Annotated in this window: 109 protein-coding genes, 1 tRNA gene and 1 pseudogene; 63 read left to right on the top strand and 48 right to left on the bottom strand. The window is 63.3% G+C overall.

The genetic code is table 11. The features are described 5' to 3' along the window. Nucleotides 1–20 precede the first annotated feature (20 nt). The 5 genes from ACR65N_RS10065 to ACR65N_RS10045 are packed head-to-tail and all read left to right on the top strand — an operon-like array spanning nt 21 to nt 7,300. Nucleotides 21–1,034, top strand: coding sequence for an AAA family ATPase (locus tag ACR65N_RS10065; protein WP_430304194.1), 1,014 nt, complete (start codon nt 21–23; stop codon nt 1,032–1,034). Between the two features lie 43 nt (nt 1,035–1,077). After that, nucleotides 1,078–1,995: a DUF58 domain-containing protein gene (locus tag ACR65N_RS10060; RefSeq protein WP_440456893.1), complete on the top strand. Its 918-nt coding sequence runs from the start codon at nt 1,078–1,080 to the stop codon at nt 1,993–1,995. Then, nucleotides 1,992–4,805, top strand: a complete 2,814-nt coding sequence (locus ACR65N_RS10055) for a DUF4159 domain-containing protein (protein WP_440456892.1) — start codon at nt 1,992–1,994, stop codon at nt 4,803–4,805. Before ACR65N_RS10060 ends, ACR65N_RS10055 begins: the two co-directional genes overlap by 4 nt. A gap of 12 nt (nt 4,806–4,817) precedes the next feature. Continuing rightward, on the top strand, nt 4,818–6,884 hold the full coding sequence (locus ACR65N_RS10050; RefSeq protein WP_440457315.1) for a hypothetical protein: 2,067 nt from the start codon (nt 4,818–4,820) through the stop codon (nt 6,882–6,884). Further along, a complete protein-coding gene (locus ACR65N_RS10045; protein WP_440456891.1) occupies nt 6,881–7,300 on the top strand; it encodes a GNAT family N-acetyltransferase in 420 nt (139 codons plus the stop codon). Before ACR65N_RS10050 ends, ACR65N_RS10045 begins: the two co-directional genes overlap by 4 nt. Before the next feature lie 85 nt (nt 7,301–7,385). On the opposite strand, the gene ACR65N_RS10040 is transcribed toward ACR65N_RS10045, so the two are convergent. After that, nucleotides 7,386–8,699 (bottom strand): MFS transporter, encoded by a 1,314-nt coding sequence (locus tag ACR65N_RS10040; protein ID WP_440456890.1) that lies wholly within the window; start codon nt 8,697–8,699, stop codon nt 7,386–7,388. A gap of 133 nt (nt 8,700–8,832) precedes the next feature. After that, the gene (locus tag ACR65N_RS10035) at nt 8,833–9,372 is read right to left on the bottom strand and encodes a GNAT family N-acetyltransferase (RefSeq protein WP_430304200.1); all 540 of its coding nucleotides are present in this window, start codon (nt 9,370–9,372) and stop codon (nt 8,833–8,835) included. A gap of 251 nt (nt 9,373–9,623) precedes the next feature. Between ACR65N_RS10035 and ACR65N_RS10030 the strand changes: the two genes are divergently transcribed. Beyond that, nucleotides 9,624–10,619, top strand: coding sequence for a glutathione S-transferase family protein (locus tag ACR65N_RS10030; RefSeq protein ID WP_440457314.1), 996 nt, complete (start codon nt 9,624–9,626; stop codon nt 10,617–10,619). A gap of 26 nt (nt 10,620–10,645) precedes the next feature. Here ACR65N_RS10030 and ACR65N_RS10025 read toward each other — a convergent pair whose 3' ends face one another. Continuing rightward, a complete protein-coding gene (locus ACR65N_RS10025; protein WP_440456889.1) occupies nt 10,646–11,086 on the bottom strand; it encodes an NUDIX domain-containing protein in 441 nt (146 codons plus the stop codon). A gap of 88 nt (nt 11,087–11,174) precedes the next feature. On the opposite strand from ACR65N_RS10025, the gene ACR65N_RS10020 reads away from it, so the two are divergent. From ACR65N_RS10020 to ACR65N_RS10010, 3 genes are all read left to right on the top strand, one after another. After that, nucleotides 11,175–12,116, top strand: a complete 942-nt coding sequence (locus tag ACR65N_RS10020; RefSeq protein WP_440457313.1) for a metallophosphoesterase family protein — start codon at nt 11,175–11,177, stop codon at nt 12,114–12,116. A gap of 96 nt (nt 12,117–12,212) precedes the next feature. Further along, complete coding sequence (locus ACR65N_RS10015; protein ID WP_440456888.1) at nt 12,213–12,692, top strand: RNA polymerase sigma factor; 480 nt, start codon at nt 12,213–12,215, stop codon at nt 12,690–12,692. Beyond that, nucleotides 12,692–13,519 (top strand): anti-sigma factor family protein, encoded by an 828-nt coding sequence (locus ACR65N_RS10010; RefSeq protein ID WP_440456887.1) that lies wholly within the window; start codon nt 12,692–12,694, stop codon nt 13,517–13,519. The genes ACR65N_RS10015 and ACR65N_RS10010 overlap by 1 nt, the downstream gene beginning before the upstream one ends. A gap of 30 nt (nt 13,520–13,549) precedes the next feature. Here ACR65N_RS10010 and ACR65N_RS10005 read toward each other — a convergent pair whose 3' ends face one another. The 5 genes from ACR65N_RS10005 to ACR65N_RS09985 all read right to left on the bottom strand — a co-directional run bounded on the left by ACR65N_RS10005 (nt 13,550) and on the right by ACR65N_RS09985 (nt 19,264). Then, a complete protein-coding gene (locus tag ACR65N_RS10005) occupies nt 13,550–15,208 on the bottom strand; it encodes a methyl-accepting chemotaxis protein (protein ID WP_440456886.1) in 1,659 nt (552 codons plus the stop codon). Nucleotides 15,209–15,502: 294 nt separating this feature from the next. Further along, nucleotides 15,503–17,227 (bottom strand): 2-isopropylmalate synthase, encoded by a 1,725-nt coding sequence (leuA, locus tag ACR65N_RS10000; RefSeq protein ID WP_440456885.1) that lies wholly within the window; start codon nt 17,225–17,227, stop codon nt 15,503–15,505. 326 nt (nt 17,228–17,553) lie between these two features. Beyond that, a complete protein-coding gene (gene brnA / locus ACR65N_RS09995; protein ID WP_440456884.1) occupies nt 17,554–17,796 on the bottom strand; it encodes a type II toxin-antitoxin system BrnA family antitoxin in 243 nt (80 codons plus the stop codon). Beyond that, on the bottom strand, nt 17,774–18,046 hold the full coding sequence (locus ACR65N_RS09990) for a BrnT family toxin (RefSeq protein ID WP_440456883.1): 273 nt from the start codon (nt 18,044–18,046) through the stop codon (nt 17,774–17,776). The genes brnA and ACR65N_RS09990 overlap by 23 nt, the downstream gene beginning before the upstream one ends. 39 nt (nt 18,047–18,085) lie before the next feature. Continuing rightward, entirely contained in the window at nt 18,086–19,264 is a 1,179-nt protein-coding gene (locus tag ACR65N_RS09985; protein ID WP_440456882.1) for a benzoate/H(+) symporter BenE family transporter, read from the bottom strand. Between the two features lie 285 nt (nt 19,265–19,549). On the opposite strand from ACR65N_RS09985, the gene ACR65N_RS09980 reads away from it, so the two are divergent. From ACR65N_RS09980 to ACR65N_RS09970, 3 genes are all read left to right on the top strand, one after another. After that, on the top strand, nt 19,550–20,644 hold the full coding sequence (locus tag ACR65N_RS09980) for a carboxynorspermidine decarboxylase (protein WP_440456881.1): 1,095 nt from the start codon (nt 19,550–19,552) through the stop codon (nt 20,642–20,644). A 42-nt stretch (nt 20,645–20,686) separates the two neighbouring features. After that, nucleotides 20,687–21,925 (top strand): saccharopine dehydrogenase family protein, encoded by a 1,239-nt coding sequence (locus tag ACR65N_RS09975; protein ID WP_440456880.1) that lies wholly within the window; start codon nt 20,687–20,689, stop codon nt 21,923–21,925. Nucleotides 21,926–22,248: 323 nt separating this feature from the next. Next, a complete protein-coding gene (locus ACR65N_RS09970; RefSeq protein ID WP_440456879.1) occupies nt 22,249–23,241 on the top strand; it encodes a phytanoyl-CoA dioxygenase family protein in 993 nt (330 codons plus the stop codon). Nucleotides 23,242–23,264: 23 nt separating this feature from the next. Here ACR65N_RS09970 and ACR65N_RS09965 read toward each other — a convergent pair whose 3' ends face one another. Further along, entirely contained in the window at nt 23,265–24,164 is a 900-nt protein-coding gene (locus ACR65N_RS09965; protein ID WP_440456878.1) for a LysR family transcriptional regulator ArgP, read from the bottom strand. A 96-nt stretch (nt 24,165–24,260) separates the two neighbouring features. On the opposite strand from ACR65N_RS09965, the gene ACR65N_RS09960 reads away from it, so the two are divergent. Next, nucleotides 24,261–24,869 (top strand): LysE/ArgO family amino acid transporter, encoded by a 609-nt coding sequence (locus tag ACR65N_RS09960; RefSeq protein WP_440456877.1) that lies wholly within the window; start codon nt 24,261–24,263, stop codon nt 24,867–24,869. A gap of 62 nt (nt 24,870–24,931) precedes the next feature. Here the strand turns inward: ACR65N_RS09960 and ACR65N_RS09955 are convergent, their stop codons facing one another. Then, nucleotides 24,932–25,519: an ATP-dependent Clp protease proteolytic subunit gene (locus ACR65N_RS09955; RefSeq protein ID WP_430304214.1), complete on the bottom strand. Its 588-nt coding sequence runs from the start codon at nt 25,517–25,519 to the stop codon at nt 24,932–24,934. A 298-nt stretch (nt 25,520–25,817) separates the two neighbouring features. Between ACR65N_RS09955 and ACR65N_RS09950 the strand changes: the two genes are divergently transcribed. Then, complete coding sequence (locus tag ACR65N_RS09950; protein ID WP_440456876.1) at nt 25,818–26,408, top strand: HupE/UreJ family protein; 591 nt, start codon at nt 25,818–25,820, stop codon at nt 26,406–26,408. A 108-nt stretch (nt 26,409–26,516) separates the two neighbouring features. Next, nucleotides 26,517–27,347, top strand: coding sequence for a DUF2076 domain-containing protein (locus tag ACR65N_RS09945; RefSeq protein WP_440456875.1), 831 nt, complete (start codon nt 26,517–26,519; stop codon nt 27,345–27,347). A gap of 52 nt (nt 27,348–27,399) precedes the next feature. Here the strand turns inward: ACR65N_RS09945 and queF are convergent, their stop codons facing one another. Continuing rightward, entirely contained in the window at nt 27,400–27,864 is a 465-nt protein-coding gene (queF, locus tag ACR65N_RS09940; RefSeq protein WP_440456874.1) for a preQ(1) synthase, read from the bottom strand. Then, the gene (locus ACR65N_RS09935) at nt 27,861–28,778 is read right to left on the bottom strand and encodes a cation diffusion facilitator family transporter (protein ID WP_440456873.1); all 918 of its coding nucleotides are present in this window, start codon (nt 28,776–28,778) and stop codon (nt 27,861–27,863) included. The genes queF and ACR65N_RS09935 overlap by 4 nt, the downstream gene beginning before the upstream one ends. 204 nt (nt 28,779–28,982) lie before the next feature. Here ACR65N_RS09935 and ACR65N_RS09930 point away from each other — a divergent pair, with 204 nt between their 5' ends. The 3 genes from ACR65N_RS09930 to ACR65N_RS09920 all read left to right on the top strand — a co-directional run bounded on the left by ACR65N_RS09930 (nt 28,983) and on the right by ACR65N_RS09920 (nt 30,921). Beyond that, on the top strand, nt 28,983–29,474 hold the full coding sequence (locus tag ACR65N_RS09930) for a MarR family winged helix-turn-helix transcriptional regulator (protein WP_440456872.1): 492 nt from the start codon (nt 28,983–28,985) through the stop codon (nt 29,472–29,474). Beyond that, a complete protein-coding gene (locus ACR65N_RS09925; RefSeq protein ID WP_440456871.1) occupies nt 29,471–30,157 on the top strand; it encodes a GNAT family N-acetyltransferase in 687 nt (228 codons plus the stop codon). The genes ACR65N_RS09930 and ACR65N_RS09925 overlap by 4 nt, the downstream gene beginning before the upstream one ends. A 197-nt stretch (nt 30,158–30,354) precedes the next feature. After that, nucleotides 30,355–30,921 carry a tyrosine-protein phosphatase gene (locus ACR65N_RS09920; protein ID WP_440456870.1) on the top strand — a complete coding sequence of 189 codons (567 nt, stop codon included), beginning with the start codon at nt 30,355–30,357 and terminating at the stop codon, nt 30,919–30,921. Nucleotides 30,922–30,970: 49 nt separating this feature from the next. Here ACR65N_RS09920 and ACR65N_RS09915 read toward each other — a convergent pair whose 3' ends face one another. Continuing rightward, on the bottom strand, nt 30,971–33,160 hold the full coding sequence (locus ACR65N_RS09915) for an anthranilate synthase (protein ID WP_440456869.1): 2,190 nt from the start codon (nt 33,158–33,160) through the stop codon (nt 30,971–30,973). Between the two features lie 288 nt (nt 33,161–33,448). On the opposite strand from ACR65N_RS09915, the gene ACR65N_RS09910 reads away from it, so the two are divergent. Next, the gene (locus tag ACR65N_RS09910; RefSeq protein ID WP_440456867.1) at nt 33,449–34,708 is read left to right on the top strand and encodes an extensin family protein; all 1,260 of its coding nucleotides are present in this window, start codon (nt 33,449–33,451) and stop codon (nt 34,706–34,708) included. A 21-nt stretch (nt 34,709–34,729) separates the two neighbouring features. Here ACR65N_RS09910 and ACR65N_RS09905 read toward each other — a convergent pair whose 3' ends face one another. Further along, nucleotides 34,730–36,409, bottom strand: coding sequence for a formate--tetrahydrofolate ligase (locus ACR65N_RS09905; protein ID WP_440456866.1), 1,680 nt, complete (start codon nt 36,407–36,409; stop codon nt 34,730–34,732). 368 nt (nt 36,410–36,777) lie between these two features. Between ACR65N_RS09905 and ACR65N_RS09900 the strand changes: the two genes are divergently transcribed. Together ACR65N_RS09900 and ACR65N_RS09895 are read left to right on the top strand one after the other, a co-directional pair. Then, nucleotides 36,778–37,503, top strand: a complete 726-nt coding sequence (locus tag ACR65N_RS09900) for a helix-turn-helix transcriptional regulator (RefSeq protein ID WP_430304228.1) — start codon at nt 36,778–36,780, stop codon at nt 37,501–37,503. Between the two features lie 70 nt (nt 37,504–37,573). Further along, on the top strand, nt 37,574–37,993 hold the full coding sequence (locus ACR65N_RS09895; RefSeq protein WP_440456865.1) for a hypothetical protein: 420 nt from the start codon (nt 37,574–37,576) through the stop codon (nt 37,991–37,993). Between the two features lie 36 nt (nt 37,994–38,029). On the opposite strand, the gene ACR65N_RS09890 is transcribed toward ACR65N_RS09895, so the two are convergent. The 3 genes from ACR65N_RS09890 to ACR65N_RS09880 all read right to left on the bottom strand — a co-directional run bounded on the left by ACR65N_RS09890 (nt 38,030) and on the right by ACR65N_RS09880 (nt 40,577). Next, nucleotides 38,030–39,166, bottom strand: a complete 1,137-nt coding sequence (locus tag ACR65N_RS09890; protein WP_440456864.1) for a DUF2333 family protein — start codon at nt 39,164–39,166, stop codon at nt 38,030–38,032. A gap of 33 nt (nt 39,167–39,199) precedes the next feature. Further along, complete coding sequence (locus tag ACR65N_RS09885; RefSeq protein ID WP_440456863.1) at nt 39,200–40,030, bottom strand: hypothetical protein; 831 nt, start codon at nt 40,028–40,030, stop codon at nt 39,200–39,202. A 103-nt stretch (nt 40,031–40,133) separates the two neighbouring features. After that, nucleotides 40,134–40,577: a pseudoazurin gene (locus ACR65N_RS09880; RefSeq protein WP_440456862.1), complete on the bottom strand. Its 444-nt coding sequence runs from the start codon at nt 40,575–40,577 to the stop codon at nt 40,134–40,136. 211 nt (nt 40,578–40,788) lie between these two features. Between ACR65N_RS09880 and ACR65N_RS09875 the strand changes: the two genes are divergently transcribed. The 8 genes from ACR65N_RS09875 (at nt 40,789) to ACR65N_RS09840 (ending at nt 48,314) form a co-directional block, all read left to right on the top strand. After that, nucleotides 40,789–41,739: a choline ABC transporter substrate-binding protein gene (locus ACR65N_RS09875; protein ID WP_430304233.1), complete on the top strand. Its 951-nt coding sequence runs from the start codon at nt 40,789–40,791 to the stop codon at nt 41,737–41,739. Nucleotides 41,740–41,918: 179 nt separating this feature from the next. Next, a complete protein-coding gene (choW, locus tag ACR65N_RS09870) occupies nt 41,919–42,764 on the top strand; it encodes a choline ABC transporter permease subunit (protein ID WP_440456861.1) in 846 nt (281 codons plus the stop codon). Continuing rightward, on the top strand, nt 42,761–43,813 hold the full coding sequence (gene choV, locus ACR65N_RS09865; protein ID WP_440456860.1) for a choline ABC transporter ATP-binding protein: 1,053 nt from the start codon (nt 42,761–42,763) through the stop codon (nt 43,811–43,813). The genes choW and choV overlap by 4 nt, the downstream gene beginning before the upstream one ends. A 49-nt stretch (nt 43,814–43,862) precedes the next feature. After that, nucleotides 43,863–44,594: a HugZ family pyridoxamine 5'-phosphate oxidase gene (locus ACR65N_RS09860; protein WP_440456859.1), complete on the top strand. Its 732-nt coding sequence runs from the start codon at nt 43,863–43,865 to the stop codon at nt 44,592–44,594. A gap of 100 nt (nt 44,595–44,694) precedes the next feature. Continuing rightward, on the top strand, nt 44,695–45,006 hold the full coding sequence (locus tag ACR65N_RS09855) for an ArsR/SmtB family transcription factor (RefSeq protein ID WP_430304237.1): 312 nt from the start codon (nt 44,695–44,697) through the stop codon (nt 45,004–45,006). Between the two features lie 275 nt (nt 45,007–45,281). Then, nucleotides 45,282–46,610, top strand: a complete 1,329-nt coding sequence (gene aptA / locus ACR65N_RS09850; RefSeq protein WP_440456858.1) for an omega-aminotransferase AptA — start codon at nt 45,282–45,284, stop codon at nt 46,608–46,610. 3 nt (nt 46,611–46,613) lie between these two features. Continuing rightward, nucleotides 46,614–46,973 carry a hypothetical protein gene (locus ACR65N_RS09845; protein ID WP_440456857.1) on the top strand — a complete coding sequence of 120 codons (360 nt, stop codon included), beginning with the start codon at nt 46,614–46,616 and terminating at the stop codon, nt 46,971–46,973. A 234-nt stretch (nt 46,974–47,207) separates the two neighbouring features. Beyond that, a complete protein-coding gene (locus ACR65N_RS09840) occupies nt 47,208–48,314 on the top strand; it encodes a branched-chain amino acid ABC transporter substrate-binding protein (RefSeq protein ID WP_440456856.1) in 1,107 nt (368 codons plus the stop codon). Between the two features lie 74 nt (nt 48,315–48,388). Here ACR65N_RS09840 and ACR65N_RS09835 read toward each other — a convergent pair whose 3' ends face one another. After that, nucleotides 48,389–48,634, bottom strand: coding sequence for a DUF982 domain-containing protein (locus tag ACR65N_RS09835; RefSeq protein WP_430304241.1), 246 nt, complete (start codon nt 48,632–48,634; stop codon nt 48,389–48,391). A 128-nt stretch (nt 48,635–48,762) separates the two neighbouring features. Here ACR65N_RS09835 and ade point away from each other — a divergent pair, with 128 nt between their 5' ends. Continuing rightward, nucleotides 48,763–50,460: an adenine deaminase gene (ade, locus tag ACR65N_RS09830; RefSeq protein ID WP_440456855.1), complete on the top strand. Its 1,698-nt coding sequence runs from the start codon at nt 48,763–48,765 to the stop codon at nt 50,458–50,460. Here ade and ACR65N_RS09825 read toward each other — a convergent pair. The 3 genes from ACR65N_RS09825 to ACR65N_RS09815 form a co-directional block, all read right to left on the bottom strand. Then, entirely contained in the window at nt 50,444–52,051 is a 1,608-nt protein-coding gene (locus ACR65N_RS09825) for a M23 family metallopeptidase (protein WP_440456854.1), read from the bottom strand. The two genes, ade and ACR65N_RS09825, sit on opposite strands and share 17 nt — an antisense overlap. 328 nt (nt 52,052–52,379) lie before the next feature. Continuing rightward, a complete protein-coding gene (locus ACR65N_RS09820) occupies nt 52,380–52,691 on the bottom strand; it encodes an Atu4866 domain-containing protein (protein ID WP_440457311.1) in 312 nt (103 codons plus the stop codon). A gap of 25 nt (nt 52,692–52,716) precedes the next feature. Next, nucleotides 52,717–52,854: a hypothetical protein gene (locus ACR65N_RS09815; RefSeq protein ID WP_430304244.1), complete on the bottom strand. Its 138-nt coding sequence runs from the start codon at nt 52,852–52,854 to the stop codon at nt 52,717–52,719. Nucleotides 52,855–53,077: 223 nt separating this feature from the next. On the opposite strand from ACR65N_RS09815, the gene ACR65N_RS09810 reads away from it, so the two are divergent. After that, nucleotides 53,078–53,995, top strand: a complete 918-nt coding sequence (locus tag ACR65N_RS09810) for an AraC family transcriptional regulator (protein WP_440456853.1) — start codon at nt 53,078–53,080, stop codon at nt 53,993–53,995. Between the two features lie 21 nt (nt 53,996–54,016). Here the strand turns inward: ACR65N_RS09810 and bglA are convergent, their stop codons facing one another. Further along, nucleotides 54,017–55,660, bottom strand: coding sequence for a beta-galactosidase BglA (gene bglA, locus ACR65N_RS09805; protein ID WP_440457310.1), 1,644 nt, complete (start codon nt 55,658–55,660; stop codon nt 54,017–54,019). Between the two features lie 188 nt (nt 55,661–55,848). Here bglA and ACR65N_RS09800 point away from each other — a divergent pair, with 188 nt between their 5' ends. Both ACR65N_RS09800 and ACR65N_RS09795 read left to right on the top strand, forming a co-directional pair. Then, nucleotides 55,849–56,760: a sugar kinase gene (locus tag ACR65N_RS09800; protein ID WP_440456852.1), complete on the top strand. Its 912-nt coding sequence runs from the start codon at nt 55,849–55,851 to the stop codon at nt 56,758–56,760. A 133-nt stretch (nt 56,761–56,893) separates the two neighbouring features. Then, nucleotides 56,894–57,955, top strand: a complete 1,062-nt coding sequence (locus ACR65N_RS09795; RefSeq protein ID WP_440456851.1) for a glycosyltransferase family 4 protein — start codon at nt 56,894–56,896, stop codon at nt 57,953–57,955. Between the two features lie 13 nt (nt 57,956–57,968). Here the strand turns inward: ACR65N_RS09795 and der are convergent, their stop codons facing one another. Beyond that, entirely contained in the window at nt 57,969–59,393 is a 1,425-nt protein-coding gene (gene der, locus ACR65N_RS09790) for a ribosome biogenesis GTPase Der (RefSeq protein WP_430304249.1), read from the bottom strand. A gap of 24 nt (nt 59,394–59,417) precedes the next feature. Continuing rightward, nucleotides 59,418–60,122: a tetratricopeptide repeat protein gene (locus tag ACR65N_RS09785; RefSeq protein WP_440456850.1), complete on the bottom strand. Its 705-nt coding sequence runs from the start codon at nt 60,120–60,122 to the stop codon at nt 59,418–59,420. 523 nt (nt 60,123–60,645) lie between these two features. Here ACR65N_RS09785 and ACR65N_RS09780 point away from each other — a divergent pair. Then, nucleotides 60,646–61,638, top strand: coding sequence for a polysaccharide deacetylase family protein (locus ACR65N_RS09780; RefSeq protein WP_440456849.1), 993 nt, complete (start codon nt 60,646–60,648; stop codon nt 61,636–61,638). Nucleotides 61,639–62,049: 411 nt separating this feature from the next. Here the strand turns inward: ACR65N_RS09780 and sbmA are convergent, their stop codons facing one another. From sbmA to ACR65N_RS09760, 4 genes are all read right to left on the bottom strand, one after another. Further along, a complete protein-coding gene (gene sbmA / locus ACR65N_RS09775; RefSeq protein WP_440456848.1) occupies nt 62,050–63,330 on the bottom strand; it encodes a peptide antibiotic transporter SbmA in 1,281 nt (426 codons plus the stop codon). 151 nt (nt 63,331–63,481) lie between these two features. Next, complete coding sequence (locus ACR65N_RS09770) at nt 63,482–64,657, bottom strand: YbfB/YjiJ family MFS transporter (RefSeq protein WP_440456847.1); 1,176 nt, start codon at nt 64,655–64,657, stop codon at nt 63,482–63,484. A 118-nt stretch (nt 64,658–64,775) separates the two neighbouring features. Continuing rightward, nucleotides 64,776–65,531, bottom strand: a complete 756-nt coding sequence (map, locus tag ACR65N_RS09765; RefSeq protein WP_440456846.1) for a type I methionyl aminopeptidase — start codon at nt 65,529–65,531, stop codon at nt 64,776–64,778. A gap of 25 nt (nt 65,532–65,556) precedes the next feature. Continuing rightward, entirely contained in the window at nt 65,557–66,621 is a 1,065-nt protein-coding gene (locus ACR65N_RS09760; protein ID WP_440456845.1) for an LLM class flavin-dependent oxidoreductase, read from the bottom strand. A 349-nt stretch (nt 66,622–66,970) separates the two neighbouring features. Here ACR65N_RS09760 and ACR65N_RS09755 point away from each other — a divergent pair, with 349 nt between their 5' ends. The 7 genes from ACR65N_RS09755 (at nt 66,971) to xdhC (ending at nt 75,330) form a co-directional block, all read left to right on the top strand. Next, nucleotides 66,971–67,675: a glutathione binding-like protein gene (locus ACR65N_RS09755; RefSeq protein ID WP_440456844.1), complete on the top strand. Its 705-nt coding sequence runs from the start codon at nt 66,971–66,973 to the stop codon at nt 67,673–67,675. A 208-nt stretch (nt 67,676–67,883) separates the two neighbouring features. Next, on the top strand, nt 67,884–68,381 hold the full coding sequence (locus ACR65N_RS09750) for an invasion associated locus B family protein (RefSeq protein WP_430304258.1): 498 nt from the start codon (nt 67,884–67,886) through the stop codon (nt 68,379–68,381). 107 nt (nt 68,382–68,488) lie between these two features. Further along, nucleotides 68,489–69,274, top strand: a complete 786-nt coding sequence (locus ACR65N_RS09745; protein ID WP_440456843.1) for a 3-hydroxybutyrate dehydrogenase — start codon at nt 68,489–68,491, stop codon at nt 69,272–69,274. 19 nt (nt 69,275–69,293) lie between these two features. Further along, a complete protein-coding gene (gene xdhA / locus ACR65N_RS09740) occupies nt 69,294–70,766 on the top strand; it encodes a xanthine dehydrogenase small subunit (protein WP_440456842.1) in 1,473 nt (490 codons plus the stop codon). Between the two features lie 208 nt (nt 70,767–70,974). Further along, nucleotides 70,975–73,311 carry a xanthine dehydrogenase molybdopterin binding subunit gene (gene xdhB / locus ACR65N_RS09735; RefSeq protein ID WP_440456841.1) on the top strand — a complete coding sequence of 779 codons (2,337 nt, stop codon included), beginning with the start codon at nt 70,975–70,977 and terminating at the stop codon, nt 73,309–73,311. A 107-nt stretch (nt 73,312–73,418) separates the two neighbouring features. Then, nucleotides 73,419–74,477, top strand: coding sequence for a sensor histidine kinase (locus tag ACR65N_RS09730; protein WP_440456840.1), 1,059 nt, complete (start codon nt 73,419–73,421; stop codon nt 74,475–74,477). Between the two features lie 49 nt (nt 74,478–74,526). Then, nucleotides 74,527–75,330, top strand: a complete 804-nt coding sequence (gene xdhC / locus ACR65N_RS09725; RefSeq protein WP_440457309.1) for a xanthine dehydrogenase accessory protein XdhC — start codon at nt 74,527–74,529, stop codon at nt 75,328–75,330. Nucleotides 75,331–75,335: 5 nt separating this feature from the next. On the opposite strand, the gene ACR65N_RS09720 is transcribed toward xdhC, so the two are convergent. Then, nucleotides 75,336–75,587, bottom strand: coding sequence for a hypothetical protein (locus ACR65N_RS09720; RefSeq protein ID WP_440456839.1), 252 nt, complete (start codon nt 75,585–75,587; stop codon nt 75,336–75,338). A gap of 128 nt (nt 75,588–75,715) precedes the next feature. On the opposite strand from ACR65N_RS09720, the gene ACR65N_RS09715 reads away from it, so the two are divergent. After that, a complete protein-coding gene (locus ACR65N_RS09715) occupies nt 75,716–76,633 on the top strand; it encodes a LysR substrate-binding domain-containing protein (RefSeq protein ID WP_440456838.1) in 918 nt (305 codons plus the stop codon). Here ACR65N_RS09715 and ACR65N_RS09710 read toward each other — a convergent pair. Then, nucleotides 76,627–76,962, bottom strand: a complete 336-nt coding sequence (locus ACR65N_RS09710) for a hypothetical protein (protein ID WP_430304267.1) — start codon at nt 76,960–76,962, stop codon at nt 76,627–76,629. The two genes, ACR65N_RS09715 and ACR65N_RS09710, sit on opposite strands and share 7 nt — an antisense overlap. A gap of 376 nt (nt 76,963–77,338) precedes the next feature. Between ACR65N_RS09710 and puuD the strand changes: the two genes are divergently transcribed. Genes puuD through ACR65N_RS09690 form a run of 4 tightly spaced genes read left to right on the top strand, consistent with a single transcriptional unit; the run spans nt 77,339 to nt 80,610 of the window. Beyond that, nucleotides 77,339–78,580, top strand: a complete 1,242-nt coding sequence (gene puuD, locus ACR65N_RS09705) for a urate hydroxylase PuuD (protein WP_440456837.1) — start codon at nt 77,339–77,341, stop codon at nt 78,578–78,580. Next, on the top strand, nt 78,580–79,908 hold the full coding sequence (gene guaD, locus ACR65N_RS09700) for a guanine deaminase (protein WP_440456836.1): 1,329 nt from the start codon (nt 78,580–78,582) through the stop codon (nt 79,906–79,908). Before puuD ends, guaD begins: the two co-directional genes overlap by 1 nt. Before the next feature lie 8 nt (nt 79,909–79,916). Beyond that, nucleotides 79,917–80,237 carry a type II toxin-antitoxin system HigB family toxin gene (locus tag ACR65N_RS09695; RefSeq protein WP_440456835.1) on the top strand — a complete coding sequence of 107 codons (321 nt, stop codon included), beginning with the start codon at nt 79,917–79,919 and terminating at the stop codon, nt 80,235–80,237. Next, complete coding sequence (locus tag ACR65N_RS09690) at nt 80,230–80,610, top strand: helix-turn-helix domain-containing protein (protein ID WP_430304272.1); 381 nt, start codon at nt 80,230–80,232, stop codon at nt 80,608–80,610. The genes ACR65N_RS09695 and ACR65N_RS09690 overlap by 8 nt, the downstream gene beginning before the upstream one ends. Here the strand turns inward: ACR65N_RS09690 and ACR65N_RS09685 are convergent, their stop codons facing one another. Together ACR65N_RS09685 and ACR65N_RS09680 are read right to left on the bottom strand one after the other, a co-directional pair. Then, entirely contained in the window at nt 80,611–81,414 is an 804-nt protein-coding gene (locus tag ACR65N_RS09685) for an SDR family oxidoreductase (protein WP_440456834.1), read from the bottom strand. Continuing rightward, a complete protein-coding gene (locus ACR65N_RS09680; RefSeq protein WP_440456833.1) occupies nt 81,414–81,740 on the bottom strand; it encodes a nuclear transport factor 2 family protein in 327 nt (108 codons plus the stop codon). Before ACR65N_RS09680 ends, ACR65N_RS09685 begins: the two co-directional genes overlap by 1 nt. Nucleotides 81,741–81,886: 146 nt before the next feature. On the opposite strand from ACR65N_RS09680, the gene ACR65N_RS09675 reads away from it, so the two are divergent. Together ACR65N_RS09675 and ACR65N_RS09670 are read left to right on the top strand one after the other, a co-directional pair. Then, the gene (locus tag ACR65N_RS09675) at nt 81,887–82,210 is read left to right on the top strand and encodes a winged helix-turn-helix transcriptional regulator (protein WP_440456832.1); all 324 of its coding nucleotides are present in this window, start codon (nt 81,887–81,889) and stop codon (nt 82,208–82,210) included. Between the two features lie 87 nt (nt 82,211–82,297). Continuing rightward, nucleotides 82,298–83,443: an alpha-hydroxy acid oxidase gene (locus tag ACR65N_RS09670; RefSeq protein ID WP_430304275.1), complete on the top strand. Its 1,146-nt coding sequence runs from the start codon at nt 82,298–82,300 to the stop codon at nt 83,441–83,443. 15 nt (nt 83,444–83,458) lie between these two features. Here ACR65N_RS09670 and ACR65N_RS09665 read toward each other — a convergent pair whose 3' ends face one another. The 11 genes from ACR65N_RS09665 to ACR65N_RS09615 all read right to left on the bottom strand — a co-directional run bounded on the left by ACR65N_RS09665 (nt 83,459) and on the right by ACR65N_RS09615 (nt 90,861). Beyond that, a complete protein-coding gene (locus ACR65N_RS09665; RefSeq protein ID WP_440456831.1) occupies nt 83,459–84,121 on the bottom strand; it encodes a hypothetical protein in 663 nt (220 codons plus the stop codon). 156 nt (nt 84,122–84,277) lie between these two features. Continuing rightward, nucleotides 84,278–85,024 (bottom strand): metallophosphoesterase family protein, encoded by a 747-nt coding sequence (locus ACR65N_RS09660; RefSeq protein WP_440456830.1) that lies wholly within the window; start codon nt 85,022–85,024, stop codon nt 84,278–84,280. A gap of 4 nt (nt 85,025–85,028) precedes the next feature. After that, nucleotides 85,029–85,385, bottom strand: coding sequence for a hydroxyisourate hydrolase (gene uraH / locus ACR65N_RS09655; RefSeq protein WP_440456829.1), 357 nt, complete (start codon nt 85,383–85,385; stop codon nt 85,029–85,031). An 11-nt stretch (nt 85,386–85,396) separates the two neighbouring features. Further along, a complete protein-coding gene (locus ACR65N_RS09650) occupies nt 85,397–85,897 on the bottom strand; it encodes an ureidoglycolate lyase (RefSeq protein WP_440456828.1) in 501 nt (166 codons plus the stop codon). A 7-nt stretch (nt 85,898–85,904) separates the two neighbouring features. Next, a complete protein-coding gene (locus ACR65N_RS09645; RefSeq protein ID WP_440456827.1) occupies nt 85,905–86,267 on the bottom strand; it encodes a HepT-like ribonuclease domain-containing protein in 363 nt (120 codons plus the stop codon). Next, entirely contained in the window at nt 86,264–86,557 is a 294-nt protein-coding gene (locus ACR65N_RS09640; protein ID WP_440457308.1) for a nucleotidyltransferase family protein, read from the bottom strand. The genes ACR65N_RS09645 and ACR65N_RS09640 overlap by 4 nt, the downstream gene beginning before the upstream one ends. Nucleotides 86,558–86,613: 56 nt before the next feature. After that, nucleotides 86,614–87,111, bottom strand: coding sequence for a 2-oxo-4-hydroxy-4-carboxy-5-ureidoimidazoline decarboxylase (gene uraD / locus ACR65N_RS09635; RefSeq protein ID WP_440456826.1), 498 nt, complete (start codon nt 87,109–87,111; stop codon nt 86,614–86,616). A gap of 10 nt (nt 87,112–87,121) precedes the next feature. Next, nucleotides 87,122–87,850: a hypothetical protein gene (locus ACR65N_RS09630; protein ID WP_440456825.1), complete on the bottom strand. Its 729-nt coding sequence runs from the start codon at nt 87,848–87,850 to the stop codon at nt 87,122–87,124. Further along, nucleotides 87,822–88,745: an allantoinase PuuE gene (puuE, locus tag ACR65N_RS09625; RefSeq protein ID WP_440456824.1), complete on the bottom strand. Its 924-nt coding sequence runs from the start codon at nt 88,743–88,745 to the stop codon at nt 87,822–87,824. Before puuE ends, ACR65N_RS09630 begins: the two co-directional genes overlap by 29 nt. A gap of 97 nt (nt 88,746–88,842) precedes the next feature. Continuing rightward, nucleotides 88,843–89,550 (bottom strand): DUF1045 domain-containing protein, encoded by a 708-nt coding sequence (locus ACR65N_RS09620; RefSeq protein WP_430304284.1) that lies wholly within the window; start codon nt 89,548–89,550, stop codon nt 88,843–88,845. Between the two features lie 96 nt (nt 89,551–89,646). After that, nucleotides 89,647–90,861: an NAD(P)/FAD-dependent oxidoreductase gene (locus ACR65N_RS09615; protein ID WP_440456823.1), complete on the bottom strand. Its 1,215-nt coding sequence runs from the start codon at nt 90,859–90,861 to the stop codon at nt 89,647–89,649. Between ACR65N_RS09615 and mnmC2 the strand changes: the two genes are divergently transcribed. Continuing rightward, nucleotides 90,860–91,582, top strand: coding sequence for a tRNA (5-methylaminomethyl-2-thiouridine)(34)-methyltransferase MnmC2 (gene mnmC2, locus ACR65N_RS09610; RefSeq protein WP_440456822.1), 723 nt, complete (start codon nt 90,860–90,862; stop codon nt 91,580–91,582). The genes ACR65N_RS09615 and mnmC2 overlap by 2 nt on opposite strands. On the opposite strand, the gene ACR65N_RS09605 is transcribed toward mnmC2, so the two are convergent. Next, a complete protein-coding gene (locus ACR65N_RS09605) occupies nt 91,571–95,218 on the bottom strand; it encodes a response regulator (RefSeq protein ID WP_440456821.1) in 3,648 nt (1,215 codons plus the stop codon). The genes mnmC2 and ACR65N_RS09605 overlap by 12 nt on opposite strands. Nucleotides 95,219–95,233: 15 nt before the next feature. Here ACR65N_RS09605 and ACR65N_RS09600 point away from each other — a divergent pair, with 15 nt between their 5' ends. Both ACR65N_RS09600 and ACR65N_RS09595 read left to right on the top strand, forming a co-directional pair. Continuing rightward, a complete protein-coding gene (locus ACR65N_RS09600; RefSeq protein WP_440456820.1) occupies nt 95,234–95,917 on the top strand; it encodes a hypothetical protein in 684 nt (227 codons plus the stop codon). 341 nt (nt 95,918–96,258) lie between these two features. Further along, nucleotides 96,259–97,938 (top strand): DEAD/DEAH box helicase, encoded by a 1,680-nt coding sequence (locus tag ACR65N_RS09595; RefSeq protein WP_440456819.1) that lies wholly within the window; start codon nt 96,259–96,261, stop codon nt 97,936–97,938. 196 nt (nt 97,939–98,134) lie between these two features. Here ACR65N_RS09595 and ACR65N_RS09590 read toward each other — a convergent pair whose 3' ends face one another. Further along, a complete protein-coding gene (locus tag ACR65N_RS09590; RefSeq protein WP_440456818.1) occupies nt 98,135–99,007 on the bottom strand; it encodes a DMT family transporter in 873 nt (290 codons plus the stop codon). 309 nt (nt 99,008–99,316) lie between these two features. On the opposite strand from ACR65N_RS09590, the gene ACR65N_RS09585 reads away from it, so the two are divergent. From ACR65N_RS09585 to ACR65N_RS09540, 10 genes and pseudogenes are all read left to right on the top strand, one after another. Next, entirely contained in the window at nt 99,317–100,726 is a 1,410-nt protein-coding gene (locus tag ACR65N_RS09585; RefSeq protein WP_430304289.1) for a circularly permuted type 2 ATP-grasp protein, read from the top strand. Between the two features lie 12 nt (nt 100,727–100,738). Then, entirely contained in the window at nt 100,739–101,680 is a 942-nt protein-coding gene (locus ACR65N_RS09580; RefSeq protein ID WP_430304291.1) for an alpha-E domain-containing protein, read from the top strand. Between the two features lie 34 nt (nt 101,681–101,714). Next, nucleotides 101,715–102,533: pseudogene (locus tag ACR65N_RS09575) on the top strand (transglutaminase family protein); the annotation flags it as partial. Nucleotides 102,534–102,732: 199 nt separating this feature from the next. Continuing rightward, nucleotides 102,733–103,275 (top strand): hypothetical protein, encoded by a 543-nt coding sequence (locus tag ACR65N_RS09570; protein ID WP_440456817.1) that lies wholly within the window; start codon nt 102,733–102,735, stop codon nt 103,273–103,275. 224 nt (nt 103,276–103,499) lie between these two features. Continuing rightward, a tRNA-Arg gene (locus ACR65N_RS09565) sits at nt 103,500–103,576 on the top strand. 206 nt (nt 103,577–103,782) lie between these two features. Next, nucleotides 103,783–105,123: a tyrosine-type recombinase/integrase gene (locus ACR65N_RS09560; RefSeq protein ID WP_440456816.1), complete on the top strand. Its 1,341-nt coding sequence runs from the start codon at nt 103,783–103,785 to the stop codon at nt 105,121–105,123. 83 nt (nt 105,124–105,206) lie between these two features. Next, nucleotides 105,207–105,842: a hypothetical protein gene (locus tag ACR65N_RS09555; RefSeq protein WP_440456815.1), complete on the top strand. Its 636-nt coding sequence runs from the start codon at nt 105,207–105,209 to the stop codon at nt 105,840–105,842. A 254-nt stretch (nt 105,843–106,096) separates the two neighbouring features. Next, nucleotides 106,097–107,860: a flagellin N-terminal helical domain-containing protein gene (locus ACR65N_RS09550; protein ID WP_440456814.1), complete on the top strand. Its 1,764-nt coding sequence runs from the start codon at nt 106,097–106,099 to the stop codon at nt 107,858–107,860. A gap of 104 nt (nt 107,861–107,964) precedes the next feature. Next, on the top strand, nt 107,965–108,411 hold the full coding sequence (locus ACR65N_RS09545; RefSeq protein ID WP_440456813.1) for a DUF6641 family protein: 447 nt from the start codon (nt 107,965–107,967) through the stop codon (nt 108,409–108,411). Between the two features lie 314 nt (nt 108,412–108,725). Next, nucleotides 108,726–109,481: a DUF2958 domain-containing protein gene (locus tag ACR65N_RS09540; RefSeq protein ID WP_440456812.1), complete on the top strand. Its 756-nt coding sequence runs from the start codon at nt 108,726–108,728 to the stop codon at nt 109,479–109,481. Between the two features lie 33 nt (nt 109,482–109,514). Here the strand turns inward: ACR65N_RS09540 and ACR65N_RS09535 are convergent, their stop codons facing one another. Together ACR65N_RS09535 and ACR65N_RS09530 are read right to left on the bottom strand one after the other, a co-directional pair. Beyond that, nucleotides 109,515–110,432, bottom strand: coding sequence for a hypothetical protein (locus ACR65N_RS09535; protein WP_440456811.1), 918 nt, complete (start codon nt 110,430–110,432; stop codon nt 109,515–109,517). Continuing rightward, complete coding sequence (locus tag ACR65N_RS09530) at nt 110,419–110,889, bottom strand: hypothetical protein (RefSeq protein ID WP_440456810.1); 471 nt, start codon at nt 110,887–110,889, stop codon at nt 110,419–110,421. The genes ACR65N_RS09535 and ACR65N_RS09530 overlap by 14 nt, the downstream gene beginning before the upstream one ends. 108 nt (nt 110,890–110,997) lie before the next feature. Between ACR65N_RS09530 and ACR65N_RS09525 the strand changes: the two genes are divergently transcribed. Both ACR65N_RS09525 and ACR65N_RS09520 read left to right on the top strand, forming a co-directional pair. After that, nucleotides 110,998–111,273: a DUF6626 family protein gene (locus tag ACR65N_RS09525; RefSeq protein ID WP_440456809.1), complete on the top strand. Its 276-nt coding sequence runs from the start codon at nt 110,998–111,000 to the stop codon at nt 111,271–111,273. 70 nt (nt 111,274–111,343) lie between these two features. Further along, complete coding sequence (locus ACR65N_RS09520) at nt 111,344–112,363, top strand: ABC transporter substrate-binding protein (RefSeq protein ID WP_440456808.1); 1,020 nt, start codon at nt 111,344–111,346, stop codon at nt 112,361–112,363. 61 nt (nt 112,364–112,424) lie between these two features. Here the strand turns inward: ACR65N_RS09520 and ACR65N_RS09515 are convergent, their stop codons facing one another. After that, nucleotides 112,425–112,628, bottom strand: coding sequence for a hypothetical protein (locus ACR65N_RS09515; protein WP_440456807.1), 204 nt, complete (start codon nt 112,626–112,628; stop codon nt 112,425–112,427). Nucleotides 112,629–112,766 lie beyond the last annotated feature (138 nt).

Below are 112,766 nucleotides of genomic sequence, written 5' to 3'. Positions count from 1 at the left end.
AACGGCTGATGGAGACCGACATGGGCGTGATGACTTCCACCGAAACTCCGCTCGATGACAAGGCGATCGTCGCCGCTGCCGAACATGCACTGTCCGATATCGCAGCGATCCGCGCCGAGGTGGGCAAGGTCATCTTCGGCCAGGAACAGGTGGTCGAGAACACCCTGATTGCCGTCCTTTCCGGTGGCCACGCGCTGCTGGTCGGTGTCCCGGGCCTTGCCAAGACGAAGCTGGTGACGACGCTCGGCACGGTTCTCGGGCTCGACGCCAACCGCATCCAATTCACCCCCGACCTGATGCCGTCCGACATTCTCGGCACCGAGGTGATGGATCAGGACGAGAATGGTCGCCGGTCGTTCCGTTTCGTCAAGGGCCCGATCTTCGGCCAGTTGCTGATGGCAGACGAGATCAACCGCGCCTCGCCGCGCACCCAGTCGGCGCTTTTGCAGTCCATGCAGGAATACCACATCACGGTTGCCGGCCAGCGCTACGACCTGCCGGCGCCCTTCCATGTGCTGGCGACGCAGAACCCGCTGGAGCAGGAAGGCACCTATCCGCTTCCGGAAGCCCAGCTCGACCGCTTCCTCCTGCAGGTCGACGTGCTCTATCCCGAGCTCGACGCCGAACGCCAGATCCTGCTGGAAACGACCGGAACATCCGAATCCCGGCCGCGCGGTGTCATTGCCGCCCCTCGCCTGCAGGAGATCCAGAACCTGATCCGCCAGATGCCGGTGAGCGACAGCGTCGTCGACGGGATCCTGTCGCTGGTGCGCTCGGCGCGCCCGGGCAACGGCAACACGATGACCGATCGGCACGTGGCATGGGGTCCCGGTCCGCGTGCCGGCCAGGCACTGATGCTCTGCGCCCGCGCCCGCGCCCTTTATGAAGGCCGTCTCGCACCATCGCTGGACGATGTCCACGCGCTGGCCGAGCCGGTGCTCGAACATCGCATGGCGCTGACATTTGCGGCGCGCGCCGAAGGCATGTCGGTGCGCGACGTGATCCACGGTTTGGTCAAGCAGGCGCGCGGCTGAGTAAAGTCTCGGCTCGCGGCCGCAGCAGACGTTAGGAGAACGCGTGGCATCGATAGGCCAGATCGTCCCGCAGACCCCCGGCAGTGAAGTCCTTGCCCGTGCCCGGCAGCGGGCTGCACTCGTGCCCGACTGCATGGTCGAGGCGCGGCGCATCGCCAACACCGTGATCGCCGGCTGGCACGGCCGCCGCAAGCGCGGCATCGGCGAGAATTTCTGGCAGTTCCGCCCCTACAGCGATGGCGAGAGCCTTGCCAGGATCGACTGGCGGCGCTCGGCCCGCGACGACCATACCTATGTCCGTGACCGCGAATGGGAGGCCGCCCATACCGTCTGGCTATGGGCCGACATGTCGGCGTCGATGATGTACAAATCGACCTATGGTACGGTTTCCAAGGAAAGCCGGGCGCTCGTGCTGATGCTGGCGCTTGCGGAGATCCTGGCCCGATCTGGCGAGCGCATCGGGTGCCCCGGCGTCATGGAACCCGTTTCGGCCCGCAATGCCGCCGAACGGCTGGCAACCGCCATCATGCATGCGCCGACCACCGAAGGCATGCCCGACACCCGGATGATCCGCGGCGCCTCGGACATCGTGCTGATCGGCGATTTTCTCGACGATGCCGACCGCATCATGGACCGCCTGTCGCCACTCGCCCGCCGCAACCTGCGCGGCCATGTGGTCGAGGTCGCCGATCCCGCCGAAGAAACCTTCCCGTTCAGCGGCCGCACCGAATTCACCGATCCCGAGACCGGCGACAAGCTGGTCTCCGGCCGCGCCGAGACGCTGCGCGAGGATTACCAGCGTGCCTACCTGGCGCGCCGCGAGGCCCTCGGCCAGTCGCTGCGCCGCATGAGCTGGAGCTTCGTCTACAACCGCACCGACCACCTGGCATCGGAAGCCCTGGCCTCGGTGCACGGCTACCTCTCCGGCAACCCGCCGCAGGGTCTGGGAGCGCGCATATGAGTGCGTTCGCCTTCGCCAGCCCCGCCATCCTGTTTGCGCTGATCGCCCTGCCGGCGATCTGGTGGCTGCTGCGGCTGACACCGCCACGGCCGAAGACGGAAGTCTTCCCGCCGCTTGCCATTCTCGCCACCGTGCTGAAACGCCAGGAAACGCCCGCCAACAGCCCCTGGTGGCTGACGCTGCTGCGCATCCTGATGGCGGCGGCGCTGATCTTTGCGATCGCCGACCCGGTGATGAACCCGCGCACCAGTTCGCTGTCGAACGCCGGACCGCTGCTGCTCGTCGTCGACAACAGCTGGTCGACCTCCCGCGACTGGGAACGCCGAGTCGAGACGGCCGACCTGCTGATCGGCGATGCCGAACGTGCTGACGTCCCGGTCTCCGTCGTGTTCACCGCCGATGCCACCCACGACGCGGTGCCGGCGTCTGCGGCGGCAGCCCGCGAAAAGCTTGGCGCTGCACGGCCGCAGCCGCTGGTGCCGGTGCGCGCCGTGGCGGCACAGGCACTGCGAGAAGCCTTCAACGGCACCCGCCCCGGTACGGTCGCATTCCTCACCGACGGTGTGGCGACACCGGAAGACGGAGAGCTGATGGCCGACCTTGCAAGCCTATCGCCCGCAGAACTGCGCCTCGTCGAAGGCGATGGAACCGGCGCGGTGGCAATCACCGGTGCCAGCAACACCGCCACCGCAATGAATGTCACCGCGACCCGCCTTACCCGCGATGCCGCGGACACGCTGCGGTTGAACGCGCTCGACCAGCAGGGCCGGTCGTTGGCTGCGGCCGATCTGTCCTTCGCTACCGGCAGCGGCACGGCGACAGCCGAGATCGCCGCACCCTTCGAGCTGCGAAACGATTTTGCCCGCATCGCCATCGAGGGCAAGCCGACGGCCGGCGCCGTCCATCTGCTCGACGACGGCTTCAAGCGCCGGCGTGTGGCGCTGATCGCCGGCGACAGCGGCAACGACATGCAGCCGCTGCTGCTGCCGCTGTTCTACATCAGCCGCGCCCTGCAGCCCTATGCAGACCTGATCGAACCGAAGGACGCCAATCTTTCGGCGACCATCCCAGACATCCTGTCGCAGAACCCCTCGGCCATCGTCATGGCGGACGTCGGTCGCCTGCCGGCCGAGACCTACGAGCCGCTGCAGCGCTGGATCGCCCGCGGCGGCATGCTGATCCGATTCGCCGGACCCCGTCTTGCCGCAGCCCCCGCCGACGATCCGCTTGTGCCCGTCATCCTGCGCCGCGGCGAACGCTCGCTGGGCGGTGCCCTCTCCTGGGCCGAGCCGCAGCCGCTGGCCGAATTCCCGAAATTCGGGCCGTTCGCCGGCATGCCGCGCGCCGAGGGCGTGACGATCAAGCGCCAGGTGCTGGCCGAACCGACACCCGACCTTGCCGAGCGCACCTGGGCAAGCCTTGCCGACGGCACCCCGCTGGTCACCACGCGCCAGGTCGAGGCCGGCCGTATCGTGCTCTTCCATGTTTCGGCCGAAGCGACGTGGTCGGACCTGCCGCTGTCGGGCGATTTCGTCGACATGCTGCGCCGGCTGGTGCAGTTGTCGCGGGCCGCCGGGACCGACGGCAGCGTCCGGGGCGCCGAAGCTGCCGCCGCACTGCCGCCGCTCCGTCTGCTGAATGCCGACGGCGCGCTGGTGACGGACAAGGGCACCGCCAAGCCCCTGACCGTTGCGCCCGGACAGGCGGCGATTGCCAGCCTTGACAATCCGCCCGGCCTTTACGGCACGGATGACGGCTTCACGGCCGTCAACCTGCTGCCCGCCGATGCGCAGCTGCAGCCGGTTGACGTCAATGCTCCCGGCCTCACCGTTGCCCGCGAAAGCCTGATCGGGCGCGAGGCGATCTCGCTCCGGCCGGCGCTGTTCACGCTGGCGCTCGTGCTGCTGCTCCTCGATACGCTGATTGTTCTCGTGATGAATGGCGCCTTCTCGCGCCTGCCGCGCGCCGGACGCTCGACCGCCGCCATCCTTCTCGTGGCGCTCTTACCGTTCACCATGCTGGCGCCCGGCCAGGGTCAGGCCCAGGATGCAAAGCCCGGCGACGAACAGGCGCTTGAGCGGCTGGACACCACGCATCTGGCCTATGTCGTGACCGGCGAAGCCGAGGTCGACCGGTTGTCGGAACAGGGTCTGGAGGGCTTGAGCCAGTTTCTCGCATACCGCACCACTCTCGAGCCCGGCGCACCCGTCGGCCTCGACATCACCAAGGACGATCTCTCCTTCTATCCGATCATCTACTGGCCGATCTCCGCCAACGCGCCGATGCCCTCGGAAAACGCCATCTCCCGCATCGATGCCTACATGCGCAACGGCGGCACCGTGCTCTTCGACACGCGCGACCAGCTGTCGTCGCTGAACGGCAGCGGCGCCCCGAGCGCCAACGGCCAGCGGCTGCAGGAAATCCTCGCCAATATCGACATCCCGCCGCTGGAACCGACGCCTGAAGATCATGTGCTGACGCGCACCTTCTATCTGCTGTCGAGCTTCCCCGGCCGTTATTCCGGCAGCCCGCTCTGGGTGGAGGCGCGCCAGGATGCCCGCAATTCCGGCAGCGAACTGTCGTCTTCCGGTGACGGCGTGACGCCGCTGCTGATCACCGGCAACGATTTCGCCGGCGCCTGGGCGATCGACGCCAACGGTGCAGCCGTATTGCCGACCGTGCCGCCGGACGAGATGCAGCGCGAATACGCCTACCGCTCCGGGGTCAACATCATGATGTACATGCTGACCGGCAACTACAAGGCAGACCAGGTGCACGTGCCGGCACTGCTCGAACGGCTGGGCCAGTAAAGGGGCACGATGATGGACATCCAATTCGCGCCCTTCCTGCCCTGGCCGATCCTCGCCGGACTTGGCATGTTTTCCGCCATCCTCGTCATCGTCTCGCTGTGGCGCGGGCTGCGCGGGGCGACGCTGCGGGCGCTGGCGCTTGGTTTCCTGCTGCTGGCCCTGGCCAACCCGACGCTGATGCAGGAGGATCGCGAGCCGCTGTCGACCATCGTTCCCGTCGTCGTTGACCGTTCGCAGAGCCAGGACACGCCGCAGCGCGTGGCGCAGACTGACGCCGCGCTCAAGGCCCTCAACGACCGATTCTCCCGCTTCCCGCGCATCGAGACGCGCATCGTCGAGGTGCGTGACGACGAGAATTCCGACACGCCGTCGACCCGGCTGTTCTCCGCCCTCTCGGCCGCCACCGCCGATGTGCCTCCGGCGCGCGTCGGTGGCGCGGTCTTCCTCACCGACGGCCAGATCCACGATCTTCCGGGCGTCGACCAGGGCCCCGCCTTTGACGCGCCGATCCATGGCCTGATCACCGGCCGCGCCGACGAATTCGACCGCCGCGTCGAAGTCGTGCGCGCGCCCCGCTTCGGCATCGTCGGCGAGGATCAGGAAATGACGCTGCGGGTGTTCGACGACGGACGCCAGCAAGGCGGCGCGGCGCCGGTCACGGTGCGCATGAACGGCGAGGTCATCGCCACCCTGCAGGCGACGCCCGGCCAGCCGATCCCGTTCGGTTTCACCGTGCCGCGCGGCGGCAACAACGTCATGGAATTCTCCGTTGCCGAACTGCCGGGCGAGGTGACGACCGCCAACAATCGTGCCGTCCACGTGATCGACGGCATCCGCCAGAACCTGCGCGTGCTGCTGGTCTCGGGTGAGCCGCACGCCGGCGAGCGCGCCTGGCGCAACCTGTTGAAATCCGACGCCTCGGTCGATCTCGTCCACTTCACCATTCTGCGGCCGCCGGAAAAGCAGGACGGAACGCCGATCAACGAACTCTCGCTGATCGCCTTCCCGACCCGCGAGCTCTTCGTCGAGAAGATCAACGATTTCGACCTGATCATCTTCGACCGCTACCAGCACCGCGGCGTGCTGCCGATCCTCTATTACGACTACATCGCCCAGTACGTCGAAAATGGCGGAGCGCTGCTGATCGCGGCCGGTCCCGAACATGCCGGCGCTGACTCGATCGCCTCAACGCCGCTTGCCGCCGTCCTGCCTGCCGCGCCGACCGGCGACATGCATCAGGCCGGCTTCTTCCCGCGCCTGTCGGATCTCGGCAAGAAGCACCCGGTCACCCGCGGCCTCGACGGATCGGCCAGCGAACCGCCGTCATGGGGCCGCTGGTTCCGCACGGTCGACGTCGGCGTGCCGCAGGGCGAGACCGTCATGCAGGGCGACGGCGACCGTCCGCTGCTGGTGCTCGACCGCAAGGGCGAAGGTCGCGTGGCGATGCTGCTGTCCGACCAGGGCTGGCTCTGGGCGCGCGGCTTCGAGGGCGGCGGGCCGCATGTGTCCCTCTACCGGCGCATCGCCCACTGGCTGATGAAGGAGCCGGAACTGGAAGAGGAGGCGCTCACCGCACGCGCCATCGGCCGGACGCTGGAAGCGACGCGCCAGACGATCGGCGACGATCCCGGCCCGGCGACCATCCGCTACCCCTCCGGACGCACCGAGACCGTACCGTTCACCGCCGCCGGGCCGGGCCTCTACCGGATTGATCGGCGCATGGAGGAGACCGGCCTCTTCGAGGTGCGCAACGGCGAGTTCTCGACGCTCGTGCACATCGGCGCCGTCGATGCGCCGGAGTTCAAGGCGATGATCTCGACCACCGACACGCTTGCCCCCTACGCCCAGAAGACCAGGGGAATGGTGGCGCGTGTGGAGGATGGCGATGGGGTCAGCCTTCCCGACATCCTGCCGGTACGCGGCGAGGTGCGGGTCGTCGACCCCAACCGGATGGTGATCCGCATGACCGACGAGACGGTGCTGCGCGGCATCGATACGACACCGTTGTTTGCAGGCTTTGCCGGTCTGGCCGCCCTGCTGTTTGCCGTGTCGGCCATGTGGTGGCGCGAGGGACGATGAGTGATCTCCTGCATCTGGCGACGGAGCCTTCCGAGCCCGAGATGGCTGCAGTTCTGGCTGCCCTCTCCGCCTTCAACACCGATGACGTCGGGCCTTCGGGGCGCAAGCACCTCGCGGTTCTGATCCGCGATGAAGATGGAACGGTGACCGGCGGTCTGGTCGGCTACACCGCCTGGGGATGGCTGTTCACCCAGAACCTCGTCGTGCCGGAGGAGCATCGTGGCAAGGGGCTGGCAGGGAAGATGCTGGAACTGGCCGAGACGGAGGCACGATTGCGCGGCTGCCACGGCGCCTGGATCGACACCTTCAACCCGACGGCGCTGAAGGCCTATCGGCGGCACGGCTACGAAGTGTTCGGAGAGATCCCGAATTTCGTCGGCGACCGCACCCGCGCCTTCCTCAGGAAGACCCTCTGACAAAAAAACCTGCGCGCTCGATCGGCACGCAGGTTTGTCGGCGGGATCTCGCCCTGGCCAGGGAAGAGCTGGCGGCAGGTCAGGATCAGGCAAGCGATGCCTGGCGCGTCTCCGTCTTGATCAGCATGGCAGCGACGGCTGCCATCGCCAGCAATCCTGCAAAGATGCCGATCGTCAGGCCGAGCCCCTGGACGACGACATAGCCGACGAGCGACGGGGCCAGCAGCCCGCCGAGCCGTGCCATGGCGCCCGCCGCCCCCATTCCGGTGGCCCGCAGCGTCGTCGGAAACAGCTCCGGCGTATAGGCATAGAGAGCGCCCCAGGTGCCAAGCAGGGCAAAGCTCATCAGCAGCAGTGCTGCGCCGATCAGCATGGCGCTGGGGGCTGCAACGAACAGCAGGCAACCGAGCGCCGAGAGGATGCAGTAGCCGATCAGGGTCGGCCGGCGACCCCATTTCTCCACGCCGTAGGCAGCCAGCGCATAGCCGGGGATCTGCGCCAGCGCCACCAGCACCAGGAACCCGTAGCCGCGCACGAAGCCGAAACCTTCGCCCGCCAGCCGTGCCGGCATCCAGGTGAAGACGCCGTAGTAGGACACGGACACCAGAAACCAGATCGCCAGGATCATGATGCTGCGCTGGCGCAGGTCGCCGGAAAACAGGCCGCCCGCCTTGATCGGCGCCGGCGAGACGAGGCTCGTCTCTGGGGCAAGCGGTTCCCGGCCGTTGACCACGAGAATTTCGTCGATGATCGCCTTCGCCTCCGCGTTGCGGCCGGACCGCATCAGGTAGAGCGGCGATTCCGGCACGAGGAAGCGCAGGCCGATGCCCGCGATCGCCGGGATGGCGGTGACCGCGAAGATATAGCGCCAGGCATCGGCGACGCCGGCAAGGCTTGCCGCCCAGGCGGCGAGCGCAACGATCAGCGTGCCGATGGCCCAGAAGCCCTCGAGCAGCACCAGCCATCGGCCGCGGTTTCGGGCCGGAAGGAATTCCGCCATCATCGCGTAATCGACCGGCAACGTACCGCCGACAGCCGCGCCGGTGAGGAAACGCAGGATGAGCAGGATGGTGAAATCGGGCGCGAAGATCGACAGCGTGCCGAACACGGCGTCGCAGGCCACCGTGACGATGAGCACGCGCCGACGGCCTATCCGGTCGGCGAGCCGGCCGAAGCCGAGCGCCCCGAGCAGCATGCCGAGGAAGAAGGCCGTGCCCGTCTGCAGCGCCTGCGGAACCGTCAGGCCGAAACTCGCGGCAATCGACGCGGCGGTGAAGCCGACGGCCAGAACCTGCATCGCATCGGCGGTCCAGACGAGCCCGAAGATCCCCATCAGCCGCTTCTGGTAACGTCCGGCGCCGGCGTGATCGAGCGCCTCGTCCATCGTCATCGCTGCCATCAACCTGTCCCTCGTTCCCCTTATCGTGCAACCGCCATGGCCGCGCGACGAGACAGGACTTATCCGGATTGCCGGGCTTGCGCCAGCCAGCCTGTGCGGCAGACCTGGAAGGATGCGAACGTGATCGGGCGCGCTACTCGGCGGCGTCGGCGATCATGGCTGAGGATGGCTCCCATGCCTGCCAGGCGATGACGCCCTTCAGCCGTGCATGGACATCATCGCCCATCGGCACCACCAGCACGCGGCCCGGATCCACCGGCCCAGGAAACGCCAGTGCCTGGTAGGCCACCTTCTCGAAGCCGAGCGGCATGTAGTAGGGCGGATCGCCGACCAGGATGACAGCCTCGGAGCCCTTGCGACGGGCAGCCTCGATGGCGATGCGCACCAGTTCGCGGCCGATACCGCGGTTCTTGTGCGACGGCCTGACCGCGAGCGGACCGAGCAGATGGCCATCGACGCCACCGGCCCTGACGGCCGTCATGCGCACGGACGCAATGGTTTCGCCATCGTCGGCGCAGACGAAGGACAGCGAGCGGTCGTGCGGACCCTGCTCGCGGATACGAGCCGCGGCCTTCGCGAAGCGGCCCGGACCGAAAGCTTCGGCATTGATGAGTTCGATGATGGCGTCGTGCGACGCGTCCTCGGTGAGGTAGACGAGATCGTGCTTGGGCATAGGATGCTGAAACCACTGGCAGACTGGACAAGGATCGGCGCGGCGCCGTCAGGCACCGTTCAAGTTTCGATCAGCGTCGTCGCAGGTTCCGGGCGTCAGTCATGTCGTGCATATCCTCGATTGGAAAGCGAAATAGCAGCAAATTTTTTTGTCGTCTATCGAAAACACATCGTCTTCGCCGGGCGGGCTCGAATTTGCCGCCCGCTGCTGCCACATGAGGATGAGAAGAGTTGGCACGGAAAGGAAGCATCATGGGCATGCTGGTGGAAGGCGTCTGGAAAGACGTCTGGTACGACACGAAATCGACGGGCGGCCACTTCAAGCGCTCGCAGTCTGTCTTCCGCAACTGGGTGACGGCCGATGGCAGCGCCGGCCCGACCGGCAAGCCCGGCTTCAAGGCGGAAAGCGGCCGCTACCACCTCTACGTCTCGCTTGCCTGTCCCTGGGCGCACCGGACGCTGATCTTCCGCAAGCTGAAGAAGCTCGACGATCTGATCTCGGTCTCGGTCGTCCATCCGCTGATGCTGGAGAATGGCTGGGAATTCCGGCCGCAGGACGATGCGGATGCGACGGCCGACGATCTCTTCGGCAGCGCCGCCCTCTGGCAGGTCTACACAAGGGCTGACGCGGCTTACAGTGGCCGGGTCACCGTGCCGGTCCTCTGGGACAAGCAGCAGAACACCATCGTGTCCAACGAGTCGGCCGACATCATCCGCATGTTCAATTCCGCCTTCGACGGGCTGACCGTATCAAAGGAAGACTTTGCCCCGGGTGATCTTCTGGCGGAGATCGACAGCATCAACGCGCTCGTCTACGACACCGTCAACAACGGTGTCTACAAGGCCGGTTTTGCCACCAGCCAGGAGGCCTACGAGGAAGCTGTCACGGCTCTTTTCCAGACGCTGGATCAGCTGGATGCGCGGCTCGCCAAAGACCGTTATCTCGTCGGCAACCGCCTGACCGAGGCCGACTGGCGGCTGTTCACCACCCTCGTCCGCTTCGATCCGGTCTATGTCGGTCACTTCAAGTGCAACCTGCGTCGCATTGCCGATTACCCGAACCTGTCGGCCTACCTGCGCGACCTCTACCAGCAGCCGGGCATCCGCGAGACGGTCAACCTGCGCCACATCAAGGCGCACTACTACCGCAGCCACAAGAACATCAATCCGACCGGCATCGTACCAGCCGGACCGGTTCTCGACCTCGACGCGCCACACGGACGCGAGGCGCTCGGACCGGCTGATTAGGGTCCATCCGGTAGCCGCCGTGGCGCCTACCAGGTATCCGAGGGCGGCATTGAGCCGTCAAGTTCCCGCAGGCGGCGCAGTGTCGCCTGCGTCACGTCCGCGGGCAGTGCGTCGAGGGCAAAGAACCCGCTTTCGGCGATCTCGCGGTCCGGGCGACGCGGTGCCGTCTGGCGCACCTTGAGCCGGTAGAAGGCAACGTGATCGCGATTGCTCGCCTTCCGGTTCTGGTAGATCCGAAGGAGCTCCGGCGTGCCGATGATCTCCAGATTGCCTTCCTCGCGCAGTTCCTTGACCAGTGCGCCGGCCACCGTCTCGCCGCGCTCCACGCCGCCGCCCGGCATGTACCAGCCGGGCACATAGGTGTGGCGCACGAGAAAGATGCGGCCCGTTTCGTCGAAGCAGGCGGCCCGTACGCCAAGCGTCATGCCGCGTGTCAGGGCAAACAGCTTATGCAACAAAAACACCATCGACCGCGTTCGCCACCCACTGACCTCGGGAACGCCCTCCCCGGCTCCCGGCTTGTCCCCTCCCACGCTAGGCTCTATGTCTCGCTTCATGTTCACGTTTGCGCATATCTCCGACATTCATCTGGGTCCTCTGCCGCGCCTGACAGTGCGTGAACTGGCTTCAAAGCGGATTACCGGCTTTATCAACTGGCACCGTAACAGGCGTAAGCATCTGCTTGTCAACACGCTCGATCTTCTGTTGAGCGACATGCGCCTGCGCGTGCCCGATCACCTGATGATCACTGGCGACCTGGTCAACCTGGCCACGTCGATCGAGATCAAGCTCGCCGGCGAATGGCTGCGCAGCGTCGGCGAGCCTGCCGAAACCACTGTTGTGCCCGGCAATCACGATGCCTATGTGCCCGGTGCTCACGACCGGTCGGTGCGCGAATGGTATCCCTTCATCGCCAGCGACGACGATCCTCAGGCCTGGGATGAGGAGCACATCTTCCCCACCTACCGCCAGCGCGGTCCGATCGCCATCATCGGCTGCTCGACCTCCAACGCGACGCTGCCGTTCTCGGCAGGCGGCTATTTCAGCGCCCGCCAGGCGCGCGAAACGGTGAACCTCCTGAAGCGCGCCGGAGAACAGGGCCTGTTCCGCGTCGTGCTGATCCATCACCCGCCGATCCGCGGCGCCGCGTCGTCGCACAAGCGGATGATCGGCATCCGCCGGTTTGCCGCCGCGATGTCGATGGGCGGCGCGGAACTCGTACTGCACGGCCACACGCATCTCAACACGCTCTACAGGCTGAAGACGCATCACGGAGAAGTGCCGGTCCTCGGCATTGCATCCGCGTCGCAGGGGCCTGGTGGCCACAAGCCTCCGGCCGCCTACAACCTGTTCTCGCTCTCTGGGGAACCCGGCGCTTGGAACCTCGCCTGCGATCGATTCGGGCTGACGCCTGAAGCCGATGCGATCGCGCACGAGGAGCGCCGGGTTCTTTACGGCGATCCGCCTCCGCTCCAGGCAGTGCCACCGCTTTTATAGGAATCGTAAACCAGTTTGGCGAAAGCCCTGGCTGTTTTAATGTGCTGCCATATCTCCTCTGACGTACCCGAATGTGAAACGAGCCGGTCGCATCCCATGGACGCCAACCACCGCATCGATATCAGACGAGACCTCGTAGCCCTGTTGCCGAAGATCCGGCGCTTTGCGCTGACGCTTCTGCGCGATCCAGCAAGGGTCGATGCGATTGTCATCCAGGCCTGTGAGCAGGCGATCCAGAAGTCGCACATGTGGAAGGGCGATACGCGGCTCGAAGTGCGGCTGTTTGCTGCCGTGCGCAGCCTCGTGCGCGCGGAGCCGGTCAAGCGCCGTCCGTCCGAGACCTTGCGTGTCACGGCCCAACGCTACACGGGGCAAGTCGGCAATGGTCGGGCGCTGATCGATCTCCTGTCGGAGGAATGCGCTTCCGTCTTCCTGCTCTGCGCCGTCGAAAAGTTGAGCTACCGCGAGGCTGCCGCCGTCATGGGCGGCACCCCGGATGCGATCGCCACGACCATGGTCGCCGCCCGCTGCGAGCTTGCCCAACTCGCGGTTGAAACGACGGAGCGCCGCGCCTGATGATCGACAACCGCAAGCAGCTCGAGGCTCAGCTTTCCGCCATGCTCGACGGTGAACTGTCGGATGCCGACCGGGCAGCCGTCGAAGCGCTCATCCAGGCGGATGCCCAGGCCCGGGCCCAGGCGGAAATGCTGAAAAGCGTCGACGATTTCGGCCGCCTGCATTTTGCCGACCTCCTGAAGGAGCCCGTCTCGCTCGACCTCGTGCGTTCGATCAAGACTGCGTCCGAACCGCGGCGCGCCGTGAGGCTGCCGAAGGCCGGCCCCAGCCGACCGCGGATCAAGCCGACGCTGAACGTGGTGATCGCATCTTCGCTGCTGATGTTCGCGCTCGGCGCCGGCGCCGGCTACATGTTCGCCTCCCGCCCGCAGATGACCACCTATGCAGATCTCGCCGGCGACCCGAACAAGGCCTGGCTCGATGACGTTGTCTCGAACTACCGTCTGTTCTCCCGCCAGTCGCGCCATCTCGTCGAAGTCCCGGCAGCCGAATCGGCGCACATTGTCGACTGGCTGATGGCAACCACGGGCGTCTCCTTCCGGATCCCCGATCTCAGAAGCGAAGACCTGGAATTCGTCGGCGCCAGGCTCTATTCCGCCGGTGGCCGCCCGGTCGGCCAGCTCGTCTACCGCAACCGTGATGCCGAAGTCATCGCCATCTCCTTCGCCAAGAGCCTGACGCCCTCCGATGCGGATATGCAGGAAGTCATCCGCGACGATATCGGCCTCGTCGTCTGGCACGGACAGCAGGCAAGCTACGTGCTGACCGGCCCTTCGTCCGATGCCTATCTGGACGGCCTGGCCGGCAAAATCGCCGGCATCATCTGACGTCCTGGGCAGCTTTCGGCGCGAACATCCTCAAGCAACCGTTCGAAGCCAGGTCGTCGGGACGACCGCTCCCCGTGCCGGTGCCTCGCCTGATACCCGGAACTTCTCGATCAGGCCGTAGAGGTTCTCCGCCTCCAAGGCCAGGGTCTGTGCCGCGGCATTCGCCTCTTCCACAGTCACGGCATTCTTCTGCGTCCCCTGGTCGAGCATGCCGATGGCGGTGTTGATCTCGTTGATGCCGAGCGACTGTTCGCGCGCCGCGGTCGAAATCGCCTGGACGTTCATGTCCACCTGCTTCACCTGATCGACGATCTCGCGCAGCACCTCGCCCGTGCTGTTGACCAGCGACACCCCATGCTTGACCGAGGCCGCCGAGGTAAAGATCAGCGCCTTGATGTCCTTTGCAGCACTTGCCGAGCGCTGGGCGAGCTCGCGGACCTCCTGGGCGACGACGGCAAAGCCCTTGCCCGCCTCGCCGGCACGCGCCGCCTCGACCCCCGCATTCAACGCCAGGAGGTTGGTCTGGAAGGCGATCTCGTCGATGACGCTGATGATGTTCTCGATTTCCTTCGACGATCCGGCGATCTTCTCCATGGCCGCGGTGGCATCCTCAACGATCTTGCCGGAGGCTTCGGCGGAGGCCCGCGTGCCGGCCACCAGCTGCATGGCATCGCTGGCGCGGGCGCTGGAATCGCGGACGGTGGTGGTGATTTCCTCGAGCGCCGCCGCAGTCTCCTCGACCGACGCCGCGTGCTTCTCGGCACTCTTGGCGATGTCGTCGGAAATCGTGTTGATGACGCGCGCATTGCAGGCAAGTACGCCTGCCGACTGCTTGATCGACCCGACGGTCTGCTCCAGTGACCTCGCGGCCAGGTTGAAGTCGGACCGTACCTTTTCGAGTGCCGGATCGATGTCGCCGGCGATGTCGACGGTCAGATCGCCCGCCGCGAGACTGCCGATGGCCTTGCCGATCGTCTCGACCGCCGCCATGCGGGCGGTGATGTTGGTCGCCACCTTGATGACCTTGTAGACCTTGCCTTCGGCATTGAAGACAGGCGTATAGGCGGCCTGGATCCACACCTTGCCGCCGCCCTTGCCGATGCGCACGAAGTCGTCGGCAATGAATTCGCCGCCGCGCAGACGCTCCCAAAAGCGATGGTAGTCGTCGCTTGCGACATAGGCGGGGTCGCAGAACAGGCGGTGATGCCGGCCGACAATTTCCTCGAGCCGGTAGCCCATTGCCGACAGGAAATTCTGGTTTGCCTTGACGACGGTGCCGTCGGTCTCGAACTCGATGATCGCCTGCGACTGGTCGATCGCACGCAAACGATTGATATCGTTCAGCGCTTCGAGCTTCGAGGACGTGATGTCGCTGGCGATCTTCAACACCCGGACGACGCGATCGCCGCGGAACACAGGATTGTAGGATGCCTGGATCCAGACGTCCTTGCCGCTTTTGGTCTGGCGGCAGAACTGGCCGTTCTTGAAGTTTCCGGCGGCAAGATCGCTCCAGAACCTCGCATAATCGGGCGCTGTCGAGACCTGCTCCGCGCAGAAGATCCGGTGATGCCTGCCGACGATCTCGTCGAGTTCATAGCCGAGAGTGCTGCAGAAATTGTCGTTGGCGTCGATGACCGTGCCATCCGGCTTGAACCAGATCATCGCCTGCGATCGCGAAAGGGCCGCCATGTCTTCCGACAGGCGACGGGAACTGAATAACCGACGGAACGACATGATCAGGCCCTCTCGCGAACTGCAGCAGCGCAATACAACCGCCACGAGATTTACCGTTATCTAAAATTAGACTAAAACTTTTCCACCACAAGAAATTGGAGTTGCGGCCCCGATCCTGTTGTCTCGCAGCTGGCTACCATCTGGAGGTTCGAGATCCAGATGGCAGTAGACGCTCTGAGTGCGGTAGCCGGGGAGCGGACGGGACCGAGGTCCGCCGACGCTCCCCTTGCAGGCGTTTTCTGTTTCGGCTCAGCGGGCCTCCAGCACCCGGTTTGCGGCCGAGACGATCGCCTCCAGCGAAGCGGTGACGATGTTCTGGTTGACCCCGGCGCCGAACAGTTTTCCTCCGGCGTGCTCCATCTCCACATAGGCGATGGCCGAGGCATTCGAGCCGTGCTGGAGCGAATGCTCGGAATAGTCGGCGACGGAGAGGTCGATGCCGAGGTAGCTGGACAGCGCGTTGACGAAACCGTCGATCGGACCTGTACCCTTGCCCTCGATCCGCTTCACTTCACCTTTGTCACTGATTTCGGCGGCGACGATGCGGATCCCCTTCTGGTCGAGGCCAGCCGGATAGGTGTGGTGGTCAATAAACTTCAGCCGTGCATCCGGCTGCTCCACATAACGCTGCATGAAGCTCTCATGGATGCGCTTGGCCGGAAGCTCCTTGCCCTCCTCATCGGTGATCCGCTGGATCTCCTCGCGGAACTCAACTTGGAGGTTGCGCGGCAGGTTGATGCCGTAATCCTGGCTCAAAATGTAGGCGATGCCGCCCTTGCCGGACTGCGAATTGATGCGGATGATCGCCTCGTAGGTCCGGCCGACATCCTGCGGATCGATCGGCAGGTAGGGCACTTCCCATACCGGCGAGTTGGCGGTCTTGATCGCCTTCATGCCCTTGTTGATGGCATCCTGGTGCGAACCGGAGAAGGCGGTATAGACGAGTTCGCCGACGTAAGGGTGGCGCTCGGGAATGACCATCTCGTTGGAGTACTCGTAGACCGCCTTGATCCGCTCGATATCGGTGCAGTCCAGCTCGGGATCGATGCCTTGCGTGAACATGTTGAGCGCCAAGGTCACGACGTCGACATTGCCGGTGCGCTCGCCATTGCCGAACAGCGTGCCCTCGACGCGATCGGCACCCGCCATCAAACCCAGTTCGGTGGCGGCGATCCCGGTGCCCCGGTCGTTGTGAGGATGCAGCGAGACGATGATGTTTTCGCGGTTGTCGAGGTTGCGGCACATCCACTCGATCTGGTCGGCATAGATGTTGGGTGTTGCCATTTCGACCGTCGACGGCAGGTTGAGGATCAGCTTGTTGTCGGCCGTCGGTTTGATTTCGGCGATCACCGCGTTGCAGATGTCCAGCGCCACCTCCAGCTCGGTGCCGGTAAAGCTTTCCGGCGAATATTCGAAGCGGTAGCCACCGCCGGCCTTTTCGGCCATGTCGATGATCATCTTGGCCGCATCCACGGCGATCTGCCTGATGCCCGGCACGTCCTTGGCAAACACCACCCGGCGCTGCAGTTCGGACGTTGAATTGTAGAAGTGGATGATCGGCTTGTGGGCGCCTTCCAGCGCCTCGAACGTGCGGGTGATCAGTTCCGGCCGGCACTGCACCAGCACCTGCAGCGACACGTCTTCCGGCACGCCGCCCTCTTCCACGCACCAGCGGGCAAAGTCGAAGTCAGTCTGCGAGGCGGACGGGAAGCCGATCTCGATTTCCTTGAAGCCCATGTCGAGCAGCAGCTTGAACATGCGCGCCTTGCGGTCATGGCCCATCGGGTTGATCAGCGACTGGTTGCCGTCGCGCAGGTCGACCGAGCACCAGATCGGCGCCTTGTCGATCACCTTAGAGGGCCAGGTGCGGTCGGGGATCTGGATCTGCGGGTAGGCGCGGTACTTGCGGGATGCGTCTGGCATGCCCTTCGGGCCGGTGGCGGTCTGCGATGCTGCAGATGTCTTCGCGTCCATGTCTTCGTCTCCTTCGCGTCCAGCGCCGGCGCTTGTAGCCTGAGGCTGTTAAAGCTGCGCGTGCGCGGATCAAGGCCTCATCCGAGGCTTTCGGTCACATTGTGGGATTTTTGTGCGAGGAGCTCTAGCCGGCGGGCTGTGTCGGCCGCCGGGCGCTCCTCAACGGACCCGGCAACCGCGGATAAGGCCGAGGAGAAGAAGCGAGTTCAGGGCGAACGAAGACGCGCGGTCAGCCATGTGGCCCGCGGCGTATGAAGCAGAAATGATCTCGCCCGAAATCTTCATGGTGAAAGTGATAACCTGCGTCGGCTCGTCGTGCAAGCCGGTTATTCGGCGGCGAACTTGCCTTGGAGCCGCTCGCGCACCCATTTCGTGACGAGGCGTTCCCTGCTCGTTCCGAGACGCGCGACTTCGGCATCCAACTCCGCCAACTCTTCCTTGGGAAGCTCCAGTTCGACCAGTTCGTGCTCCCAGTTGACGCGGCGCGCATTCGCCCAGTCGAAGTATTCACTGACATCTTCGCCATCATCGAATTTTCGATCAAATTCAGCGGCGGTTATTGTCTTCATAGTGCTTCCTCTCCGCGTCCCGCGCCCTCCGCACGGAAATGATGCGAATGTAGCGGCCCCTGATGGTGAAATAGCCAACCCAGTGCTTCCCGCCAATTATCCCGATGATACCATAGCGTGCTTCGTCTTGCGAGCGCCCCGGCGTCGAGATGCTGTTTACGTCGCGCCACAAAGCCTGAGCTTCCACGAAATCAATTCCGTGCTTCTCCTTGTTGGCCGTGCTCTTGGCGGGATCGAACTCGAACTGCATTCCGCATCAGATCACGAAGCCGCCAGAAGAGCGAGCCCTTCACCCCTGGGATACCACTCGCTTGAGGCTGAGAATCGCCGCGCCGGCGATCAGTCCCCAGAAGGCGCCGGAGATGCCCGCGAATGCCACGCCGGAGGCCGTGACCAGGAACGTCACCGCCGCCGCCTCGCGGCTCTCTGCGTCGCGGAAGGCCGCCTGCGCCGAGCCTGAAAATGCCCCGACGAGCGCCAGGCCCGCAACTGCCTGCAGCAGGATCGGCGGCGACAGCGCGACGAAGGCGATGATTGCCGACGACAGCAGTCCGAGAAGGATATAGCCGACGCCACCGATCAGTGCTGACCAGTAGCGGCGCTGCGGATCGGGGTGCGCCTCCTCGCTGGCGCACATTGCAGCCGTCACCGCTGCCAGATTGACCGGCACGGCACCAAACACCGCGGCAATGAGGGAACAGAGGCCGGTCAGCGAAAACAGCGTGTTGGCCGGCGGCTCAAAACCGTTCGCCTTGAGGATGGCGATGCCCGGGATGTTCTGCGAGGCCATGGTGACGATGAACAGCGGCAACGCCACCGACACGAAACCGTGCCATGTGAAGTGCGGCGGAACGAAGATCAGTTCCGGATGGATGGAGCGGCCGAGTTCCGACAGCACGTCCGGCGGCAGGTCGACGCCGAGAACCAGCACCACGACGAAGGCCGCCAGTGCGGCCGGCACTGCCCAGATCCGCTTCCAGACGAAAACCAGGATCCAGGTGATGACGATCGGCAGGCCGAGCCACGGGTTGAACGACACGGCCTTGACCGGCGCCAGGCAGAGGTTGACCAGGATGCCGGCAAGCATCGCATTGGCGAGCGGCGCCGGGATCATGCGGATCGCCCGGCCGAGCGGCGAAAACAGACCCGAGAGCACGATCAGCGCTCCGGTCATGACGAAGGCGCCGACAGCTGCCGGAAAACCGCCCTCGATGATGCCGACGCTCGTCAGCAGCGCCGCGCCGGGGGTCGACCAGGCAATGCTGATCGGCATCCGCTTCCAGATCGGCAGGAGGATGCCGAGCAGCCCCATCAGCAGCGACAGGGCGAGCAGTGCTGACGCCACTTCGCCAGGCTCCGCACCGACCGCCGTCAGACCCTGCATGATGACCGCAAAAGAGCTGACGAAGCCGACGAACGCCGTCAGCAGACCCATGATCATGGCCTGGAGCGAGAAATCTTTCAGCATCTGTGGGTCTCTTCAGCGGCGGACGGGTGGAACCTGAAGATCAAAAAGAATGTTGGGTTGCAAGCCCTGCCTGAAGCAGATCCGTCACCCGCGGATGCCGGACCGCCTGACTGAGTGACAACGCTGAGGCGCCGGGCAATCGTTTGCCGCCGACAACCGGGGCATATCCCCCGCTCCCACTTGCGTTCCGGCCCCCTATTGCCTATCTGGCGCGCTTGCCCTGTCTGACGCTCCTGCCCTGTCTGACGTCCTTGCATTGTCCCTGCGGGAAGGAAACGGTTTCGAATGGAAACGCCCTATTACCTGATCGACAAGTCGAAGCTCCTTCAGAACATGGAGAAGATCGCCCGGCTTCGGGAGCTTTCCGGTGCCAAGGCCCTGCTGGCCCTGAAGTGCTTTGCCACCTGGTCGGTCTTCGACCTTATGCGCGATTACATGGATGGCACGACGTCGTCGTCGCTCAATGAGGTGCGCCTCGGGCACGAACGTTTCGGCAAGGAAACGCATGCCTACTCCGTCGCCTATGCCGATTACGAGATCGACGACGTGGTATCTCATGCCGACAAGATCATCTTCAATTCGATCGGCCAGCTGACCCGGTTTGCCGACAAGGCGTCAGGCATCACCCGCGGCCTGCGCCTCAATCCCGGCGTCTCGTCCTCGAGCTTTGATCTTGCTGACCCTGCCCGGCCCTTCTCGCGATTGGGCGAATGGGATGTGAAAAAGGTCGAGCCGGTGATGGAGATGATCTCCGGCTTCATGATCCACAACAATTGCGAAAATTCCGATTTCGAGCTGTTCGACCGCATGCTCGGCGAGATCGAGGAAAAGTTTGCACCTCTTCTCAAGCGTGCCGAATGGGTGAGCCTTGGCGGCGGCATCCACTTCACCGGCGACGACTATCCCCTGGAGAAGCTGGCGGAGCGCCTGAAGCGGTTTGCCGGCGAGTTCGGCGTGCAGGTCTATCTCGAGCCCGGCGAGGCTTCGATCACCAAATCCACGACGCTCGAAGTCTCGGTGCTCGACACGCTCTACAACGGCAAGAACCTCGCCGTCGTCGACAGCTCGATCGAGGCACACATGCTCGACCTGCTGATCTACCGGGAGAACGCCAAGCTGCCGCCGAGCGACGGCCCGCATCGCTACATGGTCTGTGGCAAGTCGTGCCTGGCCGGCGATGTGTTCGGCGAATTCAATTTCGACCATGAACTGAAGGTCGGCGACCGGATTTCGATCCAGGACGCTGCCGGTTACACGATGGTCAAGAAAAACTGGTTTAACGGCGTGAAAATGCCGTCAATCGCCATCCGCGAATTGGATGGCAGCATCAGGACGGTCCGCGAGTTCGACTACACGGACTACGAACAAAGCCTCTCCTGAGAGGCTTCTGACGATTGGACACGAAGGAGTTTGGTCCGCATCATGAAGAAGAACGTGCTCATCATCGGCGCCGGTGGCGTCGCCCAGGTCGTTGCGCATAAGTGCGCCCAGAACAACGACGTCCTGGGCGAAATCCATATCGCCTCGCGCACCAAGGCGAAGTGCGACAAGATCATCGCCTCCGTCCACGAAAAGAAGGCGATGAAGCAGGACGGCGTCCTTGAGGCGCACGCGCTGGACGCGCTCGACATCGAGGCGACCAAGGCGCTCATCCGCAAGCTCGGCGTCGAGATCGTCATCAATGTCGGCACCGCCTTCCTCAACATGTCGGTCCTTCGGGCCTGCATCGATACCGGCGTCGCCTACATCGACACCGCCATTCATGAAGAGCCGAACAAGATCTGCGAAACGCCGCCGTGGTACGGAAACTATGAGTGGAAGCGGGCTGCCGAGTGCGAGGAAAAGGGCATCACTGCCATCCTCGGCGCCGGCTTCGATCCGGGCGTCGTCAATGCCTATGCGCGGCTTGCCAAGGACGAGTATCTCGACAAGGTGACGGACGTCGATATCGTCGACATCAATGCCGGCAGCCACGGCAGGTATTTCGCCACCAACTTCGACCCGGAAATCAATTTTCGTGAGTTCACTGGCGTCGTGTATTCGTGGCAGGGCGGCGAATGGCAGGTCAACAAGATGTTCGAGATCGGCAAGGACTATGACCTGCCGGTGGTCGGCACCCGCCGCGCCTATCTCTGTGGCCATGACGAGGTACATTCGCTGGCAAAGAACATGGACGGCGCCGACGTCCGCTTCTGGATGGGCTTTGGCGACCACTACATCAACGTCTTTACGGTGCTGAAGTCGATCGGCCTTCTCTCCGAACAGCCGGTGAAGCTCGCCGACGGATCCGAGGTGGTGCCGCTGAAGGTCGTCAAGGCCTGCCTGCCCGACCCGTCGTCGCTGGCACCGGAATACGAGGGCAAGACCTGCATCGGCGACTATGTGAAGGGCTTCAAGGACGGCAAGGAAAAGACCGTCTTCCTCTACAACGTCGCCGATCACAAGGAAGCCTATAACGAGGTCGGCAGCCAGGGCATCTCGTTCACCGCCGGCGTGCCGCCGGTCGCCGCCGCGATGCTCATCGCCACCGGCGAGTGGGACGTGAAGAAGATGGCGAACGTCGAGGAACTGCCGCCCAAGCCGTTCATCAACCTCCTCAACCGCATCGGTCTTCCGACCCGCATCAAGGACGAGGACGGCGACCGCCCCGTCCAGTTCTGATCCTCACCACCGGGTGACAGACAAGACCCCGCCGGAGCACTCCGGCGGGGTTTTTCATTGGGAGGCAAGTTGAAACCCGTCACCTGCGGGAGGCGTCTAACGTGGGAAGGCGACAGTTCCGGAAGCTACGACCTCCCACCGGCATGTGGCAAACGCCAGCGATCGCGCGTGCCATTTCGCCACAGCTTGCTGTCTGCCGCGAAACCGAATGTAAATCACATTTCAATGCTGCATTGCGGTATGCGCTCTGCTGGACTAATATACGTATGGGGATGCGGGTCGATCAGAGCATGGCATGGCCATGGAAAGAACGAGGATAGCAGATGCTTGGCACCTCTCAGCCCGGACCTTCCAAACCCACTCAACCGCGCAAGCCGAAGACGGACCTGGAGACGATCGCCCGCAGTGGCGGCACGTTCAGGCGCATGGCGGCGCGCGTTCCGACCTATCTGACCGATCTCAGGGAAAACCCGGCATGGCTGCCGATGTTCGTACTCGGCCGGACGATGCCGTTTCGCCGCGCCCATTGGCTGACCGCCAGGCGGGCACCGCCGACGCCACCCGGCACCTCGATGTTCGGCCCTCTGCAGGCGGAGAAGGTTGCCGAGGCGCTGCGCCGGGACGGCATCTTCACCGGCCTCGAGCTTCCCGCAGACATCCACCAGGAAATCTCCGATTTCGCCGAAAGGACGCCCTGCTTCGGCAATTTCGACCGCAGCCTTGAATTTCGCGCCCGTGACCATGCGCAGGCAGAGGCGCAGTTCGGCCGCCCCATCCTCAGCGGCCATCATTTCGAACGGGTCATGCAGTGCAAGGCGGCGGTCGCGGTCCAGGACGATCCGCTGCTGCTCGCCATCGCCCAGCACTATCTCGGTGGCGAGGCCAAGCTCATCACCACGCGCACCTGGTGGACGTTTCCGACTAAGTCGGCATCCGAGGATGATCTGAACCGCGCCTCGTTCAAGTTCCACTTCGATCTCGACGACTGGCGGATGCTGAAATTCTTCTTCTACCTGTCGGACGTCGACGATCAGGCCGGTCCGCATGTCTTCGTGCGCGGCAGCCATCGCAAGCGGCGGCTCAAGCATCAGTTGACCCTGCTCGTCGGCCATCCCTCGGAAGAGGTGCTGGAATATTACGGGCCGGAGAATGCCGAGACGCTGACCGGCAAGGCCGGCTTCGGTTTCGTCGAAGATCCGTTCGGCTTCCACATGGGGACGCTGGCGAAGTCCAGGCCGCGGCTGATGATGGAGGTCGGCTTCGGCGTCTCGAAACCGTCGCGTCGCCGCTATCACGGCGAACCGGTGGTGCGCTGACGGCAACCCCGTCGGCGTGGCGATCAAAGCTCCAGCGCGCGGCGGGCCGCTGCCACGATCTCGCGCGTCAGGTCCGCCAGTGGATCGGCTGCCAGCCGGTTGACCTGCCAGAACAGCGGCACGTCGAGCGGCGTCTCCGCCACCAGTTCCACCAGCGCGCCGCTCTTCAGATGATCACGCACCAGCTGGATCGGGTTCATTCCCCAGCCGAGCCCGCCGAGCGACGCCTCGACAAACCCTTGCGTCGAGGGCAGCCAGTGGGTCGGCGGGCTGATCGTCCGGCCAAAGACCTGCTGCACCCAGCGCTGCTGCAGCCCGTCCTTCTGGTTGAAGGTTAGCGACGGCGCATGGGCAAGAGCCTCCGGCGTCACGCCATCGTCAAAATGGCGCGCGATGAATTCGGGACTGGCGGTTGCCATATAGCGCAGGCTGCCGAGTGGCGTCATCCGGCAGCCCCGCACCGGCCGTCCGTCGCCGGTCACCGCCGCCAGCACATGACCGCCCTGCAGCCATTCGGCCGTATGGTCCTGATCGTCCACCTCGATCTTCAGCAGGCAACCAGAGGCGCTGGCAAAGCGGTTGACCGCAGCCAGGAACCAGGTGCCGAGACTGTCGGCATTCGTCGCCAGATGCAGCGTTACTCGTGACAGAGGCGCATCGCCGCCCGACAGCGTCGGCAGTTGCGCCAGCAGCTCCTGTTCGAGAAGCCCGACATGCTCCATGTGACGGCAGAGCCAGGCGCCTTTGCTCGTCGCGACGCACGGATTTCCACGCACGATCAGCACCGTTCCCAGCCGCTCCTCCAACTGCTTGACGCGCTGCGAGACTGCCGACGGGGTGATGCGGAGGGCCGCTGCCGCCTTCTCGAAACTCCCCGTTTCGACCACCATCGCCACCGCCCGCAGGGCAGGATAATCCAGCATCGTCAATCTCGCTTCATCGGCATTAGCAGAATTCGTTGGCCTCGATGCCGGTCGCCTTCTATCGAGAGCGCAGATCGATCGGAGGCATCAGCGGCAATGGATTTTTCGGTTTTCATCACCGGCTTCGGCATGGGGCTGGGCCTGATCGTGGCGATCGGCGCGCAGAACGCCTTCGTGCTGCGCCAGGGTCTGCGCGGGTCCCACGTGCTGGCAGTCTGCCTTGCCTGCGCCGTCTCCGATGCAATCCTGATCGCCATCGGTGTCACCAGCTTCGCCGGCATCGCCCGCATTCTCCCCTGGCTCGATCCGGTCATGCGGATTGCCGGGGCGGCCTTCCTGATCTGGTATGCCATCCGCAGCCTTCGTTCCGCCTTTGCACCCGGAGACGGACTGGTGGCCGATGGCGCCGAGGGCGGAACGCTTGCCCGCACGCTTGTCACCTGTCTGGCGCTCACCTGGCTCAACCCGCATGTCTATCTGGATACCGTCGTCCTGCTCGGCACGATCTCCACCCAGTTTGCCGGCAGCCAGGTGGTGTTTGCAAGCGGCGCCATCACCGCCTCGTTCGTTTTCTTCTTCTCGCTCGGCTATGGCGCCAGATGGCTGAGGCCGCTGTTCGCGCGTCCGTCCGCCGGGCGCATCCTTGATGCGGCCATCGCGCTGGTGATGACGGCGATCGCCATAAGACTGCTCGCCGGAGCCTGAACGAAAAGACCCGCCGGCAGAACCGGCGGGTCTTTTTAGTCGAGCGAAGGCGAACGAGCGGCTCAGCCGATCTCGGCGACGCTTTCGATGACCTTAGATGCCAGGCCGTACTGCACGGCGTCTTCTGCCGAAAGCCAGTAGTCGCGATCGATATCCTTGGCGATCTTCTCTTCGGTCTGGCCGGTTGCCTTAGCGAAGATCTTGATCAGCCGCTGGTTCATCTTGATGATTTCGCGCGCCTGGATCTCGATATCGGATGCCATGCCGCGCGTGCCGCCCGAGGGTTGGTGCAGCAGGAAGCGGGTGTTCGGCAGGCAGAGGCGACGCTCCTTCGGCACCGAAACGTAGATCAGAGCGCCGGCGGAGGCGACCCAGCCGGTGCCGATGATCCACACCTTCGGCTTGATGAACTTGATCATGTCGTGGATCGAATCGCCGGATTCGACGTGGCCGCCGGGCGAATTCACGTAGAGGCGGATGTCGTCGTCGCTGGCCGCGGCCAGCGCCACCAGCTGGGTGCAGACCTTCTGCGCCAGCTCCATGGTGATTCCGCCGTAGATGAAGATCGAACGCGACTTGAAAAGATTCGCCTCCGTTTCCTTGCCGAGCGGCAATTCCTTCGTCTTGTCGTCTTCATTCTCGTCGAGCATTGCGCAGTCTCCAAACTAGGATGTCCTTACCCCGGACATAATGCGTTCGGTCGCACAAAACAATGCGCCAAAGACGCAAGATGGCGCAGCAAGCTGCCGGTAAGGTGAACGGCTGGCCAACCGGACTGATGCGCCGTGCTGCGACGCAAGAGCTCGACCACTGGCTGATCTCCGATGCGCCACGTCTCCCCGCACGCTTCGTCATTTTGCGGATGGACAGATTTTTGGGCACTGCCTAATCTTGCGCCGAAGCACTGCAGCAGACGCCGTCGGCAGCAGTTACGATCAGGGGAACATCATGCTGAAACGTCTACCGCTCGCCACCGCCCTCTTTGCCACGGCCGCAGTACCGGCAATGGCGCATCTCGATCCGCTGGAGCACGGATCGCTGGCGGCCGGCCTGTCGCATCCGGTCTTCGGTGCAGACCACGTGCTGGCCATGGTGGCGGTCGGCCTGTGGGCCGCACAGATCGCCACGCGTCCGGGCAACAGAGCGGCACTGGCTGTCGTGCCGGCAGCCTTCGTCGGCACCATGGCGCTCGGTTTCGGGCTGGCGGTCCTCGGCATTTCGCTGCCTTTCGTCGAGCCGGCGATCCTTGCCTCGGTCATCGGTCTCGGCCTCCTCGTAGCGATGGCCGTTCGGCTGCCGGTCGGAGCAAGCGCTGCCGTCGTTGCCGTGTTTGCGCTGTTCCACGGCCATGCGCACGGCGCTGAATTGGGTGTCGCCGGTGCCCTGTCGTACGGCGCGGGCTTCGTCATCTCGACCGCCCTCCTCCACGCGGCCGGCATCGGCCTCGGCATCGTCGCAACCCGGTTGGCACCCTCCGTATCGCGCGTCGCGGGCGTGCTGACGGCGCTGGCCGGCGTGTCGATGGTGTTCGGCGGCTAAGCCTCCCACCTTACCGCGATTTAACCAAAGGCCGGATGACGCGAACACGATCCGGCCCTATCTCCTGGGCTATGGGTTGATTGAACACCCGTGGCCGAGGAGATCAGCATGTCACCGGAAGAACGCCAGCTTTTGACCGACCTGTTCGGCCGCATCCAGTCCGCGGCGAATACCCCGCGCGATCCCGACGCGGAACGCCTGATCGCCGACGCTGTACGAAGCGAACCAGCCTCCCCCTATTATCTGGCGCAGGCGGTGATCGTGCAGGAGAAGGGGCTGGAAGCAGCCGCTGCCCGAATCAGCGAGCTTGAGGGCCGGATCCGGGATCTGGAAGCGGGAGCAACCGCCAGCACCGGCGAGCGCGGCGGCTTCCTGAGTTCGATCTTCGGCTCCAGCCAGCCGCCGCGTTCGTCCACCACGCCACAGACACGACCGGTCAATGCCGGTCCGTCGGCGGGCGGTCCCTGGAGTGCCAGTGCGGCTGCGTCCAATCCTGCACAGCCGGCCGCTTCGCAACCGACTTATCCGCAGCAGGCCTATGCCCCACCGGCGCAGCCGCAGGCAAGCGGCCCGTGGTCGCCACAGATGCGGTCGCCCTCCTCCGGCGGCAGCTTCCTCACCGGTGCGCTCGGCACCGCGGCCGGGGTCGCCGGCGGGATGCTGCTTGCCAATTCGCTGAGCGGCATCTTTGGCCAGCACATGGCCGGCCTCGGGCTGGGTTCGCCCCAGAGCGAAGGGTTCGGCAGCGCGCCCGTCGAGGAGACGGTGATCAACAATTACTATGGCGATGCACCGGATGCCGGCACGGCGCCGGATGCGGATCCTGATGTAAGCCGCGAAGACACATACCTGCAGAACGCCTCTGACGAGGCCGGTGGCGACAGCTGGACCGACGATGCGGGCGATAGCGACGGCAGCGACGACAGCAGCTTTGCCTGACATGTTAAGACCGACGCACTGCCACCGGCGGTGCGTCGCCTCGCAGCTCTGCTCAGCCGCGACCGCGATAGGTCGGCACGCCCTGGTCGGGCAGCCAGACGCCTTCGGGCGCCGCACCGGTCTGCCAGAACACGTCGATCGGAATTCCGCCGCGCGGATACCAGTAGGCGCCGATCCTCAGCCATTTCGGCTGCAGCAGATCGACCAGCCGCCTTGCGATATAGACGGAGCAGTCCTCGTGGAAGGCGCCGTGATTGCGGAACGAGTGGAGGAAAAGCTTGAGCGACTTCGATTCGACCAGGTGGTCGCCCGGAATGTAGTCGATGACGATATGGGCGAAATCCGGCTGGCCCGTCATCGGGCAGAGCGACGTGAATTCCGGCGCCGTGAAGCGCACAACGTAATCCGTGCCGGCATTGCCGTTCGGCACCTTTTCCAGAACAGCCGTTTCCGGGCTCGCCGGAGTTTCCACCATTTTGCCGAGCTGCGACAGCCCGCTTACATCGGTCATGCTCATGACTGACTACCTTCTACCGTTACCTTGAGACCGTGGGCGTCCTCGCCCTCCGGCTCCACATGAATTGCAAGCGATGCGCCGGGAATGGCCTTCTTGATCGCATCTTCCAGGCGGTCGCAGATATCATGCGCTTCGCCGACGGTCATGCGCGACGACACGACGAGGTGAAAATCGATGAAGGCTGCGGCGCCGGCGCGGCGGGTCCGCAGATCGTGGACGTCGAGAATGCCCTCGGCATTCTCCTTGATCGCCTGGCGGATCGCCTCCTCCTCCTCCGGCTCGACGGCTCGGTCCATCAGCCCGCCCAGCGAGTGGGAGATCACCTTCCAGCCCTGATAGAGGATGTTGATGCCGACGATGATAGCGAGCAGCGGATCGAGGATGGCGTAGCCGGTCATGAGCGCCAGCACCAGCCCGACCAGCACGCCGAGCGAGGTGACGACGTCGGACATGATGTGCTGGCCGTCGGCCTTCAGCGCTGGCGAGCGATACCGGTTACCGACGCGGATCAGCGCGGTCGCCCAGACGGCATTGATGACGCCGGCAAATCCGTTGATGGCGAGCCCGAGGACCGGCGCCTCCGGAAGCCGCGGATCGACAAGCCCGTCCCAGGCTTCCCGGACGATCAGCAGCGCGGCGATGATGATCAGCACGCCCTCCAGGACGGCCGAAAGATATTCCGCCTTGTGATGTCCGAACTGGTGGTCCGCATCGGCAGGCCGCTGCGCGTAGCGGATGACGAAGTAGGCCATCACCGCTGCCGTCACGTTGACGAAGCTCTCAAGACCGTCGGACAGCAGCGCCACCGAACCCGTGACCCACCAGGCCGACAGCTTCAGGCCGAGCACGCAGATGGCAAGCGGAATGCCCCATAAGGCAATCCGCTGAACAGCCAGGTTTTTCGGGTCGATCATCGTCTTTCCATGCGTATGCGAGTGATTTGCAACAGGCCTGAAACGGCGAAACCGCCGAGGCGCAGTGGTGCGCGGCGGCGGTTTCGATTTGGCCGTCATATGACCGATGCGGAGGGTCTTGTCAAAGTCGTTCCGCATTCGCCCCCTTGCATTTCACATAACGTGTTATATAACACCTGATGTATTTTCAGCGGAGCAAGCGGAATGCCTCAGGACATCGTACGCGAGTTGGGTTTCCTGACACTCGGCACGCGTTTGCGCCGACTCGGAGAGATGCTCCAGGCCAGCACGCAAACGATCATGCAGCATCACGGCATCGATCTGCCCGCCGCTCATTATCCGTTGCTTGCGGCGCTCGACCGCAACGGCTCCCTCACCGTCGGCGAGCTTGCCGATGTCATCGGCATATCCCAACCGGGCGCCACCCGTACGATCGGGCAACTGGCCCAGGCAGGTCTGGTGACGGTTGCCGTCAGCGACAACGACCAGCGACGCAAGCAGGTGTCGCTGACGAAGGCAGGCCAGAATCTCGTGTCCCATTCGGCGCGGGTGGTATGGCCCCGGGTAGAGGTCGCGGTCCAGGATCTCTGCGCCGAATTTGGCGATACGTTTCTCGACCAGCTCGCCGCCATTGAGGACGGCCTGAAACTGCGCCCGCTGATCAACCGCACGCCGGAAGATAAGGAACCGCTATGACCCATGTCCTTGACCGTCCAGCCTGGAACGCGCTTGCCAGCGTTCACGCCTCGCTCGCCGAAGGCTCGCCACTGGCACGGCGCTATCCGCCGTCGATCGTGCCGTTTGCGGCAGCGGCGGATGATACGCCTGAAAGTCTCGAGGCGCTGGCATCTCTTGCCAGCGGGCCGGAGGTGCTAGCGCTCGTCGAAGCACGGCCGATCATCGTGCCTCCAGAGCTGGAAACCGTGCTTGAGGCCAGCCTCGTGCAGATGATCGCCAAGAACCCCTTCGAGCGGCTCGATGATGCGCGCATCGAGTTGCTTGGCGAAAACGATGCCGAGGACATGCTGGCGCTGGCGACGCTGACCAAGCCCGGGCCGTTCACGCTTCGCGCCCAGCAGCTTGGAAAGTTCTGGGGCATCCGCATGCACGGACGTCTGGTGGCCATGGCCGGGCAGCGCATGCGCCAGCCGGGCTTTGCCGAACTGAGCGGCCTTTGCACGCATCCCGATTTTCAAGGCCAGGGGCTCGGCAAGATCATGCTGCGCTTCGTCGCCGGCGAGATTTCGGCAAGCGGCGATACGGTCTATCTGCATTCCTACAGCAGCAATGTCGGCGCCATCGCGCTCTACCGGGCGATAGGCTTCACCGTCCGCAGCGACATGCATTTCCGCCTCGTGAGGCGTGCCGGTCAGCCCTGACCAAGCAACCTCGACGGAAACTTCTCTCCATCCGCCAACGTGTGGAGTGATGCGCGGCGGCCGCACCAATCGGCCCGCATGGTGCGCCCGATCGGCACCCGGAATGAAATGGAGCGATGGAGGGCCGCGGACATAAATCCGCCACAGCTCCGCTGCTGAGCTTCTTCATCTTCAACGCCCCTCCAGAGGCATCGGACATGAACTTGCGCAGGTCAGCAGGACGAGCAGCATTGGTCGGGCTCGGCCTCACAATAGCTTCCGGCTGCTATCTCGGCTATCTGCAACTGACTGGCAATTTCCACGAGGTCGTGGCCGGTCGGTTCTACCGTTCAGCTCAGCTGACGGGTGATCAGTTCGCTCACTACATCGATCAGCATCACATCAGGACGGTGATCAACCTGCGCGGCGCCAAGCCGGGTGCAGGCTGGTATGACGACGAAATCGACGTGGCACGCAGCAAGGGCGTCACGCATGTCGATTTCGCCATGTCGGCGCGCAAGGCGCTGACACCGGAGGAAAGCTTTCAACTGATAGACCTGATGCGCAAAGCCGAAGGGCCGATCCTGGTTCACTGCAAGGGTGGCGCCGACCGTACGGGCCTTGCCTCCGTGATGTATCTCCAGCAGATCGCAGGAATAGATGAGGAAACCGCCGAGTGGGAGCTGACACCCCTCTTCGGACACCTCAACATCCCCTTCACTGGCCCCTACGCCATGGACGATACCTGGGAAAACTTCGAAAAGCTCATCGGCCTGCCGAGCTGACCTCTCCTCCGTGAGAAAAGGCCGCTCCGCACCGGCCGTCTGGATCGCCTCAGGCTGCCCGCTCGCGGGCCCGCCTGGCCAGGTTCTCGACGACATTCTCGATCATCCGCATGCCGGCATCGCCGCCGAGCGTCATGATCGATTCCGGGTGGAACTGCACCGCCGCCACCGGCTCCGTCGAATGTTCGATCCCCATGATCGTGCCGTCATCGCTCTCCGCGGTGATGATGAAATCATTGGGCAGCGTCTTCGGATCGGCAAATATCGAGTGATAGCGGCCGACGGTCACCTCTTTGGCCAGCCCCGCAAACACCGTTCCGGGCTCGAGCACCCGGATGCGCGACGGCTTGCCGTGCATCGGCACGGCCAGATGCCGCAGTTCTCCGCCATAGGCTTCGGCGAGCGCCTGGAGGCCGAGGCAGACGCCGAAGATCGGCAGGTTGCGCGCGCGGGCGGCCTTGATGGTCGCCTTGCAGTCGAAATCCTTCGGGCTGCCAGGCCCGGGCGACAGGACCACCAGATCCGGATTGATCCGGTCGTAGATCTCGGCCGGCACCGGGGTCCGCACGGTCGATACTTCCGCGCCCGTCTGGCGGAAATAGTTGGCAAGCGTGTGGACAAAGCTGTCCTCGTGGTCGACCAGCAGGATCTTGACGCCCGTGCCGACCGCCGCCACGTCGCGGGCAAGCTTCGTCGTGCTGCCGGATCTGGCGTCGCGGATAGCCGAGATCATCGCCGAGGCCTTCAGTTCGGTTTCTGCCTCCTCCTCGCGCGGATCGCTGTCGTTGAGCAGCGTCGCGCCGGCACGCACCTCGGCAATGCCGTCCTTGATGCGGATGGTGCGCAGCGTCAGCCCGGTGTTCATGTCGCCATTGAAGCCGACCATGCCGATCGCCCCGCCATACCAGGCGCGCGGGCTCTTCTCGTTTTTCTCGATGAAGCGCATCGCCCAGAGCTTCGGTGCGCCGGTCACGGTCACCGCCCAGGCGTGGCTGAGAAACGCGTCGAAAGCGTCCATGTCCGGCCGCAATCGACCCTCTATATGATCGACCGTGTGGATGAGACGCGAGTACATTTCGATCTGCCGGCGGCCGATGACCTTGACCGAACCGGGCTCGCAGACCCGGGACTTGTCGTTGCGGTCGACGTCCGAGCACATGGTCAGCTCGCTCTCGTCCTTCTTCGAATTCAGCAGCTTGAGTATCTGCTCGCTGTCGGAGATCGCATCCTCGCCACGCTTGATCGTGCCCGAGATCGGGCATGTCTCGATGCGTCGGCCGGAGACCCGCACGAACATTTCCGGCGACGCGCCGACCAGGTACTCCTGATGGCCAAGGTTGATGAAGAAGGAATAGGGCGACGGGTTGATGGCCTTCAGCCGGTTGGAGATCTGCGACGGCTTGCTGTCGCAACGCTCCATGAACTTCTGACCGGGCACCACCTCGAAGAGGTCGCCGCGTCGGAAGCTTTCCTTGGCCTTCACCACCAGTTCCGAGTACTCGCCCGGCCGGTGATCGCCCTTCGGCGGGATCACATCGGTGGTGCGGAACGGCTCCGGCGTAATGTCCTGCGGCTTGCCGACGGTCGTCTTGCCGTCCCTGGCAAAGTCGTAGCGGTCGATCCAGGCCTTTGCCGCATGATGGTCGACGACCAGGATCTCGTCCGGCAGGAACAGCACCATGTCGCGCTGGTCGTCGGGACGCTTCTGGCTGAGCGTGATGGAATCGAACTGGAAGGCGAGATCGTAGCCAAACGCGCCGAACAGGCCGATGGCGCTGTCCGCATCCGAAGAGAAGAGATCGACGACGGCGCGCAGCACCGTGAATACCGTCGGCATCTTCGACCGTTCTTCCTCGGTGAAGGCGCGCGTCGGAGGATTGACGACGAGATCCAGACGGCGATCGGTTCGCGCGCCAAGCGTCAGGTCGCTCTCCTGCGCCAGCCGTTCGGCGATGAAGTCGAGAAGCACCTCGCCACGGCCGTTATAGGCCTCGATCCAGACATCGCGGCCGAACGAGGAAAGCCCGAGCGGCGGATCGACGATGGCGGTATCCCAGCGCGTATAGCGGCCCGGATACTCGTAGTTCGACGAAAACACTGCGCCGCGCCGTTCGTCGAGCTTGTCGACATAGGAGGAAATGGCCTCCGCATACGGCGCCGGCCGGCGCTTGCGGCTGACGCTGATGCCGCCGCGGGTCTCGTAGACCTCCGAACCGTCGTCCTCGATGATCGTGATCATGTACTGCCTCTCTATCCGTCGGGCCCGGTCCGGGAGGAAGCTTCGCAATAAAAAAGCCGCCTCGGGATGATCGGGCGGCTTGGTCTGTCGTTGGACATGACTGGTCAAGGCCGCGTCAGCGTGCCCACCACCAGTTACCAATGTTCATCGAAATCGTCATGGCGGAATTGTTAGCGTGAGAGCCATAGCCACGCAAGCGAATTTGTTCGCGCCTCCGATGCGACCAAAACCGCGGCATTCGCGTTGAGTGAGCCTGAGGAACAGGTAACGTCGCCGGAAGGTCACTGCATGCAGCATTCGTGGATCGCAGTTCTGGCAGCCCTTCCGCTGATGGTGGGAGCGGCTCCGGCACCCGACAGGCTCGACATCAGGCCTGTCGAACAGGCACTTTCGTCCGGTGAGGCTATGGCCCCGGTCGTCAACGTCAATTTCCTGGACCGCCTGCTCCAGGACGGCAAGCCGCGCCGCCGCACCACATCGCAACGACAGCGAACGCCCCGTCAATCCGCACGACCTTCGGCGGCAAGGGCGCAGGACGGGTCATCACGACTGCCGGCTCTGGCGACCATTCCGGTTCCGACGCCCAAACCGCCATCGGCGGAAAGCGCGGTAGAACAGCAGGCTCCGACCGAAACCACGTCCGACACGCCGCCCGTCGCTCCAACGCCTGCGACAGCGCCGGATGCGAGCGAAAGCACGTCGGCACCCAAGGGCGCTGCCCCGGCACCGACCGTCGAGCAACCGGGCACCGCATCCGAACCGCCGCACCCGGCCGAAGTTCCAAAGCCGCTGCCGAAGCCCGTCGAGGAACGGCCGGCCGCACCGCCGGCCGAAGACAGCGCAGCCCCCTCTTCCGGTGCGGCAACGCCTCCCGCAGACAAGGTTCAGCCGGCGCCAGCCCCCACGCAGCCCGAGCCGGATACGACCGGAAAACCCGAACAGAAAGCCGAGGAGCCGACCTCGCCACCTCCGCCGCCGCTGGAGAAAGAGGATCCCGAGGCGCTGAAGGCCTGCCTTGCCGACCTTACGGCACTGGGTACCAAGTTCGAGACGAAGCCCGCCATTATCGGCGAGGAGCCGGGTTGCGGTATCGAGCAGCCGATCGCGGTCGACGAGATCCTGCCGGGCGTCAAGACCGGCGGCGCCGAGATGCGCTGCGAAACGGCTCATGCACTGGCACACTGGATGAAGGACAACGTGCAGCCGGCGATGAGCGTGGCGATGCCCGGCCGCCGCGTCACCGGCATCGTGCCCGGCTCCACCTACGCCTGCCGCCTGCGCAACAGCGCCTCGACCGGCAAGGTATCGGAACACGCGCGTGGCAACGCCATCGACGTCGCAGCCTTCAAGCTCGACAACGGCGAGACCTTCACCATGAAGCCACGCAATGAGGATTCGACGCTGGAGGGCGCCTTCCAGCGGGCCGCTACCGCCACTGCCTGCCTGTACTTCTCGACGGTTCTGTCACCAGGCAGCGACGCCGCCCACGAGGACCACCTGCATCTCGACGTGCTGGACCGCCGGAACGGCTACCGGTACTGCCGGTGATTGATCGACGCGACTGAGCGCTCAGAAAAGCCCTTCGATGAAGCCGGCCTCGTTCAGCATGATCCGTTCCGCAGACGGTGAGCGCGGCAGGCCGGGCATGGTGCGGATCTCGCCGGTGATGGCGACGACGAAGCCGGCGCCGGCCGACAGCCTCACTTCGCGCACCGGCAGCACATGGCCTGTCGGCGCGCCGAGCAGGTCCGGGTCGCTGGAGAACGAGTACTGGGTTTTTGCGATGCACACCGGCAGCGCCCCATATCCCTGCTCCTCGAAGATCCGCAGTTGTTCGCGCACGGCCCGGTCGGCCGTCACTTCGCCCGCCCGGTAGACTTCGCGGGCGACGGTCTCGATCTTCTGCATCAACGAGAGGTCGTCGGCGTAGAGCGGCTTGAAATTGGCCTCGCCGCTGTCGGCCATCGCCGCCACCTTGTGAGCCAGTTCCTCGATGCCCGCCGAACCTTCGGCCCAGTGGCGGCAGAGAATGGCCTCGACCCCGAGCGAGGCGACATAGCGCTGCACCGCCGCCACTTCCGCATCGCTGTCGGAGGAGAAGTAATTGATCGCCACCACCACCGGCACGCCGAACTTCTGGACGTTCTCGATGTGCCGGCCGAGGTTGACGCAGCCGCTGGTCAGCGCCTCGACATTCTCCCGGCCGAGATCGGCCTTGGCGACGCCGCCGTTCATCTTCAGCGCACGGATGGTGGCGACCAGCACCGCCGCATCCGGCTTCAGCCCAGCCTTTCGGCACTTGATGTCGAAGAACTTTTCTGCCCCGAGATCGGCACCGAAGCCGGCCTCGGTCACCACGTAGTCGGCGAGCTTCAGCGCTGCGCGGGTTGCGACCACGGAGTTGCAGCCATGCGCGATGTTGGCGAAAGGCCCGCCATGCACGAAGGCCGGATTGTTTTCCAGCGTCTGCACCAGGTTCGGCTGCATGGCATCCTTAAGCAGCACGGCCATCGCCCCATCCGCCTTCAGGTCGCGCGCGAACACTGCAGAGCGGTCGCGGCGATAGCCGACGATGATCGCACCGAGCCGCTTTTCGAGATCCTCGAGATCCACCGCCAGGCAGAGGATCGCCATGATCTCGGAGGCAACCGTGATGTCGAACCCCGTCTCGCGCGGAAACCCGTTGGAGACGCCGCCAAGCGAGGCGACCGTCTGCCGCAGGGCTCTGTCGTTCATGTCCATCACCCGGCGCCAGGTGATACGGCGCAGGTCGAGCTCCAGCGCGTTGCCCCAGTAGATGTGGTTGTCGATCATCGCGGCGAGCAGGTTGTGCGCCGAAGTGATGGCGTGGAAGTCGCCGGTGAAGTGGAGGTTGATGTCCTCCATCGGCACGATCTGCGCATAGCCGCCGCCGGCGGCACCGCCCTTGACGCCGAAACACGGCCCGAGCGAAGGTTCGCGCAGGCACACCATCGCCCGCTTGCCGATGCGATTGAGTCCGTCGCCGAGCCCGACGGTCGTGGTGGTCTTGCCCTCGCCGGCCGGCGTCGGATTGATGGCGGTGACGAGGATCAGCTTTCCGTCCGGCCGATCGGACAATCCGGCCAGGAACGCCGGCGCGATCTTCGCCTTGTCGTGGCCGTAGGGAACGAGGCTCTCAAGCGGAATGCCGAGCGTGGCGCCAATCTCCTGGATGGGTTTCTTGCGCGCCGCGCGGGCGATTTCGATGTCCGATGCTACGCTTGCCATGATGCCTCGCTTCCAGCCTCTTCAGTGCCTTCTGCATAGACCATCGCAGGCGGCGCTGTGAATGCCGCATCGCCACAAGGCATCGACTGCGAACAACAAAAGCGGGATCAGGACGGGCCTGCCACCGGAAAGAAGGTCGGCCGTGCGAGCCTGCAACTCCGCTGCGGGCCCGATTTCTCCAAGCGATGTTCCAGAACCGCACACATGTGCAACCGAGCAACCATTAATGCGGGAGTTGGTCGTCCGCGCTCGCTTTCAACTGGACGTTATGCTAGGTGTTCCATCAGCATTTTAGGCTGGTTTCCCGGCAACTTTTTTTATTGATCCCATTTGGACGCACACGCGTCCCATCCCAGCATCCGAAGCGAATGATTACATTAGAACGACAATCCAGTCTCAGCCGGGAGATTTCCCAGGCCGATACGCGTGCCGCCATCGGCGCGGCGATGAGCAAGCTTTCAGCACATTTCGGGTTCCAGTATTTCACCCTGCTGAAGGCGCCGACCGCCACCGATATTCTGATGGAGCCGCTGATCGTCGAGACCACGATGCCGCGCGGCTGCATCCGCGAGATCGATGCGCAACGCCTGTTTTCCAACTGCCCCTTGCTGCCGCTCCTCCAGAAGATGGCGCTGCCGTTCTGCTGGAGCTGCGATCCCCGATACGAGGAAGGCTGGCTGGTGAATTTCCCCCCGGAACTGTCCGAGATCCTCGGACGCTACGGCATCCAGACGGGCGTCATCATGCCGCTCTATTCCTCAGACGGCTCGGTGTTTGCCATGCGGCTCGATGGCGACAGGCCGCTGATGACGCTGCCCGAACTGAACGAGGCTGGAATGCTGTTCCTGCAATCGTTCCGCATCTTCGACCGCTTGCGCCAGGGCGACCCGATGGAGCGCGGCGTGCTGACGGTACGCGAGCTTGAGGTTCTACGCTGGACGTCGCAGGGCAAGACCTCGTCGGAAATTGCCGACATCCTGTCGCTCTCGGACCACACGATCAATGCATATCTTCATAAGGCTATCAAGAAACTGGATTGCGTCAACCGCACCCAGCTGGTAGCCAAAGCCATCCGCCTGAAGCTGATCAGCTGAGCCTCCCGCACCCCGATCGGCGTCAGGCAGCCATCGGCATTGTGCCAACGCCGGAACGGAAGTCGGGCCCATGGACGGTGCGAAAATGATCGGCCTGACCGACCGCGACATCGTCGAGATGTTCACCCTCTTCAGTCCGCTCGCCTATTGGCGGGTCGATCTGGACACCGGGCATGTCTACGGCTGCGAGGACTTCAGCCGGTTGTTCGGCCTGCCCCACTCCGATCGGCCCATCGACATGATCGCCCTGGCATCGCGCATCCATCCGCAGGATCTGGTGAGCGTCATGGAGATCTTCGAGGCCGCCTCCACCCGGCCGATGTCCTATCAGGACGTCTTCCAGGCGACGGCGGACGGACGAACCTACCGGTACATCTGCGCCATGGGGCGCTTCCGGGCAAAGCCCGAAGGCAGCGGCGAAATCGTCGGCATGACCTACGAAGTTCCGCCGCATCATTATACGCACAAGGCTCGTGCGGAAGACGTCTGACGCCCGGCTATCGGATCTGCCTGCCGCGCCCGCCAACTAGCGATCCAGCACGCCGCGGATCTCGACGAGGTTCGATCGCGTCCGCAGGATGTAGAAGCCCATCGTGGCGAGATGCGTCGGCATGATCCAGCCGGATTCGCTGCCATTGGAGATGATAGCCGGCTGGACGCGCAGCGCATCCTGGAACTGCGCCAGCGTGTCGGCCCAGAGCGGCGCCAGATTGCGTTCGCGCACCACCTGATCGAAGTCTGCCCGAGCCGCCGCCAGGATCGCGTAGTAGCCGTACAACTGCCCGTAGGCGAACCAGAATCGGTCGTCGGCGCGGCTGTCGAACCAGCCGCCATTGTAGTTCGCCGAGCGCTCCTTGAGGATGGCCGATGTCGCACCGAGATCGTTGGCGATGCGGTCGACGAACTGCACGAGGTTGTCGGCCCGCGTGTCGAAGAGGGCGTTGCAGCCAGCAAGGTCGGTGTTGAACTTGCGCAGGCTGTTGATCGCTGCCCGGTAGTAGCTCGGCGTGGGCGTCTTGAAGCCGAACGGCTGCAGGCCGAAGTACCAGGAGAATTCGTCGAACTGCAGGTTTCCGCGGGCATCCTGTAGGTCGGTGTTGATCCCCGACGTGCCGCGGACACGACCGAGCGTATCGACCAGTTCGACCGCCGTGCGGCGAACCGCCTGGTTGACGCCGCGCTGGAAGGAGGCCTTGTTGTCGAGGAAGGGCGTGTTGTCCCAGTCCATCCCGAACAGCCCGACGCGATAGAGCAGCATCGACGAGATCCAGGCGTTCTGATTGACGTTCTGGTCGGCGAGATCGGCTGCCACTTCAACGATCGCCGAAGGCTGGCACTGGGCGGCGACCGGAGTAGCCGGCTGGCCTGGCGGCTGGGCCGTCAGCGGCTGGCCCGCCGGGACTGTGCGTGCTGCAAGCTGGTAGCGGTCGACGAAGTTCGGGTCGAAGCCGCTCCATACCTGGGTCTGCCAGAAGAAGTAGCCGTAGAGGCCGACGACAAACAGCAGCAGGAGCGCCACCGGCCCCTTCACCATCAGGCTGCGGCGACCGGACCATCCGCGGGTTGCCATGAACGGCCAGGCGATCGCGGCAAAGCCGAGACGAAGGGCGCGCGCCAGGGCGGCGCCCGCCCGGCGGAAGAATGTCTTGAACGCCTCGAACATCGGCTAAGTCTCCATTGACAGGCCATCACCTAATCATCGATGGCCCGCTTGTCGAGACGATGACAGGCGCCGACGGAAGGCATCGTCCAGCCGCGCCTTGCGACCGGCAAGTCCGTGCACCGTCAACAGGCCGCGGTCGGCGCGCATCAGCAGCGTCGCCAGCCGCGGCGCGTCCGATGCGGTATCGAGCAGCGTGTCGCTGGCCAGACCTCGCAGCGACAGGACACGCTCCTCCGCGTCCAGCGCCAGCTTGTTGACGAGCAGGTTGAAGGCCGACAGCATGTCGATGATCCGGTCGACGAAATCCTGCAGCATGTCGATGCCGCGCGTCAGTTCGTCCCGCAGCGGAAGGTCGTCTTCAAAGGTGCCGGTCCGGCGCAGGCGTGACAGCGCCGCGTCGATCGGCGGCTCGCACCGGTTCAGAAGGTCGAGAAGGAAGCCCCGATGATCCTCCAGGCAGGCAAGCATCGCGTGCGTCTCGACCAGGATGCGGCGGATGACAACGGCCGCCCGCCGATCTCGCGCCTGCGAGTCGTCCGGCTTGCGGGCGATCCCGAAGAGGCGCAGCAGACGGTCCTGTCGGCCCTCCGGCGGCAGGTCGTGAAGCGGATCGACGACGGCGCCCGTCTCCCGGTCAAGATCGGCGATAAGCCGCACCATCAGGCTTTCCGAGCGCCGCGACTCGATGGCAACGGCGTCCATCTGCCCGATAAGGTCGTCGGCCTCCTCCGCCGAGCGACCGGCGGATCCATCGGTTCCGATCTGCACCAGCACGTCGGCAAGCGCCGAAAGCACTGTGCGAACCTCGCTGAGCCGGCTGGCGGCCTCATCGAGACCCCGGGCTTCTTGTCGACTGTGCAGCATGTCCCCATCCCCGTCATCGCGATCGACATGGCCGATCCCGATAGAACTTAGAGGAGACGCGCGAAAAGCCTAGTGGCAGGCTCTTCGGCGGCTTTGAGGAGTGCTACAGGCCGAGGGCTGCGATCTCGCGGTCGAGCCGGTCGCGGGTCTTCTTCGGCATCTTGGCCGACTTGACCGCCTCGATATTAGCCGGCGCCTCGTCTCCGGCAACGATCAGCGCCACCATTCCCATGCCCCAGTGCGGCGTGCACTTGACGACATAGGCGCCCGGCTTGTCGATGGTTACCACCAGTTCCTGGTTCATCTTGCCGCTGAACTCCGCGACGCCTTCGGGCAGCAGCTCCTTGACTGCCGCCGCATCGTGCCCCTTGTCGGCGGGTACGAAATGCACGGTGTCTCCGACCGCGACGCGCAGCGATGCCGGCTGGAAGACCATGGCTTCGCCGTCGCTGCCCTTGTTGAGCATCTTCACTTCGATGTCGGCCGCCGTGGCGGTCGAAGCTGCGATCGCCAGAAAGCAGCTCGCGGCGGCAAGAATGGATTTCATCTGCAGGTCTCCTGATGTGACGCCGGCACTCTCAGCCGGCATCTTCGGACATGCTGATACGCCGCCGGATGGCGGGCCGAATTGACCAAGATCAACCCACATTTCGAACACATTGTCGCAAATGCCGCCTGAGTGGCGCGAACGGGCGCGCTTGCTTGCCCATCGCAGATATTGATAATGGCCGGGAACTCAAAAAAAACGGAGCAGAGACATGTCGGTTAAACCTACACTGCATTTCACGCTGGCGGCGGTCATCGCCACCTTGGTCTCCGGTCAGGCGCTTGCCGCCGATCCGAAGAGCTGTAGCACGGTCCGCTTTTCCGACGTCGGTTGGACGGACATCACGGCCACCACAGCGACTGCTGCCGTTCTGCTGGAGGCTCTGGGCTACGAGCCGGCAATCACCGTCCTCTCCGTTCCGGTCACGTACCAGTCGCTGAAGAACAAGGACATCGACGTTTTCCTCGGCAACTGGATGCCGGCGCAGGAAAAGGACGTGAAGCCCTACCTCGACGACAAGACCGTCGAATCGCTCGGCGCCAACCTGGAGGGTGCCAAGTACACGCTGGCCACCAATGCCAAGGGCGCCGAACTCGGCATCAAGGATTTCTCCGACATCGGCAAGCACAAGGATGCGCTGGACGGCAAGATCTACGGCATCGAGCCTGGCAATGACGGCAACCGCCTGGTCATGACGCTGATCGAGAAGAACGAAATGGGCATGGGCGGCCTGGAAGTCGTCGAATCCTCCGAGCAGGGCATGCTGGCGCAGGTTGCCCGCGCCGAAAAGGATGGCAAGCCGGTCGTCTTCCTCGGCTGGGCGCCGCATCCGATGAACTCGACGTTCAAGCTTACCTACCTGACGGGCGGCGATTCCACCTTCGGACCGAACTTCGGTGGCGCCACGGTCTACACGAACACCCGCGCCGGCTTCGTCTCGGAATGCCCCAATGTCGGCAAGTTCATCTCCAACCTGAAGTTCTCGCTGCCCATGGAGAACCAGATCATGGGCAAGATCCTCAACGACGGCGAGGATCCGCAGGCCGCCGCCAAGGAATGGCTGAAGACCAATGCGGCATCGGTCGAGCCCTGGCTTGCCGGCGTCACGACGCTTGACGGCAAGGAAGGCCTGCCGGCAGTGAAGGCAAAGCTCGGCCTCTGACGGTCGCCTTTCGCGAAACGGGCTGGAGGGTCGCCGTTCGGCGGCCTGCCGGCCCGTCATGCGCATGATACGGCGCGGGCAGACGATGCCCGCCCGGCAGCGTTCGCCGAGCGAACGGCCTTTGTTCCTGCATCGGCTTGTCTCTCCCGCATTCACCGTTCAAGCACGGGAATACGCAATTGAATTTCCTCACCGATAACCGGATCCCCATCGGGATGTGGGCCAAGCGTTTCGTCGACTGGCTGACCCTCAACGGCGCCTGGTTCTTCGACTGGCTCTCGGCCACCCTGAAGCACGTCATCGACGGGCTTCTGTTTATCCTGCAATGGCCACATCCGCTGGCCGTCGTCGCCATCATCACCGGCCTGTCCTGGTTCTTCCGCCGGTCGCCGGGCACCGCCGCCTTCACCTGTCTGGGGCTGCTGCTGATCATCAACCAGGGCTACTGGAAGGAGACCACCGAGACGCTGGCACTGGTGCTGTCGGCGACCGCCGTCAGCATGGTGATCGGCGTACCGGTCGGCATCGCATCCGCACGCCGCCCCTGGCTCTACGAGATGCTGCGCCCGGTGCTTGACCTGATGCAGACCATCCCGACCTTCGTCTACCTCATTCCGGCGCTGATCCTGTTCGGGCTCGGCATGGTGCCCGGCCTCATCGCCACCGTCATCTTCGCCATCCCCGCACCGATCCGGCTGACGCGGCTCGGCATCATCTCCACCCCTTCGGCACTCACGGAGGCGGCAGTCGCCTTCGGTGCGACGCCGGCGCAGGTCCTGCGCAAGGTGGAGCTGCCCTTCGCCACGCCGCAGATCATGGCCGGCCTCACCCAGACCATCATGCTCTCCCTGTCGATGGTCGTCATCTCGGCGCTGGTGGGCGCCAGCGGCCTCGGCGTGCCGGTGGTCAGGGCGCTGAACACCGTCAACATCGCCCGCGGCTTTGAAGCGGGCATGTGCATCGTCATCCTGGCGATCATCCTCGATCGAATGTTCCGCTCCGACGGTTCGGGAGAAGGCTCATGAGCGATGCAATCATCTTCGACAGCGTCGACATCGTCTTCGGCGATCGGCCCGAGCGGGCTCTGGAACTGATGGATGCCGGCCGCAACCGCGACCATATCAGCGAAGCGACCGGTCTCGTGCTCGGAGTATCGCAGGCCTCCCTGACGATCCGCGAGGGCGAGATCCTGGTCCTGATGGGTCTTTCGGGGTCTGGCAAATCGACGCTGCTCCGGGCCGTCAACGGCCTCGCGCCTGTCGTTCGCGGCAAGGTGTCGATCATGAGCAGCAAGGGGCCGGTCGACCCCTACCGGGCGTCGGCCCGCTCACTGCGAGACCTGCGCATGCACACCGTCTCCATGGTCTTCCAGCAGTTTGGCCTGCTGCCCTGGCGCACGGTGGCCGAAAACGTCGGCTTCGGCCTTGAGCTTGCCGGCGTGCCGGAGAAGGAGCGCGACGAACGGATCGCCGAACAGCTGCAACTCGTCAACCTGACGAGCTGGGCGGACCGCAAGGTCGGTGAACTGTCCGGCGGCATGCAGCAGCGCGTCGGGCTTGCCCGTGCCTTCGCCACCGGCGCGCCGATCCTGCTGATGGACGAGCCCTTCTCGGCGCTCGATCCGCTGATCCGCACCCGCCTCCAGGACGAACTCCTGGAATTCCAGCAGCGATTGAAGAAGACCATCCTCTTCGTCAGCCACGACCTCGACGAGGCCTTCCGGATCGGCAACCGCATCGCCATCATGGAAGGCGGTCGCATCATCCAGTGCGGAACGCCGCAGGATATCGTTCGCGAACCGGCCGACCAGTACGTCGCCGACTTCGTGCAGAACCTCAACCCGATCAACATGCTGAGAGCCGGCGATATCATGCGGCCGGGAACGGAAGCACCGGCCCTGGCGACGCCGGTGACCGCGACGGCCAGGCCGGAGACGCCGCTCGTCGACATCCTCGACGCGCTCGCCCGCCAGCCGGGGGTGATCGGCATCGTCGAGAACGGCACGGTCATCGGTACGCTCGGCGCCGAAGAGGTGATCGCCGGCCTCACCCGCCATCGGCGCCGCGACGGGTGAACCTATGAGACTGCCTCCCTCTGCTTCGTCAACGGAAAAACCGTCGGTCTTGCGCGAGACGGACGGCGAAGCACGGACGCTCGCACGCCGGCTGGTGCGCTCGGCGCGCTTCGTCTCGCTGGCGGTCGTCGACCATGAAAATGGCTTCCCCGCCGTCAGCCGGGCACTGACGACGACCGACCTCGACGGCGTGCCGATCATTCTCGTCTCGACGCTTGCACGTCACGCGCGAAGTCTGGCCGCCGATCCGCGATGCTCCTTGCTGGCCGGGGAGCCGGGCAAGGGGGATCCACTGGCGCATGCCCGCATCACCGTCTTCGCCAGCGCCGAGCCGGTCCCGAAAGATGGCGATGTCCATGCAAGGTTGCGCAGCCGCTTTCTTGCAAAACATCCGAAAGCGGCGCTTTATATCGACTTCGGAGATTTCAGCTTTTTCCGCCTTGTTCCGACATCCGCGTCGTTGAACGGCGGATTCGGCCGAGCCTATGCTCTGCAAGCCTGCGATCTGCTCATTGGATCAAATGTGAAGGCCGAGGACTGGCAACGGCTTGGCGAACGGATTATGATCAAGTATCAGGACGCGAGTCGGCTGGCCGAGGCGGTTGGCGCGCCGAAGGCTTCCAACTACCGCTTGTGTGGGATCGATCCGGCAGGCTTCGACTTGATCAGCGGGAACGTGTCCTTTCGGCACGATTTCCCCTCCGAGATCTCCTCCCCGGAAGTTGCGGAGGCGGAAGTTAAGCAGATACTTGACGTTGTACAGACGCTACGCAAAATTTAGGGATATACAATCCTTCTTCTAACTTGCTAGATTTGCGATACATTGTTGCCGGTCGCGGGGCCGGTGATTCAGTTACTAGGGGACGACTGAGGGATATAAGATGACGCTACTCTCTGATCACTCGACCGCCGCGGCGAACCTCCTGTCCGCCATGGCCAATCCGAAGCGACTCATGATTCTGTGCTGTTTGGTGAAGGGCGAGGTAGCAGTTGGCGCATTGGCGACGAAGGTCGGCCTCAGCCAGTCGGCCCTGTCGCAGCACCTGTCCAAGCTGCGCGCCCAGAAGCTGGTCAACACGCGCCGCGACGCGCAGACGATCTACTACTCCAGCTCGGCCGAGTCGGTCATGAGGGTCCTCGAAACCCTCGAGCTTCTGTACTGCCAGCCGGCGCCGGCGAAAACCGCGGCCTGATGACAGCGCAAACATAGCTTCAGGTTCAGAGCCTGCAGAAGCGGATGCATGGTGGGGGCCAGGCATTCGCTTCTTTGTTTCTGCCGGACATGCAGATCTGTCCGGCAGGCTGAGCAGTTAGCAGGCGATCCGCCACGGCCTGATACTCCGATCGCCGCTTTGTCGGCTTGACGCTCGGGCAGCGCTTGATACCTTGCCGCGATCGTCGCGCCTCCCGTCAGGCCGCCGGCCGGGGAAATGGCCTCCCGTTCTCCGCATGGGCCATGGAGATCATCATGTCGAACCGTTCGAATACCGCTCCCAACGATCTGCGCGCGTTCTGGATGCCGTTTACCGCCAACCGCCAGTTCAAGAAGGAACCGCGCCTGTTCGTGTCCGCCAAGGACATGCACTACACGACCCATGACGGTCGTCAGGTGCTGGACGCGACGGCCGGCCTGTGGTGCGTCAATGCGGGCCACTGCCGCCCCAAGATCACTGAGGCGATCCGCGAGCAGGCAGGCGAACTCGACTACGCTCCGGCCTTCCAGCTCGGCCATCCGAAGGCCTTTGAGCTCGCCAACCGGCTGGTCGACATCGCGCCGGAGGGCATGAACCACGTGCTCTTCACCAATTCCGGTTCGGAATCGGTCGACACGGCGCTGAAGGTCGCCATCGCCTACCACCGCGCCAAGGGTAACGGCGCCCGCTTCCGTCTGATCGGCCGCGAGCGCGGCTATCACGGCGTCAATTTCGGCGGCATCTCCGTCGGCGGCATCGTGTCAAACCGCAAGATGTTCGGCACGCTGCTCACCGGCGTCGACCACATGCCGCACACCCACCTGCCCGGCCAGAACGCCTTCACCCGCGGCGAGCCGGACCATGGCGGCGACCTCGCCACTGAACTTGAGCGCATCGTCACGCTGCACGACGCCTCGACCATCGCCGCCGTCATCGTCGAGCCGGTTGCCGGCTCAACCGGCGTGCTGGTCCCGCCGAAGGGTTATCTGCAGAAGCTTCGCGACATCTGCACCAAGCACGGCATCCTGCTGATCTTCGACGAAGTCATCACCGGCTACGGCCGCCTGGGCGCTCCGTTCGCCGCCCAATACTTCGACGTGACGCCGGACATCATGGTGACGGCCAAGGGCCTGACCAACGGCGTCATCCCGATGGGAGCGGTGTTCGTCACCTCGGAAATCCATGACGCCTTCATGACCGGGCCGGAGCACATGATCGAGTTCATGCACGGCTATACCTATTCCGGTAACCCGATCGCTTCGGCCGCGGCTCTGGCAACGCTCGACACCTACAAGGAAGAAGGCCTGCTGACCCGCGCCCAGGAAATGGCCGGCTACTGGGAAGACGGCCTGCACTCGCTGAAGGATTGCCCGAACGTCATCGACGTTCGCAACATCGGACTGGTCGGCGCGATCGAGCTCGATCCGATCGCCGGCGACCCGACAAAGCGTGCCTTCTCTGCCTTCCTCAAGGCCTATGAGGATGGGCTGCTGATCCGCACCACCGGCGACATCATCGCCATGTCGCCGCCGCTGATCGTCGAGAAGCACCACATGGACGAGATCTTCGGCAAGTTGCGCAAGATCCTCACCGGCAACATCTGACGCATGCGCACGATCGGCAGGAGATGGCGGACGTCGGTCCGCCGCCTCTTCCGGCCACTGTGGCGCCGGGCCGGACTTGTGCCGCTGATCGGCGTCAGCCTCTGGCTATCCGCGGGTGCCGCCATCGCACAGGATCCGGGCGTCGACTGGGGCAATGCCGGCAAAGGGGCAGCCCTGCCGAAGCTGGCGCTGCCGGCCGAAAAGCCAACGCTCCCGGACAGCGGCTTTGATTGCGGGACGGTCACCGTTCCTGAAGCGGACGAGAGGCTGGTGCGACCATCGGATCCCGGCGGCAAGTCGGCCAAGACAGAACGCTGCAGCCGCGACGGATTATCGCTCGAACTCAGAGCGCCGCCGCGCTAGCCGCGCCATCTATTATTGCGCAGTGGCTTATAGGCTAAGCTGCAGCTGCACAAAATATGGTCTTTCTGCGTTATTTTGTTGCGTTAAACCTGCGCCCTTCCTAAAACTCCGGAATCTGCCCGCAGCCACTGACATGCTGTGGGGATGATCGTTTCCGCCTCCGGACCCCGATGCTGCCGAACGCTTGCGCGCCCGACATCCGGCTCCGAGGCTGACCCCAAGGAGTACCGACACATGAACCTCAAGACCCTGCTGGCAGCGACCGCTGTCGCATCGATGACCCTCTCCTCGGCCGCCCGTGCCGATGTCGTCATCGGCCTCATTGCACCGATTACCGGCCCGGTCGCGGCCTATGGCAACCAGGTGAAGAACGGCGTCGAAACCGCCATCGAGGTGATCAACAAGCAGGGCGGCATCCTTGGCGAAAAGGTGGTGCTGAAGATCGCCGACGATGCCGGCGAGCCGAAGCAGGGCGTCTCCGCCGCCAACCAGCTGCTCGGCGACGGGATCCAGTTCGTTGTCGGCCCCGTGACCTCCGGCGTTGCCATGCCGGCATCCGATGCGCTTGCCGAAAACGGCGTGCTGATGGTGACGCCGACGGCGACCACGCCCGAACTCACCAAGCGTGGCCTGGAAACGGTGCTGCGCACCTGCGGTCGTGACGACCAGCAGGCGGAAGTCGCTGCCGCTTACGTGCTCGCCAAGCTGAAGGACAAGCGCGTCGCGATCATCGACGACAAGGGCGCCTATGGCAAAGGTCTCGCCGATGCCTTCAAGGCAACCCTCAACAAGGGCGGCTTGACCGAAGTCGTGAACGAATCCGTCACCGCCGGCGACAAGGACTTCAGTGCGCTGACCTCGCGCCTCAAGGCCGAGAAGGTCGACGTCATCTATTTCGGCGGCTATCACCCGGAAGGCGGGCTGCTGGTGCGCCAGCTGGCCGATCTCGGCTCGCATCCGGTCCTGATCGGCGGCGATGGCCTGTCGAACTCGGAATACTGGAGCATCGGCACCAAGGCTGCCGAGGGCACGATGTTCACCAATGCCGCCGATGCGACGAAGAACCCCGACGTCAAGGCCGCCGCCGAAGCGCTCGCAGCCAAGAACATCCCGGCGGAAGCCTTCACGCTGAACGCCTATGCCGCCGTCGAGGTCATCAAGGCCGGGATCGAAAAGGCCGGTAGTGCCGACGATGGTGCAGCCGCCGCTGCCGCGCTGAAGGCCGGCGAGCCTGTCGCAACCGCCATTGGTGCGCTGACCTTCGGCGAGACGGGCGACCTCACTTCGCAGGCCTTCTCGCTCTTCAAGTGGCAGGACGGCAAGATCGTCGCTGCCGAGTAAGGCGGCGAACCACGCGCTGCGAAGCGGCCGGCAACGGCCGCTTCCTTTCGTTCAGGGGGTGGATTGGCCTGCCCTCAGGCCCGCAGCAGGATGCCGGCTTCCGTCGCCGCCGCCACGAACGCCGTGCGCGCCTCTTCCGGCTTGCGTTTGCCTTCCACCGCGCCGGCGCAGGCAACCAGTGCCGCATCGAGTGCCGCGCCATCTTCGAGCGGCCAGTCGTCGATCATCGCCCAGGCCGCCGCCTGCAGGGTGCTGATGGCGGTTTCTACCGGCGGCTCACCGATGGAAATGACGACGGGGGATGTCCAGGAAATGCTCATATGCGCTTTCTAGCCGATCCGCCGCGATCGTCCTAGTCCCTCTCTCGCCGATGAACTGCTGCAAACCGCTTTCCCAGTCATGCCACGGGAGGCTAAGCTGCGCGACGACGAACCGGAGACGCACAGCCATGACCACCCGCCTCGAATCGCGCATCGACCAGGGCACCGGCCGGAAGCCCGCCGATATCGTTCTGCGCGGTGGACGGTTCTTCGACCTCGTGACGGGCGAACTGGTGGCCTCCGACATCGCCATCTGCGGCGACACGATCGTCGGCACCTGCGAGGCCTATGACGGCGCCGAGGTGATCGACATAACCGGCCGCATCGTCGTGCCGGGCTTCATCGACACGCACCTGCATATTGAAAGCTCGCTCGTCACGCCCCACGAATTCGACCGCTGCGTCCTGCCCTATGGCGTGACGACCGCGATCTGCGATCCGCACGAGATCGCCAACGTCATCGGCACCGAAGGCATACAGTTCTTCCTCGATTCGTCCGAGCAGACGATCATGGACATCCGCGTCCAGCTGTCCTCCTGCGTGCCCGCCACGCATCTGGAAACCGCCGGCGCCGACCTGCCGATCGAGCGGCTGCTGCCGTTCCGCGACCACCCGAAGGTCATCGGCCTTGCCGAATTCATGAATTTCCCCGGGGTCATCCACAAGGACCCCATCTGCATCGCCAAGCTCGAGGCCTTTCAGGGCGGCCATATCGACGGCCATGCGCCGCTGCTGTCCGGTCTCGGGCTGAACGGCTACCTTTCGGCCGGCATCCGCACCGAGCATGAGGCGACCACCGCCGAGGAGGCGTTGGAAAAAATCCGCAAGGGCATGCACATCCTGGTGCGCGAAGGCTCCGTCTCGAAAGACCTCCACGCGCTGATGCCGATCATCACCGAGCGCCTCTCGCCGTTCCTGGCGCTCTGCACTGACGACCGCAATCCGCTCGATATCGCCGAGGAAGGCCATCTCGACTACATGATCCGCACGGCGATCGCGCATGGTGTCGAGCCGCTTGCCATCTACCGCGCCGCCTCCATCTCGGCGGCCCGCGCTTTCGGCCTGCGCGACCGCGGACTTGTCGCGCCCGGCTGGCGCGCCGATCTGGTCGTCCTCGACAGCCTCGAAAACTGCAAGGCGCAGATGGTGTTCTCCGCCGGTCGCCGCGTGACGCCGGAATTGTTCGAGACCCGTCAGCCGGTGGAACCTGTCGGCCTCGACAGCGTCAAGGCGCGCAGCATCCGCTCCGCCGATTTCCTGGTGCCGGTCAAGACCGAAGAGCTGCCGGTGATCGGCGTGCTGCCGGGCAAGATCATCACCGAGCACCGCCGCTACCGCCTTCCCTCGGCCGGCAACCAGACGACCGTCGACCTTGCCCGCGACATCATCAAGGTCGCCGTCATCGAGCGGCACGGAAAGAACGGCAATCACGCCAATGGTTTCGTCCAGGGGTTTGGCCTGAAGAAGGGCGCCATCGCCTCGACGGTCGGGCATGACAGCCACAACATCTGCGTCGTCGGCGTCAGCGAGGAGGACATGGCGCTGGCCGCCAACCGGCTCTCGGACATCCGCGGCGGCTTCGTCGTCGTCGAGGATGGCAAGGTGACCGGCGAGATTGCCCTGCCGATTGCGGGGCTGATGAGCCTCGAGCCGTTCGAGACGGTGCGCGACACGCTGCACGACCTGCGGCAGGCTGCCTATGCGCTCGGCACGACGCTCGCCGAACCTTTCCTGCAGGTCGCCTTCCTGCCGCTGCCGGTCATCCCGCACCTGAAGATCTCCGACCGGGGCATGGTCGACGTCGACGCGTTCAGCCTTTTGGACTGACCTTCGCGGACGCTGCCGTCGGACCGGCTGCCGGCCTCAGCGCTTCGCCGACGGCGGAGGCCGCCGAATGCGCCGAGGTGCGGATCGCCGATGCGATCGCCTCGACCCGGTCGACCTGCTGGTGGAAGGCATCGAGTGCCCGGCCCCGCAGGACGGTGCCCGCCGGCATCTGCGCCTTGGTCGGGTCGGCATAGTTGTTGCCGACGCGCAGCTCGTAATAGAGGTGCGGCCCAGTCGACAGGCCTGTCGAGCCGACATAGGCGATCACCTGTCCCTGCGCCACGCGCTGGCCGACCTTCAACGCGTCGGCGGCCTTCTCGATATGCGCATAGGTAGTCGAATAGCCGCCATCGTGGTGGATGCGCACATATTTGCCATAGCCGTCCTCGAAGGAAATCTTCTCGACCACGCCGTCGCCCGCAGCAACGATCGGCGAGCCCTGCGGCGCCCTGAAGTCGACACCGTTGTGGAACTTGCGCGTCTGCAGGATCGGGTGCACCCGCCAGCCGAAGCCGTCACCGATCTGGCCGGCCGCCACCGGCTTGTGCATGAGGGTCTTCGAGACCGAGTGGCCCTCGTCGTCGAAAAATTCCGCGCGGCCGCTCCTTGAACCCGCATAGCGGTAGAACTGGCGGTCCTTGCCGCCGATGTGGACGCTGACGGATACCAGTTCGCGCTCGCCGTCCTCGCGGCTGCGAAACACCACATCGCTAATCGGCGGCGCCTTGGAGCGCTCCCAGCGAATGGCGTTGGCCTGCAACAGCCCGACCACCTGCAGGCCGACATCCGCCGGCACCCTCGCCTGCGCCAACTGGTCGACGAGATGCGGATATCCGGCCGCGACGCGCCGCAGCTTGCGATCCGCCTCCGGCTCTTCCGCCGACGCGGCCTTTCCCACACCATCGCCCGCAAATGCCTCGGCGAGCAGCCGGTCGTAGAGGTGACGATCCTGGACCTCCTGGAAGCCGCCGTCGTCGCGGCGCGCCAGCAGCCGCTCGCCGCCTTTGGGCGACGTGTGCCGCGCAAAGACGATCTGTGAGACGCCAGGTTGTGCCGGATGCTCGCCGATCAGAAGGTCGAGCTCTTCGCCAGCCTGGACCGTCTGGCTGCCGAGCTGGCGTGCAAGATGTTCGAATTCGGCCGCCGGAACGTCGACCGCACCTTCTATGGCAGCAATCGGTTCGGCATGCGCCGGAAGCGCCACGAGCCGGCGGACAGGACGGGATGCGCGCACCGGTGCTACGCTGACATTGAGCGCCGGATCCGTCGCCGGCATCATCTGGCTTAGCGTGTCCGTGACGGCGGTCTGTCCCGGGCGCCGGCGCTCTGCCGTCTCCCCCGCCCGCAGAACGAGACCGAACGGGTCGACGGCTCCGGCAGGCTCCTGATAGGCGGCAAGCCGGTCGGGCTCGGCAGCCGGGGCATGATCGTGCGGCTCGAGCGGAATATCGAAATAGGCGAACCGACCGAACGACCCGTCCTCCATCCGCTCGATGAGGTCGAGCTTTGCCGAAGCGCTCAGCGCCGGCATCCAGACGCGCCCTTTCTTCGGCATGCTGACCGGCTGGCGCCGTGTGCGTGCAAGTGTCACGAGCTTCAGTCCCGCCGGAACCGGACCACTGGAATTTGCCAAGCAGGTGCTGAGTGGCGCAGCGATCAGCAGGCCGAGCACGCTCAGCGAGACCGACAAGCGCCAGTGATTGCGGAAGGAAGGCCGGTGGCTGCCGGGGCGGGGACAGAGGGCGAGGCTAGCTTTTTCGGCGCATGCAGCCGATGCGCTTGAAATCCCGGTCGCCGCCATGCGTTGATCGTCCCCGATGAAACCCGGGGCCGACGTTATCCCGCGGCATGGCGAAAGTGTGTCTGGCAGCGCCGGTCCAGGTTGGCGCTGCCCGATGATCACAGGCTTGTCGGCTGCATTACCCGCGGTGCAGCACCATTCCGGCATGGTAGAGCACGTCGCGGCGAAATTCGCCGGCAGCCGTGAAGCCGGCATCGTCCGTGTAGGCGATACGGTCGCCACGGATTTCGTAGCGGCCTTTGTAGACGCGCTCGCGGTTGCCGCGTGATTCGACATAGCGGCCGTTCGGCAGCAGTTCGTGACGGATGAAGCCGTCCTCGGTGGTCCAGAGGTCGGCATAGGGATGAGCAGTCATCACCCTCTCCTCGATCGTGTCATGGTGGTGGAGGCGCGGCGCGGGCTCGCTGGCGTGAGGCGGCAGCAGCCACAGCCGCCGTCGCCTCTTATCTTCGGGCTCAGCCGTTCATATATCTGCGGCGCAGTTCGTCCTGGCGTCTGCGTTCGACGGATCTGCGGTACCGGCGCATCCCGGCATCGATGAAGTCCATCACCCAGTTCATCGGGCTTTCAAGCAACCTCTGGAAATTTTGCATCTCCGTCTCCTTTCTTCGAAATCTGTTCGATGGTGTGTTCGCTTCTGCCCATGCAATATGCCAAGGCAGGCGCCGGAGGAGGTAGACCAGGAGTCCGGGATGATTGCACAAAAACCCGAACCTTCGATCTGGATGCTGGAAGGTTGCCCCGTACCCTGCTAAACAACACTCGATCAAACGCCGGAACTTTCGGCTGAAAATTGCGCATTCGGATAGGATGATCATGCAGCCTTTGAACGAACTTGCCGAACTGATTGCACAACACACCAGAGAGGATGGCGTCTTTTCCACGGCCATCCCGCGCCTCAGCCTTGTGCGGATGTCGGCTCCGACGGAGCCGACGCTGAGCGTCCAGCAGCCGTCGCTCTGCGTCATTGCCCAGGGCATCAAACATGTGACGCTGGCCGACGAGCTGTTCGAATACGGTCCCGCCCGGCACCTGATTGCCTCCGCCGACCTGCCGATCAGCGGTCGGGTGATCGAGGCGACGGCCGAGCAACCCTATTTCAGCCTGAAGCTGGACCTCGACATCAGCGCGCTGACGGCGATGATGATGGAGGTGAGGCCCGCCGAAATGTCTGCTGGGCCGTCGAAGGTCTGCGGCAAGGCACTGTGCGTCAGCCGCACGGATCCGCAGCTGCTCGATGCGGCGGTGCGGCTGGTGCGCCTGTTGAACACGCCGGAGGACATCCCCTACCTCGCGCCGCTTGTCGAACGGGAGCTGCTCTACCGGCTGATGCGCGGCGAGCAGGCCGAGAAGCTGCGGCGCCTGCTGATGCCGGAGAGCCGGCTGGCGCAGGTCAACCGGGCGATCTCCTGGATCCGCACGAACTACGACAAGCCGTTCAGCATCGATCACGTCGCACGCGAGGCACGCATGAGTACCTCGTCGCTGCACGAGCATTTTCGCGAAGTAACGGCAATGAGCCCGCTGCAGTACCAGAAGCAGCTGAGGCTGCAGGAGGCCCGCCGGCTGATCCTGGCGGAGGCGCTGGATGCTGCCAGCGCTGCGCATCGGGTAGGCTACGACAGCCCTTCGCAGTTCAGCCGCGAATACCGCCGGCTGTTCGGCGCCCCGCCGATCCAGGACGTCTCACGCCTGAAGGCGGAGCCGGCGCGCTATGCGTCGGCTCCCGCGTAAGGTTCAGGTGCGGCGGACGGGTCAGACCTTGGCGCAGAACACGTCGAATGCGCCAAGCCGGACGGTGCGGTCCGAGAGCGGCGGATCGTAGCCCGGCATCGGCTGCGGGCTGACCTCGGTAAATTCCGCCGGCAGCCCATAGTCCTGCGCCTCGCGCGTCAGGTTGAAGACGAACAGCAGCCGCTCGCCCTGCTTTTCCCTCACGAACACCAGGAGATCGGCGGCTGTATCGACGAACGTCATGTCGCCGTCGAGCAGCACCGCGTGGCGCTTGCGGAACTCCAGCGTCCGGCGGTAGTGGTTGAGCACCGACTGCTCGATATCCTGCTGTCCGTCGACGGCCAGCACCGCCTGCTCGGGCGGCACCGGCAGCCAGGCCTTGGTCGCCTCGCTGAAGCCGGCGAGCGACTTCTTGGCATCCCAGACCATCGGCGTCCGGCATCCGTCGCGTCCCTTGAAGGCCGGCCAAAAGCGGATGCCGTAGGGGTCGCGAAGGTCCTCGAAGGACAGTTCCGCCTCCGGCAGGCCGAGTTCTTCTCCCTGATAGAGGCAGATCGAGCCGCGCAGCGTCGACAGCACGCTGATCGCCAGCCGGGCGATCGGTTCGCGCTCCTGCGGCGTCTGCATGAAGCGGCTCACATGGCGCACCACGTCGTGATTGGAAAAGGCCCAGCAGACCCAGCCGTTGGTGACGATCTCCTGGCAGCGGGAAATCACGCCGCGGATGTGCTTTGCGGTAAATCGCGGGCTGAGCAGGTCGAACGTGTAGCACATGTGCAGCTTGTCATCGCCGCTGGTGTAGATCGCCAGCGTCGTCAGCGAGCGATCCCCGTCTCCCACCTCGCCCACCGTCGTGCGGCAGTCGTACTGGTCGAGCAGCGACCGCAACCGCTTGAGGAACTCGATGTTTTCCGGCTGGCTCTTGTCGTAGAGGTGGCTCTGCATCGAATAGGGGTTGGTGTCCGTCTCCAGCCCGGTGGTGTTGGCGTCGTAGACCACCGGCGGATTGGGCCGCAGCTGCTTGTCGTGGAAGTAGTAGTTGACCGTGTCGAGGCGGAACCCGTGCACGCCGCGCTCCAGCCAGAACTTGACGGTCGCCAGCATGGCGTCCTGGACGTCGGGATTGTGGAAGTTGAGGTCCGGCTGCGAGAGCAGGAAGTTGTGCATGTAGTACTGCTTGCGGATGCCGTCCCATTCCCAGCCCGGCCCGCCGAAGATCGACAGCCAGTTGTTGGGCGGCGTGCCGTCCGGCTTCGGATCGGCCCACACATACCAGTCGGAACGCGGATTGGTGCGGCTGGAGCGGCTTTCGATGAACCACGGATGCTGGTCGGACGTGTGGCTGATCACCTGGTCGATGATCACCTTCAGCCCCAGCCTTTCGCATTCGGCCATCATCTCGTCGAAATCGGAGAGTGTGCCGAACATCGGGTCGACATTGCAGTAGTCGGCGACGTCGTAGCCCATGTCGGCCATCGGCGAGGTGAAGAACGGCGACAGCCAGATGGCGTCGACGCCGAGCGAGGCGATGTAAGGCAGGCGGCTGGTGATGCCCTTGATGTCGCCGATGCCGTCACCATTGGTATCCTGGAACGAGCGCGGATAGACCTGGTAGATGACCGCGCCGCGCCACCAGTTGGGATCGCCGTTCTGTGCTGTTACCATTGCCATGCGTCATCTGCTCCGTCTGCGTTGCGGTCAATCGACAACCTAGTGGCCTTGAGACAAAAGACAAATGCCGATCGCGGCGCAAAAGCGCGTGACAACGGAAAGTGAGGTCCGGCCTCTCCGCGTGCCTTGCCTTGGCTTGCGCTTCATCCTATTGGCGCTAGGCGAAGTGCGGAGGCGAATGAATGGTCAGGCAGGTTCTGTCGATCGGCGAATGCATGGTGGAATTGTCCCAGGCCGGCGAAGGACTGCTGCGCAAGGGATTTGCCGGCGATACCTTCAACACTGCCTGGTATCTGCGCGCCCTGATGCCCCGCGACTGGCACATCGGCTACATGACCGGCCTTGGCGACGACCCCCTGTCCGGTGAACTGCTCGCGTTCATGCGACAGGCAAACATCGGCACCGAGGCGATCCGGCACATCCCCGGGCGCGCCCCCGGCCTCTACATGATCAGCCTCAAGGATGGCGAGCGTACCTTCAGCTACTGGCGCGACACCTCCGCCGCAAAGCTTCTGGCCGACGACGCCGATCACCTGCGGACCGCGATCGAAGCGGCAGACCTCGTCTACTTCTCGGGCATCACGCTGGCCATTCTTGCCCCCGGTGCCGCCGATACCCTGCTCGCGGAAATCCGCCGCGCCCGCGCAGCCGGCAAGACCATCGCCTTCGATCCGAACATTCGCCCGCGCCTGTGGACCGACCGGGAGCGGATGCTCGAAGTGATCTCCGCCGGTGCCCGGGCCGCCACCATCGTGCTTCCGAGCTTCGACGACGAGACCGCCCATTTCGGCGATGCCAATGTGGCAGCGACCATCGACCGCTACCTGGGGCTGGGCGCCAACACGGTTGTCGTCAAGAACGGCGCACAGGGCGCAACGATCGCCGAGGACGGCCAGACGATCTTCGTGCCGGCCGTGCCGCCCGAAAACGTAGTCGACACGACGAGTGCCGGAGACAGCTTCAACGGCGGCTTCCTCGCCAAGCTTCTGACCGGCGCCACGGCTGCCGAAGCCGCGGCCCATGGCGCAGCCGTCGCCTCGGTCGTCATCGCCCATCACGGCGCCCTGATCGATCCGGCGCTTCTGCCGCGCTGATCGCGCGGGTTCGGCGCCGTCGATCGAGCTGCCGCCGCCCCTGACATCCGCCTGTAACACGCAGCGCCGATAGAAATCTCGTGAACAGTCTGAGCGCGATTCGGCTCGCGCGGAGCACGAGGGTCTGGCGAAGATGACCAAGATCACCATCGTTACCGATGCCTGGTATCCGCAGGTCAACGGCGTGGTCCGCTCGATCGAGAACACCAACCGCGAACTGTCGCGCATGGGCATCGAAGTCTCGATGATCACGCCGCAGGATTTTCTCAACGTCCCCTGCCCCACCTATCCGGAAATCCGGCTGTCGATCGCAAGCTACGCTTCGGTCGCGCGGATGCTGGAAAAGATCGGCCCGGCTTCGGTTCACATCGCAACCGAAGGTCCGCTCGGCCTCATCGCCCGGCGCTGGTGCCTGAAGCAGGGGCTTGCCTTCACCACCAGCTACCACACGCGATTTCCCGAATATGTCGCAGCGCGCTTCCCGGTGCCGATCCGCTGGCTGCGCGCCTTTGTCCGCTGGTTCCACAATGCCGGCAACGGCTGCATGGTGGCGACGGCCAGCCTTGAGCGCGAACTGTCGCGGCTCGGGCTCAAGAACCTGCTGCGCTGGAGCCGCGGCATCGACCAGAGCCAGTTCCGACCGATGCCACCCGAGCAGACCCCCTTCGGCCTGCAACGACCGATCTTCCTGACCGTCGGGCGCGTGGCAATCGAGAAGAACCTGCCGGCCTTCCTCGATCTCGATCTGCCCGGCTCGAAGGTGGTGGTCGGCGATGGTCCGCTGCGCGCAGAACTCGAGCGCCGCTATCCTGACGTCCTGTTCACCGGCATGAAGACCGGCGAGGAGCTCGCCCGCGCCTACGCGCAGGCAGACGTCTTCGTCTTCCCGTCGAAGACCGATACCTTCGGCAACACGATCCTCGAAGCCCTGGCGAGCGGCGTTCCGGTCGCCGCCTATCCGGTGACCGGACCGGTGGACATCATCGAGGCTGGTTCGGGTGCCGGCGCGTTGAATGACGACCTGCGCCAGGCCTGCCTCGACGCACTCGCCTGCCCGCGCGAGAACGCCAGACGGCTCGCCCGCGGCTTCACCTGGGAGGCAGCCTCGCGGCAGTTCCTCAACAATGTGCAGACCGCCCAGGGGCGCAAGTCGCTGCCTGCGCCACGAACCGGATTCAGAGCTTTAACTCCCTGAATCCAATTCTCCGTCAGCGCTTCTTGCGCTTTGATTCGAATGGGTTTTCCGACGCCCGAAGATGGATGCGGATCGGCACGCCGGGCATCTGGAAGTCGGCACGCAGGCCGTTCGTCAGATAGCGGATGTAGGATTCCGGCACCGCATCGGGCCGCGTGCAGGAGATCATGAAGGCCGGCGGGCGGGCCTTCACCTGCGTCATGTATTTGAGCTTCAGGCGGCGACCGGACACGGCCGGTGGCGGATGCTGGACCTGCACGCTGTCAAGCCAGCGGTTAAGCTTGGCGGTCGAGACGCGCTTGTTCCACACCATGTCGGTATCGATGATGCTCTGCATCAGCTTGTCGAGCGAATAGCCGGTCTGGCCGGCGATCGGCACGGCGCGGATGCCGCGTGCCTGCGGCAGCAGCCGCTCGGTCTTCTCGCGCAGTTCTGCAAGCACCGCCTGCGGCTCCTCGACAAGATCCCATTTGTTGAAGGCGAGCACCGCAGCCCGGCCTTCGCGCAGCACCAGGTCGACGATCTGCAGGTCCTGCTTCTCGAAGGGGATGGTGGCGTCGAAGATGATCACCACCGTCTCGGCAAACTTGATGGCCCGCAGCGTGTCGGCGACCGACAGCTTCTCGAGCTTCTCCTGGACGCGAGCCTTGCGGCGCATCCCGGCGGTGTCGAACATCTTGATGGTCCGGCCGCGCCATTCCCACTCGACCGAGATGGAATCGCGGGTGATGCCGGCTTCCGGTCCGGTCAGCAGCCGGTCTTCGCCGAGAAAGCGGTTGATCAGCGTCGACTTGCCAGCATTCGGTCGCCCGACGATCGCCACGCGCAGCGGCTTGGTGTCGTCATAGGCGGGCTCGTATTCGTCGTCGTCGATATCGGTGTCTGAATGCGAGACGTCGATGTTGGTTTCCGCCTCGTCGTCATCGTCGCCGAAGGCCATTTCCGGCCCGATCGCCTCGACGATCGCGTCGCGCAGATCGATCATCCCCTGGCCGTGTTCTGCCGAGACGGGCACCGGATCACCGAGCCCGAGGGTGAAGGCATCGTAGAAGCCACCGTCGGAGCCACGCGCTTCGGATTTGTTGGCGACCAGCACCACCGGCTTGCCGCTGCGGCGCAGCAGTTCGCCAAAGGTCTTGTCGAGCGGCGTCAGGCCCATCTTGGCGTCGACGACGAACAGCGTCAGGTCGGCCTCGTCGATGGCGATCTCGGTCTGCGCCCGCATGCGACCTTCGAGCGTATCCGGTCCGGTCTCTTCCAGGCCGGCCGTATCGATGATCGTGAAGCGCAGGTCGACGAGCTTGGCGTCGCCCGGCCGGCGGTCACGCGTGACGCCCGGCGTATCGTCCACCAGCGCCAGCTTCTTGCCGACGAGCCGGTTGAACAGCGTCGACTTGCCGACATTCGGACGGCCGACGATCGCGACGGTAAAGCTCATGGTCGTTGCCTTTCTGGCCTGTCGTTAGCCCTGCGGGGCTGCAGGCGCCGGCGCGGCGCCGGGTGCAGCGGCCGAGGCGGCAATGGTGTCGAGCATGATCTGGGCGCGGTTCGTCACGTTGCGCGGCGCTTCGGCGTCGCTGGCGATCTCGGTGAACCACTCCTTGGCCTTGGCGGTATCGCCGGCCTTGTAGGCGGCAAGACCCAACGCTTCGCGCGCCGAATGGCGCAGAGCGTGGTTCTGCGTCGCCATCACTTCGGCTTCGGCGGAAACCTGTGCATAGGTGCCGGTATCGATCAGCAGCCAGGCCGCCCTGAGCTTCGCCAGATCACGGACCACCTCGGGAATGGAATTGTCCTTCGACACATCGTTGAAGGCTGCGATGGCGCCGGCGGTATCGCCCTTTTCCGACATCAGCGTCGCGGCCCGCAGCTTGGCGAGCACCGGATAGGATCCGCCGCCGTCCTTTTCCAGCGTTCCGAGCGCTGCAAGCGCCTCGTCGGTCTTGTTCTGCTTGGCAAGGTTCAGCGCGGCGAGGAACTCGTCGCCATAGCGGGACGAATTGTGCGTATGCCAATATTCGTAGCCGCGATAGCCGGCGGTTCCCAGCACGATCAGCAAGGCGGCCGCGATGATGACGGGACGGAAGCGGCGCCAGATTGTGGAAACCCGCTCCGAGCGCAGTTCGTCGTTCACCTCGCGGATAAAGCTGTCGTTGTCTTGTGCCATGCGAAACTCCGGCCGCTGGACGGCCCTTCAACTCGAAAGCCTGCCTTCTAACCTATTTTGCCGAGGATGTAAGGGGGTGAGTTGCGACGGCGAAGCCGTCAGATCGCTCCAGCGAAGCGATCTGAGCAACGAACGCCTCGAGCCCTAGCGAGAGGCCGGCAAGACACGGCCGAGCGCATTCATGCGCACGGAGAAACGATCCGGCGAATCGTTTCTAGTGGCGAACGCCCGGAGCGAGAGCGAAGGGCCGGCAGGTTGCGACGGCGAAGCCGTCAGATCGCTCCAGCGAAGCGATCTGAGCAACGAACGCCTCGAGCCCGAGCGAGAGGCCGGCAAGACACGGCCGAGCGCATTCATGCGCACGGAGAAACGATCCGGTGAATCGTTTCTAGTGGCGAACGCCCGGAGCGAGAGCGAAGGGCCGGCAGGTTGCGACGGCGAAGCCGATCTTGACGCGACCCCAGCTTTGCCGCAATCGGGCCGGAGAAGACGGGCGCCGTTGAACCGGAACAAGGATCAGTCATTGCGTTCTGCCATTGCCCTGCTTGCCGCCCTCCTCATCTCCACGTCTGCCGTTGAGGCCAGTGAACGGCCGAAGCAGCTGGTGCTGATCTCGTTCGACGGGGCCGGCAGCAACGACCTCTGGGCGCGCAGCCGGGCACTGGCCAAAAGCGGCAATGCCCGCTTCACCTATTTCCTCTCCTGCACGCTGGTCATCGACCGGGCCCGGGCGAAGATCTATCAGGGACCGCACCAGAAACCCGGTCGCTCGAATATCGGCTTTGCCCAGACTGTGGACGAAGCCGTGACGCGGCTCGACCACATCTGGCAGGCGCATGGCGAAGGCAATGAGATCGCCAGCCACACCTGCGGCCACTTCGACGGGCGGACCTGGACGACGGAGGAATGGCGCGGCGAGATGCGCAGCTTTCGCCGGATCCTCTCCTCCGCCTGGCAGGACCTGTCCGCCGGCGACCGCGAGCCTCAAGGCTGGCGCGACTTCGTGCGCGACATCAAGGGCTTTCGGGCACCCTATCTGTCGACCGGCGACGCCCTTAACGAGGCCGAGCGGCGCGAGGGCTTTACCTATGATGCAAGCGGCGTGACCAAGGGACCGATGCTGCCGGAAAACCGCGAGGGCGTCCTGAACTTTGGCCTGCCGCTGATCCCGGAAGGCCCGCAGCAGCGGCCGATCATCGCCATGGACTACAACCTGTTCGTCCGCCACTCGATGGCGCTCGACGAACCGAGCCGCTCTGCCGAATTCGAGGAACGGACCTACCAGGCGTTTCGTGCCGCGTTCGACAGGCAGTATGATGGTGACCGCATCCCGCTGCAGCTCGGATTTCATTTCGTCGAGATGAACGCCGGCGCCTACTGGCGGGCGCTCGAGCGGCTGGTGCCGGAGATCTGCAGCCGCGCCGATGTCGCCTGCGTTACCTATGGCGAGGCCATCAAGGCGCTGAAGGACCGGCTGGAGACCAGCCCGGCACAAAAGGCCGGCTCGCCCTTCTGATCCCGGGGACGCTGGACCTACGATCCGTAGAAATATCCTAGCGGTGGCAGCAGCTTGACCGCGGCGGGCAATGCCTGTCGTCCCCGCCTGAGCGCAACGGGCCTATTCTGATGGCTCACCGGAACGGGTGCCGGGTCGCGAGCCGGCGGCCCTTCCTCCCAGGGATCGGACGGTTCTGCCGCCTGGATCCGGTGAGACAGGAATGTGGACAGACTACGGAAACTGACACCATCCGCCAAGATGTTCGCAACTCTGGTCCGGGCGGGCGGCATCACTGCCAACCTCCTCACTGACAACCGCCGCCTGCCCTCCCACCAAACAAGAACCGCGCCGGATCGATATCCGGCGCGGCCCGAAATGCTGTCTGCTGCTGTCTCCGTCGATCGGCGGAGGGCCGATCCAGGCAGTCGATCAATAGGGTTTGTCGGCGGCCAGTTCTCCCGCGTCGGCTTCGCGACGCAGGTAGCGCTGGTCGATCCCCGGCAGCGGCTTGTCGTCGATGGCCGCCTCGAACGCCTTCAGGCGCTTGTGGATGGACAGGAGTTCGATGATCGTCGCCCAGTAGTTCACCAGATACTGGAACGAGTTGCTGACCTCGCCGAAGGCAGTAGCGATCTGCTGCCACGTGCCCATCGTGATGCGGCCGGCAACGATTGTCGGGATCAGGATGAAGTTGAGGAAGATCGCATCGAGCTGGCCGTAGGTGTAGCGCGCCACGTTGAAGTAGCAGTAGTGCCAGTACATGCGGAAATAATTGCGCCGCACGTTGGAGAACAGCTCGCGCACAGTGATCGGATCGGCGCGGTCGGCATGGTCTTCGCCGTAGACCAGTTCCTTACGATAGGCGGCCTCGACGCGCTGGTTGCGGAACTGCAGGCCGGGCAGCTTGATGCCGGCGATTGCCAGCAGCGCGGTGCCGAACAGCGACCAGACGATTGCCAGCCAGAACAGCGCATGCGGAACCGCACCGATGATCGGCAGGTCGCCAACGAATTCCGACATGCGGAACAGCAGCGGCAGGAAGACGACGAGGGTCATGATCGAGTTGATGAAGGTGACGCCCAGCCCTTCGAGAATGTTGGCGAAGCGCATCGTGTCTTCCTGCACACGCTGCGAGGCGCCTTCGATGTGGCGCAGCTTGTCCCATCTGGACATGTAGAAATTGTTCATCGCCGTGCGCCAGCGGAAGACGTAGTGATTGGTGAAGAAGGCGGTGACCACGTTGAGCACGACCCCGACCATGCCGATCTCCAGGAAGCGGAGCTGCAGCGAATAGAGCTGCTCGACGGTCACGCCGCCCTGCCCCGACAAGGCCGCCTGAAAGAGGTCGAAGAACGGTCCGCGCCAGTTGTTCAGCGCCACCGACACCTGCACCGAGAAATAGGCAATGAAGATGATGAAGGCCGAGCCCCAGATCGACCAGTTGGTCCACGGATGGTCGCGTGCGACCACTTTCCAGACGGCGCCGAAGATCACCACGAAGATGGTGAAATACAGGTAGAACCAGAGATTGTCGGGCGAGAAGAAGTAGGCAAGCCCGATCGGCGCCTTTTCGTCAGGGCCGAGCGGCGGCAGGCCGATGGTCGCTCCGATTTGCGGTCCGACCGTATACCAGACGCCGATGCAGACGATCGCCCACAGGATCGCCGAGGTGAAGAAGAGCTTGGGCCGGGGGAAAAACGAATGGAACACGAAGAGGGGTTTCCCTTGCTACGGTTGAGCGGCCGGCGGCAATCCGAAGCGGATTGAGGCCACAGCCTTCAAATCAGCAGAAGCTCTAGGCCAGATCGGAAATCCCAGCAATGGCGAAGCGCGCGGGTTACGCAAATGTAACGCGGCGCCCTCAGTAGCCCGACACACGCCCGGCAAGCGGCAGCATCAGCGCCAGGGATATCATCAGCACCAGCGCCGCGATGATCGACGCCAGCGTGAAGCTGCCGCTCCACTGCGTCGCCCAGCCGGCCACCAGCGGACCGACGATCTGCCCGCAGCCGAAGGCGACCGTCATGAAGGCGAGCGCCCGGCGGGGGCTCTGCGGCGCCAGCCGTCCGCCGATCTGCAGGCCGTAGGCGGTGATGGTGATGAAGGTCAGGCCGAGCGCCAGTCCGCCGAGCAGGGTTCCGGCAACCGGCGGCATCAGCACGGATGCAACGACGCCGATCGCCTCCACCAGCAGGCAGACGAGATAGACCCGCTCGACGCCAATCTTGCGGGCGACCGGCCGCCAGAGGAAGAGCGAAACGGCCGCCGCGATCCCGGTGACGAACCAGGCGAAGAATTCGACGAGCGGACCGGCTGCCGAAAGCCGGGCGATGGCAACAAGAAACGTGGCGGTGACGACATAGCCGAAACCGAAGAGGCCGTAAGAGGCGGTCAGCAGCACCAGCGGCCGCGTCCAGGCGATCGGCGGCTCGCGGGCCGGACGGTGACCGGCACGCGGCTTGGGCAGACGCAGGGTGATGATCACGGTGGCGAGGATCACCAGCAGTGCGCCGGCGAGCCAGTTCCAGCGCCAGCCGTGCGCGGCATCGCCGGCGAAACCGTTGATCAGCAGGGCGACCAGGGAGGACACGGCGATACCCGTCCCGACGCCGGCGAAGAATACCGACTGTACCGCAGGCTTTCCGGCCGCATAGGGCAGCACGATCGACGCCGTGAAGATCATCGCAAAGGCGCTGGCGAGACCGGCAAGGAAGCGGATGAAGATGAACAGCGGCAGTGACGAGGTGAACGCCATCGCCGCCAGCAGCAGGCCCGTGAGGCCGAGCGCCGAGATCGCCAGTGGTCGCTCGCGCCCGGCCGCCCAGCCATAGGCGGCAAGCATCGCACCTGCCAGGTAGCCGGCGAAATTGCCGGCGGCGATCAGCCCGGCATCGGCCGCCGACAGCGGCAGGTCGATCATCATGCCCGGCAGCACGGGCGTGTAGAAGAAGCGGCCGAAGCCCATGGCGGCGGCCATGGTGATCGCGCCCGCGGCAGCGACGAGGATGGGACGTTCGGCGGCAGGAGATTGCGTCATGCCCTCCTGTCGCAGCAAAGTGCGACGGCGACAATTCAGCATTTTTCACCAGACTATCAGAGCGGCTGATGTGGACCACACAGGCCTGATCCGGCGCGGGATCAGGCAGCGCTTGCCTTCAGTCCGCCAGGGTCAGGATCAGTGGGCCGTTGCGGGTGACGACGAAGGTATGCTCGAACTGCACGGTCGGCGCCTTCGGATCGCTGTAGAGCGTCCACGGGTCGCCATTACCGGCGTCTTCTGCCCAGGTACCGCCGAGCGACAGGAAGGGTTCGATGGTGAACACCAGACCTTCCTCCATGTGGCGCGTCTCGTCCGGATCCGGCCAGGTGGAGACTTCCGTCGGCTCTTCGTGCAGCGAGCGACCAACCCCGTGGCTGGCAAGGTTGGTGATCAGCGTGTATCGGTTCTTCTTGGCAAACGCGCCGATGGCATTGCCGATATTGGCGATCGGCCTGCCGGTCTTCACCTGCTGCAGGCCCGTCCAGAGTGCCCGCCGGCCGTCGCGCACCAGCTTTTCGATCTCGCGCTTCACCGGCGGCACGGCAAACGACGAGCCGGTATCGCCGAAGAAGCCGTCCTTGACTGCCGAGACATCGATGTTGACGAGATCTCCGGCGGCAATCACCCGCGCGCCGGGAATGCCATGCGCCACTTCCTCGTTGACGCTGATGCAGGTGGCGCCAGGGAACTGGTAGCAGAACTCCGGGGCCGACTGGGCGCCTGCATCTTCGAGGATCCGGCGGCCGATGCGGTCAAGCTCGAGCGTCGTGATGCCAGGCTCCAGCGCCTTGCCCATGGCGTCGACGGCCTGCGCGCAAAGCCGGCCGATGGCCTTCAGTCCTGCCAGTTCCTCTTCGGTGGAGACGATCATGCGTGCGGGTTCCGGCTTGCTTTTTTCAGGCCGCCGGTTTCGCGCCATCCGCCTTCGCGGTCAACGCTTTTCTAACCAGCGGAGCCACCTTGGTGCCGAAAAGCTCGATGCCGCGCATGATCTGCGCATGCGGCATCAGGCCGATCGCCATCTGCAGCAGGAACCGGTCATTGCCGAACACCTGATGGGCCGCAACAATCTTTTCGGCCACCAGTTCCGGATCGCCGACGAACAGGTTTCCGGGCGCCGAGCGGGCCCGGTCGAACTGCGCGCGGTTGGTCGGCGGCCAGCCGCGCTCGCGACCGATCCGGTCCATGACGGCCGCCTGCGGCCCATAGAACTGGTCGGCCGCGGCGTCCGTCGTATCGGCGATGAAGCCGTGCACGTTGATGCTGGTCTTCAGGGTTGCGGCGTCCTGACCGGCGCGGCGTGCCGCCTCGCGGTAGAGCTCGAAGAACGGCGCAAAGCGGGCATAGTCGCCGCCGATGATGGCTACCGCCAGCGGCAGTCCCATGGCACCGGCGCGCGCCACCGATTGCGGTGTGCCGCCGACGGCGATCCACACTGGCAGCTTCTCCTGCAGCGGCCGCGGATAGACGCCGCGCCCTTCGATCGGCGCACGCAGCTCGCCCGCCCAGTCGACGATCTCGTTGTCGCGCAGGGTCAGCAGCAGGTCGAGCTTTTCGGAAAACAGCTGGTCGTAGTCTTTCAGGTCGTAGCCGAACAGCGGATAGGATTCGATGAAGGAGCCCCGCCCCGCCATGATCTCGGCGCGGCCATTGGACAGCAGGTCGACGGTCGCAAACTGTTGGAAGACGCGGATCGGATCGTCGGAACTGAGAACCGAGACGGCGCTGGTCAGGCGGATATTTTTCGTCTTCACAGCCGCCGCCGCCAGCACCGTCGATGGCGACGAGACGGCATAGTCCGGCCGGTGGTGCTCGCCGAGCCCGAACACGTCGAGGCCAACCTGATCGGCAAGCTCGATCTCCTCCAGCAGGTGCTTCAGGCGCACCGCTGCATCGGCGCCGCGGCTGCCGCTCGATATCGCCGGATCGACGTCTGCGAAGGTGTAAAGGCCAAGTTCCATCGTCTCTATCCATTCTTGCTGTGCTGCCTTCTACATAGAAACCGCCACCCGGGCTGCAAAGCTTGAAAACTTCGACGCCTCCTGTCGAAAATCTGGATGATGCCGAAGCCTGAAAGGAATCCTCGTTCAAGGACTTGGCGCGACTGCCGGACTCAGCGCATTAGGTCGCCAGGACAGCGTCCATGCCCGAACCCTCACAAGACAGCTGGCGGAATCGATGCCTCACCGGCCGCACGCATCCTGCTGATAACGTTCAAGTCTTCACTGACGCGAGCAGCCCTGCCCTGCCCGTTGCCTGGACATGAGCCGAGGGGCGCCTAAGTCTTCCTCAACCGACAAGAGGATCATCATGGCCGACCTTTCCGCCTTCCCCATCACTACCCGCTGGCCGGCCGCAAACCCGGACATCCTGCAGCTCTACGCCGCGCCGACCCCGAATGGCGTGAAGGTGTCGATCATGCTCCAGGAAACCGGGCTCGCCTACGAGCCGCATTTCGTCAACATCGGCGACAACGAAAGCCACAACGACGCGTTTCTGTCGCTGAACCCGAACGGCAAGATCCCCGCCATCCTCGATCCCAACGGCCCGGACGGCCAGCCGCTCGGCCTGTTCGAATCCGGCGCCATCCTCATCTACCTCGCAGACAAGACCGGTCAGTTCCTGCCGAAGGATGCGGCCGGCCGCTACGAGACCATCCAGTGGGTGATGTTCCAGATGGGCGGCATCGGCCCGATGTTCGGGCAGCTCGGCTTCTTCCACAAGTTCGCCGGCAAGGAGATCGCCGACAAGCGCCCGCTCGAGCGCTATCTGACCGAGACCAAGCGGCTGCTCGACGTCCTCGAACAGCGGCTGACCGGACGCCAGTTCATGATGGGCGACGAGGTGACGATCGCCGATTTCGCGATCGTCGGCTGGGTGCGTTCGCTGGTCGGCTTCTACGACGCGGCCGATCTCGTCGGTTACGACAAGCTGACGGCGCTGTCAGCCTGGTTCGACCGGATGATGGCCCGCCCGGCCGTCCAGCGCGGTGTCGAAATTCCGGCCCGACCGTGACCCTGCGCTCTCGCCGCGTTTGCCTTTTCGACAGGCGAAACCGCATTTTCCCGGCCGATGCCATCAACCCTTTGTGAGCTTCCGCCGCCAAGGGTTGATCCCCGGGTTAACCATTCGATAACTCTCCTGCCGTTCAATTGAACGCTGTCGCTCCCGTTCTGCGTCTCGCGTCCGGGAAGGTTTCATCTGCCATATCCAGGAGAGTTCGATGTCTCAAAAGACATGCGCCCTAGCCATTTCCATTGTCCTGCTATCCGCGCTCGGCGCCAGCGCCCAGCCTTCGCGGGTCCAGCAATTCGATGCATGGGGCGTCTATTCCTATGGCAGCGGCAGCGGCAAGAACTGCTACGTTCTGTCGGTGCCGACGGTCCAAGCTCCCGCCAGCGTCAGCCATGGCGACAACTTCTTCCTGGTCGCGCCGCAATCGGGCAACTCGTCCTACATGCCCCAGGCGATCATGGGCTACGGGCTGAAGGACGGGTCGCAGCTGACCCTCAGCATCGGCTCGGAGAACTTCATCCTGGTGCCCAAGGAAAACGCCGCTTGGGTGCGCGACCCGGCCCGCGAGCCGGAACTGGTCACGGCCATGCGCAGTGGCAGCGAAATGACGCTGAAGGCAACATCGGCGCGCGGCACAGCCACCAGCTATACCTATTCGCTCAAGGGCGTCAGCGCCGCGCTGCAATCGGTGCGCGACTGCCGCTGAGGCGGAGCCTGCCACCTGCATTCTGGCCGTTGCCAGCGGCGGCCCTTTGCGCATAACCTTCCTCAGGCGTCGCGTCGACATGGCGATGCGCGCATCGGAGGCAGGTCATGGCAAGAACCGTCGTCGTCACGGGATCGACCAGCGGCATCGGGCTCGGCGTGGCCCGGGCCTTCGCCGCCGAGGGCGCCAATGTCGTCATCAACGGTTTCGGCAAGCCGGAAGACATAGAGGCGGCGCGCACCGAGCTCGAAGGTCTGGGTGGTGGCGCCGCGCTCTACCATCCGGCCGACATGACAAGGCCGGACGAGATCGCCGATCTCATCCGTATGGCAGCCGAGACCTTCGGCACCGTCGACGTGCTGGTCAACAATGCCGGCATCCAGCACGTGGCGAAGATCGAGGAATTTCCGGTCGAAAAGTGGGATCAGTTGATCGCCATCCTGCTCTCGTCGGCTTTTCATACCATGCGCCACGTCATCCCGCTGATGAAGGCCGCGGGCCGTGCGTATTCCGGCCGCATCATCAACGTCGCCTCGGCACACGCACTTGTTGCATCCCCATACAAATCGGCCTATGTCGCAGCCAAGCACGGCATTCTCGGACTGACCAAGACTGCCGCACTGGAATTGGCCGAATTCGGCATTACGGTGAACGCCATCTGCCCCGGCTACGTGCTGACGCCTCTCGTGGAAAAGCAGATCCCCGACACGGCGCGCGAACGTGGTATCTCGGAAGAGGCGGTCAAGACGGACGTCATGCTCCGTCTGCAGGCGACGAAGCAGTTCGTCAGCATCGAGGAGGTGGCGGCCACGGCCCTCTATCTCGCCAGCGATGCGGCCCGACAGATCACCGGCACCCACATCTCCATCGACGGCGGCTGGACCGCCCAATGAGCCACAACGGGAACACCGCATGACGTCCGCGATCCGCTTCATCCTGAATGGCGAGGAGGTCTCGCTCGGCGATTTCTCCGCCACCGAGACGCTGCTCGACTATCTGCGCCTGCGGAAGCGGCTTACCGGCACCAAGGAAGGCTGTGCGGAAGGCGATTGCGGTGCCTGCACGGTGCTGGTCGGGAGGCTGATCGGCGGGGCGCTGCGCTACGAAAGCGTCAATGCCTGCATCCGCTTCGTCGGCTCCCTGCACGGCACGCATGTGGTGACCGTCGAGCATCTGGCGGGACAGGACGGACGGTTGCATCCGGTGCAGCAGGCGATGGTCGACTGTCACGGCTCGCAGTGCGGCTTCTGCACGCCGGGCTTCGTCATGTCGCTCTACGGCCTGTGGATGGCAAATAGCGAGCCCAACCGCGAAGACATCGAAAACGCCCTGCAGGGCAATCTCTGTCGTTGCACCGGCTACGAACCGATCGTCAGGGCGGCGGAGCAGGTCGCGGCCGAGCGGCCAAGCGCGCTGTTCGATCCGATCGAGCGCCACCGCGCCGAAATCATGTCGAAGCTGTGGACGATCCGCGCATCCTCCGAAACCATTACCGTTGCCCGTGACGACAGCCGGGCGATCATCCCCGGCACGCTGGCGGCACTGGCCGACGTGCTGGCCGCAGAGCCGACCGCCACCATCGTCGCCGGCGCCACCGATGTCGGTCTCTGGGTTACGAAGCAGATGCGCCGGCTCGACCCGGTCGTCTTCATCAACCACCTCACCGACCTGCAGGCGGTCACTGCCGACGAGCGCGGCATCACGCTCGGCGCCGGCGTCACCTATGCCCAGGCGATCGACGTGCTCGGTGTCGAACACCCGGCGATCGGCCGGCTGATCGACCGGATCGGTGGCCAGCAGGTGCGCAACATGGGCACGATCGGCGGCAATATCGCCAACGGATCGCCGATCGGCGACATGCCGCCGGCGCTGATTGCGCTTGGAGCGACCGTCACGCTGCGCGCGGCATCCGGCGTCCGGACGCTGGCGCTTGAGGAGTATTTCATCGAATACGGCAAGCAGGACCGCCAGCCCGGCGAGTTCCTCGAGAAGATCTTCGTGCCGCACGCGGATGAGGAAGCCTTCTACGCCGTCTACAAGATCTCCAAGCGCCGCGATGAGGACATTTCGGCTCTCTGCGGCGCCTTCTACCTCACCATCGACGCCGAAGGCTGCGTCGAGACCTGCAGGATCGCCTTTGGCGGCATGGCCGGCACGCCGAAGCGGGCCGCAGCTGTCGAGGCAGCACTCCTCGGACGGCCGTGGAGCTGGAACAAGGTGGCCGCCGCGCAGGATGCGATGGCCGAGGATTTCCAGCCTCTGACCGACTGGCGGGCCACTGCCGAATATCGCGCGCTTGCCGCCCGCAACCTGCTCACCCGGTTCTTCCTCGAAACGGCCGGCCAGCCGCAGGAACTGCAGCGCTTCGACGCCGAGGAGGCATGAAGATGAAGTCTGACACCGCATCGCTGCCCCTCATCCGCCTGCCGGCACCTTCTCCCCGCATACGGGGCGAAGGGATACACCGCACCCGCTCGGAACACGCTGAAGTCGCACGGGGCAAGTCCCCTCTCCCCGCCCGCGGGGAGAGGGTTAGGGTGAGGGGCAGCTTTTCCTCCGCACCATCATGCCACCCCATCGAAGGAGCCGACTGATGGATAACACCACCTTCGAGGCGAAGAGCACCATCAGCGGTTCGATGCACGCTCCGCTGCGCCACGATTCGGCGCACAAGCATGTGACCGGCACGGCCGAATATATCGATGACATGCCGGAGCCGGCCGGCACCCTGCATGCAGCACTCGGCATGGCCGACCGCGCGCATGCCGATATCCTGGCAATTGATCTTGCCGCCGTGCGCGCCGCACCCGGCGTCGTCACGGTGATCACCGCCGCCGACATTCCTGGCATCAACGACATCGCCTCGACGGGCCAGCACGACGAGCCGCTGCTGGCGACCGACAGGATCGAATTCCACGGTCAGCCGATCTTCGTCGTCATCGGCGAGACCCGCGATCAGGCCCGCCGCGCTGCGCGGCTGGCGAAGATCGACTACCGCGATCTGCCGCACTGGACCGACATCGACGCCGCGCTGGAGAACGACGCGCCGCTGGTCGTCAAGCCGATGACGCTGACCCGCGGCGACCCGAAGACGGAGATCGACAAGGCGCCCCTGCGCATCCAGGGCCAGATGCGCATCGGCGGCCAGGAGCATTTCTACCTGGAAGGCCAGATCGCGCTCGCCATTCCCGGCGAAGACGAGGACATCACCGTCTGGTCGTCCACCCAGCATCCGAGCGAAGTGCAGCACATGGTGTCGCATGTGCTGGGCTGCGCCAATCATGCGGTGACCGTGAATACGCGGCGCATGGGCGGCGGCTTTGGCGGCAAGGAGACCCAGGGCAACCTGTTCGCATGCCTGGCGGCGGTGGCCGCCAAGAAACTGAACCGCGCCGTCAAATTCCGGCCGGATCGCGACGAGGACATGGCCGTCACCGGCAAGCGCCACGATTTCCGCGTCGACTACGATCTCGCCTTCGACGAGGACGGCCGCATCCATGCCGTCGACGCCACCTATGCCGCGCGCTGCGGTTTTTCCGCCGATCTTTCCGGCCCCGTCACAGACCGGGCGCTGTTCCATGCCGATTCCAGCTATTTCTACCCGCATGTGCACCTGACGTCGAAGCCGCTGAAGACGCACACCTGTTCGAACACTGCCTTCCGTGGCTTCGGAGGCCCGCAAGGCATGCTTGGCGGCGAACGGTTCATCGAGGAGATCGCCTATGCGGTCGGCAAGGATCCCCTCGACATCCGCAAGCTGAATTTTTACGGCCAGCCCGGTTCCGACCGCACTCTGACCCCCTACCACCAGGAGGTCGAGGACAACATCATCCTGCAACTGGTCGAGGAGATGGAAGCCTCGAGCGACTACCGCGCGCGCCGCCAGGCGATCGTCGACTTCAACGAAAACAGCCCCGTGATCCGCAAGGGCATCGCCCTGACACCGGTGAAGTTCGGCATCTCCTTCACCATGACCGCCTACAACCAGGCTGGCGCCCTCGTCCACATCTACCAGGACGGCTCGATCCACCTGAACCACGGCGGCACGGAGATGGGCCAGGGCCTCTACACCAAGGTGGCGCAGGTGGTGGCCGACACCTTCAACGTCGACATCGATCGGGTGAAGATCACCGCGACGACGACCGGCAAGGTGCCCAACACGTCTGCCACCGCCGCCTCCTCCGGCTCCGACCTCAACGGCATGGCCGCCTACGACGCCGCGCGGCAGTTGAAGGAGCGGCTGATCGATTTCGCCTGCCGGCAGTTCGAGGTGACATCGACAGAGGTCGAATTCCTGCCCAACGAAGTGCGGTTCGGCGAAGAGATCGTCCCCTTCGACACCCTGGTGCGGGCCGCCTATTACGACCGCGTTCAGCTGTCGGCGGCCGGCTTCTACAAGACGCCAAAAATCCACTGGGACCGCGCCGCCGGCAAGGGGCGCCCGTTCTACTACTTCGCCTACGGCGCTGCCTGCTCGGAAGTCTCGATCGACACGCTGACCGGCGAGTACCTGGTCGATCGCACCGACATCCTCCACGATGTGGGCAAGTCGCTGAACCCGGCGATCGACATCGGCCAGGTGGAAGGCGCCTTCGTGCAAGGCGTCGGCTGGCTGACGACGGAAGAGCTGTGGTGGGACGCCAAGGGCCGGCTGCGCACCCATGCGCCGTCCACCTACAAGATCCCGCTGGCATCGGACCGGCCGAAGATCTTCAACGTCAAGCTGGCCGACTGGTCGGAGAACCGTGAGCAGACGATCGGTCGCTCGAAGGCCGTCGGCGAGCCGCCCTTCATGCTGGGGATCTCGGTGTTCGAGGCAATCTCCATGGCTGTCGCCTCGATTGCCGATTACAGCGTCTGTCCGCGGCTCGACGCGCCGGCAACGCCGGAACGCGTGCTGATGGCCGTCGAGCGGCTGAAGGCGATGTGACCGCCGGACGGTCGCCCGGCTTAAAATCCGCATGAGCCTGAGATCAGGCTCGCGCCATCCCGCTATTGCACGCTATAGAAAACCAGTGTGATGTGGCGAGGCCGAACGTGTCTGAATTCCCCAACGGCGGCGGCGAAATGGCCGGAGCTATCCGCGCCTTCGACTGGTCGAAGACATCGGTCGGCGCCATGGCCACATGGCCGGCTTCGTTGCGCGCCGTCGTCCAGATGATGCTGCACCAGCAGCACGCCATCTGCCTGTTCTGGGGCACCGACCTCAACATCATCTACAACGATGCCTACAGGCCCTTCCTCGGCGACAAGGAGGTCGGCGCTCTCGGCCAGCCGTTTCACGAGATCTGGTCGGACGTCTGGGAAGATGTGAAGCCGTTCGCCGACCAGGCCCTGTCCGGCTCCGGCACCTTCACCGAGAACCTGCGGCTGCTGATGCAGCGCAATGGCTTCCTCGAGGAGACCTTCTGGACCTTCTCCTACAGCCCTCTGTTCGACGATGCGGGCGAGATCGCCGGCATCATCGACGTCGCGGTCGATACGACGCGGCTGGTGCAGAGCAAGCGCAAGGAAGAGCTGCTGCGCCGCGAGCTCGTGCATCGGGTGAAAAACGCCATGGCCGTCACTTCGGCCGTCGTCAGCGCCACCATGCGCCATGCCAACAACCTTGAGGAAGCGCGCGATACCGTCGCCAAGCGGATCGCCGCACTCGGCAAGGCGCAAAGCCTTCTCGATGAATCCGACGATGGCGCGACCGTCGATGCCATCGTGCTGGAAAGCATGGCCGCGCATCTCGACGACCGAGCACGCCTGACGATCGACGGCCCGCCGGTGCGCGTCCAGCCGCAGCAGGCGGTTGGCCTTTCGCTCGCCATCTACGAGCTTGCCACCAACGCGCTGAAGCACGGCGCCCTGTCGAACGCCGCCGGCACAGTGTCCGTCTCGTGGTCGGTCGACGAGCTGGCGGCCTTCAGGTTCGTCTGGGTGGAAGCCGGAGGCCCGCCCGTCGCGGCGCCGACCAGGCGGGGTTTCGGCACCCGGCTGACAGACCAGATCGTCGCCAACTACTTTGGCGGCACCGGTCAGACGACCTACGAGCGGCACGGCGTCCGCTTCGAACTCAACGGCACGATCCAGAACGATGACGAAGCCTGAGGTTTCCGCCGCCCTCCTCCCCCCGCGGGCGAGATGGCCAATGAACGCAATCTCGACCTTGCGGACGTTCCTCGACGGCACGGCGGCGGCTGTGCTCGTCACGGTCTCCGAGGCAAGAGGTTCCACGCCGCGCGAAGCGGGCGCCATCATGATCGTCTCGGCATCCGGCATCTGGGGCACGATCGGCGGCGGCCATCTGGAGTTCATGGCCATCGACAATGCGAGGGACATGCTGAGCGGCGGCGGCGGCACGGGCGAACTCGACGTGCCGCTCGGACCGGAGATCGGCCAGTGTTGCGGCGGCCGGACACGCCTGACCTTCCAGACGATGACACCTGAGCTCACCGCCGGGATCGAGGCCCGTCTTGCAGCAGAGACTGAACGCTTCCCGCAGGTCGTGCTCTTTGGTGCCGGCCATGTCGGCCGGGCGCTGGCAGAGGCTCTCCTGCCGCTGCCTTTCCGGGTTACGGTCGTCGAGACCCGTCAGGCGGCCCTCGACGACGTGCCCGAGGGTGTGGAAAAGATGCTTGCCGCCATGCCCGAAGCACTGGTGGACGGACTTGCGCCCGGGAGCGCGGTGATCGTCCTCACCCACGACCATGCGCTGGACTTCCTCATTGCCCGGCAGGCGCTGGCGCGCGGAGATCTCGCCTATGTCGGCATGATCGGATCGGCCACCAAGCGTGCGACGTTCAAGAACTGGCTGGCGCGCGAGACCGACGGCACCGTGTCCAGCGATGCACTCGTTCTACCCGTGGGCGGATCGACGGTGCACGACAAGCGTCCGGCGGTCATCGCAGCCCTGGTCGCTGCGGAACTGCTGACGCGGCTGCTGAGCAAAACCACCGGCTGAACCTGTCAGAAGCGCGGCAAGATCCTTGAACGCTGCATGTCCCGCCAAAATGCTTCCTGCCGACCCGACGGACGCACCGGCATCGAAAGCGCCAGGTCGTCACGCAACTCCTCGGGTGCTGCGTCAGCGGCTTCATCATCAACACCCTGGATCACGTCTCCTGATGGATTGATGTCCACCACCGCCCGGAAACGGACTGCCAACCGCATCCAAGACGCAGAAACCCACCCGGCAGAACCTCTGGTCCAGACCGCCATCTTGGCCTCCAACACGACATTTTATTGCTGCATGGCTCGACAATTGCTGCCATCTGCGCTGACATACCACCCGTTTCCTGCGGTCCACCAATTCAATCCGAGAGACCGGTCAGAAAGAGAGCTTATCCATGAAGCTGTCGCGCAAGCTGCCGCTCAATGCGATCAGGGTGTTTGACGCCGTGGCAAGGCTTGGCAGTTTCACCCGCGCGGGCGAAGAGCTGGGCATGACGCAGACGGCGGTCAGCTACCAGATCAAACTGCTGGAAGAGCATGTCGAAGACTTGCTGTTCATCCGCCAGACACGACGGATCAGCCTGACGCAGACAGGGGAGCGCCTGGCACCGAAGGTCAGTGAAGCCTTTGGTCTTCTGGCTGAAGCCATGGCAGAGGCCCGCCAGGAAGAGAGCGGCATTTTGGAGATCCGCTCGACGCCCACCTTTGCCAGCCATTGGCTGGCCCGCCATATCGGCGCCTTCCAGCTTCAGCATCCTGGTCTGGCCGTACGCATTCTGCGCATCGACAAACCGGTGGATTTTCGCGCCGACAATGCCGATGTCGCCATCTGGCGAGGCGAGCGACCGCCAGCGGATGTGGTGGCGCATGAACTGTTCCGACTGCAATATGCACCCATGCTGAGCCCGAAGCTGGCTGAAACAATCGGCGGCGTGACGACCCCGGCGGATCTTCTGAAACTGCCGCTGATCGGCGGCAGCAGCAAATGGTGGGGGATCTGGTTTCAGTCGAACGGTATCTACACTCCCCTGCCCGGCACCATCACGATCGATGCCGACGGTGCGCTCGATCTGGAAGGCAGCGCCGCCATTGCCGGTCACGGCGTTGCGCTGCTGAGCCCGTTTCTTCACCGCGAGGAGCTGAAGGCCGACCGCCTCATTATGCCCTTCGAGGCGTTCAAGAAGGACGATCTGAGCTATTGGCTGATCTCACCGAAAAGCCGCCGCCAATCGGTTAAGGTACAGACCTTCCGCCAGTGGCTGCTGGAGACCCTGCCGCCCTATCTTTCAGACCTGTCTGCCGCCGCTCAGTAACTCATGTCCGGCGCGTAGAAGCAGCGCAGCGTGTCCTCGTTGGGATAGAGGCAGAGATGGTACTGCTCGTCGCGGCTGCGCCGCGCCTGGCTCTGGGGGATCTTGAAATCGTGGTTGCGGGTGATGAGCCGGTGGTCGCCAGGCCTCAGCAGGATCTCGTAGCCGCCGGAAATTACCCGGACATTCCTGGTCGAGATCATCTGGCAGTCGCCGCTGTGTTCGTTGCCGTTGCAGCAATAGGCATCGTATTGCCAGCCGGTCGCCGTTTCGTGCGCCTTGGGGCTGGAGGCAACGGCCATCAACATCATGATCGTCAGAATACTGCGCATGAGCTTGTTCTCCATCGATGAATGCATGTCATCGCCGGCGAACCCCGCACATCTCGCCTTCACCGGCTGCGTTGCATTCTTCCTATCCATGCGCTGGATGCCGGGCTGACCCGTTCGCTATCGCGGCGCACAATTCAGGGTGGCTGAGACCACCCGGCTGCAACAGCCCGTCCGGGCCCAAGTTCCAAGCCCGCGCTCGCGGACGGTATGAAAACATCCCGCCGGACGCCGGCCGTCCCGTGGCGGCTTGGGCTGTCGGGGACGAAGAGCCGTGCCGAAACGCCGGGAAGACCGCGATTCCACGTCACCGGCCCTTCCCTCGACCGCGAATCTTTTCCAGACTATGACGTCGGGGAACGAGTTGAGGGAAATCCGGATGTACGAATATGCCGTCGCCTGGGAATGGCTGAGCTTTGCCGCGCGCTGGCTGCACGTCATCACCGCCATCGCCTGGATCGGCTCGTCCTTCTATTTCATCGCGCTCGATCTCGGGCTGGTGAAGCGGCCGCATCTGCCGCCAGGCGCCTATGGCGAGGAGTGGCAGGTGCACGGCGGCGGCTTCTACCACATCCAGAAATACCTGGTGGCGCCGGCCCAGATGCCGGAGCACCTCACCTGGTTCAAGTGGGAAAGCTATGCCACCTGGCTGTCCGGCTTCCTGATGCTGGCGATCGTCTATTACGGCGGCGCCGACCTCTTCCTCATCGACCACGCCGGCATGGCCCTGCAGCCCTGGCAGGCCATCTGTCTGTCGCTCGCCTCGCTCGGCTTCGGCTGGATCGTCTATGACCTTCTCTGCAAGTCGCCGATCGGCAACAGCACCTGGGGGCTGATGGCGCTGCTCTACGTCGTGCTGGTGGCGATGGCCTGGGGCTACAGCCAAGTGTTTACCGGCCGTGCCGCCTTCCTGCACCTTGGCGCATTCACCGCCACCATCATGTCGGCAAACGTCTTCATGATCATCATTCCCAACCAGAAGATCGTCGTCGCCGACCTGATCGCCGGCCGCACCCCGGATCCGAAATACGGCCGCATCGCCAAGCAGCGCTCGCTGCACAACAACTACCTGACGCTCCCCGTCATCTTCTTCATGCTGTCCAACCACTATCCGCTGGCCTTCGGGACGCAGTTCAGCTGGGTGATTGCGGCACTGGTGTTCCTGATGGGCGTCACCATCCGCCACTGGTTCAACACCACCCACGCCCGCAAGGGGCGGCCGACCTGGACCTGGCTGGTGACGGTGATCCTGTTCATCGTCATCATCTGGCTGTCGACCGTGCCGAAAGTGCTGACCGGCGAGACCGACGTCGCGCTGTCACCCGTCCAGCAGCGGTTTGCCAGCGACGTGCATTTCGCCGCCGCTCGCGATGTCGTACAGGGCCGCTGCGCGATGTGTCATGCCGCCGAGCCGGTCTGGGAGGGGATCAGCTTTGCGCCGAAGGGGGTGCGTTTCGAGACGGATGCCGATATTGCCCGCCACGCCCACGAAATCTACATCCAGGCCGGCCGCAGCCACGCCATGCCGCCCGGCAACATCACAGCCATCACGCCCGAGGAGCGCAAGCTCCTGACGGCGTGGTACCAAAGCACCGTCGACGGCGCCGGAGCCACACGATAATGACGCCTCTTCTCCTGCGCGGCCGCCTTCTCTCGTTTCACCGGGCGCCTGCCAGTCTCACCGATACCGGCAGCTATCTCTACGAAGAAGACGGCGGCCTGCTGGTCGAGGATGGTCGGATCTCGGCGGTCGGTGCCTATGCCGAGGTGAAGGCCGGAGCGCCCGAGACGGTCGAGGAAGTCGATCACCGTCCGCATCTCATCCTGCCGGGCCTCATCGACACTCACGTGCACTTCCCGCAGATGCAGGTGATCGCCTCCTATGCCGCCAACCTCCTCGAATGGCTGAACACCTATACCTTTCCCGAGGAATGCCGGTTCGTCGAAAGCGCTCATGCCGCCCGCATCGCGACGCATTTCTACGACGAGTTCCTGCGTCACGGCACGACCACCGTCGCCGCCTACTGCTCGGTTCACAAGGCGTCGGCCGATGCCTTCTTCGCGGAAGCGACCCGCCGCAACATGCTGATGATTGGCGGCAAGGTGATGATGGACCGTCACGCGCCGCAGGGACTGCTCGACACGCCGCAGCTTGGCTATGACGAGACGCGCGCGGTGATCGAAGAGTGGCACGGCAAGGGTCGCAGCCACGTGGCCATCACCCCGCGCTTTGCCATCACCTCGACGCCGGAGCAGATGAGCGCTGTCCAGGCGCTGGCGCAGGAATATCCGGACCTGCATATCCAGACGCATCTCTCGGAAAATCACGAGGAGATCCGCTATACCTGCGAGCTCTTCCCCGAGGCCAGCGACTACACCGACATCTATGCCCGCTACGGATTGCTTGGCCGAAAGACGCTTCTCGGCCATGCAATTCATCTCTCGGAGCGCGAGACGGACGTGCTGTCGCAGACCGGTTCGGTTGCCGTCCACTGCCCGACCTCCAACCTGTTTCTAGGATCCGGCCTGTTTCCGCTAAAGGCGCTGGAGCGTCGCGAAAAGCCCGTGCGCATCGGCGTCGCGACCGATATCGGCGGCGGCTCCAGCTACTCGATGCTGAAGACGCTGGACGAAGCCTACAAGATCCAGCAATTGCTCGGCGAACGGCTGAACCCGCTCGACAGCTTCTACCGGATGACCCGCGGCAATGCCGAGGCGCTGTCGCTGGTCGATCGCATCGGCACGCTGGAACCCGGCACCGACGCCGATTTCCTCGTGCTCGATGCCGCGGCGACGCCGGCCATGCGCCTGCGGATGGAGACGGTAAAGACGCTGCCGGAGGAGCTCTTCCTGCTGCAGACGATGGGCGACGACCGCGCTGTGACCGAAACCTATGTGGCCGGCAGGCCGATGAAGAGCAATTTACTTGCACCCACTTTGGGAGCATAGTCTTTCCGATGAGGATCATCGCCCGTCGGACATTGAGGCAGTTCGCCGAAAGCCCCAAGGGCCAGAAAGGCGGGACTGCGTTGAAGACCGCGCTTGATGCTTGGTTTCACGAAGTCACCAGGGCGGAGTGGAGGTCGGGAGCCGACGTCAAGCAGCGATATGCCTATGCGAGCATCATCAACGCGGAGCGGATTGTCTTCAACATCAAGGGTAATGACTATCGTCTGATAGCAGCGGTTGATTTCGGGCGATCCCTCGTGTGGATCAAATGGATCGGCACACACCGCGACTATGATAGAATTGACGCAGCAACGGTGGATCATGTCTGACCTGAAGCCCATTCGGACAGAAGCTGACTATGAGGAAGCGATCGGCACGCTGAGCGCTCTCTGGGGTGCAGAGAGTGGCACGCCTGACGGAGACCGGCTGGATATCCTGGCGACTCTGATCGAGGCCTACGAGCTTGCCAACCACTCCGTCGATCTGCCCGATCCGATTGATGCCATCGCGTTTCGAATTGAACAGCAGGGCCTGACGCGCAGGGATCTGGAGCCGGTCCTCGGCAGCCGGGGGCGAGTGGCCGAGATCCTCAACCGCAAACGCCCGCTCACCCTGGGAATGATCCGCCGGCTGCACAGCGAACTGGGCATTCCGGCGGAAGTGCTCATACAGCCTGTTCGGCGGAACCGAGACGCCGCCTGATCACACTGTCGGGATCGTCCCGCCGTCGATGGTGACCTCGGTGCCGTGGATGGCAGCGGCTCGATCGGAGGCCAGGAAGGCCACGAGTTCGGCAATCTCCTCCGGCAATGCCGGCCGGCCGATCGGAATGCCGCCGAGCGCATCCATGATCGTCTGTCGGGCCGCCTCGGCGTCGATGCCGCCCGCCTCGGAGATGCGCGCCACCAGTGCCTGGGACGCCTCGGTCTGGATCCAGCCCGGCGCGACCGCCGTCACCCGCACGCCCTTCGGCCCGAGCTCCTTCGACAGCGCCTTGCTGTAGTTGGACAGCGCCGCCTTGGCCGCCGCGTAGCCGATCGTCGCATCGTGCAGCGGCAGGCGCCGCTGGATCGACGACACGTGAATGACGACGCCACGACCACGCTCGATCATCTGCGGCAGGAGCAGCCGGTCGAGGCGCACGGCGGGCATCAGGTTGAGGTTGAGTTCCTCCTGCCAGTGGTCGTCGGTCAGGGCGGCAAAGCCGCCGCCCGGCGATCGTGAGCCGCCCAGCGTGTGGACGAGGATGTCTACACCGCTCCAGGCCTCCAGCACGGCCTTGGCGAGTGCGGGAGCGCCATCCGGCTGCGACAGGTCGGCCTGGACATAGACATCGGTCGCGAGGTCATCCGGCCGCGATGACCGGGCGGCCGCCGCGGTCATCGCGCCCGCTGCAGCAAAGCGGCGCAGGATCGCAGCACCTGCACCCTTGGTGCCGCCGGTGATCAGCACCCGCTTGCCCGCATATTCACCCGGGATGATGGGAAATGTTGGTGCCATGCTCATCAGCCGATCTCCAGCGCAGATATCTGACCGTCGGCAAGCGCGAAGCGGAAGCCGAGGGTGGCGGGACTGCCGGGGAAGTTGCCGCTGACGAGCCCCGAAACGGCGAAGCGATCGGCTGTCTGTTCGACGTTCTGCACCTGCACGGTAACCCGGTATTTGGCGGTCGTCTCCTCCATCCACGCGCGGGTCTCGGCCCGTCCCTTCATCTGCTTTCCCTCGTCCCGGACGATGGCAGTCTCGGCAAACGGGCGGAGCATCGCGTCGATATCATGTGAATTCTTGGCAGCGAAATAGGCTGCCAGTGCTTCAGGCAATGGCTGTGTCATCTCTGTCCTCTTAGACTTTGTAGGACGGGGCGCCGCCGTCCGGGAGCAATCGCGTTGCCTGGGGAACAAGATGCGGATAGGTTGATCCGATGACAAGTACGCACGAAAAAGTAGGGTACTTACCCCAACGTAAGGTCGCCGAGGAGATGACGCCTTCGTCCGCGGCAAAGGGCGTCGAAGCCGCCCTGCGCCTGATCGAAGGTCGCTGGAAACTGGTCATCCTTTTTCACCTCTTCGGCGGGCATGTGCTGCGCTTTTCCGACCTCGAGCGGGCGATCCCGGGGATCTCGCAAAAGATGCTGATCCAGCAGTTGCGACAGATGGAAGCCGACGGGATGGTGCGCCGGATCGTCCATCATCAGGTGCCGCCCAAGGTGGAGTACTGCCTGACCGACTGGGGCCAGTCTCTGTGCCCGGCGCTGGATTCGCTCCTGAAATGGACGGCGCGCAAGCCGGCGACCGCCTCCTGAAAAACGCCTTTGCACGGGCAGGATTCTGCTCGCGATCAGGCTCGGATATGCTAATTCTCCGGTAGCTACCGGAGGAAGTTTCAACACATGTCCCAGCCGCTGACGATCGCCGATCTCAAATCGCTTGCCCGCCGGCGCGTGCCGAAGATGTTCTTCGATTATGCCGACAGCGGCTCGTGGACGGAAAGCACCTACCGGGCGAACGAGACGGATTTTGCGGCGATCAAGCTGCGCCAGCGGGTGCTGGTCGACATGACCGAGCGATCGCTGAAGAGCACGATGATCGGCGAGACCGTGGCCATGCCCGTCGCCCTGGCGCCGACCGGCATGACCGGCATGCAGCATGCCGACGGCGAGATGCTGGCGGCGAAGGCCGCGGAAGAATTCGGCGTCCCCTTCACTCTCTCGACGATGAGCATCTGCTCCATTGAGGATGTCGCATCGGTCACCTCCAGGCCCTTCTGGTTCCAGCTCTACGTGATGCGTGACCGTGCCTTCGTCGAAAGCCTGATCGAACGGGCCCGCAAGGCCAACTGCTCGGCGCTGGTGGTCACCGCCGACCTGCAGATCCTCGGCCAGCGCCACAAGGATTTACGCAACGGTCTCTCGGCACCGCCAAAGTTCACACCCAAGCACGTCTGGCAGATGGCGACGCGGCCGAAATGGTGCCTCGACATGGCACGCACGCAGCGTCGCGGCTTTGGCAACATCGTCGGTCATGCATCGAACGTGTCCGACCTCTCGTCGCTCGGCGCCTGGACCGCGGAACAGTTCGATCCGCGCCTGTCGTGGAAGGATGTGGAATGGATCAAGGAGCGCTGGAAGGGCAAGCTGATCATCAAGGGCATTCTTGACGAGGAGGACGCGCGGGCGGCAGCCGATACCGGCGCCGATGCGATCATCGTCTCCAACCATGGTGGTCGGCAGCTGGACGGAGCGCCGTCGGCGATCAGCATGCTGCCACGTATCGTCGATGCGGTCGGCGACAGGATCGAGGTTCATGTTGATGGCGGTATCCGCTCGGGCCAGGACGTATTGAAAGCGGTAGCGCTCGGTGCCCGCGGCACCTATATCGGCCGGCCCTTCCTCTACGGGCTGGGTGCGATGGGCAAGCCCGGCGTCGAACTGGCGCTGTCGATCATCGCCAAGGAGATGGACATCACCATGGCGCTCTGCGGCAAGCGCGACATCCAGACCGTCGACCGCAACATCATCGCCCACAACCCCTATTGAGCGGCAGCGGCTGCATCAGCCAGTCGTCGCCTCCGGTAGCCGGGAACTGTCGATGACGTAGCTGATGACGCCGTCTTCGCGGATCTGCCGGAAAAGCAGATAATATTCCGGGAATGTCCCGCCTTCGACCGCGTCCCGGCTGTCACCCCAGAGCGCGTCCACATGCGGCTCGGCGAGGTCGGCGGTGAACAGCTGCGGGCCATCGGCACCAACCAGCGTATAGGCGGCATCGGTCGGCATGCGCGCCAGGAAGGTGGCGGCCGGTTCCGCCTGCATGTAGCCGGAAAGCTCCAGCATCCGCGTCTGCGTATGGCTAAAGGCCTGGTGGTTGCGCGAGGTGCTGTTGTGCCAGGAGCACAGCGGCATCAGGTAGCAGCTCTGACCGGTTACCACCTTGCCGTGGCTGTTCGTCGTCATGTGGCCACCGACATCGAAGCCTGGATGCGATGAGGCGACGGTCGGCAGAGGGGCCGTCACGTAGCAGTTGCCGTTGATGCCGCTGTTCACCAGCAACTGCTTCCAGGTCACGCCGCCGATCTTCGGATCGTAGGTACTGCCGTCAACGTTGTAGAGCGTGCCGGCATAGGTGACGACCGTTGCCGAGGTCGACTGCAGTCTGATGTTGCCGTAGCGCTGCGCGAATTCCATCAGGGCGTCGGCGGCCGATCTGTCGAGCATGATCCGATCCTCTGCGTATCCGGCGCTCTACCGCCGGAATAACCTATGGTTGTCTAGATACAGAGATACGCGCAAGAGATTACAGGCACAAGCGTAAGTTGATTGTCTCGGGCGCTGTTGGCCTCGATGACCCCGCCGATCGGTGCCGGGATGGTTTTAGCCGAGCCAGCCTGTCGCCAGACCTGCCGCCCATTCCGGCCGTCCCCGTTCTGCGGCAAGACGCGACTGGCTCATGTGGTCGTACGGCACCAGCCGGAAGGTCACCGTCCAGTCCGTGCCAGTCGTTTCGAGGATGGCATAGGTGGCCAGCGGCGTGCCTGCCTCGACCCGGTGAGGGACAGGCTGGTCGTCTTCATAGGCCGGGCAGCCGACACTACCGGGATTGACGATCAGCCGGCCGTCGGAGAGGCGCACCGCACGCGGCAGATGCGTGTGACCGCAGAGGATGAGTGACTGCGTCACGCCCTGCGCAAGACCTTCGACCTCCGCTAGCGGCCTCTGATGGACCACACCCTCCGGCGTCACGGCCTCCAGCCAGTAGACTGTATCGCTGCCGGGCGTCGCATGGCAGAGATAGACGTCCTCATGCCATACGGTCGACACCGGCAGGGTTTTGAGCCACGCCAGATGTTCGGGGGACAATTGATCGTAGGCCGCGGCATCCGTCACATGCATTCCCGCGCGATCCTGCTCAACGAGGTAGCGATCGTGGTTGCCGCGCACCGTGACGAGGTCGAGAGACATCAGCAGCTCGGCAGTCCGCGCCGCGTCCAGCGGCCCGGAAAAACAGTCTCCGAGATTGACGATGGCATTGGTGGGGATGCCCTGGGCACCGATGTCGAGAAGCACCGCATCCAGCGCTTCGCAGTTGCCGTGGATGTCGGCGATCGCCGCAAACCGCATCGCCTCAACTCCCACGATAGGTGGAGTAGCCGTAGGGCGAAATCAGCAGCGGCACGTGGTAGTGCGCGGCTTCGTCGGCAATGCCGAAGCGGATCGGGATGACGTCGAGGAAAGCCGGCTCCGGCAGGTCGGCACCGCTGCGGCGAAGATAGTCGCCGGCGTGGAAAACCAGCTCATAGGTGCCGGTCCTGAAGCTGTTCCCGATCAGCAGCGGCCCGCCGTCCACACGGCCGTCGCCATTGGTGATCACCGATTTGATCTGCGTCCGACTGTTTCCGTCGAGCCGGAACAGATCGATGACGAGACCTTCCGCCGGGCAGCCGCACGCCGTGTCGAGAACATGGGTAGTCAATCCGGTCATGGGGTGCTCGCTCAAAGGGAAGGCTGGTGGATCAGGAATGGCTGGTCGAAGAAGAACTCTTCCAGATTGTTGCCTGGCCCGTCACGATCGACAACCAGAAAATCGCTCGCTTCGGCGAGCGTCATCAGCGGATGATGCCAGACGTTGCGGCGGTAGTTGACGCCCTGGTCGCCGCGCGCCAGAAACGCCTGCGGTTCGCCGGGTCGACCGCCTTCGTCTGCCGACACGATCACCAGATAGGGTCGCCCGGAGAGCGGCGAGAAGCTCTGGCTGCCGAAGGGATGGCGCTCCATCATCGTCAGCTCGTAGGGAAAGCGGCGCGGCTGCCCGCGAAAGATGTTGAGGATGACGCGGACGCCCTCGCCCTCTGCTTCAGCCCGTGCCAGCGCGTGAAACCGTTGCGTATTGCCGCCATTGATCAGCTTCATGGTCGACGGATCCGCTTCGAGAACCTCGCCGAACGGAAGGAACGCGTCCCGTGTCAGCGGGCGGATTGTCAGGGTCTGGGGCATGTCGGGATCATTCACCTTGGGCGCGGATCTGGCGCAGCATGCGCAGTTGCGAGAGGAGCTGAGGAATGGAAATTGTGGCCGTCGTCCAGACCGTGTCGAGATTGATACTCAGATAGCCGTGGGCGATGCGATTGCGCATGCCGCGCATGTCGCTCCACGCCATCCCTGGATGGTCGGCGGCAAAATCCGGAAAGCGATCGATCAACTGCGATGCGGCCTCACCAATGATCAGCAGGTTCATACCGACGGCACGCTGCTTGAGCATATCCCGGAGGAACTCCTCCTTGCTGAGACCTGCCAGGAAAATCCCGACCTCTTCGCAGGCCTGTGCCATTTCATTGATATAAACTTCAAGGCGTTGACGCGTCATATCGGCAGCGCTTCCTGCAGAACCTGCCCGCGCATCGATACGGGAAAATCTCCAGGGGTCAGCAAATGCACCTCCGTCTCCGGCAGGGCATTTTGCAGATCGATCAGAAGTCCTCCAAGATCAAACAATGTCGTCTCTTCCAGCGTATCGACCAGGATGTCGAGATCGCTGTCGTCGCGATCCTCGCCGCGCGCGACGGACCCGAACACCCGCGGGTTGGTTGCCTTGCGGCTGGCCACGAGCCTGCGAATGGCCTCCCGGTTTTTCTCCAGCACTTCCGATGGCCGCATGGCGCAACTCCTTCGCGCCCACCATAGGCGATGTGGTAAACCGGGCAAGCCGATCTTCACGTCGACGGCAGCAGGTCCTCGAGCCTGAGCAGGGCGATCTTTTCCACCTGTTCGCAGGCTGTCGCGAACTCGTCGTCCCGGCTGTTGCCGATGCGTGTTTCGAACGCAGCCAGGATATCGTCCTTGCCAAGCCCGCGGACGGCGATGATGAACGGGAAACCGAACTTCTCCAAATAGGCGCTGTTGAGGTCGGTGAAGCGCTGATGTTCTTCCGGTGACAGCCGGTCGAGCCCGGCGCCGGCCTGCTCGCGGGCGCTGTCTTCGGTGAGTTCGCCGGCAATCGCCAGCCTGCCCGCCAGATCGGGATGCGCCCGCAGGACGCCGAGCTTCTCCTCGTCGCTCGCAACCCGGAAAGCGGCGACGAGACCGGCATGGACCCGGTCGACATTGAGATGCTCGCCGCGCACCAGATCGTCGTCATAGGCGCGCTCGGCAATGAAAGGCGAGTGTTCGAAGACGCCGCCGAAGCGGTCGACGAATTCAGTTCGGTTCATCTCAAGATCCTCAAAATAACTCAGATAAGATCGCGTGGTCTACCCACAGGCGGTATTCCTCGGAGGCATTACTTATGGCATCCTCTATACTCTCGCGAGAAAGGTCAAAATCATCTGGAATCGAAAATCTGATCTCACGCTTTAGTAAAGCTTCCACGATGTAGAAATACCCCTCACTGTGATCCTCGTGAAATTCTATGGCGCTCAAGCCGAAATGTTTTTTGAGCAGAGGATCAACATTGTTGTATAGGAAATTCAAGCTTAGCCGGCGCGCAGCCACCCCAAAATTCTCAAATCCTCCGGGGTGATAAAAATGCTGAACAGCATTCCTGATTTTGCGCATTTCAGTGAAGCTGTTGGGATCTGGCAATCGTTCTTTGAGGACCGCCCACATGACCTTGGGTAGGTTATGAAAGTCATGGGTCTTCGCACGCTGAATGATCCGCTCAATATCCAAGTCTTCGCTGTTAGCATCATCCAGATCGAATACGTTTTGGAAAATCAGAAGCGGATGCACTTTGGCTATGGCCGCTTTCATAACCAATTCGCCCGCTTGAGCAGCATTGAGAACCGATACGTTTCCCCAATGTTCATTTCCAGGATCAAGGAAAATTGCATGCATATTCGCCTGAGCAATCGCGCATTTGGCGTTCTCCAGGATCCGATAAGGAATCTCATCAAATATCGCGTGCATAGGCAATCCGCGCAGTTCAGATACTGTCCGGTTTGTGGTGCTCATGCCAGTGGCGGGCGATCTCGATGCGTTTCGGGATCCACACCTTGTCGTGACCGAGCACGTATTCCATGAAGCGCTTCAGCGCGGCGATGCGACCGGGACGACCGACGAGACGGCAATGCAGGCCGACGGACATCATCTTCGGCGCTCCCTCCAGGCCTTCCTGGTAGAGTGTATCGAACGTGTCCTTCAGGTAAGTATAGAACTGGTCGCCGGCATTGAAACCCTGCGGCGTTGCAAAACGCATGTCGTTGGCGTCCAGCGTATAGGGAATGATGAGGAACGGTCTGCCGCCAACACCGTCCACCCAGTATGGCAGGTCGTCGGCGTAGCTGTCGGACGAATAGAGGAAGCCGCCCTCCTCCTGCACCAGCCGCAGCGTGTTGATCGACGGCTTTCCCTGGTACATGCCGTAGGGGCGCTCGCCGGCGATTTCCGTATGCAGACGTACCGCATCCAGGATGTGCTGGCGTTCCAGGTCCTCGGAGTAGTCCTTGTATTCGTGCCAGCGATAGCCGTGGCTGGCGATCTCCCAGCCGGCCTCTTTCATCGCCGCCACCGCATCCGGGTTGCGGATCATCGCCAGCGTCACGCCGTAAACGGTCGCCGGCACGCTGAGGCTGGTGAACAGCCGGCGCAGGCGCCAGAAGCCGGCGCGCGAGCCGTATTCGTAGATGCTTTCCATGTTGAGGTTGCGCTGGCCCGGCCAGGCGGCGGCACCGACGATTTCCGAAAGCAGGTTTTCCGACGCCGGGTCACCATCGAGAATGGAGCTCTCACCACCCTCCTCGTAGTTGATGACGAACTGCACGGCGACACGCGCGCCCCCCGGCCACTGCGGGTCGGGAATGTTGCGTCCATAGCCGACGAGGTTGCGGGGATAGGGTTCAGCCACCATCGAAAATCACCTTCCGGAACAGAGGCCTGACGGTAGCATCGCCGAACCAAATGTCGAGACGGATTGGTGCGCCGCAAACAGCTTCGTCGGCGAGACCTCAGGCGATCCGACGTGCGGAGACGCGGCCGAGCGGATGCAGCGAATGGACGACAAACGGCGCACCCGGCTCCGCTTCGACGAACAGTGCGACATTCGTCACCTCCAGCGTCCGATCGAGCAAAGGCTCGAAGAAGCGCCGCATGACCTGCTCGAAGCGCTCCATCTGCTGCGGCCCAACGGTGCCGGTCATCGTCATGTGGAAGCGGAACTCGTCCATCACATGCGGGTGACCCCAGCGGCAGAGGTTGGAGAACTGCGAGGCCGACAGATGGTCCGGGTCGGCGCGCTCGAGCTCCGCCTCCGTGAGCGGCGCGCGGAACACGTCGAACTGCTGAACTACGGCACCGGCCAGCAGGTGGAGCTCCTCGCACGGGCCGGCCGGCACCAGCGCGAAGCGGTTCCCCATCCGGGCGATCTCCAGCTTTGGCAACCGCAGCGGCTGCTGCTGGCCGGCGAAATGCATCAGCTGGCGCAGCATCATCGGCTCGCTCATCCCGTCGGCCAACCGGAACGGCGGCTTCAGCGTGCCGTGAAAACCGTAGCGTCTCGGGAGAGCCGTGTTGAAGGCGATCTCGTGCAGGTCGAGCCCGCGGATCGCCGGCAGGTCCATTGCATCGCCGGAAAAGGCGTTTCGGCCGAGCCACTGCGAGGCGGCGACCGTCAGCGGATCGCTGGCCGGCGGCGTGAAATTGATGGCGTAACGCATCCTGCACCTCCCTGGGCCGGCATCTCGCGCCATGCTGCGACACGCCTCGTTTGCCGAGGATCTAGGTGATTTGCATGACAGATTGACGACACGGAATCAGGGTTTTGGACTGGCCGACGCAACCTCCAGGTGGTGCTGCAGCGAGAACGACGACGGCAGATCCGTAGGCTTTCCCGACAATTGGGCGAGCGCCGCATCGGCAAGCCGGTGGGCGATGCCGAAACTGACCTTGAAGCCGCCGGTCAACGCCAGGATCCGCGGCGCATCCGGATGTGCACCGACCATGGGATCACGGTCGATCGCCTTTGGCCGCAGCCCCGCCCAGCGTTCGACGACCGGCGCATCGGTGAGCGATGGCGAGAGGTCGCGCGCCCGTTCGATCAGCCGGTCCAGCTTGCCATCGGTAGCCATAGGGTCGTCGAACTCCTCCTCGCTGGTGCTGCCGATCGCCACATGCCCGTCCTCGTGGGCCACGATGTAGAGGCCGTTCAGAAAAATCACCGGCAGCGAGGGATCGAGACCATCGGCACGCAGCAGCGCCGCCTGCCCCTTCACCGCACGGCCGAGTGGCCGCGATAGCTTGCCGCCAAAGCCTGACAGGAGCTCGAAGGAGTGCGGTCCGGCTGCGACGATACAGTGGCCGAACGCGACTGACCGGCCGTCGGACAGTCGAGCGGCGGTGGGATCCAGACGGGAGACACCGGTTCCGCTGACGCGCCGGACAGTGGCGGTCTGGTCGATGGCGGCGGTCAGCGCGGCGACGAGGCTTCGCGGCGCGACCCGGGCGGCAAGACGGTCTTCGACAACGCCCGCGGCAGCCGCACCCGGCGACAGCCAGCCCGGCATAGGCGACTGGTCATGGACTTGCCAGCCGAAACGTCGCTCGCCGACCGTCCAGTTCTGCGCCGCATCGGCCGCGTGGCCCTCGGCGATCGGCCGCAGATGCGGCTTGGGCAGGGGGATCAGCCGCCCGCAGCGGCGATAGCCGCAGGAGATGCCGGTATCGCCTTCCAGCCGTTCGATCTCGTCTTCCAGCGCAACGAGCGCCTCGAACTGGAACTGCTTCTTGTCGGTCCAGCGGTCGGGCATATGCGCCATCAGCGCCCCGAGGATGCCGCCGCTCGCGCCAAAGCCGGGGCGCTCCGCCTCGACCAGAAGCGTCTCTATGCCCATGCGTCCGGCCTTCAGCGCCGCCCAAAGCCCCATGACGCCCGCGCCAACGATCAACAGCTCGACGGTTGGCGGAAGATCGCCTGATTGACCGGGCGCCGAGACGGGACTATCGGCTTGCCCCGAGGAGAAGTGAGCCATGACGGAACCCGATGCGAACGTGAAGGGAAGCGGCGACGCGCTTGAGTGGCGCGACGGCGATATGCCTTATTCCCCGGCCTTTGGCGATCACTTTTATTGCCAGACCGATGGGCGCCTGGAGTGCGGGCACGTGTTCCTGGCCGGCAATGACCTGCCTCGGCGGTTCATGCGATCCGGTCCGTTCCGCATCGGCGAACTGGGTTTCGGCACCGGCCTCAACTTCTGCGAAACCTGGCGCCAGTGGCAGGTGGCCTCGCCCAAGGACGCCAGGCTGCACTTCACGTCGTTCGAGGCTTACCCGATGCAGGCGCAAGACATCGATCGCGCCCTGTCACACTGGCCCGAGATCGACCGCGAGCGCCAGGCGCTGGTTGCCGCATGGCCGCAACGACCGGCCGGAACCATTGATCTGGATCTGGCGGAGAATGTCCGTCTGACCGTCGTCTGCGGTAAGGCCGAGACGACGGTGCCGCAGGCGGTGCCGTTCGACGCCTGGTTCCTCGACGGCTTTGCACCGTCGCGCAATCCCGACATGTGGTCGCATTTCCTGATGCAGGCCGTCTTCGACAAGACGGTCGAGGGCGGCAGCTTTGCCACCTACGCGGCGGCAGGCTTCGTCCGCCGCAATCTTGAGGCAGCGGGATTTGCGGTCGAGCGGGCTCCGGGCTTTGCCGGAAAGCGCGAAATGCTGCGCGGCCTCAGGCCCATATCAGCCGCGTGAAGCCTCTGCCGGACGCCGCTGCCGCCGCCACTGGCCGATCTTTGCCTCCAGCAGCTCGGGGCTGATCGGCTTCGACAGGTAGTCGTCCATTCCAGCTGCCAGGCAGAGATCGCGATCGGCCTCCAGCGCGTGCGCCGTGACCCCGACGATCGGCACGTGGCCGCCTTCCTGCATCTCGATCTCGCGGATCCGGCGGGCGGCCTGATGACCGTTCATCACCGGCATCGACACATCCATGAGGATCATCCCGGGTTTCTGCTCACGCCACGCCTCGACGGCGAGCGCACCGTTGGCGACGATTCGAAACTTCAGCCCCGTCGCCTGGAGGATCTGCGTGAAGACGATCTGGTTGACCTCGTTGTCCTCCGCCACCAGCACGTCGAGCCCCGGCTCGGCGCTAGTATGGACGAGCGTCAGGATCGGGTGCGGCGACGCTGCGGGCAGCGCAGGCGGTCCCTCCACGCCGGCTTGCCGGTTGCGCCGTTGCGCGCGACCCGTGCGGATGACGTCGGACAGCGTCGAGCGCAGCAGGTGCGCCCGCGCCGGCTTCATCAGATGCGCGTCGATGTTGAGAAGCTGGAAGGAGGCATTGGTGCTTGCCGTATCCATGGAGGTGAGGAACAGGATCGGCACCGCGCACATCAGCGGATCGCTGCGGATCAGCTGTGCCACGGCAAGCCCGTTCATGTCCGGCATCTGGTAGTCGAGGATCAGCGCATCGATGGCGATACCCATGCCGGCCGCCCCGCGGAGAACCTCGATGCCCTCGCGGCCGCTCTCGACGGCAACGCAGTCGAAGCCCCAGATCGTCAGCTGTTCGATGAGGATCTTGCGGTTGATCTCGTTGTCGTCGATCACCAGCACCCGGGCGTTCCGAACGCTCTGCGGGACCGCCTCGTTCAGCCGGCGCTCGCTCGCGATGGTGAAGGGCATGCGCACGGTGAACACCGAGCCGGCGCCCGGCTCGCTGTCGACTGCGATCGAGCCGCCGAACAGCTCGATCAATCCATGGGTGATGGCGAGCCCCAGCCCGGTACCTTCGTGACGTCGGGTAGACGAGCCGTCGACCTGCGAGAACTTGTCGAAAATCGTGTCCAGCTGGTCGGCCGGAATGCCGATGCCGGTATCCTCGATCCGCACCGACAGCTGCATCGTCTCGTCGGACTGCAGCTCCGACTGGATATCGATGAGGATGTGCCCCTGCTCGGTGAACTTGATGGCATTGCCGATGAGATTGGTGATCACCTGCCGGAACCGTCCGGCATCACCCAGCACGGTATGATGGAGGGCAGCACCCCGCACGATGAGCTCGATATCCTTTTCCGCGGCAGACGACGACAGCAGCGTCGCCACGTCCTCGATCGCGTCCACCGGATCGAAGGGGGCGTTGCGCAGGCTCATCTGCCCGGCCTCGATTTTCGAGGAATCAAGGATGTCGTTGATGATCGTCAGCAGCGCGGTGCCGGACTTGACGATGATGTCGGTAAACGTCTTCTGCCGGGTATCGAGGTTGGACTTTGACAGCAGCTCGGCCATTCCCAGGACGCCGTTCATCGGCGTGCGGATCTCGTGGCTCATATTGGCGAGGAATTCCGACTTCGCCCGGTCGGCGGAGTGGGCCCGCTGCAGCAGGCGCTGCAATTCCTGTTCGCGCTGCTTGGTCTCGGTAACGTCGCTTGCCACCACCAGCCAGTTGCCGTTGCCGCTGAGGTTGATCTCGAGATCGATCCAGCGCTCGCCGCCGATGTGGAACGAAGCGGTGATGGCCCCCGTCTCGGCCTGCCGGCGCCAGCCGGCGAGCATCTCGGCAGCCTCCTCCGGCGTCCCGAAGTCACCGCGCGCCATCATGTAGTCGAATGCCGCATGCCACGTGCGGCCGACCTGCAGGAGCTCGGCCGGCACCTGCAGCACGCTCGGCATCGCCGCGTTGAGGAAGGCGAGGTTGGTGTCGCGCAGGATCAGCAGGCCCTGCGACATGACGCTGGTCGCATCCTGCATCATCACGCCGCGCTCATCGAGCGCTGCCCGCACCTCGCGCACCTCCTGCTCGCGCCTGCGCATCGTCGTCATGTCGACATAGCTGAGCAGCATCTTGCCATCGGCGAGGTGATCGCGCGACATCATGATCTGGCGGTTGGCGGGATGACTGATCTCGAACGGCGGGATTTCGCCGGCAGAGCGCAGCAGCGCAAGCCGTTCGTCGTAGAACCGGTCGAAATCGCGGTTCCGGTCGCCGTAGACATTGCGCTCGAAATTGTCCCGGACGAAGTCGCGGTAGGCGACGCCGACCCAGTTGCGACGGCTGCCCGCATTCAGCGACCACAGCTCGTCCAGTGTCGCGTTGACGTATTCGATGCGCATGTCGCTATCGATGATCGCAACGCCGACCGGTAGCGAGTTGAGGATAGCCTGCAATTCGTCATGCAGCTGTTCGGCGGTCTTCTGGGCGTCGCGCATGCGCGTCACGTCCGTGATCGAGCCGACGATGTAGGGTTCGCCGGCCGGCGTCGAGATCCGCCCGATCCTGGCGATGGCAGCGATCACGCTCTGGTCCGGCAGGATGATTTCCTCCGCCTTCTCCAAGGTGCCACCATCTTCGAGCAGGCTCGAGTTTTGCGCCCGGAACCGTTGCGCGCTGTTCGGGAACATCTCCTCCTCGGTCAAGCCGAGGATCTCCTCGCGCGGCCTGCCGGTCAACGTTTCAAAGGCGGCATTCGCATAGACCAGCCGGTGCTGGCTGTCGCGCAGGAAGACGCCGACAGGCAAATCCTCGAAAGCCGCGCGGAAGATTTCCGTCTCCTCGACCTTCTTCGCCAGCCGCATCTCCTGCACCTTGAATTCGGTGACGTCGAGGCGCAGCAGGATCAGCCAGCCATTCGCGAGGCGCTTGTTGACGCTGCGCAGCCAGCGGCCATCCGGCAGCGGCTCGGTTGCCTGCCATTGGTCGGCCCGCAGATGTTCCATCCGCTCGGCGATCCAGTCGCTGCGGGCGGCCGTGACCTGTGCGTCGATCCGATCCGGCCGAACGCGATGGTCGTAGACAGCGCAAAGGACGGTGCGGAGATCGAGCTGCAGCTGCAGTTCGACGCCCTGGGAGCGGTAGTAATCGGCAAACTCGTCGTTGAAGTAGAGCAGCTCGTCGTTTTCGCTGAAGATGCCGATGCCGGCTTCCAGCAGGTTGAGCGTGCTGCCGAGCATATCCAGGCTGACGCCGCCCCTGATCAGGTCTGTGACCGCAGACGATGCCGGTGCCTCTGCCTCGACCGGTTCGAAGACGGCGAACAGATAGGCCTGGTCATCATCCGACAGAAAGCGCTCGATTCGTACCTCGGCCTCCAGCCGGCCGGCCGCATCCATGCAACGGGCCGTCTCGTCCGTGCCGAACACCAGCGCGCGACGCTGCTTTTCCTGGAGATCCTCATCCTCTGCGAACCCGTGGAAGGCATGGCACGAATGGCCGGGGAACTGTTCGCGGCGGGCATCGCGAAGGCGGGCATAGGCATCGTTGACCGCCACGTAGCGCAGCGCGCCGTCCTTGATGAATGCGGGCAAGTCCAGGTCGTTGATCCGCTCGCAGGCTCGCTGCAGAAGTTCGCCGTCGTATTCCACCGCTACCTCCGGACCGCGGTTCGCCATGGAGAGGCAATTCGCGTGATGCTACAGGATCAATGCCATCGCACGGATATGGTTAACGGCTGGTTGCACTGCACCAGTGCAGCGCCGCCACCTGTTCCGGGATGGCCCAGTTTCGACAGTCGAGGCTCAGGCATACATCCGCCGCATTTCCGCTCGGTTTCTGCCCCAATCGGCCTCAGCGGCGGTGTCCCGGCTGAAAACACGCACAGAAACGGACTCCAAGATGAACAGCCGTTCAGCTTCATCCTGTTGTTTTTCCATCATTTTGCCCTCATCGAGGATGATCTTCTTGCTGTCCCCGAACAAATCCGCGGGAAAGGAAACAAGGCCATGACCTTCCTCAGAACATCCATCACCTCAGGGCTCGTTGCGCTGTCCCTCACCGGCGCTCTCGTTGCCACTGCCCCGGCAGCCGAAGCACGCGATCATCATCGTCATGATGACATCCTGGCGGGCGTAGCGGCAGGTCTTGCCGGCGGCCTGATAGGCGGGGCTATCGCCTCCCAGTCGCGCGGACCGGTCTACGACGACGGGCCGGTCTATGATGATGGTCCAGCCTATGACGTCCCGCCCCCGCCGCGCCATGCCATGTACGAGAGAAGCTATTACCGCCCTGCTCCGGCGCCGCGCTGCCATTACGAATGGCGCGACAATGGCTGGGGCGAAGCCTTTCGCGTCCGCGTCTGCCCGCAATACTGATCGTCTGGACGCCCCGCCTTCACCGCCCCGTCTGTCTGCTGAAGACAGGCAGGGCGCCTTCATTTCGGCACCGGCCCTTGACTTTTGGTGTGCGAAGCAGCAAATGCAGTCCAGCTTTCACCTTCCGGCCGCCGCGTGAGTTGGCCCCGCCTCAGTAAATGACCGCGAAGAAGGAATAAGGCGCAAAGATAGATCGCCCTGGCATTCAGGGTTTAAGCGCTGGAAAGTTTTTCCAACTTGCAAGTTCCCACTTCACGCGGGGTTCTTGACGCCAAAGGCAGACCGGACGGCATGGTGCTCGTTCGGCGGTACGCTCACGGCGCCCCGAAAAGGTATTCGACTTGACGAATTTCCAAGAGCTTGGCCTGGCCAAGCAGCTCGTAGCCACTCTCTTTGCGCTTGGTTACGAGACGCCGACCCCGATCCAGGAAAAGGCGATCCCCCAGCTCCTCGAAGGCCGCGACATGATCGGCCTCGCCCAGACCGGCACCGGCAAGACCGCCGCCTTCGGCCTCCCGCTCATCGAAATGCTGCTGAAGGACCCCAAGCGTCCTGACAACCGCACGACCCGGACGCTGATCCTGGCGCCGACCCGCGAACTGGTCAACCAGATCGCCGTCAACCTCAAGGCCTACGTCCGCAACACGCCGCTGAAGATCAACGCCGTCGTCGGCGGTGCCTCGATCAACAAGCAGCAGCTGCAGCTCGAAAAGGGCACCGACATCCTCGTTGCCACGCCGGGCCGTCTGCTCGACCTGATCTCGCGTCGTGCGATCGGCCTCACCACGGTACGCTACCTGGTGCTCGACGAAGCCGACCAGATGCTCGACCTCGGCTTCATCCACGACCTGCGCAAGATTTCGAAGATGGTTCCGAAGAACCGTCAGACGCTACTGTTCTCGGCCACCATGCCGAAGGCGATCGCCGATCTGGCTTCCGACTTCCTCAAGGATCCGATCCAGGTCTCGGTCACGCCTCCGGGCAAGGCTGCCGACAAGGTCGAGCAGTTCGTCCACTTCGTCGCCGGCAAGAACGACAAGACCGACCTCCTGAAGAAGTCGCTCGAGGAAAACCCCGACGGCCGCGCCATGGTCTTCCTGCGCACCAAGCACACCGCCGAGAAGCTGTCCAAGCATCTCGAGCAGGTCGGCTTCAAGGTCGCCTCGATCCACGGCAACAAGAGCCAGGGCCAGCGCGAGCGCGCTCTGAAGGCTTTCCGCGACGGCGAGATCCGCGTACTGGTGGCGACCGACGTCGCTGCCCGCGGCATCGACATCCCCGGCGTGACGCACGTCTTCAACTACGACCTTCCGGAAGTGCCTGACGCCTACGTCCACCGCATCGGCCGGACCGCCCGCGCCGGCCGCGACGGCATCGCCATCGCATTTTGCGCACCCGACGAGACGCGTCTGCTGCGCGACATCGAAAAGCTGATGAACATCGACATCACCGTCGCCTCCGGCGAACGTCCGTCGACGCTCAACAGCCCGGTCCGCTCCAGCGGCAAGCCTGCTCGCAACGGCGGCGGTCGTGGCCGTGACGGCGCTGGTCGCTCCGAAGGCGGTCGTGAAGGATCGGGTCGCGGACGTGCCGAAAGCCGTCCGGCGCGCCGTCCGCGCACGCCGGAAGGCGAAGCACTTGCCGCCCGCTCCGGCGATCGGCCGAACCGCGCTCCGCGCAACGACCGCAATGAGGACTTCCGCGGTCAGCGTCGTGGCGAGGAAGCCCCGCGCTTCGAGGCCGACAACGACCTGACCTCGACCTCGGATTTTCGCCCTGCCAAGAAGCAGTTCGGTGGACGCCCGGGCGAAGGCCGTGGCGCACCGCGCACCGGCGAACGCAAGGGTGGCCATGCGGCTCACGGCGCACACGAAGCCGGCGCACAGCGCCAGGCCCGTAGCGGCCCGGCCCGCAATGGCGGCCGTCCCGCCGGCAAGCCTGCCGGCAATGGCGGCCCGGTGAAGTTCGGCGCTGAAGGCGGCACCGGCGGCCAGGGTGGCCGCACCCGCGACCGCGCGTAAGCCTGCCACGTCTTCGGACTGAAAAGATCAGCCCGCCTCTGGAAACGGAGGCGGGTTTTTTCGTGTCCGTTGGGTCAAAGCCGGGGATGATTGCGGCGGATGCCCGGCAGGACCCCGGGACGACAGCGGATGGGTGATCTTGACGAATGCTACGCCAACCGGAACCGATTTCAACGAAGGCGGCCGCGCGGCCGCCTCACCGCTTGCGGTTGACCAGGTAGACGCCGGCAACGACGATCCCCGTGCCGATCACCATCGGTGCGCTGAGCGCCTCGCCGAAGATCAGCGTCGCCTCGACTGCCACCAGCGGCGGCATCATGTAGATGAGCGAAGCGGCACGCGACACCTGTCCGCGGCGAATGAGATAATACAACAGGCCGACCGCCCCCATCGACAGTCCGATCACCGACCAGGCCATCGCCGCAATTGCCGGAAGGGTAGCGTCGAAGCGCATTTCTTCCAGGTGCATCGCCATCGGCAGCGTCACCGCGAGCGCGCCGAGATACTGGAAGACCGCAATGCTGCGCAGGTCACCCTCGGCGAGAAAACGTTTCTGGTAGAGCGTGCCGAGCGTCACCGACAGCATGGCGACGAGGTTTATCAGCACCGGGAAGGCAATGCCGCCCGTCCCGGTTCGGGCAAGATCGGCAAACTGCGGCGAGACCGCAATCAGGATGCCGGCAAAACCGATCGCCAGACCGATCATCTGGACACGGCCGAGCCTTTCCTTCAGGAGCAGCAGCGCGAATAGGCCCGTCAGCAGCGGCTGCAGCCCGGCGATGATGCCGGAAAGCCCTGCCGGCACGCCCTGGCCGATCGCCCACCACAGCCCGGCGAGATAAAGCCCGTGCAGGAGAATGCCGGAAATGAAGGCATGCAGGAGTTCGCGACCGGTCCGCGGCCAGGCCGCGCCGCAGGCAAGCGCCACTAGCGCGAAAGCCGAGGCCGCCAGTGCGTGGCGAATGGCGAGAAACGTCAACGGATCGGCATGTGCCGCCGCCACCTTGGCGACGATCCAGCCGGTCGACCAGAGAAAGACGAAGATGGCCGCGGCCAGGCGATCGAGCATGAGGCTAAGGGATCTCCGCGGCTGCCGCGACAATGGGCAGGCAACCGGTACCCGCCGCCGTTTTTCCGGTCAAAGGAGAAATTCTGAACGTTGCCTCAAGCAATGCTGACAACAGGCCCGAGAAAATCCCGTGCATCCTGCTCCCCGCCACCCCCCGTCGAAGGCGGCAAAAAGCCGGGTCGGCGAAGAATTCGCCGGCTCGAATCGCGGCCTGTCGAGCCGTTTCGATTTAATCGGCCAGCATCGAGCATGCTTCTTGCATTGCCATCAGCGTTGTATTCTTATGGTCAAAAACCAGGGAACGTACCATTGGCATTCGATGAAATGTTGACGGCGGAAAATCTTCCGCGGGAGCCGTACAAGACTTACCAGGACTGGTATCAAGGCCAGGATCCGGCCCATCTGGTGCAGAAATCGCGCGACGCGGAAAACATCTTCCGCCGGACCGGCATCACCTTCGCAGTCTATGGCCACGAGGATTCTTCCGAAAAGCTCATTCCCTTCGACATCATCCCCCGCATCATCTCGGCGCGCGAGTGGCGCAAGCTGGCGCAGGGCATCGAGCAGCGCGTGCTGGCGCTCAACGCCTTTCTCGACGACATCTACCATAAGCAGGAAATCATCCGCGCCGGCCGTATCCCCCGCGCGTTGATCGAGAACAACGTCACCTTCCTGCCGGAGATGATCGGCTTCAAGCCGCCCGGCGGCGTCTATACCCACATCGTCGGCACCGATATCGTGCGCACCGGCGAAGATCAGTTCTATGTGCTGGAAGACAATGCCCGCACGCCCTCCGGCGTCTCCTACATGCTGGAGAACCGCGAGACGATGATGCAGATGTTCCCGGAGCTTTTCACCCGCAACAAGGTGCAGCGGGTGGAGGATTATCCGTATCTGCTTCGCCAGTCGCTCGCCTCGCTGGCGCCGCCCGGCTGTACCGGTCGACCGCGGGTGGCGGTGCTGACGCCCGGCAGCTACAATTCCGCCTATTACGAGCACTCCTTCCTCGCCGACACCATGGGCGTCGAGCTGGTGGAAGGGTCGGACCTGCGCGTCATCGACGGCAAGGTGAAGATGCGCACGACGCGCGGCTACGAGGCGATCGACGTGCTCTACCGCCGCGTCGACGACGACTTTCTCGATCCGATGACCTTTCGCGCCGATTCGGCGCTGGGCGTCCCGGGCATCATGGATGTGTATCGGTCCGGCAACATCACCATCGCCAATGCGCCGGGCACCGGCATCTGCGACGACAAGGCGATCTACTCCTACATGCCGGAAATCGTCGAGTTCTACACCGGCCGCAAGGCGCTGCTCGAAAACGTGCCCACCTGGCGCTGTTCCGAGGCCGACAGCCTGGCCTATGTCCTGGAGCATCTGGAGGAACTGGTGGTCAAGGAGGTGCACGGCTCCGGCGGCTACGGCATGCTGGTCGGCCCGACGGCGTCGAAGAAGGAATGCGCCGATTTTGCCGACAAGCTGAAGTCGAACCCGTCCAACTACATCGCCCAGCCGACGCTGTCGCTGTCCACCGTGCCGATCCTCGTCAACAAGGGTATCGCGCCGCGGCACGTCGACCTGCGCCCTTACGTGCTGGTCTCCGACAAGGTGAAGATCATCCCGGGCGGTCTGACCCGCGTGGCGCTGAAGCAGGGTTCGCTGGTCGTCAATTCCAGCCAGGGCGGCGGCACCAAGGACACCTGGGTTCTGGAAGATTGAGGGCGTGACCTGATGCTGGGAAGAACTGCAAACGGCCTCTACTGGATGTTCCGCTACATCGAGCGCGCCGAAAACATCGCCCGCCTCATCGATGCCGGCATGCGTGTTTCGCTGACCCGCGCCGGATCGTCCGACGAGGACTGGGACGGCGTGCTGCAGAGCGCCGGCGTGCGCGACGAATTCGCCGAAGTGCACGACAAGATGACGGCGGCCAACGCCATCGACTACCTGCTGCGCGACACGGCAAACCCGTCGAGCGTCATGTCGTGCATCGATTCGGGCCGCAACAACGCCCGCATGGTGCGCACCGCGCTCACCCGCGAGACATGGGAAGCCACCAACGAGTGCTGGATCGAGCTCAAGCAGTTGCTCGGCCGCAAGGTACGCGCCGCCGAGCTGCCGGAGGCGATCGACGTCATCAAGCGCCGCGCCGGTCTCATCCGCGGCGCTTTCCACGGCTCGATGCTGCGCAACGACCTCTACAACTTCTCGCGCATCGGCACCTTCATCGAGCGCGCCGATAACACCAGCCGCATCCTCGACGTCAAGTATTACGTGCTCCTGCCGGCGGTCAGCCAGGTCGGCTCGTCGCTCGACAACTTCCAGTGGGAATCGATCCTGCGCTCGGTCTCGGCCCACCGCTCCTACGGCTGGGTCTATGACGGCGAATACCGGCCCTCCAACATCGCCGACTTCCTCATTCTCAACGGCCGCATGCCGCGTTCTCTTGCCTACTGCTACGAGAAGATCGTCAGCAACCTCGGCTATCTGGCGGAGGATTACGGCGAGCGGAACAAGGCGCACGAGACGGCCGGGGCGATCAGGTCGATGCTGAAGCGCGGCTCGATCAGCGACGTGATGGACCAGGGCCTGCATGAATTTCTCGAGGATTTCATCAGCCGCAACAACCAGCTGAGCGTCGACATTTCGGAAGGCTACCGCTTCTACCGGTAACCGGCGGAGCATTGATGGGAAACGGAACAGCCGCATGCGTCTGAAAATCTCGCATACGACAGAATATCGCTACGACGAGCCGGTGGCCTATGCGCTGCAGCGGCTGCGGCTGACACCGCTGAGCGCCGCGACGCAGACGGTGTCGTCCTGGGCGCTGTCCGTCGAGGGCGCCAAGGTGGAAGCCGGCTATGCCGACCAGTTCGGCAACCGCGTCGACCTCGTGTCCGTCGAGGGCGGCGAGCACACGATCCGCATCCTGGCCTCCGGCGAGGTCGATACCATCGACCGGACCGGCGTGGTGGGTCCGCACACCGGCTTCGTGCCGCTCTGGCTCTACCTGCGCGATACGCCGCTGACGAAGCCCGGACGGTTGCTGCGCGAGCTTGCCCGCGGCATCGAGGGCGACAGCGAGCTTGCCCGCATGCATGCGCTGATGGAGGCGATCAACGATACGGTCGCCTACGAGCCCGGCACCACGGATGCCGAGACCACCGCTGAACAGGCGTTCGAGGCGAAAAACGGCGTCTGCCAGGACCACGCGCATATCTTCATCTCGACGGCGCGGCTGATGAGCCTGCCGGCCCGCTACGTCTCCGGATACCTGCTGATGGAAGGCCAGACGGAGCAGGTGGCGACGCATGCCTGGGCGGAAGTGCATGTGCCGGGCCTCGGCTGGGTCGGTTTCGATGCCGCCAACAACATCTGCCCGGACGAGCGCTACGTGCGCGTCGCGACCGGCCTCAGCTACCGTGACGCGGCGCCGGTGTCGGGCATGCGCATCGGCACGCGCGGCGAGGAACTGACGGTATCGCTGACCGTCGAGGCGCCCGGCATGAGCCAGACCCAGACGCAGGACGGCCAGACGCAGAGCCAGGTCCAGATCGCAAAGGCCGCCGACGGCGTGAAGGATCCGGCGGCCGGGCAGTAGCCGCGGCCAGCAGGCTCAGCGCGAATAACGAGTAGCGAAGAGCTTGCCAGTCCGTCTTGAACTCCGCCGCGCAAGCCCTGCGCCATCCCCGGCTGGTTGAATGGCATCCCGAAAAGGAGCCTGCATGCTGTTCGGCCGATCACTCTTCGACTCCATCTTGACGCGGCTCGATCACGAGCAGCCGGAAGAGCCGACGATTGCGCCCGAACCTGCATTCCGGGTGAACGGCCTGCCGGCAGGCTTCGTCGCGACGGTTGAAGTGGCAGAGAGTGAACATCGTGCGGGCGACGCCTACCGCGCCTTTCAGGCCGACGCCGTGCCGGATTTTGATGACGACGAAGGACGCGTGCCGGCCGGTCCGGCCTTCGACCCACTGGAACCGACCGCGCGCCCTGAAGCCGAGGATGCCGGAATGCCTGCCCGTTTCGAGCGGCTGACCGAGGCGCAGGTGGTCGAGGATCTCGGTCTCTCGCCGACGGACGACGCAGAGGTTCTTGCCGAAAAACGCCGGCGCTTTGCCCGCGACAACCATCCGGACCGCGTCCATCCGCAGTTGCGCGACCGCGCGACGATCCGCATGACGCTCGCCAACGCCGCCGTCGACCGCGCAATGAGAGGCGCGCATGCGAGCGCCTTCTTCGACAGGCCGGGCCGGCAACCCAGCTAAGCCTGGCGCCTCCCCGTTCGACGCAGAGAGATTACAAGGGGCACCGTGGCACTCCGATGGACCACCACGCCCTTTGCCCGACGAAGCAGAGCCGCCTCAGCAGCCGTCGAAGGTTTTCCCGGCCGCCGGCGCTTTTCCACCTTTTAGCGATTGAAGCCGCCGCCGACCTTTGTTATGAACTCGCACCGGCCGGAACGGCGCTTCGCCGCCTGTTCCAACGAGACGCACCCGTAGCTCAGCTGGATAGAGTGTTGGATTCCGATTCCAAAGGTCGCAGGTTCGAATCCTGCCGGGTGCGCCAAAAACTCATTGAAATAATTGAATTTTCAGCTTCTTCTTGCCCTTCTTGAGAACGGCATTATCGGTAGCACAGCGTTAGCACAATGCTTACCGTCTTCCAGAAAAGCTCTTTAATTTCAATGTTGCGGGCATGGGGTGGAGGTTGCGCGTTAGCACGGTGTTAGCGCAAGGCACCTACCGTAGTAACGCCATTGGAGACCAAGTTTCGTGTTGCAGCGCGTCGATCACCCTATCCGCCAGGAAAACCCTGCCAAGCCGAACGAACCTTTCGTCCTTTTCCAACGCGACGGCACCAACTGGTCGATGCGATATTCGATGGATGGGCGTCAGATTCGCAAATCACTCGGAACATCGGACGAGCGCGAGGCGCATCGTCGTGCAAACGAGATCTGGCATGAGCAGAACTACAGGCTCAAGCAAGGGCTCAGCATTCTGCAGCACGCTTTTGCTGACGTCGCAGACGAATTTATAAAGCTAGTCGAAGCCGAAGCGGAACGCAAAGAGCGCAGCGCGGATCACGTTACCTATTGGGTGCCAAAGATACGCCGCTTCCTTGTCGGATATTTCGGCGTCAAACCGATAGACAAGATTACACCACCGGACATCGAGCGCTATCTGGAATGGCGAAAGACCTATTGGACATCCGGTCCCGGCTCGGAGATAGAAAAGATCCGCTGCGAGCGAGAAGATGGCCGGGTGTTCAGCCGCCCTGCCCCGCGCAAAATTGCATCCGTCAGCACGATCAAAGGCGAAATGGTGATCATTCGCAGCTTGTTTCAGCAGGCCGTGCGATGGGGTTATAGCCAGCCAATCGTCATTCTTGCACCACAGGTTCGCAAACGTACCGATAATCGACGCCCCGGCTTTACGGCTGAAGACTACGAGAAACTTTTGACGGCCGCCATCGCACGGATTTCAGAACTGCAACCTAAATCCAAGCTCATCAACGCGAAAGACGGTCGTTCTTGGACGATGAAAATACCGCCAAAGAACATCATGGCGGATCGGATTCGGCTTTGGTGCTACATCGAAATCATGGCGCATTCTGGTATGCGGCCAACCGAAGCAAAAAACCTGACCTGGGCCAACATCGTCGGCTTCAAAGAAACGCGAAACGGTCCGATCAAGGACAAGGATGTTCGGCTGCATGTGCGCGGCAAAGGTAAGCACGGCACCTCAGTACCCTTACTCGGCGTTATCCCTGCCTTGGATATGCTTTGGCAGCTGTTCGAAAGCGAATTGAAGCGCGAACCGGGTGACGACGATGCGGTATTTTCCGATTCGTCCGGTCTCCCGATCGGCTCATTCAAGAAGAGCTTCAACGAGCTTTTGAAAGCAACCGGCCTCGAATACGACTATCGAGGAGTTCGGCGCACGCCATATTCGTTGCGGCACTTCTACATATCGGAAATGCTGATCAAAGGCACTTCGATATATGATGTGGCGCTCAACACGCGAACGTCTCTGGAGATGATCGAAAAGCATTACGCTCACGTGGCAACGGAGCAGATAAAAGATCGATTAAGACCGGGGCAACCAGAGTGGTAATCGTTGACCGGCAAGCGGGACGGTTGTATTTCGACATTTCGAATATATCGATACGAACGACTGATTTGTGAAAGATTGGCCTGTTGAGCAAGTTCACCCCAGAAATGCAAAAGCTGGCACAACAGCTCTATCAGGAAAACAAAAGCTCCTTTGATCTATTTTCGAACAAGCGGCCAATCTCGGGTTTCGAGACTGCGGTGAGCAGTCTGTTCGGCCAAGAGGCCCAGCCGAAAAAAACGGTCAAGTTGGGCGGTACTGAATACAACTATTCTAGTCGTACCGGTGATCGTGTCCGATTCTTGCCTGCTCAATGGGTCGAGGCATTAGAGGGAAATCCTGCCTCATGGCAGGGGTGCGAGAACTGGTGGGCGGGTTTTCCGTTGATTGCCTGGGTGGAGATCAATGTCGTTGATGGGATCCGAGCGCAGTTGAAGCTCAACGCCGAACTCGGTCCGATCTCGGATTATCAAGCCCGAACTAAACTCGTACAAACCCTCGGCCTCGCTTCTTCGCAGAGAAATCTAGAACGCATTCAATTTCCGAAGAGCGCGATGGACAAGAGCAGTCTTTACTCGCAATTTTTTCGCCGGAACACCGTCCCAGTCAGGGATTTTCGCGATGCGTCAGAGATCGAGCGACAGTTTCTAAAGCTCATTGCGGACTTTCGACGCGAGTTCGAAATAATCGCCAGCGCCATTCGGGAAACAACTCATTCCTAATTTTTCCAAGGTCGAAATTTACGTCTCATTAACCCAAAGCGCAGTAGAAACGTTAACGAAAGTGGTCGGAGAATCGGGAAATCAGCTCCCGGACCGACGGCCCTAAACGCCTTAAATAGAAGGGTGTTGGGGTGACGGTCTCGCCATTATGGCGGGCACCCTTGTGGTTAACCGTTAGAGTGTCCTCATCATCGCCGGCTGAAGTCGAACCGCATCTAGCGTTCGCATTGCTGGCTTGTGTTCCGGGCTTTGGCGTGACCAGCATCTTGACGAATACGGCAGCGATTGCCGCTTTGCAGACCCTTCGCGCTGTCGGCAGTCAGTTCACAGATACTCAAGCGCAAATCAGCTCTGGTCTCCGCATTCAAACGGCGTCAGACAATGCCGCTTACTGGTCGATATCGACCACGATGAAGTCGGACAACAAATCCATCGCGGCAGTGGCCGACGCCCTCAGCCTTGGCGAAGCCAAAGTGGATGTTACTTACTCGGGCATCGAGGCAGTCTCGGACGTTCTGTCGGAGTTCAAGGCTAAACTTGTCGCAGCAAAAGAACCCGGCGTTGACGCCTCAAAAATTCAAAAAGAGCTGGAGCAGTTGAAGCAGCAAGTCGTGAGTATTTCGACATCATCAAGCTTTAACGGCGTAAACTGGCTGAGCACCGACATCGCCGATATCAACGACAGTGATTTGAACCGTGTATCCCTCGTATCCTCGTTTAACCGTGGAGATAATGGGGTCTCAGTTGGGACGACAGATTTCCATCTTTCTGAAATGGCGCTTTTTAACGAGAATGGCGGCGGCATCCTTCAGGCTGATACACGCAAACTGAAGACCCTCGGCGGCGTTCGTACCAGCGATACCTATATGGATGTCGACGGTATCGTACATATGTTCCCTATCAACGACAGAGACGGGGTAAACGGTCGCTTCACGTTTGATTTCACCGGGCCGATCACCTTCGCCCCTGGGGACACGATCAGTTTCGACGTCACTGTAGACGTCGACAACCCGGCGGATCTGGATCCGCCGTACGATCCCGGCAAGACCACCCAAATTACAATAGATAGAGCCTTTGTGGACACTTGGCTGCCGGGTCAGAACGGCGTTATTGCGACATATACGCAGTATTCCTCCATTCTTTATCGCGCATTGACTACTGCAAACTCGGGCGCATCAGCTACGCTCGTTTCAGACGGTTACGGAGGCACGATCCCAAATAAAATTTCTGTTTCCACCCGTGAAAACTCGGGCTTGGATGGATCATCAATACAGATAACAAACCTAGCGGGAACCGCAGGAGGTTTGAACAATACGCCAATTCACTATGGCACACGCTCCTCCCAGATGACCCTGAACTTCACGCCGTTCGAAGTTTACAATGACGGCGACAACAAAGATGGCGTGCAAGTTGACTTCAATTTTGCCGTTAACGGAGCGCCTTCAACGCATCACAGTTTTGACCGCACATACGTCAACAACCTGCTTGGCAAAGATACTGGAAAGATAGAGACCGCCGACGAGATGGTCACGTTGCTTCAGTCATTAATTAGCGGCGACTGGCCAGATGTTATAATCGAAACGACACCGTCTGGCGGCATTTCGATGAGATCGGATAAAGATGTCGATCGTTTATCCGGGATGCGGACGTATATTGGTTTCACAGGAATTAGCGTCAGTATCGAACCTATCGCCGAGCAAAATTTCCTCGACATCGACATTGTCGAAAATCCCGATTGGCTCGACAGGTACATCGGCTACATCGAAGTCGTTTCTGCAGATGTCATCGACGCCGGAGCGACACTTGGCGCGCTCAAAACGCGCCTGGAGCAACAGCAGGATTTTACACAGACCTTGATGGACACCATTAATAGCGGCGTTGGCGGTCTTGTCGATGCAGATATGGACGAGGCTTCTACGAGGCTCAAGGCCCTCCAGACGCAGGAGCAGCTTGCCCTTCAATCTCTTCAAATCGCGAACACGGACGCACAGAACATCATTCAACTTTTCCAGCAGTGAGGCGATAAAGTCAGCCTGACTGTCAGCACCACCTTTGAACTCGCCCTTTTGGACAACGGCTGTATTCCGAAAACACGACAAGGTTTTCGGGAAAGGATCACAGCATGTCTCATCTCAAGGCTCTCAAGCTTAGCTCCGCAGTGCCGGCTCGCGCTCAGGTCGATCCGGTGCAGCGATCGCGTGAGAAAATGGTAGCCGCACTGGTCGAGCAGAAGCTCATGGCCGAAGCAAAGATCGCCGGGACGCCATTTGCCCCCACCCACATCGTCCGAAAGAAAAATGCCGAGGGTGCTCGCGTCGAGGTCGAAGCTCTAAAGCGTGTGCGTCAAGGCTGGTTCAGCGACAGCAGCGGTAAGGTATTTTTCGCGATCCGCTATGCCGGAAAAACGATCGAATTCGCCAAGGGCAAAAACGCCATCGAAGTTGGCGAACTGGCATCTCTGCCGAAAATCATCGACACATTGATCGAGGCGGTACGGGCGGGTGAGCTTGATGCGCAACTGATCACTGCCGCCACCGAGCGCGGCAAGATGCTGCGCAAGTCCGCATAGACAGCCCAGTTTTAACGGGCACGCTTCCGAAGCGCATGGGATCATACATGATCCCATGCGCTTCGCGCATTCGGATACCTGCCGGGACTTTGTCAAATAGCGCCACGGACGCGCGTTGTGTGCGGGGCGCTGCCCTGTATTGTTTCCGAGCTTGGTCGCATTCTTTGACACTTCTGCGCTTCTGCTTGACGCGCGTCACCCGCCAAACTTGGCCCCGGAAGCATGCGCATGGTCGCCATTCGTCCGCGCGGTTCTTGAACTCGCCCTTTGCGCCATCTGGAGTTTCTTTTCCGCCGAAATCGAGCGGAGACCAGATGCAGACCCCTTCAAACGACGATCATGACGAGACGCCGACGCAAATCGACTTGGCCATGTTATTCATGACCGACCTGCATGTGGGGTCCGAACGGCTCTATAAGGTCAAGCGCAGGGGCACGTCGCTGAACCTGCGCTATGAGATCGACGGCGTGATGCACCAGCGCAGCTATTTGTCGGCGCTGTCGTGGCGGGCGATTTTACTGTTCGCATTGACCGAGGGCAAAACCGTCGCCGTCCACGAAATGGACCAGCCAGGGCGATACCGGCGGCTGTTCCCGAAAACCATGCTTCGCCGCCTCCAGTGGCATGCGCGACCGGATGCGAATTTCCCGCCGGTCGCCCGCCTCTACGATCCCAACAGCAAAGCCGTTATGCTGCTGACCCGCAACCGTGTTTGTGGTCATGCTGTCGATACGCTGCATAATCTCACAGATGGCGGCCCTGTGTTTCAGCCGCTGTGGATTTCCGACATCATGGCGTTGCGGCCTATGCTTGGCATCGAGCTTGTCCGCGACGAGACTTTTTCAGCCACTATGCCAATCAGTGCGTATATGGAAACCGCTGCTGTAACGGGCCGAATTGTTGAGGAGCGGGAGCTTCTCGGCTTGCCGCTCACCCGGAGTATTCCCCGGCTTGAAACGCAGCCGCCATCGAAGGCAGTTCGCAGTGTCTTCGATCAAGCGTGCCTGGAAAATCCTGCACTGGAGGCGCTACGGGGAGTGACCATATACGATGATTATTCGTTTGTGTGAACGGAGGCAAATAGTTCGGTGAACGAACTTTCGTCAATACGTCACACCGCCCCGTTGGTCGCCTCTGGCTTGCTTTAAATCCGCGATAATGCGCAGCCGCTCGGCAAGATTGACGACGTTTCCGGCGTATCTGGATGTCTTGCTGTCCGCGATCAAGCCACCCGGAATGGTTCCAGTGTCCAATCGCGGCGAGAGGCTATCTGTGCCAAGATTAGTCCAGTTCGTATCCTGTACAATATTATTATACACACAATGCGTTACGCCACTCCCAACATCGAAGATATTCGCATTACTCCTTGAAACACCACCATTGTCTTCGACAACGAAAATCCCATTCATATCCGATACAACGGAATTTCCTTTCACTTCATCAATATGGTTTCGAGTAACGGAACGGTCGGGCATCGCTTTTAACGGTATTTCACCGTCTTCAATCACTTCACCGATTAAAATGTTCGAAGATGCGACACGTTCAACATCAATGGCCGATTTTCCCTTGGCTTGCCCGATGACAACGCGAAGCGATTGAAAGCCAGATCGCTCCACACATAGCCAGTCCACATATGCGCGGATATCTTCGGCTGGCCACCAATTGCGTTCGGTTGGCTTGGCCTTATCCGCTTCGTCAGCCTCAATGAAGTCCTGAGCATCTGGCCGCTTGTAGTCGCATTCGACGCGGAATTTCAGGCAATAGCGGACGACGTTCTGGATATTCTCGTTCACATCGCGATATGTACGGAACGGCTGAATATCCACCTGATATTTTGCCATGTGGGTTTCCTTCCGTAAGGCGCTGGTGATTTCTTCCGTGGTCAATTCACCCTTGCGGACAATTGCATGAAGATGTGGACGCCAGATTGTTTTGTCCGGGGCTTCCATCACCGGAAAGCCCAGCGCATCCAGTGCAATCCGCGTGTTGCGGCCACAGGTTTCGAAATCACCAAAGCTCATGCGGTCGACTTCCCACCAACCCAGCAACTGAAAATCGTCCCAGCGAGAATCCTTCTTGCGCTGACGATCTATGAAAGTGCGAAGACGGCGTTTTTTCATTCTCCACGAGGTCGGTCATGCCGGATAAGTCCAGTTGCGGCGGCAGCAGGATCGTTGCAAAAGCAAGCTCCTCATTCACCGCTTCGCAGAATATCTTCTTGACGGCCTTTCCCGTTTGCACTGCGCGTTCCCGCATATGGCAGCGCGGACAAAGCGGAACACCGCAATAATCGATGTTGCCGTAATCATCGACCTCGCCACAGGTTTCCATCCAGTTTCGGGCTAGATGGCTCGCCGGAAGTGCCGCTTTCACATATTGGCGTTGAGCTTCGTTGGCCTTTGTCAGATATTTCATTTGGCGGCGTTCGTGACGGGTGAAGACACCCTTCGTCATCATATCCGCCTGTAACTGTTCCATCCTGGTCTTCATTGAAAATCCCCCACTGAAATAACGTGCTATTTATCCAGCACCATTTTAGCGCCGTGCATTCTTGGAAATAAATATTTGTTTCAAGGAGATAGCAGAATGAAGATCAAAGACATCTACGAGGCATTGCGGGCGGATGGGTTGACCAACTCACAGATGGAATTCTCGCGGATATGGCTTGGCCGTAGCCCGCGCTACTATTCGCATCTCATCGCCGTCGACCGAGAGCCGGGGCTTGCCACGCTTTGCGGAATTTCATGGCGGCTGAAACGAATGCGGTTGGACAACTACCCAGCGCTGCTCGAATTCCAGCAGAAGCTCGCCAGCGAAATCGATCGCCGGGCAATAACCGATGTTCGCCGACACCGATCTTAACGTTTGGCCAACAGCCACCCAATACAATCTCCGCGTTTATCTTCCGCATCTTCCGTATCAGGAACTTTCAATGAACGCGCATATCTCATCCGGCAAGGCAGCGATTGTTGCCGCGCTTGCGATTTCGACGGTCTCCATCGCCTCGCCTGCCTATTGCCTTGATAAAATCCGTTTCGGCACCGATTGGCTCGCCGAGGCTGATCATGGCGGTTTCTATCAGGCCGTCGCTGACGGCACCTATGCCAAATACGGCCTCGATGTTGATATTCAACAGGGCGGCCCCGGCGCACAGAACCGCGCCCTGCTGCTAACAGGCAAGCTCGACTTCTATTTGGGCACCCAGCAGGAACAGCTTGTCGGCATCGAGCAGGGCATTCCCCTTGTCGATGTCGCCGCCTTTTACCAGAAAACCGCACAGGTCATTTTGGCACACCCCGACAGCGGCGTTGAGAAATTCGAAGACCTCGCCAAGCTCGAAACGATCTTCATGACGCAGGGCGGGTTCGGCGCTTACTTCGAGTGGATGAAGGCCAATTTCGGTGGCTTCCGTGACGAGCAGTACAGGCCCTACACATTCAGCCCCGCGCCGTTTCTCGTAGATAAGAACTCCGCTCAACAGGGTCTGATCACCGCTGAACCATACGAGATCCAGAAGCAGACCGGCGCGGAACCGAAGATTTTCCTACTCGCTGACAGCGGCTACAAGCCCTATGCGACCATGATTACCGTCCAGCAAAACCTCATCGACACAAACCCCGATCTCGTGCAGCGGTTTGTCGATGCCTCAATCGAGGGCTGGTACAACTACCTGTACGGGGATAACGCAGCCGCCAACGCGCTGATCAAAGCGACCAACCCCGAGATGACGGATGGCCAGATCGAATATGCCATCGACAAGATGAAGCAATACGGGATCGTGGATAGCGGCAATGCGCTGGACAAGGGCATTGGCTGCATGACTGCCCCACGCTACAAGCAGCTTGCCGACGAACTCGTGAAGGTGAAGCTTCTCAAGGCCGATACAGATTACACGAAAGCATTTGATACCCGATTTTCCTGTAAGGGCGTCGGGCTAAACTTGAAGAAATAATTGCTTGTCGATCAGCGTCGGGATCGATTGCCGGACGCCTTTCCTACATCAGCGGCGGCGATCAAGCCGCTGCCAATGTATCGAGAAACGATTGCCATTGCGTCGTTTTCGACCGCGGGTCAGCCCAAATATCCTCGATAGCGAAACGCAGCCCTTTCAGGATGACGGGAATATCATTCTCGTATTCCTCGGGACTATCGAAAATCCTGTTCACCTGCTTGAACACACGCAGATAGGCTTCGGCGTTGTGGTTCATGAGGATCATGATGCTATCATTGTCGAGATCGGACGAACCGTTCGACCCGACGCAGATTTCATTGACCTTCTGTTGATTTCCACTGAGAGCTGACCCGGCTCAGCCTGATATTTCCATTGAGAATTGACCCATGTTTCAACCGTCCCT

The organism is Rhizobium sp. SAFR-030 (genome assembly GCF_059415005.1).
This window is presented reverse-complemented; position numbering and strand designations above follow the sequence as displayed.

Excerpts from the sequence above, each read along its gene's own strand:
- ACR65N_RS09520 (WP_440456808.1), top strand. The coding sequence starts at position 111,344 with ATGAACGCGCATATCTCATCCGGCAAGGCAGCGATTGTTGCCGCGCTT.
- ACR65N_RS09880 (WP_440456862.1), bottom strand. The coding sequence starts at position 40,577 with ATGAAATCCATTCTTGCCGCCGCGAGCTGCTTTCTGGCGATCGCAGCT.
- ACR65N_RS10010 (WP_440456887.1), top strand. The coding sequence starts at position 12,692 with ATGATCGACAACCGCAAGCAGCTCGAGGCTCAGCTTTCCGCCATGCTC.
- ACR65N_RS10015 (WP_440456888.1), top strand. The coding sequence starts at position 12,213 with ATGGACGCCAACCACCGCATCGATATCAGACGAGACCTCGTAGCCCTG.
- ACR65N_RS09955 (WP_430304214.1), bottom strand. The coding sequence starts at position 25,519 with ATGCTCGACGAGAATGAAGACGACAAGACGAAGGAATTGCCGCTCGGC.
- puuE (WP_440456824.1), bottom strand. The coding sequence starts at position 88,745 with ATGGTGGCTGAACCCTATCCCCGCAACCTCGTCGGCTATGGACGCAAC.
- ACR65N_RS09525 (WP_440456809.1), top strand. The coding sequence starts at position 110,998 with ATGAAGATCAAAGACATCTACGAGGCATTGCGGGCGGATGGGTTGACC.
- ACR65N_RS09965 (WP_440456878.1), bottom strand. The coding sequence starts at position 24,164 with ATGCTGGATTATCCTGCCCTGCGGGCGGTGGCGATGGTGGTCGAAACG.
- ACR65N_RS10040 (WP_440456890.1), bottom strand. The coding sequence starts at position 8,699 with ATGGCAGCGATGACGATGGACGAGGCGCTCGATCACGCCGGCGCCGGA.
- ACR65N_RS09535 (WP_440456811.1), bottom strand. The coding sequence starts at position 110,432 with ATGAGCTTTGGTGATTTCGAAACCTGTGGCCGCAACACGCGGATTGCA.
- ACR65N_RS09590 (WP_440456818.1), bottom strand. The coding sequence starts at position 99,007 with ATGCTCGATCGCCTGGCCGCGGCCATCTTCGTCTTTCTCTGGTCGACC.
- leuA (WP_440456885.1), bottom strand. The coding sequence starts at position 17,227 with ATGGACGCGAAGACATCTGCAGCATCGCAGACCGCCACCGGCCCGAAG.
- ACR65N_RS09750 (WP_430304258.1), top strand. The coding sequence starts at position 67,884 with ATGTCTCAAAAGACATGCGCCCTAGCCATTTCCATTGTCCTGCTATCC.
- ACR65N_RS09755 (WP_440456844.1), top strand. The coding sequence starts at position 66,971 with ATGGCCGACCTTTCCGCCTTCCCCATCACTACCCGCTGGCCGGCCGCA.
- ACR65N_RS09900 (WP_430304228.1), top strand. The coding sequence starts at position 36,778 with ATGATTACATTAGAACGACAATCCAGTCTCAGCCGGGAGATTTCCCAG.
- ACR65N_RS09630 (WP_440456825.1), bottom strand. The coding sequence starts at position 87,850 with ATGAGCACCACAAACCGGACAGTATCTGAACTGCGCGGATTGCCTATG.
- ACR65N_RS09935 (WP_440456873.1), bottom strand. The coding sequence starts at position 28,778 with ATGATCGACCCGAAAAACCTGGCTGTTCAGCGGATTGCCTTATGGGGC.
- ACR65N_RS09795 (WP_440456851.1), top strand. The coding sequence starts at position 56,894 with ATGACCAAGATCACCATCGTTACCGATGCCTGGTATCCGCAGGTCAAC.
- ACR65N_RS09695 (WP_440456835.1), top strand. The coding sequence starts at position 79,917 with ATGAGGATCATCGCCCGTCGGACATTGAGGCAGTTCGCCGAAAGCCCC.
- ACR65N_RS09930 (WP_440456872.1), top strand. The coding sequence starts at position 28,983 with ATGCCTCAGGACATCGTACGCGAGTTGGGTTTCCTGACACTCGGCACG.
- ACR65N_RS09645 (WP_440456827.1), bottom strand. The coding sequence starts at position 86,267 with ATGACGCGTCAACGCCTTGAAGTTTATATCAATGAAATGGCACAGGCC.
- ACR65N_RS09515 (WP_440456807.1), bottom strand. The coding sequence starts at position 112,628 with ATGATCCTCATGAACCACAACGCCGAAGCCTATCTGCGTGTGTTCAAG.
- choV (WP_440456860.1), top strand. The coding sequence starts at position 42,761 with ATGAGCGATGCAATCATCTTCGACAGCGTCGACATCGTCTTCGGCGAT.
- ACR65N_RS09680 (WP_440456833.1), bottom strand. The coding sequence starts at position 81,740 with ATGACACAGCCATTGCCTGAAGCACTGGCAGCCTATTTCGCTGCCAAG.
- ACR65N_RS09845 (WP_440456857.1), top strand. The coding sequence starts at position 46,614 with ATGCGCACGATCGGCAGGAGATGGCGGACGTCGGTCCGCCGCCTCTTC.
- uraD (WP_440456826.1), bottom strand. The coding sequence starts at position 87,111 with ATGAACCGAACTGAATTCGTCGACCGCTTCGGCGGCGTCTTCGAACAC.
- ACR65N_RS09885 (WP_440456863.1), bottom strand. The coding sequence starts at position 40,030 with ATGCTGCACAGTCGACAAGAAGCCCGGGGTCTCGATGAGGCCGCCAGC.
- ACR65N_RS09920 (WP_440456870.1), top strand. The coding sequence starts at position 30,355 with ATGAACTTGCGCAGGTCAGCAGGACGAGCAGCATTGGTCGGGCTCGGC.
- ACR65N_RS09875 (WP_430304233.1), top strand. The coding sequence starts at position 40,789 with ATGTCGGTTAAACCTACACTGCATTTCACGCTGGCGGCGGTCATCGCC.
- ACR65N_RS10035 (WP_430304200.1), bottom strand. The coding sequence starts at position 9,372 with ATGCCCAAGCACGATCTCGTCTACCTCACCGAGGACGCGTCGCACGAC.
- ACR65N_RS09810 (WP_440456853.1), top strand. The coding sequence starts at position 53,078 with ATGCAGCCTTTGAACGAACTTGCCGAACTGATTGCACAACACACCAGA.
- der (WP_430304249.1), bottom strand. The coding sequence starts at position 59,393 with ATGAGCTTTACCGTCGCGATCGTCGGCCGTCCGAATGTCGGCAAGTCG.
- ACR65N_RS09970 (WP_440456879.1), top strand. The coding sequence starts at position 22,249 with ATGCTTGGCACCTCTCAGCCCGGACCTTCCAAACCCACTCAACCGCGC.
- ACR65N_RS09540 (WP_440456812.1), top strand. The coding sequence starts at position 108,726 with ATGCAGACCCCTTCAAACGACGATCATGACGAGACGCCGACGCAAATC.
- ACR65N_RS09570 (WP_440456817.1), top strand. The coding sequence starts at position 102,733 with ATGCTGTTCGGCCGATCACTCTTCGACTCCATCTTGACGCGGCTCGAT.
- ACR65N_RS09890 (WP_440456864.1), bottom strand. The coding sequence starts at position 39,166 with ATGTTCGAGGCGTTCAAGACATTCTTCCGCCGGGCGGGCGCCGCCCTG.
- ACR65N_RS09835 (WP_430304241.1), bottom strand. The coding sequence starts at position 48,634 with ATGAGCATTTCCTGGACATCCCCCGTCGTCATTTCCATCGGTGAGCCG.
- mnmC2 (WP_440456822.1), top strand. The coding sequence starts at position 90,860 with ATGACGGAACCCGATGCGAACGTGAAGGGAAGCGGCGACGCGCTTGAG.
- ACR65N_RS09945 (WP_440456875.1), top strand. The coding sequence starts at position 26,517 with ATGTCACCGGAAGAACGCCAGCTTTTGACCGACCTGTTCGGCCGCATC.
- bglA (WP_440457310.1), bottom strand. The coding sequence starts at position 55,660 with ATGGTAACAGCACAGAACGGCGATCCCAACTGGTGGCGCGGCGCGGTC.
- ade (WP_440456855.1), top strand. The coding sequence starts at position 48,763 with ATGACCACCCGCCTCGAATCGCGCATCGACCAGGGCACCGGCCGGAAG.
- ACR65N_RS09785 (WP_440456850.1), bottom strand. The coding sequence starts at position 60,122 with ATGGCACAAGACAACGACAGCTTTATCCGCGAGGTGAACGACGAACTG.
- ACR65N_RS10025 (WP_440456889.1), bottom strand. The coding sequence starts at position 11,086 with ATGGTGTTTTTGTTGCATAAGCTGTTTGCCCTGACACGCGGCATGACG.
- ACR65N_RS09985 (WP_440456882.1), bottom strand. The coding sequence starts at position 19,264 with ATGCTGAAAGATTTCTCGCTCCAGGCCATGATCATGGGTCTGCTGACG.
- ACR65N_RS09905 (WP_440456866.1), bottom strand. The coding sequence starts at position 36,409 with ATGGCAAGCGTAGCATCGGACATCGAAATCGCCCGCGCGGCGCGCAAG.
- ACR65N_RS10045 (WP_440456891.1), top strand. The coding sequence starts at position 6,881 with ATGAGTGATCTCCTGCATCTGGCGACGGAGCCTTCCGAGCCCGAGATG.
- ACR65N_RS09615 (WP_440456823.1), bottom strand. The coding sequence starts at position 90,861 with ATGGCTCACTTCTCCTCGGGGCAAGCCGATAGTCCCGTCTCGGCGCCC.
- ACR65N_RS10020 (WP_440457313.1), top strand. The coding sequence starts at position 11,175 with ATGTTCACGTTTGCGCATATCTCCGACATTCATCTGGGTCCTCTGCCG.
- ACR65N_RS09690 (WP_430304272.1), top strand. The coding sequence starts at position 80,230 with ATGTCTGACCTGAAGCCCATTCGGACAGAAGCTGACTATGAGGAAGCG.
- ACR65N_RS09580 (WP_430304291.1), top strand. The coding sequence starts at position 100,739 with ATGCTGGGAAGAACTGCAAACGGCCTCTACTGGATGTTCCGCTACATC.
- ACR65N_RS09545 (WP_440456813.1), top strand. The coding sequence starts at position 107,965 with ATGTCTCATCTCAAGGCTCTCAAGCTTAGCTCCGCAGTGCCGGCTCGC.
- queF (WP_440456874.1), bottom strand. The coding sequence starts at position 27,864 with ATGAGCATGACCGATGTAAGCGGGCTGTCGCAGCTCGGCAAAATGGTG.
- ACR65N_RS09685 (WP_440456834.1), bottom strand. The coding sequence starts at position 81,414 with ATGAGCATGGCACCAACATTTCCCATCATCCCGGGTGAATATGCGGGC.
- ACR65N_RS09895 (WP_440456865.1), top strand. The coding sequence starts at position 37,574 with ATGGACGGTGCGAAAATGATCGGCCTGACCGACCGCGACATCGTCGAG.
- ACR65N_RS09915 (WP_440456869.1), bottom strand. The coding sequence starts at position 33,160 with ATGATCACGATCATCGAGGACGACGGTTCGGAGGTCTACGAGACCCGC.
- ACR65N_RS09910 (WP_440456867.1), top strand. The coding sequence starts at position 33,449 with ATGCAGCATTCGTGGATCGCAGTTCTGGCAGCCCTTCCGCTGATGGTG.
- ACR65N_RS09950 (WP_440456876.1), top strand. The coding sequence starts at position 25,818 with ATGCTGAAACGTCTACCGCTCGCCACCGCCCTCTTTGCCACGGCCGCA.
- xdhA (WP_440456842.1), top strand. The coding sequence starts at position 69,294 with ATGACGTCCGCGATCCGCTTCATCCTGAATGGCGAGGAGGTCTCGCTC.
- ACR65N_RS09640 (WP_440457308.1), bottom strand. The coding sequence starts at position 86,557 with ATGCGGCCATCGGAAGTGCTGGAGAAAAACCGGGAGGCCATTCGCAGG.
- ACR65N_RS09670 (WP_430304275.1), top strand. The coding sequence starts at position 82,298 with ATGTCCCAGCCGCTGACGATCGCCGATCTCAAATCGCTTGCCCGCCGG.
- ACR65N_RS09720 (WP_440456839.1), bottom strand. The coding sequence starts at position 75,587 with ATGGCGGTCTGGACCAGAGGTTCTGCCGGGTGGGTTTCTGCGTCTTGG.
- ACR65N_RS09855 (WP_430304237.1), top strand. The coding sequence starts at position 44,695 with ATGACGCTACTCTCTGATCACTCGACCGCCGCGGCGAACCTCCTGTCC.
- ACR65N_RS09960 (WP_440456877.1), top strand. The coding sequence starts at position 24,261 with ATGGATTTTTCGGTTTTCATCACCGGCTTCGGCATGGGGCTGGGCCTG.
- ACR65N_RS10065 (WP_430304194.1), top strand. The coding sequence starts at position 21 with ATGGGCGTGATGACTTCCACCGAAACTCCGCTCGATGACAAGGCGATC.
- map (WP_440456846.1), bottom strand. The coding sequence starts at position 65,531 with ATGATCGTCTCCACCGAAGAGGAACTGGCAGGACTGAAGGCCATCGGC.
- ACR65N_RS09605 (WP_440456821.1), bottom strand. The coding sequence starts at position 95,218 with ATGGCGAACCGCGGTCCGGAGGTAGCGGTGGAATACGACGGCGAACTT.
- ACR65N_RS10030 (WP_440457314.1), top strand. The coding sequence starts at position 9,624 with ATGGGCATGCTGGTGGAAGGCGTCTGGAAAGACGTCTGGTACGACACG.
- ACR65N_RS09980 (WP_440456881.1), top strand. The coding sequence starts at position 19,550 with ATGGAAACGCCCTATTACCTGATCGACAAGTCGAAGCTCCTTCAGAAC.
- ACR65N_RS09745 (WP_440456843.1), top strand. The coding sequence starts at position 68,489 with ATGGCAAGAACCGTCGTCGTCACGGGATCGACCAGCGGCATCGGGCTC.
- ACR65N_RS09925 (WP_440456871.1), top strand. The coding sequence starts at position 29,471 with ATGACCCATGTCCTTGACCGTCCAGCCTGGAACGCGCTTGCCAGCGTT.
- puuD (WP_440456837.1), top strand. The coding sequence starts at position 77,339 with ATGTACGAATATGCCGTCGCCTGGGAATGGCTGAGCTTTGCCGCGCGC.
- ACR65N_RS09990 (WP_440456883.1), bottom strand. The coding sequence starts at position 18,046 with ATGCAGTTCGAGTTCGATCCCGCCAAGAGCACGGCCAACAAGGAGAAG.
- ACR65N_RS10050 (WP_440457315.1), top strand. The coding sequence starts at position 4,818 with ATGGACATCCAATTCGCGCCCTTCCTGCCCTGGCCGATCCTCGCCGGA.
- ACR65N_RS10005 (WP_440456886.1), bottom strand. The coding sequence starts at position 15,208 with ATGGCGGCCCTTTCGCGATCGCAGGCGATGATCTGGTTCAAGCCGGAT.
- ACR65N_RS09710 (WP_430304267.1), bottom strand. The coding sequence starts at position 76,962 with ATGCGCAGTATTCTGACGATCATGATGTTGATGGCCGTTGCCTCCAGC.
- ACR65N_RS09650 (WP_440456828.1), bottom strand. The coding sequence starts at position 85,897 with ATGCCCCAGACCCTGACAATCCGCCCGCTGACACGGGACGCGTTCCTT.
- ACR65N_RS09760 (WP_440456845.1), bottom strand. The coding sequence starts at position 66,621 with ATGGAACTTGGCCTTTACACCTTCGCAGACGTCGATCCGGCGATATCG.
- ACR65N_RS09715 (WP_440456838.1), top strand. The coding sequence starts at position 75,716 with ATGAAGCTGTCGCGCAAGCTGCCGCTCAATGCGATCAGGGTGTTTGAC.
- ACR65N_RS10055 (WP_440456892.1), top strand. The coding sequence starts at position 1,992 with ATGAGTGCGTTCGCCTTCGCCAGCCCCGCCATCCTGTTTGCGCTGATC.
- ACR65N_RS09815 (WP_430304244.1), bottom strand. The coding sequence starts at position 52,854 with ATGCAAAATTTCCAGAGGTTGCTTGAAAGCCCGATGAACTGGGTGATG.
- uraH (WP_440456829.1), bottom strand. The coding sequence starts at position 85,385 with ATGACCGGATTGACTACCCATGTTCTCGACACGGCGTGCGGCTGCCCG.
- ACR65N_RS09530 (WP_440456810.1), bottom strand. The coding sequence starts at position 110,889 with ATGGAACAGTTACAGGCGGATATGATGACGAAGGGTGTCTTCACCCGT.
- ACR65N_RS09800 (WP_440456852.1), top strand. The coding sequence starts at position 55,849 with ATGGTCAGGCAGGTTCTGTCGATCGGCGAATGCATGGTGGAATTGTCC.
- ACR65N_RS09675 (WP_440456832.1), top strand. The coding sequence starts at position 81,887 with ATGACGCCTTCGTCCGCGGCAAAGGGCGTCGAAGCCGCCCTGCGCCTG.
- ACR65N_RS09665 (WP_440456831.1), bottom strand. The coding sequence starts at position 84,121 with ATGCTCGACAGATCGGCCGCCGACGCCCTGATGGAATTCGCGCAGCGC.
- ACR65N_RS09975 (WP_440456880.1), top strand. The coding sequence starts at position 20,687 with ATGAAGAAGAACGTGCTCATCATCGGCGCCGGTGGCGTCGCCCAGGTC.
- xdhB (WP_440456841.1), top strand. The coding sequence starts at position 70,975 with ATGGATAACACCACCTTCGAGGCGAAGAGCACCATCAGCGGTTCGATG.
- guaD (WP_440456836.1), top strand. The coding sequence starts at position 78,580 with ATGACGCCTCTTCTCCTGCGCGGCCGCCTTCTCTCGTTTCACCGGGCG.
- ACR65N_RS09840 (WP_440456856.1), top strand. The coding sequence starts at position 47,208 with ATGAACCTCAAGACCCTGCTGGCAGCGACCGCTGTCGCATCGATGACC.
- aptA (WP_440456858.1), top strand. The coding sequence starts at position 45,282 with ATGTCGAACCGTTCGAATACCGCTCCCAACGATCTGCGCGCGTTCTGG.
- ACR65N_RS09620 (WP_430304284.1), bottom strand. The coding sequence starts at position 89,550 with ATGCGTTACGCCATCAATTTCACGCCGCCGGCCAGCGATCCGCTGACG.
- ACR65N_RS09770 (WP_440456847.1), bottom strand. The coding sequence starts at position 64,657 with ATGACGCAATCTCCTGCCGCCGAACGTCCCATCCTCGTCGCTGCCGCG.
- brnA (WP_440456884.1), bottom strand. The coding sequence starts at position 17,796 with ATGAAGACAATAACCGCCGCTGAATTTGATCGAAAATTCGATGATGGC.
- ACR65N_RS09660 (WP_440456830.1), bottom strand. The coding sequence starts at position 85,024 with ATGCGGTTTGCGGCGATCGCCGACATCCACGGCAACTGCGAAGCGCTG.